Here is a 108,429-nt window from a genome sequence, read left to right on the forward strand (position 1 = left end):
GGGCTTCACCACTTGTGTATTCTGTTTCACTTGAGGTCAAATATTTAGCTCTATCTACTTGCCAAGTAGGATCATTATTATCCACCCAAAGAACTACAAAATCTATCGGTTTTGACATTATTTCATTCCTTTACCGTATCATTGTGAAATCTTCTCCTGAAACATAACCTATATTCTCCAAGAAATCAATTATTTCAAAAAAACCTGTTGAAGATGCGATTATTATCTTAATTTGATTTTGATTTCTAAGCATTTCAGGATTGATTATAGGCTTATCGTTTAACTTAGTATCTTCTTTGATAAAGGAATCAATAAAACCATCAATTTTCCAATCCTTACTTTCTAATAAATTTATTAGTTCTCTGCCATAGTTACCAGTTCCCCAAATATAAATGTTTTGGTTTTGTTTGAACTTTTCTAAAGCAGGCTGTTTTATTTGATAACCAATAATATTGAAAAAGTCTGCAGAAAAATTAGCTGTAATAGAACGATCAGATACCCTCACCCTCAATAAACATTCTTCTAAATGTCCCATTAAATGTCCTTCTTGATCTAGGCGTAAGAATAAATCATAATCTTCACCTACTACAAAATCCCTATACATATATCGTTTTAATACATCTGTTTTGATAATCATTGCCGAATGAACAATGCAACAGTATAACTTAATCCACTTAGAAATTTCTTGTGAATCACTAGGAAAATTTTTATGAAATTGGTTATACCTTATCAGGTTTGCGAAACGTAGAGAATTTTCAATTTCTTTGTTGTCTGGGAAATATTCAAATTTACACTTGCTTAGTGAAAGTTCTGGATTCTCTTCCATGAACTTGATTTGGTGATAAAAACGATCAGGGTGCTGTATATCATCTCCATCAATCTTAATCACATACTTTCCTTGACAGTATTGAATTCCCATATTCAGTGCCCTAGCGATACCAACATTGTCAGGAAGATTAATTAACCGGATACGGTCGTCTTTGTATTGTTGTATTAGTTCTTTAGTAGCATCAGTTGATCCATCATTTACAATGATAAATTCAAAATCCTCATAACTTTGAGATAATACAGAGTCAATTGTCTGATTGATATACTTTTCATTATTAAAAGTACTTAATAGAGCGGTTACCTTCATAATGCCACCTGCCTTAATAATAAGTCGCTAAAAACTTGTGTATTGATTGTAATATTAGCTTGTTCATACCTCAACAAGTAAATCATCAGTTAACTACTCGCACTACCTCTTCAATAGCTAGCTTTTTTGATGCTGCAACAGGTAACTTTTCAGGTATATGACCTAGGGCAATCATCATGATTAGCACCTGGTTCTCTGGGATATCAATTTCTTTTTTTAACTCCATGTCAAGATCAGAATCTAGAGCTAAATTCAAAGGACATGTTCCTAACCCCAATGAGTGTAAAGCATAAATTAAAGTCATTGCATACATTCCACCATCAATATATGGTTGGTTCCGTTCATTAGACGTTTTAAAATCATTTAATTCTGAAGTTACAACTAATAACTTATTGATATCATTTTCAAATCCTGTATTTCCGTTTTGAAATCTTAAAGCGTCTTCCATAATTTTTTTATCCTCTATAATATGTATACGGCTTGCTTGTCTGTTACATACTGAAGGAGTTGTTTGCGCAATTTCAACTGCTTTGTAAATAGTTTCTAATTCTACATTTTCTTCTGTAAACTGTCTAATAGTGTGTCTACTAAAACATAGTTCTTTGAAGTTATTTTCAATTTGAACATCAGACTTTTTGATAATGTTTATCCCGTAATCACGCTCCGAAATAATATTAATATCAACTTTAGTACCAATTAATTTATTAAATTTATCTTTTAGAGGCAATAATAATCCATTATCATCTAAGTTTTTATGGAAATCGAAATATTTTTTTATATTCCCATATGCAATTCCTGCAATATGATCAAATCCGTACTTTTCTACATATTGATATAATGAGTCGATTAAATAATCAACAGCATTTACTCCGAAGAAAGGTCTTATGTTTTTTAAAGATAAACCTTTCTCAATTTTATGGTAATAAAATATTAGTTCTGACTTATGCGCTTCCTTTGTAAACTTAGAATTAACTGTACCAGAGTATCTATAATATAAATTTGCATCATATCTATAGTTTTTCTCGAAATAATATTTACGCCTTTCCTCTGTGGATAACAATCGCAATTCGTTTTCATCCATCTACTTCTCTCCTAGCATAAGTTTAATTTTTTGGTAAGAGTTTAATCTAATTGGCTCGATATTTACATTAAAATTATTAAAATCGGCATTAAAAACTTGTTCAATATCATGTTTTATGTTTTCATACTTTCTTGTACCCACATTAAATAGGATATCCATTGTCTCGATCCTACTGTTCATGTTAGGTAGACTAGAACTTCTTTCAAAGATTATATATGGAGTATTAAATATATTAGCGAATACCAACCCGTGAAACGAATCTGTTAATATTAATTCAGCAGAGTTTATATAGCTAATGAATTGAAAAGGATCCATTGAATAATAGACACTATCTTTAATATCATTAAAATTTATTATTTTATATTCATTATTTTTATTGATTTGACTAATTAATTCAACAAGACTATCAGCTTGTACTCCTCCCAAAAAATACAATATTATGTACTTTTTATCTTCAACAACATCAAGCAATTTACTTTTCCAGTGTTCAGTTGGTAATAGTAATGTTGGATCTAGGCAAAGCTCCGATTCAATACCTAAGCCCGCTAAAATTTCTATGCCTTTATATTCTCTCACTGTAATATAATCAAATAAAGACAAGTACTGTTTATACCAGTCTTTCTTGTCCCCTAAGTTATCAACTCCAAAGCTTGCCGAGATACTAATTTTTTTAGCTTTTGTATCAAAAGGTAATAGACAATTATAATTTCCTTTTTGCCATACAGGATTCCAAACTTGATCACTTCCTACTACAAAGTAATCAAAGTCACTATATATATTCTCCAAAACCATATCTTCATTTATTAAATAATAAACTTCATTTAAGTGTTTTTCACTAAAAACCTTAAAGTTAAGGAATCTTGTTATTTTAGCATCAGCACCATCTTTTATTACTATTTCTTTCTTTATAGTATCTAGTAATTCTGCTTTTGATTTATACGAGAATTGATTATATAAGCTCAGGAAATTTTTTTGGTTGATAGCATAATTTCCCCTATGTTGAAAAAGTGTGACTACTTCTCCGAATTGAGACAAAATTCTTTCTAGAGCATAATTTTGCAGTCTATTTCCATAGTTTTCATAACCGTTTAAAGTGAGAATTGCTATCTTCATCTACTCATTCCTCATTTAACTTTATCTTATTTTCAAAAAAGAAATTAATCCATATTAAGAAATCATCAAGATTGATCATGGCTCGAAGTAATTTAAAATAAGAAATGTTCTTGATTGCCGTATACGTTTAATTCGTATTCATTTTAGAAGCTATAATAGCGTTACTAGACGTTAAACAAGGTATATCAGCAATAATGGGATATGCTAATAAACTTCCTTTGGAAAAGTAGCACCCATCACTATTCATTAACTCAGTTTTTGTAACAGGACAACGTAATTGAGTTTCCTCATAATTAGCCGTATCATTTTCATTCTTCTCTATCACAAATACATGACAAGGATTCATAGGATTTAAGTCATTGACCAGAGGTGTATTCAACTTAAAGGTATACCCTAGATCCTCTACTGTTTTTTCTATTCCTTTTATATACCCTTTTCTATCCATTTGTTTTTGCGCCTCTGGTGGAGCTCCCTCATAATAGGGCTCTACCATTACCAAATATTTTTTTGTTACTCGAAGCAACTCTGAGATTGCTTCTATTTCTTTACCTCCATTAGGCTCTACTGCATGAATTGTATAAACTAAATCAATGCTACTATCTGCTAGTGGGATTTCAAATATGTTCCCAACAAACAAACTAGTTTGTTCGGCATTTACAACTTCACTCTGTATAAAATCCTTAGCCACTTTAACCCTAGACCATGATAAATCAAAACCAAGAGCTTGCTTAGGCTTGTACTTTAATCCATTAAGAATATTTATAAAACTTGTTCCGTCACCAATACCTGCTTCTAGTAAAGAATTGCACGGTACAAGCTCTTCATTCATAATTCGTAACACTTCAATTAACTGATTATGTTTCGGAATAGGATTTTTTTTATAGCTTTGAAGATAAGTACCAGCTTGGAAATCATAGCTAATAAGTATATCTTCTAATGTATTGTAATTACGATTCTCTAACCCTTTTAGGTACTCACTAATGTTTATGTTTTCTTTTTCATACAAGTGTTTAATCCTCTGTAAAAGCGCTAGTTTCTCCATAACTCCAACCTTCTATCCAATTATTAAAATTTAGTTGTTAGCACCATCAAATTCATTGTTTATTACTAAGCTTCTTAAATCCTCTATTGTTAACCACTGTTTATTCATCGTACTATTATATTCAAAGCCTTCCGGCAGTTTACTACCATTGACCAGTTGCTCTTTTCCCCACCAATTAAATTCAGGCTCAATAACATAATAGTCATCAAATTCTACAGTGTGTCTAGCATCATCAGGCGTAATCATTGTCTCATGAAGCTTTTCACCAGGCCTAATTCCTATAATATCAATCTTACATTCAGGAGCAATTGCTTTTGCTAAATCTACAACCTTCATACTTGGGATTTTAGGAACAAACACTTCACCGCCATGCATTCTGGTTAAGCTATCAAGTACAAATTGAACTCCCTGTTCTAAAGTAATCCAAAATCTAGTCATTCGCTCATCAGTAATTGGTAGTACTCCTGTATGTTTTATGTTATTAAAATAAGGAACTACGCTTCCACGGCTTCCTACAACATTTCCATAACGGACTACAGAAAAGCTTGTTGTTTTATCCCCAACATATGAATTAGCTGCAACAAACAACTTATCAGAAGCAAGCTTAGTTGCTCCGTAAAGATTGACCGGACTACATGCCTTGTCTGTAGATAACGCAATTACTTTCTCTACATTACAATCAATTGCTGCTTCAATAACATTTTGTGCACCGTGAATATTAGTTTTGATTGCTTCAAAAGGATTGTACTCGCATGCCTCAACATGTTTCATAGCTGCAGCATGAATAACAATATCCACGCCATTGAATGCTCGGTACAATCTCTCCTTATCCCTTACATCTCCAATAAAAAACCGTAACTGTGGAAACTTACTAAACTGCTTGCGCATCTCATATTGTTTTAGTTCATCCCTACTAAATACAATTATTCTCTTTGCCCCTAATTCTAATGCTTTACTTACGAACTTATGGCCAAAGGATCCCGTACCACCTGTTACAAGCACTGATTTATTTTTTAATGGATTTATCATAGTAGTAGTCACCTATTCTATTATTCTCTATTTACTGTTCTTTTATTTGAGTTAGTTTTTCTTGTAACTGTTGAAACTCCTTTATTAACTCTCTAAATGAATTAATTATAGCTTCTATGAATGGTACGACAATTTCATTCAGCAATTTAGTTTTACCTATCATAGTAGGCTCTTTTGCAATTCGAATAACTTGTTGATCGTAGTTTCTAGTTAATCCTCTGTTCCACACCGTAATAATATCTTCGAACATTGCATTACGAGTGACCTTTGAAAATTGTTGTTCCAACTTGGCTAGGGTATTCATAGCCTTGTCTGGCTGTCTTCTTGATTGCTCATCAATCTTACCTATTAATTTCAAGGATGCTTCACTATAGTCAATAAGTTGTTCACATGTACTTTTAAATTTTCGTATTCGACTTAACGCACCCTCTACCGTGATGCTATTAGTTGTTGATTCGTTTTTGAAGGATAATCTTAATTCACTAAAATTAAAGTTATTTGATTGGATATTCTTTGTTGCCTCTAGAAAAGGTACATAATCGGCACCTTTAATTTTAGCACCTAACGAAGAAGTATTAATAAATGTAACATCATCAATTGTTGAAATAAGTCTCTCAATGTTTTCTAGTACAGACTTCATGGAAATATCAGTATAATTTGTTGTTCCATTTACATTTTCAACTTCTAAATTCCCTTTAGCGATCTTCTTTTTCAGTTGAGATTCACTAACATGCTCTACCCCTTGAGCATAAAACTCATTATTAGGAAACGAACAATCTTGCCCAGCAAATAAGATTTGGTTCGCTCCTAGATACTTAGCTACTTGTATCGCTGTACCTGAAACTGAATTTGTTGGCACAAAATTATAATCAACTTTTATATCTGAAAACAAATAATTAATTATTACATCGTTTTGAAACCAGGCATAATAATTGTGTTTAGGGTGTATATTTAATATATTCGCATAGATTTGCGGAACAAAGACTAATGGTATTTCACTTGACTCTATTTTTTCATATACTTTACCGTTGGCTGAGCCCGGATCCATCGATACCATAAGATGTGGTTCTATACCATATGTTAACAGCGATTGAATGCTTGAGCCAGCAGCAATAATTAGTAATTTATCTTTATGCTTTTTGATTTCCTCGGCATCTACTGCTAAAGAAGGTCCACCACCAACAACTAACGCTGTGCATCCCTCAAATTTATTATGCAGCTCTGATATCGGTTGAGAAAGAAGCATTTTCTCTATATTATTTATACTATTACGATAAGGCAATGTACCAAATTGCTTTTCAAATCCGATCTCTATTAATCTCGACTCTCGAATCAAATAATTATATTCATAAAATGCTCTCATATCTTCAATATTAATTTGAGCATAATAAGGAATATATACATCGATTTGACTTAAAGAAGAGTATGTACTAACCAACGAATGAAATAACTTAAAATGTATAGGGTGATTCCCAATTGTCAATTGCTTGACCTGTGGATGCTCCAATAACTGATCAATTTCCACTATTTTTAACGCCTCAACAAAAATATCAATCTCTGGTTCCATAATAAAGAAATTCAACTTTGAATTAATTTCAATTAACTTAGCCAAATGTTGAGTCAACCCAAGTCCATACATAACTACATCATATTGACCGTCTTGAAGATAGTTATGCTCTTCAATCCATTTTGTTATATCACTTTGATCATCAGAATAAAGCGTTTTTATTCCATCTGTTAATGTGTATGTCAAATTAACTGTGCCATCATCGTTGATGATAAGCTTACTTTTTTTTTCGTTAACTTGATCTAAATACCTTTGTATTAGATCAAATGTATCTCTCTTATTACTATATAAATACATAAGATTTTTTTGCAGTAAATCAGTCATAAACTGCCTCCAGAATGTAAAATCAATTTTTATACTTAGTTATAATATATATCGACATCTGTAAACTATATATTAATAAAAAAAGCTGCCCAAGGGCAGCTTTTTTTATTAACTCTTAACCTAGCAATTTTAATACGTTTTGCGGTACAGAGTTTGCTTGAGCAAGCATAGAAGTACCAGCTTGAACAAGAATTTGATTTTTTGTAAAGTTAGTCATTTCAGCAGCCATGTCTGCATCACGAATACGAGACTGAGCAGCTGATAGGTTCTCAGCATTTACTCCAAGGTTGTTAATCGTATGCTCAAGACGGTTTTGTACAGCACCAAATGTAGCACGTTGAGAAGACACACTATCAATAGCAGTCTTGATTAGTGCAATTGCAGAAGCTGCACCCGCTGCATCCCCAACACTAATACTACCAATTCCAAGAGCAGAAGCGCTCATATTGCCAGTTGTAACTGAAATTGTGTCTCCGCTTTCGCTACCAATTTGGAAGCTGATGCTAGAAGAAGAATTAAGAAGGTTAATTCCATTGAAAGTTGTTTTACTTGCAATGTTGTTGATTTCAGCAAGCAATTCGTTTACTTCCAATTGAACTTGACTACGATCAGCACTTTGATACGTACCGTTTACAGCCTGGTTAGCAAGAGTGTTCAAACGTTGTAGCATAGAGTGAACTTCAGTAAGCGCACCCTCAGCTGTTTGAATCAAAGAGATACCGTCTTGTGCGTTACGTTGCGCTTGTTGTAAACCATTGATTTGGAAACGCATTTTCTCAGAAATCGCAAGACCTGCGGCATCATCAGCAGCGCGGTTAATACGGTATCCAGAAGAAAGCTTCTCCATCGTTTTGTTCATGTTCGTGTTGTTGAAACCAAGATTGCGGTGTGCATTCATAGCACCTACGTTAGTGTTAATAAACATAATATCATCCTCCATGATCTATTATTACGCCACATCCTTGTGGCTACATATAATGTATCGGCTAACATTCGATTATAGTTTATAGTATATTACAAAAAAAATAGTTATTTCTTACTATCAATATAGTAAGAAATAACTTCATGGGAATTTAGCCCGCCGTATGAATGAAGCGTCTTTCGCTGAACGTTAACTTTCTTCATCGAACGCGAATCTTCTGAGTGCCATGCTTCAATAATAGCTTGCAGTCTTTCATTCTGTCGATGTATACTCTCTATAATTTGCATGAGTTCATCCTTTATTAAGCTGGATAACATTTCATAGTCTGATGTAATCATCCGTTGCTCTTGTATAGTCAGCTGAAGCTCACGTTTTGATTCCTCCAGTGTATACAGGTCATCAATTTGCTCATCATAGCGTGGTTGTTCGGCCAGCTCTAATTGCTTATTATACAAGTCATGCAAAGCCTGGTAGGAGGATAATATTACGTTATGATCAAACATTCGTTATGTTCACTTCCTTCGCAATCTGTTCCCAGGAAGCTTTAATTTCGGTAATAATCCCAATCGCCTCCTGCAATGGCTCAGCAGATTGTTCAATATTCCCTTTGATCGATAACTCTATGACATACATATATAAGGAATTCAAACCAACTGCTACTTCCTTGCCATCATTAAAATTCAAGCAAGAGATGAGTTCATAAATAATGTCTTGGAATCTCTTAATCGCATTGTTAGTTTCCTCAAGATTATTCTGTTCTATTTGATTTATCGCACGAGTTGCAAACCGAATAGCACCTTCATATAGCATCGTAATAAGCCGATGAGGGGAAGCTGTCTCATATTTGTTCTTTTGATATGCTTGATAACCATTAAGATTAGAGATCATCTAAACTCCATCCCCTTACTTTTACTGAATTATTTGGACTTGTTTAACGATTCTAGCTGTGACGTTAACCAATCCTTTTGATTGTTCAGCGTAGACAGCATAGTCTCCATCGTGCTAAATTGCAACTTTAATCGAGCCTCTGTCATCTGTAAACGCCGATCCATATGATCAAGCCGATCATCGATCATTTTAATCTCAGAATCATAACCCGTAATTTTGTTAGAAAGCATACCATTAACCGTAGAAGTGTAGCTACTCATAATAGAAGTAAACTGGGTAATGATACCACCTGGATCTGCTTTGATCCCATTATCAGGATCAGCAGCTCTTTCGTTTTTCGCAAATAAATCTATTACTTTTTGGGGATTAGCTACTAAAGCATCTTTAAATGCGGCTTCATCAAAGGTAATTTTACCTGTCATGAGGCTAGCCTTTCCTACACCTTTATCAATGCTCAGACCAATTTGCTCCATCCATGCCTTGCCGCCAGAAGTATCCACAATTGAATTGAAAATCGAGTACAACTGCGAGTCGATTCTCTTTAGTAGTGAGTCGCCTTGCAACGGATTCATTTTACTATCATCTGCAGGTTTAGATAGATTCGTTTTTACTAGAGAAATTAGATTATTATAAGCATCTACAAAGCTCTTCACATTTTTCACAATAGCATCAACATCTTGCCCAACCGTTACTTTGGACTCACCCACACTATTCAGTGTAAAAGTAAGACCCTCTTCTGCTAGGTCGTTAAAGGTGTTCGAGCTTCGAGTAACAGTAACCCCATTTACATCAACAATGGCATCCTTACCTGCTTTGTTGATGACACTAGCATGTGAGTCATCTATAATATTAGTAGTACCTAAAGTAAAAGACACCGCATTCTCAGGACCTTCACCAGTATTCTTTGAGTTAAGAATAAGCTTAAAATTCCCATCAGATGACGTCTTAAGTACTGAAGCCGTGGCATTAGAGCCATCTTCTGTATTTGTTTTTGAATTAATAATTTGAGCCAGCTTTTTTAATTGTGCTTCATCACCGTCAAGCTCAGCGATGGCATTAAGATCATCTTCTGTGAAGGTATAATTGCCTATTTTTAATTCCTTAGCAGGATCAGCAATTGCTGCATTCACCTGATCCAGCATATGACTCGCATCAATTTCCACAACGTTTTTCGTAGCAAGCTGCTTAACATTAAGATCATATGTAGCTGGCGTAACATTCAATGATGAGCTAACACTTACAGCATTTGAACTGGATGTTGCTTTTAGCTTGTTCCAATCCGCCGCATACCTTAAGTTAGTTAACGCCGTGCTGAATGTACTGAACGCTGTATTAATATTACGAAAAACATTTTGTTCGGAACGTAGATTAGTCTTTTTCGACTCCAGATTTTTATAAGGAATACGTTCAAGCGCCATCAAATCATTGACCATTTGCGCTGTGTCAAAGCCAGACAAACCAGTTATACTAATTCCCATATCAAGGCCTCCTTATCTCTATCTCTTCTCATCAATAAAAAATCCAACCATATCTTTCAGCTTCGCGGCCAGTTCAAGCACGTATTCCGCTGGTATGCTATCGATAACTTCTCTTGTTTGTACATCAACCACTTCCACGTAGAACTGTTCAGCATCTTCATTAAACTTCATTCGAAGCGAATGGTTTAATGCATCGAATTGATTGTTCGCCTTCTCCAATTCCTTGTAAAGCTTGTCCTTACTGTCTTCCATTAGCTTTGCTTGATCTTTTTCATAAGAGGCAGCTACATCTGAGTCTTTAGGTGCTGTCTTCTTGTTGCCAGGTAGTTGACTCCAATCAATTGTGGTTCCATCCATACGATTGATTGAATCAAACACAAATTTTCCCCCTTCATATTCACTTTTTTGGTGTACTTCCCTTTTTCAACTGCTTCATCATCTCCTTAGCGTCCATGCTTGTTGAGATAGATGACTGTATGTTCTCTGCCTTGATTGCATCGTACACTTCAGATCGCAAAATCTGAACCTGCTTGGGAGCCTCAAAGCCTAGCTTGATTACATCGCCTTCTACAGCTAGTACATGTACTTCGATATCGTTCCCGATTCTTACAACTTCTCCAACTTTTCGCTTTAGTACTAGCACGATTCATCACCTGCCAATACTAATGGCTCACGTACACTTACGGAATCGTCCATAATGACGTACTGGCAGCCGTTACGTTGTTCGGGTACTAAAAGAATTGGAGCCTTAAGATTAATATATGGCTCATTATCAATAAATCGCAGGATATAGAACGTAACAATTTCGCTTGCTTCTTGAACACCTAATTGCTGAACCGTCAATTCATCAATGCGAAAGCCTTCTGAATTAGCAGCCAGCGTAGCTGGTATAAGCATTAAACTAATGTCCTCGCTAAATGACTGTAAAACAAATAATTCCGTATCATCATAGGGTAGTAGAGCAAATTGTTTTAAATGTGAAAATCCAACAATCCCTTGTTCAAAGGTATAGATCTGATGAGGCTCTGGCTGTATATCACCGTATAATGCACTATTAATCGTTGATTTTGATACAGTGGTGTTGTTTTCACTCATAAACTAGCTCTCCTAACCAAGTAATAATTATCGAATATAATCCAAAAGGGAGGTTTGAAGCACCCTTGCTCCAACTGACAATGACGCTTGCAGTACATTCTGCTGAAGCTGAAGTTGAATAACTGCGTCCGCCATATCAACATCTGCTACAGAAGAACGTAGCGTTGTCAAGCTAACTTTTTCATCGCCAATTCTATTTTCAATTAGCTCAAATCGATTCATTCTTGCACCCACCTCGGCAAGATTCAAAGAAATACGATCAATGGCTGAACCAATATTAGTCAAGCTTGCAGACAATTCTGCTTGATCATCATTCTCAAGGTGCCTAGCGATATCATCAAACAGCTTGAATATATTATCATCTGCGCCCGACTCGCCGAATACCGTTTCACCCGGCAAGCTGACAGCGACCGTTACAGATGGGCTCACGTTCAAATAATAAACCCCTTTATCTGTCGTATTGTCAGCTGCAGTTGCAGAATCATATGGCTTAACATCCGTTTTTTGTCCGTTGAAGATATGTCTACCGTCATATGTACTGTTGCCGACTGTAACCATCTGCTCGCGCAGCTGAAGCACCTCTAGACGAATTTGTTCTCTAACATCAGGAGTAATCGTACCATTAGCAGCTTGGTTGGTGATCGTATTCAGACGCTGCAATATACTGTTAGCTTGCTGAAGCACAGAGTCAGTCTGACTTAGCCAGCCATAACCTGTTTTGGAATTCGCCAAATATTGCTCATTGCGCGCCAGCTCTGTTGTATAGCGCATCTGATAACCAATACCGACAGGATCATCACTGGGCTTGCTAATTTTTTGTCCAGTTGACAGCTTATTCTGCCAAGTCAAAATATCGGCATTGTTATTTCTCACATTACGCAGCAGCTGCGTGTTCTGCATCATACCTGTAACTCTCATCCTTTATCCCTCCTACTGCTAGCGGCCAACTAGCCCCATACTATTAATTATTCGGTCCAACATCTCATCTACCACTGTCATATTTCGGGCAGCTGCATTGTATGCATGCTGGAAACGAATCATATCCGTCAGCTCTTCGTCAATACTTACACCGCTTACCGATTGTCGGCGAATTTCCACATTATCGGTGAGATTCCCGCTTCTTACGAAATTCGTGTTCGCTATACTCGAGCGCGTACCAAGATCACTAACAAATGCTCGGAAATAATCATCTGTTGTACCTGTAGATAGTGCTGTCAATGCAACCGGATAAGTAAATTTCATATCGCGCAGGTTAGACAATACAAACGCTACATCGCTGTTCCCTTTAATCGTGTGCATATCCGTACCATCTGTCCCGCCCAATTCATATTGTCCTGAGGCTGCAACTTTATTCGTATCTGCTAAAATTTCTGCATTAACCTGTAAATTATCGATCGTAAATGGAACAGTATTATCTTTGGATGTGAAAAATGGAATACCTGTTTCGGCAGGCGTATTCAACGAATATCCAAGCTGATGCACACCATTGAAGCCATTCACTTTGAATGTTACGCTTGATGTAATGTTGGAGCCTGCAGGAATTGTATCGCCTGCCGCATACGTTGTCTTCGTTCCGTCTGCATTCGTTACTTCCACATCATTTTCCGCGATCATATCGTTAGACGTTTTATAACCGTTTGGCATCGTGATGTCGATCTCACCGCGCACCAGTGTATCCACCATCGCATTTAACTGATCACGTACAAGCTGTATATCTTCTAAAGATTTGGCGTAACCTGCAATCTCGCCGCCTGTAATATTCGGCACATCCGCATTAGTAAGATTCGTCACCTGTGCACCGTTAATGACTTGAATGCCTCCACTGTATACATTAACCATGCCGTTGGCATCCTCAGCATATTGCACATCCACAATCTTTGAGAGCTCGTCTAGCAGCACATCGCGCTGATCACGATAATCATTGGCGTTGTCGCCAAGCATTTCGATTCGGCTGATCGTATTGTTCAGCTGAGCAATGCCATCCAATATTGTATTTGCTTGATTCAGCTTGATCGTAGTATTGCTAGCAATATCGCTTTCAAGCGTATTGAGAGAGGTGCCAATTTTATTAAATGTATCTGCAAGGTTTTTGGCATTACCGATAAAATCGACGCGAGCACTTAATAGGTTGGCATCGCGATTCAGGACTTCAAGCGAATTCCAAAACTTGTCCATGACCGCGCTGACTCCACTATCAGACGGCTCATTAATGATAGTCTGAATAGATTCCATCGTTGCATTGTAAACAGAATAATACCCATAGTCCTGGTTTTCACGACGAAACTGCATATCCAGGTAGCTGTCACGAACACGTGTCACACTTTCATATTGCACCCCTGTACCGATTTGACCAGGCGTATGAACGCGGTTAAAGCCCGGCATATAAACCGGATCAGCGTTGGTCATATTCACGCGCTGACGTGTATAGCCTACCGTTGATGCATTCGATATATTGTGACCAACTGTACTAAGTGCAGTCGACTGCGTTAACAAAGAGCGCTTGCTCGTCTCTAATCCATGAAAAGTTGATACCATAATTGCCCTCCTAATGGGTTTGCTTAATTACGCTCGTGTATCATATAGGCCTGTCCGTCTCTGTGTATCGTTACCAGGGCTCGGCCGTTTGTAGGTGACTTCGTCTTCTGGCGGTCCACATATGACATCCAGTGAGAAATGTACGTAATCCAGTGACAGCTGGATCAGCTGCTGATTATGCTCATTAGCTCCTTTTAGCCGATCTGCAACTTGGGCAAGATCTGACTGAAGCTCAGACAGCTCTTGCTTTTGATTAGGATCAATTATCAGTTGCACCATTTCCGAAAGCATCATTTTGAGCTTTGGTCTGAAGCCAAGCTCCCGCTGCAGCTTTGTGAGAAGAGCACGAATGCCATTTTCCAGCTCAGGAACTGGCTTCAGCGCTTTGGACTCCTTCATCGTAATCATATTGATCGCTTCGATATCGTTGGCAATAATTGCGGCTTTTTTCTCATCTGCCAGTGTAAACAAGGCGCGATAGATAAGAAGTAGTTGCTTGAGCTGTTGAATCAGCTGCTGAAAGGTTGTCTGTTCCATCCTTGATCCTCCATTACTCGCGCATTATTGTTTAAAGAAAGGCAGCAATCTCTCCGCCAGCTTGCCTGCTTCAACATGGTACGTTCCGGATTGCACAGCTTGCTTCAACGCCTTCACATGCTCAGCTCGCTCAGTGTTTTCTGCGCGGCTGCTCTCCAGCATCTCCTGCGCTGCCTGAGAAATCTGCACCTCGTCTTTCTTGGAGGCCTGCTTGCTCTCCTTGCGATAATCCACTTGCTGCTGGTAACCCTTATTGATTCCGTTTATACGATTTATGTCATTGATTTTCATCATGTTCACCTCTTTTTCCAAACTAAAAAGCCGATAACTACTAATAGTATTATCGGCTTCAATGATTTTTTTATTTATAGTAAATCTAAAGTAAATCCAAGCTAAGTACGATCTTTATACTGATTTATCCCTTTATAGGCCTCTTTTACAGTTTCATTACTCGATTTATGTGATTGCGATTGTGCGTCTCCGCTCAGTAAAGTTTTCGACGCATTAACCAAGCGTGTTCTACAGCTGTCGCATAAGTTGTTGCTTTGAATTAATACACCGCAGGACTCACAAGGATACGCAAGATTTGGAGCATCCATCAATGAAATGCGACCTTCGCGAATAAATTTAGTAATTTGCTTGATGGTCACACCTGTTTCGTCAGACAGCTCTGTAATCGACGCTCCTCGGTTTTCTCTCAAATATGTTGCGCATTTCTCGTACTCCTTATCAATCTCGCGCACACAAGCAGGGCATACATCTCTAAAGCCCTTCACGAACACTTTTCCGCATCGAGGACAATTGTCTATATTCATCTATAGTGACCCCCTAAACCTACGATATACTTACTATTAATAGTTTATCGTAAGTTTTATCATTTTTCATTAGCGAAGTTGTGAAAAATGTATGTAATCCATTCGTAATAATCCTCAGGACCTAGCATAATGCAACTTATGACCTAGCCCAGGTTGCACTGGCTATTGTAACTGGAAACGGGCACACTTCAGCAATTGCATCTGCACACGCGTGTATCGTATTTCCAGTTGTGTAGACATCGTCGATTAGCAGCAGCTTTAACGACGCGTTGCGATGTTTCAATCTTAGCCACGTATTAATAGCACTTACGGAAACGTGATACCTACTGGACAAGCCTTGAAAGCGAGCGCCACGCCCTTGATGGCTCTGCCTTGCATCTACATGGTGAGTACTGCGAACAAGTAGCTCTACATATGGAATCTGTGCCTTCTCACTAACGATGCGTGCAAGCTGCTCCGCTTGATTGAAGCCGCGCTCTCGATATCTCGTTTCGCTAACAGGCACAGAGGTGACGCCATCCCAGCAAGCGGAGCCTGTCTTCTGGAGCCACTTCAGCGCAGGCAGCTTACTTCGTCTCCACTGATCCTCCAGGTTTTCCTTTCTGATCAGCTGCGCGCTTAGCCGCTCTACTGCCGGCATCAGCATTGCGCCTAAAATCGGAGTCAACCGCTCATCGCCTTGAAACTTGTAGCGATGAAGCCATTCCTTCATAGCTGACTGATAGACAACTGCACTTCGATTCATCCAAAGAGCGGAGTCCGATCGAATCAAGCAGTCAGGACAGCGCTGTGCTCTGCCGCAATGCATGCATTGGACATTTCTTATCCATGCAATCTGATCTACGCAATCTGCACACAATCGTTTGTTTAGCTCCTTCACATGAAATGGATCTACATCCTCCTGTATTCGTGCTCGCCCTATCATTTTTGAACAGACGACGCAGACATCACGCTTAGGCTGCAGCCACTGCATCATATCGAAAGCCTTTAGCTTCAACGCGATCCTCTCCCCTTAGCGCCTATATAGGGCTTCAGCAGGTAGCCCATTTTATTGGCTAGCTCATTCATGCTGTTGATTTGCTTGATTGCTTTTCGCTGCGATTCGTTCCACTGCTGTGACAGAAAATAGACGGAGCCGTTTGGTGCATCGCCTGAGCGCCCGGCTCTACCGGCCATCTGAACAAGCGAAGCCTCATCGAACAACTCTGCTTCTGCATCACATATATAAACATGACTGCGAGGCACCGTGACACCTCTTTCAAGAATCGTGGTCGTTACAAGAATGCGAATATCTCGTTTGCGAAATGCCATTACTTTTTCACTGCGCTGCTCGTCCTTGGAGGAAGTAGCCTCAATCGGAACATGAGGAAATCGTGCTCGAAGCAGCTGAGCATACGCCTCTGTATGAGCGATTCGCTGCAAAAAAACAAATATTTGTGCATCCTCCTGCAGCGATTGCTTTAAGGCTCGATATACTAAGGATGGAATGTCGCCTTGCTTGATCTGTTCAGCTACTAGTGGGGTTTTTACGCGAATTGGAACAGGAAGAGGATGCCGATGATAACGAACCGGCAGCTTCACATAAGCGAGCCGTCCTCTGTTAAGCTCTCTCTGCAAGTAAGCAGGCGGCGTTGCTGATAAGAGCAGCCTCACACCCTCTTCCGTACTGCACTGCTCGGCAACGCGATATAGACGTTCATCGCCATGATAAGGAAAAGCATCTAGCTCATCTATAATTACAAGGTCAAAGGCTTTCTGGAAGCGCATAAGCTGGTGTGTAGTGGCAATAACGAGCTGACCATACTCCCAGCGCTGTTCACTACCGCCGTACAACGTCACGATAGACAGCTCAGGAAAGGCTTTGTGCAAACGAGGTGAGAGCTCCAGCACAACATCTCTGCGTGGCGTAGCGAGAAGCACACGCCCTCCTAGACGTATAACATAGGCAACCAGTGGAAAAATCATCTCGGTTTTACCCGCTCCTGTAACGGCCCACAACAAAAATTGCCGTGACAGCTTGGACGTTGTTGTCGAGGAAACAAATGGCAGCCAGCCGCTGGTCTGGCGCCTGCGTTTCGCGGGATCTGCCGACATGCTGCCATGCACGAACGAGAGTGCTTCCTTCGTCGCCATCTGCTGCGCATCACTTAATCCAAACTCAGCGAGATCCAGCATACGCTCAGGCGAGGAGGACGTATGCTTGACACTTTTAGGTACAACGGAATGATACTGCCCAACGATCAGTACACTGCATGTACGAGCTCGTCCCATTTGCAGGCACTCATGGCAATAGTAGCAACGCTCGCCACAATACGGGCAGTAATGCTCTGACCTAATCAGCTTCTTATCGTAGCAGCGTAAGCAAAGCAATGTATCTGACTTCCCTCCTTGTCTCGTCCACTCCACAGCACTTCTCAGCCGGATCTGCCCATGCAGCAGCAAGTCGCGAAAGGCAAGCTGTAAGTCCAGTTGATGATTAGACGTTTGACTCGAGGCTTGATGCTTCCAGACGCTTAACCACTCATCGTACAGCAGCTTTCGTCCCTTCAGAAAATCAAGCACCTGTTCTTTCGCTTGCGTTGCAAGTTGTGCTGCACCATCGAATTCGTGAAGTGATCCAGCATCAGTTTTGTAGGCATAACGGATCCAGCGCAGGTCGCTGCTAATTCCAATGGCGTTCAGTTGACGCTTCACGGCCATTAGACATTGCCGCATGGCATTAAAAGCATTACCTGTTGGCTTATCAATCACTGCTTCAACAACTCGTATCAACCAATCAGCAAGATATAAGGCAATCGGGACCGCACTCACTACCAGCTGTTCACCATCACGAAGCGCATTCTGCCACTGCTCAGCATCAAATGCCTCTCGTTGTTCATACGGGAGCCATACTACACGCGCCGTTTGCCGATTACCGACGACGGCCATTCTACCATACACGGCTACTCCTCCTTTAAAATGCAAAAAGCACACGACCGCCATATCACGGATTCGCGTGCTTCACGAAATGATTATGTTTAGAGTATAAATTAGAAAGGCAGCTTGCACAAGTCCTGCTCCTTATTCAAATCGACAACAACCGCATGCGGCGGTACTGCAGCCTGCTGCTGGATATGAATTGGAAACCACCTGCTGCTCCATCGATCAGCCATATAGGTAAGTTCATGGCTAGAAAAAGACGGTACGATTGTAACCTGAACCGAAATGCCCATCCACTTCGAGAAGGAGTACATTGACCGAATGATCCATTCCATCTCTTCTTTTGGCTCTTCTGCCAGCAGAATATAATGTTTTTCTATCTGATGATGCCGACACATCCAATAATACAAATGAACAGCAGCCGCTACAAACACATAGCATCCAATAACAAAAAGTAGAAGACTTATCATCGTCGTTACCTCCTCTTTGCATATTGTATGCATCCTCAACCTATGCGGTCACCTAAGAAAGCCCTTTCTAAATGATAAAAAATGGCTATGAAAGTATCATATTCATCGAATAGATCTAACATAACCATCTTTATTCCATTACGGATTTTTATATAAAAACTAAAGCGTCACCCAGCCAAATTTGATGGAATTGATAACCGCTTGCGTACGATCATCCACCTCCATTTTTTGCAAAATGCTACTGACATGATTTTTTACAGTTTTCTCACTAATAAATAAGTGCTCACCAATCATCTTATTGCTTTTGCCCTCTGCCATTAAGCGAAGCACTTCCGCTTCGCGGCGTGTAAGCGGACTTTCCTCAAGCGGAATATATGTCGCGCCGATGTCGAGATTCTGATTCGTGGAAACGCCGATTTCGTCCAAATACGTCATGCGTCTCAATTGATTGATTAGCTTGCCCGTTACCTTTGGATGAATAAAGGAATAGCCTTGAGAAACGGCACGAATCGCATTAATCAATGACTCTGCACCCATATCCTTCAGCAGATAGCCCGTTGCGCCTTTGCGTAGTGATTCAAAGACATAACTCTCATCATCATGAATAGACAAAATAATGACCTTCACATCTGGAAATAGGTCGCGCAGTCTTTCTGTCGTCACCACACCTGTCTCGATAGGCATGTTGATATCCATCAATACGATATCTGGCAGCGTATGATTGCAAAATTCGAGTACTTGAATGCCATCACCGCATTCACCAATAACCTCCAGATCGGCTTCCATATTAAGAATTCGCTTTAGGCCTTCGCGAAATAATTGATGGTCATCAGCAAGCAAAATTTTAATGGAATCTACAGAACTAGTTGCTGCACTGCTTCCTTCTACATTAATCATCATCACTGATCCCCTTTCCTAACTTTTTTTTAGAGGTATTTCTATTGTGATTTCTGTTCCTTTATCAACCTCCGATTGTATGTCGATGACACCTTCAAGCAGTTCAACACGCTCATACATGCCAATTATGCCATAGTGCTGCTGATCAGTGCTTGGCATGCGGATAAATCCTCTTCCGTTGTCCTTCACTTTTATTTGAAGATTGTTTACTCGAAAGCTCAGCATAATCGTAACTCTGGACGCACTCGCATGCTTCTGCACATTCGAAAGCGCCTCCTGAGTCAAACGATAAATGGCCGCTTCCATAGATGAGCTAAGCCTTACCTCTTTGCCCGACACTTCAAATATCGTATGAATTTTAGTCTTTTCTTCAAAGTCTTGCAAAAGCTTGCGCAATGTAGGAATTAAGCCCAAATCATCAAGCGCCATCGGTCTGAGATTGAAAATAATTTTGCGAATTTCCTCCAGTCCAGAACGAACCTGCCCCTTTAAATCCGAAAGCTCGACCTGTATCAGGTCATAATCCTGCTTCGCAGCCATGCGTTCTGCAATCTCGGTTCGAAGCGCAAGATTAGCCAGTGTTTGCGCTGGACCGTCATGAATTTCCCTGGCGATGCGTTTGCGTTCCTCTTCTTGCGCCAAAATAATTTTTAGCCCCAGCAGCTGACGGTTTTTAGCAGACTCCAATATGCGTGTGACATTATCCAAATCGCCTGATAGATATTCCAGTACCACATTCATTTGGGATGCGATGCTCTCTGCGCGCTCAATATTTTTTTCGACATTTCGCATGCGCAATTGAAGATCATCTCTTCGCATTTTCAAATGCTTTTCCTGCTCTCTGCTCGTCGCAAGCTGAAGCTGGATTAAAGTGGCCTTTTCATAGGCCTTCTTTATATCCAGCTCTCCATAACGTGTAAAATCTCGACTCACATCTGTAAGACGAATCCTTGCATAACGGTACTCCATCTCAAGCTTATCAACCTGCTCGATCATTTGCACCGTTTGCTGCAGCACATGCTCCAGCTCTTTTTCCAAAGCTGCGCGTTCACTTCGTGCTGATTCACACACCTCATATATTTGATATTTACTATCTTCCATTACACGAATCGCATTTGAAAAAATACGATTAATATCGACGGTGAGGGGATCCACGTAACCAGGACTCCTTTATATAAATTACTTAACCAATTATACCATAACAAGGTCTCTAGCCATAATTTTTACTGGATGGTCACGCTTTGCTCTGAATGATTATAGGTTACTTTATAGCCTAGCTTCTCAGAGAACAATCGCACTGGTATAAGTGTTCTGCCCTGAGAAACGTATGGCGCAACCTCTGCTGAATAGCGAGTTCCGTTCAATGTGTATTGCTTCTCGTTCAGCTTCATTTCCAATATATTGCTGCCGCTAAGCACGGTAACTCTTTTCGCTGCATTGTTATATTTGATCTCTGCCCCAAGCTGTTCTGTAATAAAACGCACCGGCAGATACGTATAGCCGTCCTTCAAGGTTGGTGCCACTTCAAGTGAAACTGCTTTTCCGTTTACGTTAGCTCGTTTGCTGTTGAGCGTAAGCTTGACCACATTTGAAGTCGAAGAAGCTGCGTCCGCATTTTTCCCATACTGAACAATATTGTCGACAGCGATTTGTCCGCTGGCAGCTACTCCTGCTTTCGTCGAATCTACTGTGACGACATAAATTCTTCTCAGCTTCAATGCACCCTTCATCTTGCTGCTGTCCACGTCGACTTTCACATTTTTCCAACCTGTCCAATTGACGGATTTGGCAAGATCCACATAATGTATCGTATTGCTTTCGTCCACGACCTCTGCTCTCAGCCAGTTGCCGCTGCCGTCTCCATGTATATCAAGCGACAGGCCACTTAAGCCAGCCATCAGGTTACGCCCAGCCGTTCCTAGTCTTGCATAGGAAGCTTTCGTTCCTGTTCCAGCTGTAAAATCATAGCTGATTTGCAAGGCTTTATCGGAGCTGTTTCCGGAAGCGCCAGTCACGAGTTTCGCACTGCCTTTGGTCGTGTTCTCTGGTGTCACTTGACTCGTAATACTATAGCCCACGTTGTTAAAATTCTCCACAGTAGCTGTTGTCGTCTCATTCGTAAATGGAATCATTGTAGCAAGATCGCCATATCGCACAATCGCATAACCGTTAGTCGTTCCTTTGCTTACTGAATTTACTGTAATGACACCGTTATTAAATGTACCAGCAAACCCTACAAATTCCCATGTCAAATGATTTCCACTCAAGGTATATTGATCCCCATTTGTCAGAGTTGCCTTCAAGGATACTGGAAGTGTAGCTCCTTGAGAAAGCGATCCTACTCCCGAAGTTGAAACAAGTGATTTAAGCTGATCTGAGCCAACTACTTCGAATGTCGTGGTTGCTTTTGCCGATCCTGAGGTTGCCGTCACACTAGCTGTGCCCGCTGCTTTGGCTGTAAAGACATCACCAGAGAACGTGCCAGTATTGTTTTCGCTCTTCCACGTTGTCGTACCCGCAATATCCATAGGGTTGTAACGCGTATCATAGCCACGAAGATTAAAGGTTGCCGTTTGGCCAATCAGCATTTTTTGAGCGCCTGTAATGATCAGCCCTTTCAATTCACCTTGTGGAGCAGATGTAAACACGCCAATCCCGTTAGATACCGCACGCATGGAGCTTTCCTGAGTGGCATGGGCTAGCGACAATGTGCTGTAGCCCAGCTTGCGCTCCACCATTGTTGTCGAGCCGCCACCATCAAGGTTAACAGCCTTATGCGCACCGAGCTGCACCATTACCGTCTGCAGCTCTCTTAAGCTAAGTCCTGTATTGGAGCCTGCTCTCTCGGCTGTAACCATATAAACCTTGCGTCCATCTGCCGAATATCCGATTGCCGTGCGAGAGGTATAGGAGTTGCCGCTTACTCCTGTTATATCACGCGAGAAGCTTGAAGCTTTTCCATTCTCTACAAGCAGGGTATGACCGCTAACCATCATCGTAAAGCTCGCAGGGTCGACTTTTTGCTTGGTTGTTTGGGAAATCAACGCATAAGTGGCATCAACCGTGTCACCCACAGTCAGCTTTGTTAAAAAGTTGGCTGCATCTCGATGACCCCGAAGCACGTAACCATTTTCAGGGATAGGCGAGGATATTGTACCGTTGCTCACAATTTCCTGTACCACATTATCTACAACAAGTGCTTCTGTTGGTGTTGTGCCTGAGCTTGCCGGTCTTTCCTTGCCTGCCCATGCACTCGTATAAATAAATAAGCGATTAGAATGACTGTATGTTTCGCCGGATACGTCTGAGCTGTATGAGGATTGATTAATACCTGATAGAGGAAAGCTTGTCCCATTGCTTGCATTGACCATTCCCTCGAATGTATAAGCATCAATTGTCGGCTTATTATCAGCCGTCACTCCAAATGCATACATCCCTTTCAGCAGAGATGGGCTAACGACCAAATTTCCAGAAGCAATATGAGAGCCAAGCGGAGCCCCTTCTCTACCCATATTGAATACATCGCCATTAATTGCCGCGATGGCCCCTGCATTAGTCGCCATCGTCATCACATTGGTACGAGTTCCAACCTCGCCATTGCGTCCGCTCAATGCTTGCAAGGATATGTACGGATTGGACAAATCAATTTCCAGCACATGGACGCCCGTTGAAACCTGTCTCGATGATCTTGTTGTCGTAAATGTATAATCCTTCCTTACTACACCTGAAGAAATGATAGTTTCTCCCGTAGCGGTAAGTTTATTGGTTGCAGTAGAAGACGCATAAGCTCGATCAGTATGTGCGAATTTTGACATTGGTAGAATAGACTGCATCGGGGTTACAATAAGCGCCCCTGTAAGCAGCAATATTGCAGCCTTTTTCTTCGTAAACAAGTGTTTTATCGTATAGCGTTGCATCTAGTAATCTCTCTCCTAACTCTAGTATCTATTATTATATTAGACTACAGGAGATAATAGAAAGTTGCCCCAAACCGGGAATTAATTTCATCGAACTTGCTTACTTCGCTTGAGCTCCATAAAAAAGCTGCACGGAAACGATACGTTCGTCACCGTGCAGCTTTGTAAAAGAAGTTATGATGTTATTTTTGCAAGTATCCTGCACGCTCCAGCAAACGCTGAATCATAATGATCCCTTGAACGCGCTCTGCATTGTCTTTTGGCGAAAGAGTAGTCGCTGAGGTTCCAGAAATAATACCAACCTCAATCGCTTGAGCCAGCCCGGTTCGTGCATAAGAGCTTACGGATGACTTATCTTTGAAGCCATTCAGTACACTATCTGCTGAAGACCGAAGCTTTGTATCCAGGCCTACCGCATTGGCAGCACGAATCATCATAATCGCCATATCCTGACGGGTAATGTAGCTGTTTGGTGCAAATGAAGTCGACGACACCCCTGCTACAATACCAGCATCTACTGCGGCACCAATATATCCACCCATAACAGAGTTGCTGTTTACATCTCTAAACTGCTTAGCCGCATCTTTATTGGCGCTTAAGCCCAAACCTCTAACAATATACGTCGCAAATTCACCACGCGTAATATTAGTTTTAGGATTGAAATTCGTTGAGCTATGCCCATCAGCAATAAACTTGCGCGTCATTAAGTTAATAGACGGAAGTCCCCAATGCTTGGATGAATCATTGAATACCTTATTATTGGATACAACGGCATAGGCACTGTTGCCAGGACGTTTGAACGTTATAGTCGTTGTATTGCCTGATTTACTGAACGTTGTCGGCACGTACGAAATCTGCCCAACGACCTCATCGTAAAATACAGCTGTTGTCGTACTATTCGTAATCGAACGTGTTGTATGAACTTCACGCGTTAAGTTACCTGTAATTTTAGCTGCTTGAGATTGCGAGCCATTGACGATGAGAGCATCGTAATAGAATGGCCCTTCAAGCAATGTTGCTCCGCTGCGATTGATTGCTGTTACAAGTGACGTTGTAGCAGGCGTATTGCCCTCTTCGAATACTAATTTAAGATAATTAGACATCGAGTTGCCGCCCAGCGCCCGAGAAGCCGCTGTAACGTCTACAGAGCTAACTGGAACTTCATAGGTATTGTCGCCATGTTTGACGACCAGGTTGAAATCCCCTCTTCTTGCCGCCATTTCCAGAGCAGATACAGGATAGGCAACAATTGCAGAACGTTCAGAGCTTGGAACCTCAAAGATCAGATCTGCATTTGGCATTTGTGCATCGGCTAATGTCGTAATCGCTGTAACAAGCTTATCTGTTGCTAGCGTATAACGATTGACGGAAAAGCCGCCCGGTGAAATATCACTAGATGTTGTAGCTGCCGATGGTCGAATAATGAGTCCTTTAGCATCTGAAGCATAGTCATTTGACAAGCCATCTAGCACCGTGGTTTGATTGGCAACCGCCAAATCCGTAAATCCATTTACCGCCACTCCCGTAGCACTTCGAAGCGAGCTGTTCGTGTTAAAGTAAGAAACTTTAGCTGTTTCGCCAACCTTTGTCTTTACATTAAGCTTCAAAACAACCTGTGACCCGCTGATTAAAACGTTCGAGATGGTTCGAGAATTTTCTGAAATTCGAACCAAGAAGTTGCTTGCGCTTGGAACAGAGCCTGCATCTAGATTGCCCGAGAAGTTTAATGTCAGCGTATCGCCTCTCACGATTGCACCTTGAACCGTAACGGAAGTCGTACCGCCAGGATCAGCCGTGCCTGCTGTCGCTCTTACATTTGAGAATGAGACGGCAGCATTATTGTTGTTATCTTGAATGGTCGATCCCGTACTAAAATATGTGACAAATACTGTATCTGAGCTTTTCGGGGTCGAAGAAAGTGTTAATACAACAGTATCTCCGCTCAGATCAACGGACTGAACCGTGGAAACGCGTCCGTTTACTAGAACAGAATATTGATATGCTCCCGGTTTCGAGTTCGTATTAATGGTTTTGTTGTACTTAATATAGAGTTTATTGTCAGTTAATGTAATCGTCTGAAGTACAGGTGCGCCCGGTGCATTATTATTGCCACCGCTTGCTGTACCAACTGTGTGCGTAAAGGAATCCACATTATTGCTGGATAAGCCAGATAACGGGTAGAGCCCTTTCACGTAGTTGACTACAACGGTTGCATTGGCTGAAATCGATTCGTTCAGTGTGATAATCAGGTTATTATTCGTTTGTGCCAAACGATTAACCGTAATAACTCTATTATTGGCCGTCACCGTAAATTGAGTGTACGCCAGAGAATGAATCGTATCCAAATTCTCACTGAATGTCAGTGTAATCGTGCTGCCGCTATAGCTGCTTGATGCAATTACTGGATTCGTTGCTGTAAATCCATTCGTTGCGACACGGTTAGAGAAGCTTGGAGCCTCATTGCCTGTTAAGTCTTGTATTTGACCAACTGAACCCTTGCTGTACGATACGAGAACCTGCTGATTACTCGCAACATTGGAAGCTAGTGTTAGGAAGACTACGTTACCTTCAATTTTTACGGCGTTAATGTTGCGCGCATTGCCCGCAACTGTTACGTAAAAGCTAGCAGGTGAAAGATTCGTATTCTCCTTCAATAGCTCATTGTACACTAGTCGAATTGTGTTGCCGCTTACCTCGGACTTCGTGATAGAAGGAGGAGTAGTGTCTCCGCCTAATGTTTTGAATTTCCATTGATATTCGTTTTTGATCCCTACAAAATAATTGCCGCTTTGATCACGTATAGAGTTCGGTTCGATATTAATGTAATAGTCCGTATTTGGTTGTAGTGACTCCGTAGGTGTCAGCACAACGACTTTATTGTCACGTGAATCTATTGATAGTACCGCTGTTACATGACTTGCTTGGTCCGTTAAGCTATAAATCGTTGCTTGGTTGTTATTAGTATTAACTTGAACAGGCTTATCGAACGTCATCTTGAAGCTGCCGTTTGTCGCAACTGTTGTACTAAGATTCACTGGCGATAACGATGAAAGCTGTGGTCCCACTTGTTGGGATGAAACGGTAAAATTATAATTTTTCCCAGACAGGCCTGCGAATGCATTGCCCGCAACATCTACCAGCGCTTGATTAGAAATCGTCACATAATAACGTGTATTCACCGCATACGACTTCGCACTTTCTCCTGTTCTTGAAGAATGCGGATCAATAACAAGCTGGTTCGTGCCACCACCTGTTATGCGACTGGATGTAATATCAATTGAGCGATATACTGCGTCAGAATTATATTCACGAATCGTAATCGTTCCATTTTTTGCAAAAACCGGCTCTGAGAACGTTAAGATAATATTCTCATTCTTACCTACGGAATTGCTGCTGCTAGTAGGTGAGTACGTAGTAATCCGCGGTGGAGTTGTATCATTCCCGTAGCCAGTTTGGAATCTCCAATCTGTTGCTTCTGCCATGCCATAGTAAATTTCTGAAGGACGGCCACTTTCATAAAACGCTCCTGGTTCGATCGTCACATAGTAGTACGCATTTCTATCGAAATTTACAGCCGGATCAATCGTTACTGTCGTTCCATTAATTCTAATGCGTGAGCTATTTGCATTTTCATTAAATATTAATTCGTTAGTCGCAACGTTTCGTATTTGAACTTTTTTATTGCTGCTCGCTTGAACACGTTTGTCAAATTCAAGCTCTAAATTGCTCGAAATATTTACTCCAGAAGCACCATTTTCAGGGGAGAAAGAAACGAGCTTCACTGGACTCTCGCTTGTATAAAATCTATAGCTTCCACCTGCAAAGCTATTACCTGATGCATCTGTTATATTATTGTTACTGAATGAGATCGTATACAATGAAGAAGGTTTTAAAGGCGTGCTTGGCGTAATTGTAATTGTGTTCGTACCACTTCCGACAATTTCAGAAGAAGAAACCGGAATAGAACGATTATCATTGCTGCTCGTTAAGCTAATGCTGCCACTAGCTACGTACACTGGCTTGCTGAACGTAAAGGTCAGTGAAGTCGTCAGCGGTAATGTAGTATTACAGGTACCAGATGTGTTACAGAGGCCATGTGAACTTAAAGTAGGCCTTACATTATCCGTAGTTTCGATTGTTTTAAAATTCCACGTTACAGGAGAATTTATTCCAGCAAATAAAGCACCATTAGATTCATTTGCAACAGCGCCAGCTTCGATTAAAATATAATACTCTGTATTTAGGCTAAGTACGTTCGTATTAATACTAAATGACAGAACATTGTTTGAAACAGTAGCATTGCTCATTGGAACGGTTTGCACTGCTGTGTTATCAACATAGCGATAAACGGTAATGTTTTTATTAGTGTCGTGCTTCACAATATTTTCGTCGAATGTCACCTTAAACATAGCACGCAGTGGCACGTTCATCGCGTCATCCGCAGGACTCAAGCTTACGACAACCGGTCCTAATGTCGCAGCTGCTGCTTCCCTTTGTATAAGACTAACTGGTAAAGCTAATTGTAAAACCAACAGTACTGCAATAATTAACGATAGTTTTTGTTTTGCCCGCATTCAGTTCACTCCTCAACATACACTCGTATTTTATTTTTCGGTTTTTCATCCCTAAAAATGAAGGGCCTTTAGTCTCAAAACCATAATCAACTGAGTTTCCTGCAAAATAAAAAAGTCAGATTTCACATCCAATTAGACGTGAAATCTGACTCAAAAGTTTCTAAGTTATGGAATTAAAGTCCTGCGTCGATTTTAAGCGTTTCTGCTTTATCTACACGCTCCCATGGAGCATCGATATCTGTGCGACCAAAATGACCATACGCTGCAGTTTTAGAGTAAATTGGACGACGAAGATCCAGCATTTTAATAATACCTGCAGGGCGTAGATCAAAGTTTTTACGAATGATCTCAACCAGCTTGTCTTCTCCAACTTTACCTGTGCCATACGTATCCACATTAATGGAAACTGGCTGTGCAACACCAATTGCATAGGCCAACTGAATTTCACATTTATCTGCAAGCCCAGCAGCTACTATGTTTTTCGCTACATAACGAGCAGCATACGCAGCAGAGCGGTCTACTTTTGTTGGATCTTTACCGGAGAATGCACCGCCGCCATGACGCGCATAGCCGCCATAAGTATCAACAATGATTTTACGGCCAGTTAAGCCCGCATCACCTTGAGGTCCACCAATTACGAAACGACCTGTAGGATTGATAAAGTATTTTGTTTGCTCGTCAAGCCATTCTTGTGGTACAACCGGCTTAATGACATGCTCCATCACATCAGCTTGAATTTGCTCAAGTGTGATATCTTCAGCATGCTGAGTCGATACAACGATCGTGTCAACACGAACCGGCTTGCCATCAACATACTCGATCGTTACTTGAGTTTTTCCATCTGGGCGCAAGTAATCCAATGAACCGTTTTTACGCACTTCAGATAGACGACGGGCGATACGGTGCGATAATGCGATTGGAAGCGGCATTAACTCAGGTGTTTCATTCGTAGCAAATCCGAACATTAGACCTTGGTCACCAGCACCAATATCTTCATTTTCCTGATTAATGTCTTTACCATCACGAGATTCAAGAGCAGCATTGACACCTTGCGCAATATCAGCAGATTGCTCGTTAAGCGATGTTAACACGGCACAAGTGCTGTAGTCGAAACCATACTTGGCACGAGTATAACCGATCTCCTTAATTGTACGACGAGCAATTGCTGAAATATCAATATAATCAGCTTTACTCGTGATTTCCCCAATTACAAGCACTAGGCCTGTAGCAACAGAAACTTCACATGCAACACGCGCATTAGGATCAGCTTCCAAAAATGCATCCAGAACAGCATCAGAAATTTGGTCACAAATTTTATCGGGATGACCTTCTGTTACTGACTCTGATGTGAATAAATGGCGTCCTTTTACCGACATCCGTATCAACCTCCCATATACTTATCTATATAAGAATAACCTTATACACAAAAAATGAACCTTTTCCCGAGGGAAAAGGTTGATTATCAACACTTCTAAGATAGAATAATACAGAAAATCATGCTTCGTGTCAATGCAAGTCAAATTCCCAGTTATTGTGTCGGTGTTACAGTTGTCCTAGCACTTGCTCAGCTTGCTGAATAAGACGCTTCGTTATAGAGCCGCCAATGTAACCAACGTTGCGTGTCGAAACCGTTGTCCAGTCAATAGAGCCTTGCGTTGGAGCAGCAGATGCCCCGAGCTCACCTGCAAATTCTGAGTTAAAATCCTGTTGACCACCAGTTGGATAAAGTCCTAGCTCAGCCGCTAGCTCGTATTTCATCGCATTCAGCGCTTCTTTTGCTTGCGGAACAACTACTTGATTTCTTCTGCTCATTTTTTCTCCTCCTTCGTCTTTCCTAACCTAAAAATGATTACATCATTAGTATGTCGACAGAGAATTAGAATACGCTGATGAAGTTTTTACAACACTGGCTAATCCTTGCTCCTTATCCATTTCTAATCGTATAAAAAAAGCGCCAAGCCATTAACGGCCCAGCGCTTTTTATTGAACATATCATCATTGCAAAGAATAAGTGCCTTTAACTAAAACAATTAATGATGTTTTAGAATCTGATGCCGCTTGAATACCGCGACCGTCACGTGGAAACCATATCAAATGATTGGCAGGAACCGGAGAGCCTTTTTTAATGTCAGCACCCGCTGTTACATCGGATATACCGTTGCTATCTGAACTGTAGGCAATCGCTTTGCCTCCGCGCACTACAATTTCACTACCTGCATCAACCATTAGAATCTTATTTGTCGGAACGGTCACGACCTCAAGCGTAGCTTGCCCAGTCGAAGAGGACCCGCCACCAGTAGAGCCTCCACCGCCTAATTTAGCGATTTGCTCATCGACATAGCTTTTAGTCACGACAGGATCGTTCACAGTTCCTGGTGTCACAGAGCTCGTTCCAACCGTAATCGCATTGCCAATAATAACTCCTGCCACGATTCCAACAGCGATAAACGCTGAAGCTCCTAACCATTTCATTGAAATTTTCTTCACCTCGTTCATCTCCTCTCTATTATACGATACAAGATTACGAGAGGAATTGCTAGAGTTGATTAGTTAACCGTACCGAATTGTAACTCTTTCGAAGCGATTAATTTTTTGTAGCCTTTGTATTCAGTATAAACATTCACATTATAAGTAGTAAAATTCTTTAGGTGTGCAAAATTATTTTTAACAGATAACGATTGTGACTTACGAGTGCCTAATTGTAACGAACTCTCCTCATCAGTGTTTATCGAGAAAGACTGTGAGAATACAATACTTGGAGTAGTAGCATCTGAAAACTCAATAATAATATTTTCAACATCACTATACGCAGGAGCTTCATCTCGAATTTTTAAATCATATTCGAAGTCCAACTTAACTCCATCAATTGTCCATCCGCCATCAGAGCTATCTAATTGCCCATAAAAGTTATATAACGATACTTCATACTGATTAAATATCAAATTCGAAAAATCTGAATCGGTTTCAACATTTTTAAATAAATGTTGAGTATACACTGGATTTATCAAAACTTTTTGCAACTCTTCAGTTCCTGCGATTGCTTCCCCAAAATATAAATTAATCTTCTTATCTTCATAATTTTTCGGAGTTACAGCAGAAACATATATTATTGCTTGGCCATCTGGTAGCAATCTAGTCTCATAACTCTTAACTTCCAAATCAATAATATCTTCTTTGCTGTTTTCAATATAACCAATTAATTTGGTCGGAACTGCAGCACGTTTTTCTTTATTAGTGTATTTTAATTTGGCAACAAATAAATCATTTTGTTTCCCAGAATATACACTTGAATCCAAAACAATGACATCACCACGACCACCTAATGTGTCGATATTATAACTTTGGTTACTTGCCAAAAGTCTAGCATTACTCATTGATGAAACTTCAAAAGAATGAATGTCTTTAAGCCCTGATTCTGCTTTCTCCTGCATTCTAAATACGATTTTATCTGCATTCTGAATATAAGGAATTTCCGTATATGCAACAATTTTATAACTTTGTCCTGGAGAAACTGCAACTAAACGATCAAGATTCATAATTGTCGTGCTTTCTGCAGACAACTTAACTCCATCAAGCTCAAAAAGACCAGTCATGTCTAGTTTCCCTTGACCTTTATTACCTTTATTTGTAACTTTGAACTCTGCAATTAGCAAATCATTTATACCATTTGGAGTACGTTGTAAAGAGACTTGTTCAATCAACATATTTTGATATGTTGCAGAACTAGAAGATGTCTGCTCAGGCTGTGTTGATTTTCCAATTGAAATTTGATAGCTACCTAGATAATTATTTTGTGAATTTTCATTGTTTTTCACAAAAACCACAATTTCACTTGTTTCTAACTTAAGGTCTTGGGGAATCTCACCCTGCAAAGTTATTTCTTTTGCGATTTTGGGAAGTAAATCAAATTCTTCAGTTTCGACAGATACAATCGGGTATAAATACCCCTGAGAGCTCTTGATATAAAATTCAAAGTCAGGAAGTTTAACTTTGTTATTTCCTTTGTTTTCTAGAGTAACCTTAGTCTCTACTACTGACTTTTTATTTGTATAACTTAAACTACTCTCATTCATTGTTAATGCTATCGATACACCATTAATGGTGTACCTCGTCTCTTTATTAGCTTTATTTATAGCTGTTGAAGATAGTTTTGGCAATATGAATGTAGCCTTAGGAATGTTTATTGCTGCTCCTTCATCTTTCAGCATTACGATAACTGATAAATTATTGTTAGCAAAAGATTTTTCAACAGCCGTAGTTAATATTATATTTTTACGTTCCTGTGCTCTTAACGATACTTCTTTTGATGATTTTTCTAACTCTATTAGAATACCTTTCCCATCACTTAAATAAAACTCTAAAGAGTTGAGATCAAGGAGATTATTAGCTTTATTACGAATTGCCATGTCTAAACTTATATGTGCATTTTGATTATCAGTATACATTTTATAATCACTTACGAGAATATTCATTAAGGCTTTATTGATATTAATTTCTTTAGCTTTTTTATAATCTGTAAAGCCGTTAGTGCTCGATTTCAAACTTCCTATTATCCGTTCATAATTATTTGCGTTAAAATCCCATTTAATTAATTCTATATTTAGATCTGTCAATTTTTCTTTTTCATCAACATATGCATAAAAAGTTAGATATGTAGTAGTTTTTGGAATAACATATTTCTTGTCTTTATCTTCACCAATAAGCTTTGTTACATAGGACTTATTATTGCTGCCTTTAATCTTTGCCCAATAATCGATTAAGTTGACTGTACTGTTAGAGTTATTTTCGAATAATAAAGTAAATGATGCAAGGTTTCCGACCTCATCTCTCACTACCTGCGCATCATAAAGAGTGACTGAAACACCTGTTGTTAAACTGATTAATGAAGATTTACTTTGTGCATTTACAGTACTAACAGGAGTAAAAAAAGAGCCTTGAATAACTAAACAGCATATCATTACTACAATAAAGCACCTAAATATATTCGTATTGTTTCTTATCAAAAGATACCCCTCCTCTTCTATAGAATAAAACGATTCTTATATCTAAAAAGTTGCGCTCGATTATAATAAGTTTTTAATCCTTTTCAAACTTCTTATATTCACATTTGAATCGTATGTATGTATACGTTTTAGTTCATACTATATAAGTACTACATTAGATCAAATTGAAATTAATTACACTAACTAATATACACCTTGTACATCCTGTTATAAGCCAAATAAAAAACTGCACCCCAACTACTAGATATTTCTAGCAATTGGGATGCAGTTTAATTCATAAACTTCCTTATAAATAAGGACTATTAGTTAGTTACAACCACGTTGATAACGAAGAACTTACCTTCAATTTCAACATTAAGTGTAGCAGTACCAGTGTTGCCAGAAAGTGATGCAGCACCACCTGTTGCAGCTACAACGTTTTGATTTGAAGAAATAACGTTTGCTGTAACACTAGGTACTTTTTCATCGTATTGGTTATACGCTGTGAAAGCACCGTTAGGTCCTACAAGAGCAGCTTGAAGATCAGTACCAAGTTTAACTGTAATAGATGTTTGGTTTTGAACTACTCTATCAATAGCATTCTCAGAAGTCTTAACGACTGTAATAGCTAGAGTACCAATTTGGACACCGTTGTAAAGAACTTTCACATTTTCAGTGCCTGTAACACCTTGAGCCTTAGCAGAAATCTCTGCACCATTAAATTTAACAAGTTTGCTATCAGCTGGTTCTAGTTTTGCTACTGGATTTGTACCAGCAAAATCATTTTCATCAATTTGGCCAATTTTGTTGCCAGCAGTATCTTTTAAGAAGATTTGAACTTTAGTTGATTCTGGTTTAGCTTTAGATACATCACTATGACGATAAGAATCGATTGTCAAACCACCATCAGCTTCAACAATATAACCTGCAGCAGTACCTGGGCTAACTACAGAAGCTGAAATTCTCTTAGAAGCAGAGATGCCTTCAACTGCAATTGTTAGTGTAGTGTTACCATTAGAGGTTCCATTACCTTGTGCTACAGTTACTTTGTATTCGCCTTTAGTAATCTTATTAACAGTGCCATCTAAAATTAGAGCAGTGTCAGCTGAAGTAACAGTAACAGTAGAATCAATTTTCTCACCGAATTGATCCTTTACTGTAACATCAAATGTTGCAGGTACTTCAGAACCATTTACAACACGTACAGAAGATACGGATAGATCAAATGAAGTTGGAACAGCTTCTTTTCTAACTGTTACTACAACAGATTTAGAAACCGTGCTACCAGAAAGTGTAGCGCTGTAAGTTACTGTTGCAGAACCTTCTTGAACAGCTCTGTATTGACCAGAAGTTTGGTCGATTACAAGAATAGATGGATTAGAAGATCTGAATGAAACACTAGTAGGATTCACTAGTTGACCAGCTTGATCTTTAACCTCAACACTTGCAGTACCAACTGTAACCGCATTGTTTGGACCTAGATGAACAGTATTTTTATCATTGCCAATTTCTAGCTTTGTAATATTCAAAGCAAGAGCTTCTCTAACTGTGATGATTACGTTACCAGTAGTAACTTTGTCGTTACCATTTAGAGTTGCATTAACTACAGAGATGTAGTTCGTGTTTGTTACAGATGAAGCAGCTTTTGCTGAACCATCATTCTCGATAGAAACTACAGATGGTTGAGAAGAGACAATGTTGAATGCGCTAGAAGGATAATCTTTAGAGATATCGTTTCCATCAGCATCTTTAACAACTAGCTCAAGAGTTGTTCCTACAGCAACTGTAGTGTTTTTGAACTCTACAGTAGCAGCTTCAGCCTTTTTGTAAGTGAAGCTTGAAGAAGCAGCTTCAAGAATGCTGTTCTCTGCACTTACAGCTTTAGCAACAGAAACTGTATAAGCAATGTTTTCAGTAAGAGTTGCCGCTAGTTCGACAGTTGCTTTGTTACCATCAACTGTTACTTTAGAAACATATACTTCATTACCATTCTCATCTTGAATTGTTACATCTTCATTGTTAATTGTTGCAACTTTATCATTGAACTCAAGTGTTACTGCACTTGCAACTGCAGCAGATGCTTTAACAAGCTCAAGATCAGTAATTTCATAGCCTTTAAGACCAAGGATAGTACCTAGTTTTTTGCCATCGATTTTGAAATCAAGAGCAGTAACTAGAGACTCATAGATGTTGCCGCGAACAGCATTTGCAGCTTTGTCAAGGTCAGCAGAAACCAACTCAAGCTCAACTGCTTTGTCAAATGCTTCAGCATATTCAACATCTACGTTAAGTACGCGAAGTAGAACTGCTGCGAATTGTTGGTTAGTAATTGGGTTACCTACGCCGAAACGTGTATCAGTTTCACCGTTGAAATATCCTTTTTCTTTAGCCCAAGAAACATAACCATTGTAGAACTTAGAATCAAGATCAGCAAACCCATGAGTATTTGCATGAGCTTCTGCTTGAGATTCAGCACCTAGTAGACGAGCAAGTAGAACTGTTACGTCTTGACGTAACCATTCTTTGTCTTCATCTAGACCTGCGGAAGTACCTTTAATAATGCCAAGATCTTGTAGTTTTTGACCTGCTGCTTTACCGTCAGCAGAAACAAGTGTTGCAAACATGGAGAATACCATTGCGATTGCAACTAGTAGTGATAAACTTTTTTTCATAACCTTTTTTTCTCCTCCTCTAAATTGCTTCGGTTGTTGAGAGTTTTGTTTTGATAAAATATGGCTCGTTTTACTCATAGCCAATTCACCCCCTTCCTAGAGTAGAGCACGTAATTATAAATGATGTCTACGAGCACGTTCGCGAATGTTGATACGCACTGTAGAAACTTGTAAATAATGAGAGAATACTGCTAGATTACATGTATCACTATAACATTATACAATGTTGTGCCCAGACCGTAAAGAGAAAGTTGAATTTTCATTCCAAATCTTTCCGAATTCTAGGTTCCCTGATCCCTCATTCAAACTTACATTCTTTTAGACGCACGCTGTAATAAAAAGTTGCGACCAATCCGCAAGTTTTTCACAATCGAGAAAGGAAATGTGATGGAAATTTTTATTTATTTCTGATTTCTATTAACAGTATAGCCTGTACTAGATTTGAAGTCGATACCAAACTTTTACCATTACAGCAGCAAGCGGTACAAGAGCACTTAGGCTCTTATACCGCTCGTGCTAATTAGTTATAGATAGCAGGCAGCTTCTTCAGTTTGTTCATGACACGCGCCATAATAATAGCAGCATCACTGCGCAGCATTCTCGCCTTAGGATCAAAGATATTGCCTGCCTTAGGATCTGCGCTATTAATCGGTTTACCTTGGATAAAGCCTTGCTTCTGTATCGCTAATACTGCTGGAATCGCATAGAAATCGAAGCTCGCTCCATCCAAAAATGCTTTATCCAGCTGTTGTTTTGCTTTTGTTGAGCTCGTTTCCAGTTTAAGCTCTAAAGCACGAGCAAGGATTACAGCTGCATCTTGACGAGTAATCGATACATCTTCACCGAAGAATCCAGGACGAGTACCATTTACAATACCCGCTCTTGCTGCTGTTTCAATGTAACGATAGTCATAGATCGCATTGGCATTGCTTGCATTCGTAATCGTTTCAGGATAATACGTGAAATGAAGGCTGCCAGCGTAGTTTAACGGCAGATCTAGTGCGCGTACAATCATACGTGTAAACTCACCGCGTGTAATGTACTCGTCTCCACCAAAGCGATTAACTGGCTCACTTGCGTTCATAACGCCCTTGGAATAGATAGCCTCCATTGCTTCACGCGCATAGCTGTGGTCGATAATGTCGTTGTAGCTGCGTGTTAGCTTAACCGCTACATAATATCCGAACTTGCTAAACGGCACTGTAATAGTGCCTTTTTTCTCGTCCACGACACCACCCACATTTTCCCATGTACTAGCATAAGGATCAAAACGAAATACCGTTATCGTCGTACTAGCACTCTGTACAATACTTGGATCATAAGCAATCGTTAATGAGCCCACATTGCTAGGAACAAGCTCACGATCAATTAAGCCGTAACGGCTCGCAAAATTCCCAGTGTATTTGCCCGCAATATTCGGGAATGGGAATGGATCCAAACCTGATGTTATCGGATCATATTGTGGTGATGAAATATCCGGATCATCCGCTAAGCCTGCATCAATCCAGAACAATGGACTTGCCTTAATGAAACGGTTCGCATAGCTTTCGAACCTCGTTTTAATATGGAGCTCACCTGTTGCTTGACTATTCGCAGAGTAATCAGGCGGTTGGCTCTCGAACATATGTCGGTTTACAATCCCATCATCAGGGTTAGCTATCGCGAACAAGATATCATGCCCGTTATACACCTGTGTTGCATAGTTAGCAGATTCATTGTATTTCGGTCGTATCAAATTCGTGTTTTTCGGGAACGTTAGCGTTAGTGCATTATTAAACACCTTGTGGGAACTCTTCATCGTTTCAAGGTACTGCGCTCCCGGAATATTCGTTGGCACATACTTGACGGTGAAGCTATCCGTCGTAGTTGTATCCCCTCGTTTTATCGTAAAGCTGATTTTCGTATCTCGATTCGCTCTCAAGTCATTCACAACTGCTCTAAAGGCTTTAGTAGTCGTTGCTGTTCCTGTGCTGTAGTCAAGATAGTCAACAGGCTCCATCGTCTGCTTACCAATAGTAATCGACTCTGCTCCTGGCGACGCAATAATTACTTCTACAAAATTTTGATTCGTAATACGCTCTTCCATAACTGGTGACTTGATGGTGTAAGGAATCGATATTGGATTGATCTCTAAGCGATACGTGGCGCGAGGTCCACTTACACCTGTATTAAATACCGTAATAACATAAACAAGCGGACTTCCGTCTTCAGGCATCTGTTGGTTCGTGATGTTGAAGAAGAAGTTTTGTGCATCTTTATCATAATAGAACGTAATGTTCGCATCTGGTGTCGATGCATCTGAAGCACCGCTGTTATAAACGCGTTCTGCACCAGTATTTGTTTTTTCGACATTGCGAAGTCGATCTACTACCTTAAACTGCTTACTTAGGTTCCACTCTACTGTCGTATTCCAATTCGGATTAGCAATTTGAACGATGTAATTATCTTTGCTGCTACCTAGTTGAGTTAGTGCATTATTGATTTGAGTTTCATTAAAGCCTAAATCGATAAAATCAAATGTTCCGTATACATTAAATTCAGCCTGTCTTGTCGTATATACGCCAGCGTTGGCGGTAAAATTAGAATCACTTGCTGTTGGAGGCCAATTACCAGCTGTGTATGGATATACTCCATCCGTATTAAGAGCAGGAACAGATGGCAGATTTGTTGGAACTACGTTGAACTTAATTGTATTCTCATAGCTGTAACTGCTTGAACGGAATACAAACTTAACCGTATTTTCCCCAGCCTTATTCATGATAGAAGTAATCCAATCACTAAAGGTTGTAGTAACAGATTGAATTTGTCCTGAGTTATTGATCGTTACACCTTTAGGAGTGAATAATGGCGATTTCGAATTTGGATTGTTATCAGCATGATAATTGTAAGCTTGAATTGGAACTTCAACATTATTCAAGTACAAGAATACTGTTTGCTTTTCTGTAGTTGATGTCGGATAAACAATATCGTTATTGTTTGCAATATTCATAATGCGTCCAGTTAGCGCACCAATTCTCCTTACGAGTGCCTCATTATCATCTTTGTAAGAATCAAAGTTGACTGACATACCATTTACAAGGTTTTCAAATTTCACATAAGGACCATACTGAAGCTTGAATATAGCTGTTTTTACATCCGTAACCGCATTGCTGCTAGTTAGTTTAAATCCAAATGTGTTTGTGCCTGATCTGTCCATATTCGAAAATTCCAAAAATACTCTTAAGTAGGAAACATCAACACCGTCAACTGTTCGTGTTACCACCTCAGTAATTGGTGTACCATCAGATTCGGAAATCACTTTATATGAATAATTTACTCCATTAATTGTGACTTCAAGCTGATCAGTAATAGAATTACTATTATTAATAGCTCCTAATTGACCATAATTAGCAATAAGCAACTCAACAGCCATCGGCATGGAATAAACCTCAACTCCAGCTGCTGGAATATCTGTTGCTTGCAACGCTTTAATACGAGCCGCAGTATTTACAGTCGCATCATAGCCAGACAAATAATTAATATCAGCGATATATGCTTTTGTGCCATCGCGCAATATAAATTGACGAGTATCTGAAGTATCATACTGCGTTGCGTTAGGCGCCTGCATTCTAAAGCTTATTGGTGTGTTCATTGCAAGCGTTGTTGGTAGTGTATAACTATATCCGACTGTTACATATTGCGTGCTAGACGTTAGCGTCTGTGGATTCAATGAATCAATCGAAACAGCAGGGTTTGTTGCCTGACCTGTAATCGAAATACTCATATTACGCTGAAGCGCCTGGGTAAATGCTGTCATATCGCTTGTATCAACAGGTGTTGTGCCACTATTAGCAATATCATACAGCGGCAACGGAATGATTGCTTTACCTTCAAGCTTTAACCCATTATTCATATTAACAGAATAATCGCCATTATAGGAAAGATCGTAAGTTGTCGTGCCATTGACAAGTTTTTCGTCGTAATATGTAACTTCACCGTTGTAAAGCGTCACTTGTCTTGTTGTTTCAATAACTTGTCCGCCGTTAGTCACCTTAAACTTGATCGTGTTCATTCCTTTATTGATCGTAAGCTGTGACGTCGTGAAACGGAAAGTACCAGAAGTCTGTGAAACATTGAAATCGTAGCTGTAATTATTAATTTCAACGGTTACCTTTGTTGCATTTGGCGCATAACCATCCATTGTAATAATACCCGTTGGTGTTTGCGTTTGGCTTTGAGAGTACAGCATCGTTACACCGTTCTCAAGAACATCGTAGGAACGATTTTCAAACAAGATCTTCAAATCGTTCAGCATTGGGCTATCACGGAACTCAATGTAGATTGATTCCTCTACAGTTGATGTGCCTGCAACCCCTTTAAACGTAATTTTATTTAGACCGGCAAAAAGCTCAACATTAGATACGGTAATCTGATTGTCGCCTGTCGTTGTAATACCTGTTGAAATATCTTGCGTGCTGTTTAGTGGCGTATCACTGTTGCTTGTAATCTGTTCAACCTTATAGCTGATTGATGAGCCAACTACTCCGTTTATCGTCCCTGTTAAATTGACGAATTTGTTGGCTACAATACGCGCAGATGCCTTACTGTCCTTCTCATTCGGGAACAAGAAATAACTACCTGCAGCTTCAACTTGAGTTGCTGGGCCGTAAACTGGGATTAAAGTAACAATAAGTGCCAGTGTCATGAAGATTGAAAATAACTTTTTCAAGTGAAAACTCCTCTCCTTCTCATTTAATTTTCATATATGAATTGCACACTGTGCAGATCACATGAGCAATGAAAGCATGTCCACGATAACTCCTTTCCAAAATTTGCTGTTTACCAATACTTTAGACGCATAATTTGCTAAAAAGTTCCGTAAAGTTTATATCGGTTATTGTCGACTTGATTTAAAGTGCCAAAAATATGAAAAAGCACTAAGAAAACTAATTGCAAACAGAAAAAGACCAGCTCTCATAAGCTGGTCACATAAAAAAAGCTGCTGATTTCTCAGCAGCTTTTTTTATTTACTTCTTGATTCCGAATTAACTAGGCCAAGCTTCAAACCAAGCTTTTGTAATAAGCCGATCAATGGACGACGAGACTTGTCGACAATACCTATAATTTCAGCCCCGATTTGCGTTAAGAAGATCACAATGCATACGACGGCAAATGTAATCCAGTTTGCTCCGAACTTGATGACAGCTGATTGAATAATCGCCATGGCACCAAAAATTGCAGCAATACCCCAAATCATCAATACCGTTTTGCGATGGCTGTAACCTAAGTCCTGCAAACGGTGATGCAAATGTCCTTTATCAGGAGCAAAAATTGGCTTCTTATTAACTAATCGACGAATAATTGCAAAGAATGTATCGGACAGTGGAACACCGATAATTAACAACGGAATAACGAATGATACTAACGTCACCTGTTTGAATGAGATTAATGACAGCATCGCCAAGCAAAAGCCTAAAAACAGCGAACCTGAATCACCCATGAAAATTTTGGCTGGATAGAAATTATATCTTAAAAACCCGATTATCCCGCCAAGCAGTAAGGTGCTTAGCAAAATAACTGGTGTAAAGCCCATTATAATCGCCATAATTAAGATCGTTCCAATGGCAATACCCGATACCCCTGAAGCCAAGCCATCAAGGCCATCAATCAAATTAATCGCATTCGTTACGCCGACTATCCATAAAATCGTAACCGGAATACCGATCCAGTCGTTGATTTGCTGCATGTTTTCCCCAAATGGCGAACTCACAAATTCAATGGAAATATTAAAGCCAAACACAACCACACATGCCGCAACAATTTGCAGCACAAGCTTCAGTTTAGCAGAAAGTTCAAACCGATCATCCAAAGCTCCAGTTATAATAATGATGGTACCGCCTACCAAGACTGCCTTCAACAGGTTGAGGTCCTTGCCAAGCAGCATGCCTTCTGGAATTAAAGGCATCACGCAAAAAAATGAAATAATAAATGCAAGATAAATAGCAAGACCACCCATTCTCGGCATGATGCGTGTATGAACCTTCCGGTGATTGGGTTTGTCAATCGCACCTACAAAAAAAGCGAATTTTTTAACGAGCGGCGTCATAAGCAAAGCAACGATTAGTGCAATAACAAATCCAACCGCATAAATGACTCCCATTGGCATAACGTTAATTCTCCCCTCTGGAATACAAGCGGAACTGATGATTGTCTGTTTATCATTCTCTATAGACAATCAACTTATCCAGCGACTTTGATGCCAACTCTTTGTTTATATCAAGCATCGTGTTGAATTATACTCCGTTTATAAACAAAATACTACTAGCGATTTTAACGTTTTACTAAGAAAATAGGCTGTTTTCACGAATTATCAATATGTTTGGTAACATTATCTTTGTTACGCATCACTTTAAGCATAAATCTTGGCAATACCATCATGCGTGGTAAACGCTTTGGCTCCTGCAACAAGCGAAAGAGCCATTCCATCCGTACGCGTTGAATCCATTGTGGAGCACGCTTCAGCTTGCCAGAGATCACATCAAAGCTTCCGCCTACCCCCATAATGAGCGGAGCTTTCAATGCAGCGCGATGCTTGACAATCCACGGCTCTTGCGTATCTGCACCTCTTGCAACAAATAACAAATGCGGTTCCAGCTCAGCGATTTGAGCAACGACCTCATCATCCTGCGAAGCATTGAAGTAGCCGTTTCGGCTGCCTACAATTCGCACCTGAGGATATTGCATTTGAAGGGATTCAGCTGCTGCATCGATAATTTCCTGTGTCGTTCCTAACAAGAATACCTTCCAATGATGCGCTTCACCAACCTTAAACAGCTCATGAAGCAGTTCAATTCCTGTTACACGTTCAGCGACTGGGTCTCCACCTTTCGCTGCTGCCCATACAATTCCCGCACCATCAGGTACGATAATATCGGATTTCAGCATCATTTCCTTGTAGGAGGGAGATTCCAGTGCACTCATTACCATAATAGGGTTAGCCGTAATGACATGCGTTTGCTGTCCAGCATTTATACGGTCAGTTAAGTATTGTACCGTATCCTTCATATCCATCTTCGAAAAAGGAATACCAAAAATATGAACCTTAGGTATAGTTTTCGTCATGAGGGAAATCACCTCGATATATTCTGACGCAAAGTTTGACTAATTTGTTGCGCTGGTTTTTGTGATTGTTGGATTAATGTCTCAATTTGTCGGTTATGCTGCTCAAGCCATTGCTCGCGATTATTCACTATATAAGCCATCTCCGATGCAAACTTATCTGGATCGAGCTGCTCGGTAGTTCCAATCGGCTCACTATCGATTCGCTTTAAAAACTGATCAATTTTGGGATCATATGAGAGCCCCAGCATCGGTACTCGTTGGTTCGCTGCATAGATCAATGCATGAAGCCTCATACCAAAAAGTGCAGTGCATGATGACACGGCCTGCAGCATAACTTGCGGATCATCTGGTAGATCAGCTATTTCTACAGCACTCCCTTTTCCAATACGAGAGGCTATGTTTGAAACAATATACTCGGATGCTTCGATATCCTCAGGTGTGTGAAACGGTAAAAAGGTCAGTTGTACATCGCGTTTTTCTGTGAGCGCGATTAACGCTTCCCCAATTCGGTTTAAATCTGATCGGTCTTTGTTCCAAAAACGAACGGATATTCCGATACGACTCAAGCTTGTTTCATGAAGCAGAGCTTCGTTATGAGCCGGAAGCGGCATTCCCATTACCGGATCAGGTACAATATGAATTTCGGGATGCTTAACGCCGATTGCTTTCAGAAATTGAGCCGACTGCTCATCGCGTACTGAAATGTAACTGCTTTTTTTCATAGCGGAAACAATAAGCGGAAACAAGGACTTGCGATTTACGGGACCTATTCCTTGTGCATAGATAAATGTTGGTTTACCCAACCATTGGGCAAGTTTAATGATCCCTGTATAATACGGAACACTCTTCAATCCGGTTGCATCCTGAAGCAAACTTCCTCCGCCACTGATTAGTGCATGAGAGGAAGAAATCGCCCGCCATAGAGAAGCAGGATGCATTCGCGACACGGCCTCTACCTTATACATACGGGTAGTCCATTCCGGATTGCCGCTTAGAACGACAGGGATAATGGTAATCCCTGCCGCTTTGCTTTGTTCTTCTAGTGCAAGCAGAATGGAACGAAGCACCGCCTCATCTCCACTATTATTAAAGCCGTAATAGCCTGAAATTACGACGCGAAACGTTGCTGAAGCTTCGGCCATACCCATTTACGCCAAACCCCTTCCAATACAATCCATACTGCAATAAACATCAAGCCAATTACAATTCCAAGCCCTAGCCCTAGCAAGGTACGAACCGTGGAGATCATAATCGGAGAATGAATATGTGTAAATGTGCTTACCATCGTCAGCTGACCCATTGTACCTACAATAAGCAGCATCCATGACGCACGATAGCGAAGTGCAAGGAACAAGCCTAAAATAAGCGGTGGATGCCCGATCATAAATTCCTTGAAGCGTGGCCGTACCCCGACAGTTGATTCCAGCCAGTGTCGAATAACCAGCTCAATGGAAGAAACCTGACCACTATTGCCCGTACGAGACAAATAGTATACCCCGATTCCTGCAACAATAACAGCTATTACAACCCATAGCAGGCTGATTGGTGTTTTCAACAGCTTCCATAGACGTTGACCTGTACCTTTTGCACCTTGACCACGGTACAGCAGTACATAGATTCCGATCAATGCTAATGGAGCAAGGTGTAGCAAGCTAACGCCTCTAAACTGCTCAAGAACAAGACTATACTTAATGTTATACAGCAAACCAAAAACAATTGGCACTGCACTCAGCGTGATAAGTGTACCTACAACAAACCAATTTAACGCCAGCCCGAGTCTTTTCGTAACCGGAAGCTCTGGGAATATCCAAGTATCACTTTCAATATTGCCTTCACGTACAGGGGTTGTGCCGCTTAATGTCCAATTTTGATTTCCTAACATGCGGCGGTCTCCTATGGTGCGCGCATAAATGCGATTAAGCATCCATATGACACCAAGCGTTGGACCACTAATTGCTGCTCCCAAAGCTAACGCCTGCTCCATAAGCGAGCTGTTTAATACAAATAGTCCAGCCGAACCAACGAGTCCAAGTACAAACACAAGCACTTCCGAACTCGGGATAAATGCACCAACGAGAAGGGTAATAAGCGCAATCGCGGCCAGTACAACAACCATTTTTAGCAGCTTCACCCAAGAGGGATTTTCATAATTAAATGCTTTGGCGATTCCATCAGGGAAGCCAGCCTTGTCCATTTGTGCGATAATGCCTTGCTCGCCTGCAAGCGCATGGGTCAGCTTGTCCACTGAATGCTCCAGAACGCCTGTGTTTCCATTGGCCTTGATGCCAACATTCAAGAAGAACATGCGAATGTTGCGATCCTTAGCAGCCAGTTTAAAGCGATCCGTAATCGCCTCAGGTGTCATCGTAAAGCTGTCGCTATCGGATAATGAGTACAGACGGACCACATCATAGTCGAGCAAATACGCCAGCGTGTTCATACCCGTCTGCGGTACTCTTAAATTTTCAATAGCGGCAATACCCATTCCATACTGCTTTAATTGTCCAGCAAAATGATTCAAGCTTTTCAGCTCAGGCTGGTCAGTCGAACCCTTTGCTCTCGCGCCGTCAAATATAATGCGAGTTACACCATACTCATGCAGACGCTCCAATTGCCTTTCAACCATCCCTGCATTATAAGGCTGTACACGATCTGAAAACCGAGCAATAATCTGAAATCCATAGCTGGAAAGCTGCTCAATCGTAATAGGGTCAAAATCAAGTGTTTTCAAGGTAGCCGCATTAATCGCCTCTTCAATAATTACACCTGGCTTATCCTCATACGACCATTCAACGACATTAACCCCTTGCCGCTCGAACTCTTGCTCAATAATAGGTGCAATGAGATCAGCCTCATGCTGACCTGGAAATACAACGTAGGTATGGTTGACATTTGTATCTAGCACATTACCTTGCAAGGTCGCCATTTCTTTTTCGTTGTAATAGACTAGACGTCCAGATTGCATCAAATCACGCAATGAGCTTTCATACAACGACATTGATTTTACGCCCGCATCCCTCAAAGCAAGCAGCTTCTCATCGATGAACGACGCTACATCACTCTGGTAGTTAGCGATTTCTTCTAAATCGCGGTAGTCAAATACATATTCAACGGTGTCTGCCGAGGATTCCATGTTGACACGCAGCACGGCTAGTGGCATAGCTGCAATCACACCGATCAATGTAATGATCCATAGAATCGCTCTAGCTTTTTTGTTCAATTGCTTCCAACGCACAGTAACCCTCCAATTTCTAAGAACGATAACTCAAGCAAAGGCAGGATTGCCAATTAAGCAAGCTTAACAGGCAACCCTACTGCTGATATATGCGATTCTTATCGTTTATTCCTTCTTAAATCCCGTCTACACGCTTCATTACTGCTTCACTAATCGCGGTTTGCTTAGCCTCTGCATCAGCTGCTGAAGTGCCCTTGACTGCAAAGTACACCTTAATTTTAGGCTCCGTTCCAGACGGTCTCAGGCAGAACCAAGAGCCGTCTTGCAGCATATATTTCAATACGTTTTCTGGGCGTAAGCCGTCCAGACCCATCGAATAGTCCAGAACGCTTGTAACAGCAACGCCAGCCACTTCTGTTGGAGGATGTTCCCGGAAGCTAGTCATAATGGACTGGATTTGCGCGACGCCATCGATACCCTTCAATGTACGAGATTGCTGACTCTCCAGGAAGTAGCCAAACTGCTCGTAGAGCTCCTGCAATACATCATACAATGTTTTGCCTTGTGTGCTATAATATGCAGCCGCTTCACAGATCAGCATAGACGCTACAATCGCATCTTTATCTCGAGCATAAGTACCTGTCAAGTATCCGTAGCTCTCTTCATAACCAAACAAGAAGGTTTTCTCACCTGTTTGCTCATAACGAGTCATTTTTTCTCCTATATATTTAAAGCCTGTTAGCGTATTTTCTACACTAGCGCCATAATGCTTGGCAATTACTTCACCCATCTCGCTTGTTACAATGGTTTTAATGACAACCCCATTGTTTGGTAATTGTCCTCGTTCCTTCAACTGGCTTAGTAAGTAGTGGATCATGAGCGCGCCCGACTGATTACCGGTCAGCACCACATATTCGCCTTCATTGTTCTTAACGACAGCTCCCATACGATCAGCATCAGGATCCGTTCCAATAATGACATCCGCCCCAACTTTTCGAGCTAGCTCGATTGCCAGCGTAAAGGCTTCTTTTTCTTCCGGATTTGGTGATTTAACAGTGCTGAAATTACCATCTGGCTGCTCTTGCTCAGCAACAACATGCACCTGCTTAAAGCCTGCTGCAGCAAGCACATCGCGAACCGGCATATTGCCCGATCCGTGAAGCGGCGTGAACACGACTTTAAAAGTTTGTCCCAGTTCTCCCTGTAATAGGGATTGATTAACACTTTGTGCTACAACGGTTTCAACGTATGCCTGATCGATTGCTTCATCAAGCCATACAAGCAATCCAGCCTGCTCAGCTTCAGCTTGCGATAGACGTTTAACCTCGTCAAAGCTACTGATCCGTGCGATCGATGCAATAACCTGTTCTGCTTCCTCTGGAATCAATTGACAACCATCTGCTCCATACGCTTTGTAGCCATTATATTCAGGCGGGTTATGACTTGCAGTTACAACGACACCCGTACTAGCTCTCAAGTTACGAATAGCAAACGACAACTGCGGTGTAGGGCGCAATGAACGGAATAGATAGGTTCGAATTCCATTTGCCGCTAAGACTAGCGCCGCATCCAGAGCAAACTGTGGCGAGTTGTTGCGAGAATCATGCGCAATTACTGCTGACGGCTGCTCAAGCCGTTGTGCCAATAGCCAATTCGCTAAACCTTGCGTCGCTTTCCCTACCGTATAAGCATTGAGACGATTCGTACCAGCTCCCATAACCCCGCGCAAGCCGCCCGTGCCAAACTCCAGGTCGCGATAGAATCGATCCATAATTTCTTGCTCATCCGCCAAGCCTCTAAGCTCCTGCTTTGTCGCCTCATCAATATTGGAATCATTCAGCCAGCTCTCGTATCTGCTCTTTGCCTGTTCTTGTGATAATTGTGTCATTTGATACCCTTCTTTCCTGTCCTTGATTCTTATTCTTGATTGGCGTCAGAAAGAGCAAACATAAGCTCGCCTTCAGCTACTACTTTACCGTCGACTTTCGCAATGCCTTTGCCTTTACCAATAGGGCCTTTTAATCGTGTAATCTCAACTTCAAGCGTCAACGTATCGCCTGGCTTGACTTGTCCGCGGAAACGGAAGCCATCGATTCCAGCAAAAAAACCAAGTTTCCCTTTGTTTGCCTCTACCATCAGCATTGCGACTGATCCAACCTGAGCAAGAGCCTCTACAATAAGAACGCCCGGCATAACCGGATAACCGGGAAAATGTCCAACAAAATAAGGTTCATTCATCGTTACATTTTTAAGACCGACTGCGCGTTCACCTGGAACGACTTCCGTAATGCGATCCACAAGCAGAAACGGTGGGCGATGCGGTATGATTTTTTGAATTTCATTAATATCCAACATTAGTCATATCCCTCTTTTCGTTTTATCAATCTTTTACGTATAAAATTAGCTTGTCAAACCTATACTATAGCTATCCTTCAATGTCCTGCAGGAAATGAAGGTTGAGATAAGGAAGCTTGCTTGCAAGAACATTGGTTCTAATGTAGGCAAGCTTCTTTGTGCTGTGTGATTTTACCTAGCTTTCAACTATTATAGACTACCTTATGAAAAATGAAAACTTAACGAAAAGTAAAAATCAGCCAGCAAGCTGCTGACTGATTATCACTTTCGTCTCTATACATAAAGCGGTCTATGATTCAGAAAAAATCAGGTCCCATAGATGCTTGTATGTGCTGAATTGAAACACTTCTTCCTTCGGTTGATCGCCCATTATGACATATCCGATGTACAGACCAATCAACAGCATAACGATCATAATAAGCGGTGCTATACTTTTGCGCACAATCCAAAACAGACTGCGTGCCCATAACGGAGCTTTCTTTCGCGGGTGCTCCTCCTCTTCCACTTCTACTGACTCAGCATAAGCGGAATGGATCGCTTCATTATTGGCAGCAGATTTACGTTGCTCTTCCTTGCCACGGCGAGAAAAACGGGATAAGAAAGATTCCATTCTGCCAGCAGCACGATGCTTGTCTGCACGCTTTGTAGAAACCTCTTGCCCTTTATTTTTCCATTCTTCTAGAATGGGATCTATTCCCTGTTTTTCATCGTCGTATCTTTTTTCACTCATTTCTTCACCTTCGTTCTAACTACTGCGCAGATTGTTCGCTAGTTGCATCATCGTATCACTAGAACTTAGGGCTCTTGCTGCTAGCTGATATGCACGCTGAACTTTAATCATATCGGTCATTTCTGTAGAAAGGTCTACATTGGACTGTTCCACATAGCCCTGATGAATCGCGAGGCGATTGTTCGCATCAGGCTGAATCTGTACTACTGCTTGCGCTGCAACTGCTCCTGGCGCTACGGTAAACAAGTTGTCTGCTGCCTGTATAAGCGCATCAGGACGAACTGCTTCAACCAATCGAATTTGTCCAAGCGCAATAGAATCACCCAGCTCATTTACCGCATTAACCGATCCGTTAGACAGCACCTGCATCGAATACCCATCTGGAATCACAATTCTGCCTTGTGAGCCATCAGGCAGAGTAGCCATGACCGGATAGCCCTGTGAAGTTGTGAGCACAGGCTCGCCCGCTGCATTAATACTAATTTGAAAGGAGCCGTCTCTCGTATAGGCAGTTGTGCCTTCGTCAACCTGCACCTCGAACAGCGCGTTCCCCTCAATCGCCAGATCAGTCAACACGCCAGTCTCATTAAATGTGCCTTGTGAAAAATCAGTAGAGATTCCTGCCACACGCGAGCCCCAGCCTTGATTCAAGCCCAGTGGAGCACGTCTGCCATCAAGCCCGAAGGCCTCCGGCTGATTTTTTGTATTTGTCAGCAGATCCTCAAATACCGTTGATTTTTTCTTATATCCTACCGTATTGGAATTTGCTACATTATCAGCAATCGTATCCAGCTTCATTTGATAGGAGTTCATCGAATTTAATGCTTTAATCATCGAGCTATTCATGCTGCATCAACACCCCCTTAGCCAATTCTGCCAATTTCGTTTGCTGTTTTTTGCAACGTTGTATCATAGAATTGTACCACTTTTTGATTCGCTTCGTAAGCTCGCAGTGCTGCCATCAGATCAACAGATGCCTGCGTTATATCAACATTGGAATGTTCAATATAGCCTTGGCGTACTTCTACAGCATCAGCATCATCAATGGCAGCCGCCGTGCCTTCTGCCAATCTAAATTTGCCATCTCCCTCACGTACTAGAAGATATGGATTGTCTATGCGTGAAATGAGCAACTGAAGTCCTGTGTCGTTGCCCGCTGATGTAACAAGACGACGATCACTTGTAAGTATCAGCTCATCAATGCTGACACCTGCAGGCAGTATAATAGGCTCATTATTCGTACCCAGCACATAATCGCCTGTGCTTGTGGTAAGATACCCCTCACTGTTGACCGAAAATTGTCCGCCTCTCGTATAGCGCAGCTCACCTTGCGCATTTTGCACAGTGAAATAGGCCTGTGGCTGAAAGACAACCTCTCCATTAGCGCCTACCGCTTTACCGGATTGGTCAAAAGCAAGACCATCTACTGCAATATTTGAAATAATCGCAAAATCATTGCGGTTGTTCGTCTGTGTTACATCACCCTGCAAATGATACGTAAGGCTCTCCTCAGCAAAAACATTCCCTGTCCAAGTTCCAATCGTTTTAGGCTGATTGCTATCCACACCAGTCAAAGACAGCAGCATGTCGTTAAAGGAACGCAGCGGTGTAGTCGTTTGCTTGTATCCTGCTGTTTCTATATTGGCAATATTGTTGGTAATTGTATCATGTCTGCGCTGCTGACTCGTTAAGCCTGAGGCAGCTGAATAAAGACCTCTAAGCATGCTGCTCCTCCTCATCATCCTATCTTCTTATGTTTATCGGACGTAGGATGCATTAAGTGAATAGTACGATCGAACCGCGAATAAGCACTTCAGCACGTCCCCCTTATGACGTCTTACCTGTGCCTATTCGCCTGTTTTCACTTCAATTTTACTAACGTTTAAGCTTGTCCAAATTATCCAGAAGAATGCCTGTGCCTTTTACGACACAGTGCATTGGATTATCTGCAATGAGAACCGGGACTTTCAACTGATCGGATAATAACGAATCAAAACCACCTAACAGCGCTCCGCCTCCAGTCAAAATTACGCCGCGATCAATAATATCAGCCGATAGCTCAGGCGGAGTTTGCTCTAACACATATTTAGCTGCGGATACGATGGTCATAATTGGATCCCACAGCGCTTCACGAACTTCATTAGAACGAATGGTCAGAGTTTGCGGCAGACCGGTTACCATATCTCGTCCACGAATATCAATTTCTTCAACAGGCGCATTCTCAAGTACTGTTCCGATGCGAATTTTAATATCTTCACTTGTACGTTCGCCGATCAGCAGCTTGTACTTGTTTTTAATATATTTCATAATCGCTTCGTCAAACTTGTCTCCAGCAACCTTAATAGAAGAGGCCGTTACGATATCGCCCATAGATAATACGGCTACGTCAGTCGTTCCGCCGCCGATGTCAACCACCATGTTGCCGCTAGGCTGGAAAATATCCATTCCAGCCCCTATAGCGGCAGCCTTTGGTTCTTCTTCTAAGTACACGTCCTTTGCGCCGCTTCTTTCTGCAGCTTCGCGAATGGCCTTCTGTTCAACAGAAGTGATGTTCGTTGGTGCGCAGATCAAGATACGCGGACGTGAGTACCAAGTGCGTCCATCCACACGATGAATAAATTCCTTAAGCATAATTTCAGTAATATCAAAATCAGCAATGACGCCATCGCGAAGAGGGCGAATCGCCACAATATTACCAGGAGTACGACCTACCATGCGATGAGCTTCTTCCCCAACGGCAAGCACTTTCTTTGTATCACTCTCGATTGCAACAACAGAAGGCTCATCGAGTACTACACCTTTACCTTTTACATGAATGGATACGTTCGCCGTACCAAGATCAATACCAATATCCTTACTAAACATCAGGCCTTAGTCCTCCAACGAATAATGTATTGTAATTCCTCACCGGAAAAAATCACAGATACTAACATTATTCGCCAAAATCTTAGAAAATCCTCTCCTTAAAAATAATTTTATATTGGTATTTATCTGACAGAGGAAAATCAATGCTGCACATTACTTCGTATTGCCTGCTGTAAGTACCTCTCGTTTTTTAGGAGCATTTTTTTTATACTTAATTTTTGTTGCCTCGCCACCACGCAAATGACGGATCGACTTATGATACTCGAGAATGTGCTTCACTTGATCAGCTAACTCAGGGTTAATTTCTGGCAATCGCTCCGTTAAATCCTTATGCACCGTACTTTTAGATACACCGAATTCTTTCGCGATCGTACGAACCGTCTGCTTCGTTTCTACTAAGCAGCGGCCAATTTTAATCGTTCGCTCCTTGATGTAATCGTGCACGCTCCCGCCTCCCTACTCGTATTAAGTTTGGTACATTATATGAGTAGGTCCAGCAGATATTCGTTGTGTCCAAGCTTGTTAGGCAACAAATGCAATAAATATTTTTCAAATCGCCTGCTTCAGCTTGTCCCTTAGTCTCTCCAATATGCGAGACTATTCGAAATTATGACACAAAAAAGGTCTATCCCCAATATTGGGGATAGACCCTCTCTTGCATTACTCTGCGATATAGTCGCTAGGATTAACACTGCTTCCGTTTAGTCTAGCTTCAAAGTGAAGATGTACACCTAGATCACGTTCTACATCACTGCGTCCAGCCTTGGCGATAACCATTCCTTGCTCAACCTCATCGCCTTCTTTGACTGTAATATCACTTAAGCTTTGATATACCGTAACAAACCCGTTGCCGTGATCAATGTGAACTTGGTTGCCATTAATCGCATTGTTTTCAACAACGGTTACCTTCCCGCCTAGTGCAGCCATTACGTCAAATGCCTCACCTTGTGGATGCACAAAATCAATGCCCATATGAGGAGCAAATGTTGTGCCGACTTGAATGATTGCTGCTTCGTTTTCTTCAGCAGTTGCACGTGTGTCGTAGAATGGAATCTCAATCTCAAGCTCATTGATATTAGCAACTGGCCACTGCATATCCTCGCCTGTTGCAGCGATTTCATCCGTTGCATCTACATCTACAATCGCTTCCTTGTCTGTTTCATTGCTGATGTCAGTGCCCTCTTCAGTTACCTCCGTTCCTGTGGTAGGCTGATCGGTCATTCTGTCCTGATATACCCACAGTAAGGTAACGATGATTGCTGCTGTAATCATAAACAATGCTGGAGAAAACCATTTTTGGGTAAGCAGCCTTTTCACGCCTGAAGCTGGTTTTGCAACATGAGATCCTCTCTTTTCAGTTTTAAGAGAATCCTCCGTTGATTGTGATTTGTTTTGATCGTTAAATTCATTCATTTATATCACCTCACTAGCCATTGTTGCCAGATTGACTAGCTTTATACGTGACATACTTGAATTTTTACTAGTTTTTTGCAAGCTTATAAGTTTAGCTGCTCTAGCTCTATGTCTGTATAGTAATGTTCAATAATTTCATTCGCTAGATAACCCTGCTGAGCCATCCCGTTTGCCCCCCATTGACTCAAGCCAACACCATGTCCATAACCGAAGCATACGAATGTAATTCGCTTGTTTTTATGATCTATAGCCCATTGCATATCCGTTGAGGATAGCTCGAGCTTTTCTCTCAACTCTTTCCCTGTAAAGCTAGCACCGTTTACATCAAGCGATTCGATTCTCCCACTCTCGTTGCGAGAAACATGATTAATACTAACCTTGCCGTTTCTCCGACTATTTTTCAAATTAAGACGCTCATAGAGCTCCTCGAAGCTGTAGCTGAATTCTGTTTCGAAGTTAGGTGACAATTCTGCGTCCCATGGACTTGCTACGCTTTGCAAGTAAGCAACCTGCTGTCCCCATACCTGATCAGCATTTTCTGTATAGCCATTGCTTGTTGAGAAAAACACTGCGTCAATCGGTTCATCCTGATAGCTGATAATCCAACCTTCTGTTTCCTTAACCGCCTGCACAAATTTTTGATAATACTCCGGATATTCTTGCGCATACTGTTGGACTTTATCGTTCTTCAAATAAACCTGATCTCTCGTTGTGTCCGTAACGAGATATTCGACCTGCTCTGACGCCTGCAGCAGCCTGCGGGTAATGTATGTCCGTATCGCAATCATCTGTGCTTTAATCGCCTCAAGCTCAAAGCTTCCCGGCAGTTCAGCAAGCGCAACGCTCAATACATAACGCTCAATCGGAAGCTTCTCAACACGCTTCTCGCTGCTAATATAAACTGATACGACAGGACCATCCTCAGATACGACTAACGCACTCTCATCATAGTTCGATACATCTGAAGCAGGCCTTTCTATTGCTTGACGCTTAATCTCCTGATTGCTTCGCTCATGCTGCTTGCCTATGGATGCGCTGTAGCTGTAACGCCTGCTCTGCTCAGAGTTGGTACTGGCTATAGTTGCGGTTGCAGTTTGCTCAACATTGTGCTCCAGCGCATAAACGGTTGGAATAGAATGCTGTTTTGAATGCTGACTGTTGATGTACTTATGTACCGTCAAGGTTACGATTACCATAGCGACTGCAAGCATCAGCAAGGCCTTATTCTTTTTCGTAAGTTGGGCTGTATTTGACTTCATCTTATCTACTCCTCTATCCCCTATCTTTGTTACATCCTATGAACAAGGTTGATAGAATAGAATCATAGATCACTACTAGAGCTTAAATTTCACACATTCGTTACCAAAAATGGCCACAAAAAAACGACACGTATCTAGCAAGTAGCACGCATCGTCTTTATTAGTATGTTTCATTATGCCATTAGCTCTTGCACCTGAGACAAGACAGGCTCTTGCATTAGCTTTGCTGACTTGGAAACTGCTTCTTCCTCGCGATCTCCAATACGCTTGATACTAGCACCGAGCGAAGCCAGTTTTCCCGTGATATCTACATAGCCCCGATCGATATGATGAAGTCCGTCTATAATCGTTTCACCTTCAGCTACAAGTCCTGCGCAAATTAACGCTGCACCTGCTCGCAAATCTGAAGCTGTTACTTTTGCACCCGTTAAAAGGGACTTACCTGTTACAACAGCTGTTCTGCCATCCACCTTAATATTTGCTGACATTTTCAAAAATTCTTCAACATGCATAAAGCGATTTTCAAAAACCGTTTCTGTCACCACGCTAGTTCCATCAGAAACAAGCAGAAGCGCCATCATTTGCGATTGCATGTCAGTGGGGAATCCAGGATGGGGCAGTGTTTTAACGTCCACAGACTTTAGAGGCTGAGAAGCCTTAACATGAACGCCATGATCGTGAGCATCGATATGAACGCCCATTTCTTCTAATTTGGAGATCACAGGTGCAAGATGATCTGCAATTGCACCCTCAATAAATACATCACCGCCAGTAATAGCAGTCGCAATCATATAAGTGCCAGCTTCAATACGATCTGGAATAACGCCATGGTTTGCGCCGTGAAGCGCCTCTACGCCTTCAATACGAATAATACCCGTACCAGCACCTCTTACTTTTCCACCCATTGCATTGATATAGTTGGCAAGGTCTACAATTTCAGGCTCTCTTGCAGCATTTTCAATAATTGTTGTCCCATTTGCCAATGAAGCTGCCATCATGATGTTCTCGGTGGCTCCCACACTTGCAACATCCAAGTATATTTTTGCACCTTGAAGCCCCTGAGGACACACTGCCTCAATCGCACCTTGATCCAGTTGAATGGTAGCACCCATGGCTTCAAACCCTTTAAGATGCTGTTCAATTGGACGCGAACCGATTGCACATCCGCCAGGCAACGAGATCTTCACACGGCCTACGCGAGCAAGCAATGGTCCCATAACTAGAAAGGACGCTCTCATCTTGCGTATCAATTCGTATGGAGCCTCTGTCGATGTAATTTGTGCTGCCGATATCGTCATCGTTTCCTGATCAAAATGTGTATCCGCTCCAAGCGAACTCAATACCTCTCGAATAGTCATTACATCATCTAATACAGGAACATCTGTAATTACACTTTTACCTTCAGTCGCTAATAATGAGGCCGCAAGAATAGGGAGCACCGCGTTTTTAGCACCACTTACACGCACCGTTCCCATCAATCGTTGACCTCCGCGGACGATAATTTTTGCCATCTTGCGTCCCTCCGCGAATCATATTTATCAATTACCAAATTATTACAATTAGAGTATTATCATACACTCATTAAACACCATCTTAACATTATTACCTATAAATCGACAACATTAATTTTCATTCGTACTAATATTGTCGATTTCCTTTCCATACGATTGGAAAACGCCATCAATCGTCTATTGATACCAAGTGTTTGCAGAATCCAAGCGAGTTATTCTACAAAATCTTGGAGCATTGTGGAGAAACCCAAGTATTGCAATAAAAAGCTGCTAAGCTGATAGCCCAGTGCAACGGCAATGACGATTTGCAACATTCTGGATTTTGGACTGTTTCGGTTTTTTAACAGTTTATCCCAAGCAACTTCCGCAAGCAGCATCCATACGAATAAGATACTTAGTATGACCACAATGATGGAAAACAACCCTTGCAACCCTTCAGTCATGAATATCCCCACTTTCTTACATCCAAAGCGTCAGTGCAAGCAACAGTGCCAAACAACTGCAGCCTATGTACACCCAAGCCTTCGGAGCATGTTTGCTTGCCGAAGCCTCATGCATTGTTTCTTTTGTCATATACATTTGAATAATGTACTCCAGCGGGATGGTAGCCATTAAGGCATGGGCAACAAGCCATAACAGAATCAGACCATATTGTCCCTCGAAGCTCCATAGCTCGATCATGCTAAGCTGATACGAGAAACCTGCTGACAGCGGTGCAGACATCAAGGCAAGCATAAACAACAGCAGCATAATAGCCTGCCTTGGCTTACGATGATAAAGTCCTGTTAGCGCATTGATATTCTTGTGCAGCGGATCGAGCACCGCTTTAAACATGCTATAGCTGCCTAGCAGCATTAATCCATACCAAATTGCTATGAAAACCGTTCTTTGTAAAGGAAGCTCTGCTGCTAACGCTTCTGTGCTCGATACTACAACAACAAGTGTAAGCGTATGATACACAGCCTGCCACATCAGCATGCGATAGACACTCGTTTGTTTATGATTTACAAGCCATATTGCAAGTGACATCACGACACATGCTATTACTGGAAGATTCCATACCTCGCTATTCATATCAAATATAGCCAAATAATTGACACTATCCATTGTTGCAACGCTGCCAATATGCTCCCAAAAACGATGCAGCTGATGCAACTCAGTTCCCATAACATCGACCGCAATAATCGGATAGCAGCCAAGCACCACAACCATCGTTAGTAACAGAATAGCAGGAATTGCTTCAATGAACCTAAGATCGGCCACATTAGTGATACGCAGATCAGCTTGTCCATGTTGCATCTGAATCAATAAACGCAAATTATAGGCTACAATACTAATCAAACCGAGAACAATGAGCACCGTTATCCAGCGATTGACGGAGAAGCTGAACAATAATGTGTGATAGCTGCCTAAAAAATGAGAAAGTCCAGGCAAACCTATCCAGCCTAATACCGCAACGGTAAACAGCCCGGTTGCATAAGGTATCTTCTTAAAGCTACCATTCAATTTATCAAGTCGCGACTCCTGAGTTCTCTCATGAAGTGCTGCAAGCAAGATGCATAGCAGGGCAGCTAATAGCTGAAAGGAGAGAACCTGAAGCCATAGCATCGTCAACCCAAGCTCAGATTTTGAAAGCAACAGGACGATAAAAAAAGAATACTGGCCCCACACACTGTACGCGAGCCAGCCCTTCAGCTCATGCTGGCGCCATAGACTAATTCCCGCGATAAGCAATTGAATGCCCATTATCCATATGATTGGCTCGCGTATGGCATAAATGAGATCTGTAAAATACGCAAGTCCGAGCTGATAGAATACATAGATGCCAAGCGAACCCATCGTCGTGCTATACAGCATTGACACTACATAATGACTATGCCGATATACGGCCAGAAACGGACGATGCAAACCAATTACAGGGATAAAACACGTTAAACCTAGTAATAGCATAATAAATGCCAATACACGCTGGTCTTGTTCCGCTGCATTCGTAATATATAGCTGCAGATCATGAAGCGGCAGCTGCCCAAGTTGTACATGTGAAGACTGCAAATATGACATGTTAATGCTTAGCAGGAGAATGCAGCTCATTGAGATGAAAAACACTCCAGCAAGCTGCCAATAGAAAAGACGTCGTGCAGTACGGACCGCCCCTTCTTCTCCCCATATCCCGATCAGCAACAAAAATAAGAATGCCAGCAGCAGTATTGCGGCACACAACAATAAACCATCGCGACTAGCATATATATGTAATAGAACAGCCTGTACGAGCAACAGCAAAAGATAGAAAGGTTTATGCCGCTTTTTGATATAAACAGCCGCCATTAGTGCGGCTAGCAAAACCAAACTTGAAATGAGTGACAACCAGAGAGATACGCTATCCATTCCATAGCTAAAGCTGAATATCGATACACGACTATCATATGTCACATAGAAATCAACAAGACTGCCATGCTGTGCAGCTTGATAGACAAATGCTAGTAGCAACAGCAGTGGTACGCCTGCACCTGTAAGAGCTATGCGACGAAAAACAAGTAGATTGGCGCGGTAGCACAAGGCTAATACACCCGCTGAGACAATAGGCGCCACCAACAATAATTGCAATAACAGATTGTCCAGCGTTATCCCCCCCTTAATCCATACCATAGTGCTGTCACAAGTACAGTGATCGCTGCAACCATGCCTATACTAATCCAGTTACTAGCCTGAGCACCTGCACGACTGATATTGCGGAATGGATAAGGCAGCCACACCGTCAAAATCTGTACAATAACACGCTCGATCAACTGACCAAAACGTACAATCAGGCTGCCTAGCCTGACAATCTTAGCACTTAGCTTTTCAGCGTAATGACGGAAACGCTCATCGATATTGTGCAGCGAACTCGAAAAAGCCTCCGTAATGCGCTCGCTGAACAACCAGGCAATAACAACGCCAATTGCGACACTGAGCATGGTCAGCAGCATCGGAACAAGCCTCATTGATTCCATTGTAACGCGGCCAAACAACCACAGCTCCATCCGATCACTATTCACTAGCCAAAGCAAGCCTAGCACAATAAGCAGCAGAGAAGGCCATGCTACAATCGCGATGATGCCGCGTCTCGTTAGCTTGAATTGCTTCTTCCAATACGTTGTAAAGTAGATCGTTGATGCCAAAGCAGAGCACATGACAACGAGCAACGTAACCACATACCAACCATTGCTTTCTGCGCCGATTGTCGCAACTAGTGACTGCTGCATCCAATAGCCGCCAAGCGGCGGTACACCAATTAACGTTAATACAGCAATGAGAAAAGCACCAAATACAACGGTTGAAGATGCTTGCAGGATCGAGCCATAAATTACGATTATCGAAAGCATAATCACAGTTAGCTGAATGAGCACGTATGCATATGCCTCATGCCCATATGCATATATGATCATGCCAATCAGAATCATCCCGATATAAACGAGCGCCTGTTGTGCGTTGAACAACATACGTAGCGTACACCAAATGACTGCAGTTGCTCCAACCACCTTGCACAGCAGCATCACATCATTCACTCCCGTAATGATGACCTGAAAACGAAGCAATATATAAACAGGCAGCAGTGCATTGCCAAAGCAATATATAACCACTCGCAAAATAGGGCGTTCCATCTCTACATGCTTCATCCAATAGGTATAAGGAAACATCCCCGATAGAAGCAGCGCGCTCACGACAAATGCACCCGCTATGATCACTTTCATCCGATATGTAAAATCAAGTGCTGGACCGCTAAAAATCGTTTCAATCATCGTAAATTGCAAAGAATGATTAGGCATGTACCAGTACAAGCCTGTCAATGCAATGAAAAAAACTACGTAACCAAACAATTGTGCTGTAATATAACGAAAAGCTGCCTTAGGCTTGCTGCCATATACGGGATGAGACAACAGCAAGAAAATGCTGCAGTTCATTAGTATTGCACATGCCAGGAAAGTAAGCATATGATCCGCTAATACGAGTCCACTCGCTGCAAAAAGCAGCAGGCCTATGTAACCATAGATCGAGGCAAGTTCCTGCTTTGCCTCTTTGTGATAAAGTAGACAGAGAAGCAGCAAATTAACACCTGTTATTAAAATGAGCAGCCACGCTGACAGATTGTTAAGCTCATAGCCAATACGATAGATTGTATCGCCAACGATTAACCAATCAAAGTCAAAGCTATAGTCCTCTGCTTGTATTCTAGTTCTTTCCCATATCACGCCAATCGCAATCACACAGGCCGCAGCAGACAAAATCAAACTGCTTGCAACCATCGTGCTTTGATTGCTTCTACCTATTGTTAATCCAAGCAAAAATATACATCCATATAATATAGGAATAATCCATACCAAATCTGAATATGCAGGCAACTTGTTTCACCTCTTTAAAGTGCAGTCACTTCTTATCTTACTATACTTGCCTGCCTTCAAGCTAGTTTGTCCACTGACGTTAAGACTCCTAAAAAAAAGCTGCCTATTGCGATCAGCAATAAGCAGCTTTTCAATTATTTAATATGTGTAACGTTCAGACGATTCATTGCACGCTGCAAAGCAAGTTCCGCTCTACGGAAATCAATTTCATCGCCTTTTGCGATTGCTAAACGCTGCTCAGCACGCTGTTTTGCTGCTTCTGCACGTTCAACATTGATGTCCTCTGCACGCTCTGCACTTTCAGCTAGAATGACGACCTTGTCCTTACGGACTTCAATAAAACCGCCATTCACTGCAATTACATCCGAGCCTCCGTCACGCTTAATCGTAACAGGCGCGATACGAAGCGGAGTTACTAGCGGAATATGATTAGGCATAATCCCTAACTGACCTTCCACACCTGTAACCACGACCATATTCGCCTGTTCACCATACACCTTGCGCTCAGGCGTTACGATTTCAACTAGAAACGTACTCATGTGGATTCCTCCCGCCCTTCGCTACTAGACAAGCGTTTTGGCCTTCTCCACGGCTTCTTCGATTGTACCTACATAGCGGAATGCTTCCTCTGGTAGATCATCGTGTCTGCCCTCGAGAATTTCTTTAAAGCTACGTACTGTTTCTTTAACAGGTACGTATTTACCAGCTAGACCTGTAAAAGGTTCAGCTACGTGGAATGGTTGAGACAAGAACAATTGAATTTTACGTGCGCGCGCCACAAGCAGCTTTTGCTCGTCGGATAGCTCATCCATACCAAGAATTGCGATAATATCTTGCAATTCTTTATACGTTTGAAGAATCTTCTTAACGCCTTGCGCTACGTTGTAATGCTCTTGACCAAGTACTTCTGGTGTAAGAATACGAGAAGAGGAAGCCAGTGGATCTACCGCTGGGAAAATACCCATCTCAGAAATTTTACGCTCAAGGTTTGTCGTTGCATCAAGGTGAGCAAACGTTGTTGCAGGAGCTGGATCCGTATAGTCATCGGCTGGTACATAGATCGCTTGGATCGATGTAACTGAACCTTTTTTCGTAGACGTGATACGCTCTTGCAATTGACCCATCTCAGTTGCAAGCGTTGGCTGGTAACCTACCGCTGAAGGCATACGGCCTAGAAGCGCGGATACCTCAGAACCTGCTTGCGTGAAACGGAAGATGTTATCAACGAATAGTAGTACGTCGCGGCCTTCTTCATCACGGAAGAACTCAGCCATTGTCAAGCCGGTTAGAGCAACACGCAAGCGCGCGCCTGGAGGCTCATTCATCTGACCGAATACCATCGCCGTTTTGCTTAGTACGCCGGAATCCTTCATCTCGTGGTAAAGGTCGTTACCCTCACGAGTACGCTCACCTACGCCCGCGAATACGGAAATACCGCCATGCTCTTGTGCGATGTTGTTAATAAGCTCTTGGATGGTTACCGTTTTACCTACACCAGCACCACCGAACAAACCGATTTTACCGCCTTTTGCATACGGCGCAAGAAGGTCGATAACTTTAATACCTGTTTCAAGAATTTCAGCTTGTGTTGACAACTCGTCAAAAGTCGGTGCTGGACGATGAATTGGTAGTTTCACTTCAGAAACAACATCACCAGCTTCGTCGATCGGTTGACCAAGTACGTTAAATACGCGACCAAGTGTAGCAGCACCAACCGGTACTGTAATTGCAGCTCCAGTATCAACTGCTTCCATGCCGCGAACTAGACCGTCTGTAGAGCTCATCGCTACAGCACGAACTAGGTTATCGCCAAGGTGAACGGCAACTTCCAGCGTAAGATCGATATCTACACCGCCAGCTTCTGCTTTATGCTGAATCGCAACAGCATTCATAATTTCTGGCAGATTGCCGCGTTCAAATTCCAAATCGACGACCGGACCCATGACGGATACAACGCGTCCTTTTTTCATTGCTTTCCCTCCTGGTTCCTCATTATATCAACTTAAGATTGTGCATTAGCTCCTGCAACAATTTCCGTGATTTCCTGCGTAATCGCAGCTTGACGTGCACGGTTGTATGTCAAAGTCAAGGAGTTAATCATCTTCGTAGCATTTTTCGTTGCACTGCCCATCGCTGTCATACGAGCACCTTGTTCACTTGCTTTGCCATCCAATACTGCGCTATAGATAAGCGTTTCAGCATATTTCGGCAAAAGCACCTCAAGCACGCCTTCTGCGGAAGGCTCATACTCATAGGAAGAAACAGCCTGCTGCTCACCTGATAGGTTATCAAGCGGCAATAGACGAGTTTCAGTCGGAATTTGAGTCAATGCGTTAACGAACTGATTATAGTAGATATAAAGCTCATCATATACGCCCTCTGAGAACTGATTGACTGCACTTGCAGCAATCGCTTTAATATCACCGAATGTAGGGGCATCCGCTAATCCGATAATCTCTTCGATAATCGGCATATTTCTACGACGGAAATAATCACGGCCTTTACGTCCGATAACAAAAATCGCATATTCATCAGCAGACTGATGTCTTTCTTTAATCGTCAGCGTTAATTTGCGTAGGAGATTGGCATTATAACCACCAGCCAAACCACGATCAGAAGTAACAACTAGATAAGCCGTCTTCTTAATCGGACGGGACTCCAGCATAGGGTGAGTTACCCCATTTGTTCCTGAAGCAATATTGCTGACTACTTCCAACAATTTATCCGCATATGGACGAGCAGCGACTGCAGCCTCCTGTGCTTTTCTCAGCTTGGATGCAGCGACCAGCTCCATCGCTTTCGTAATTTGACGTGTGTTTTGTTTACTTTTAATCTCACGCTTAATTTCACGCATGCCTTTTGCCATTTCGTTTCACCCGCCTTTGATGCCTGGCATAGGCCAAGCTTGGTAAGGGGTCTGCATTAGCCGCTAAAAGGACTAATACAGACGATCATCTATCAGACGATTCTTTACCGCTTGTCTTATACAGAGGCAGCAAAGCTTCTTTTAAATTCATTGATTGCATCAACAAGTGCTTTCTCGTTATCAGCAACTAGATCCTTTGTTTCAAGGATTGAAGCGCCGATTTGAGGGTACTTGCTGTCTAAGAATGCTAAGAATTCTTGCTCAAAGCGTAGAATATCTTCTAGCGCGATCTCATCAAGATGGCCTTTAACCGCTGTGTAGATTGAGATAACCTGCTTCTCAACAGACATTGGCTGGTTAACGCCTTGCTTAAGAATCTCCATCGTACGAGCACCACGGTTTAGACGTGCTACTGTAGATTTATCAAGATCAGAACCGAATTGAGAGAACGCTTGTAGTTCACGATAAGCAGCAAGGTCCAGACGAAGTGTACCTGCAACTTTTTTCATCGCTTTAATTTGAGCGGAACCACCAACACGAGATACGGAAATACCTACGTTAACCGCAGGACGCTGACCAGAGTAGAACAAGTCTGCCTCTAGGAAGATCTGACCGTCTGTGATGGAGATTACGTTTGTCGGGATATAAGCAGATACGTCAGAAGCTTGTGTTTCGATAAATGGCAGTGCCGTTAATGAACCGCCACCCAATTTATCGCTTAGCTTAGCTGCACGCTCTAGCAAGCGGGAGTGTAGATAGAATACATCCCCTGGATATGCTTCACGGCCCGGAGGACGACGAAGCAATAGCGAAAGCTCACGGTAAGCTGCTGCTTGCTTAGTCAAGTCATCATAAATAACGAGTACGTGCTCACCTTTGTACATAAAGTACTCACCCATGGAGCATCCTGCATAAGGAGCAAGATACAATAGTGGGGATGGCTCAGATGCACTTGCTGTAACAACGATCGTGTAGTCAAGCGCACCATGGCGACGCAATGTTTCAACTACGTTCGCTACTGTAGATTGCTTTTGACCGATTGCGACATAAATACATTTAACGCCTGTATTTTTTTGGTTGATGATTGCGTCAATCGCAATCGCCGTTTTACCCGTTTGACGGTCACCGATAATCAACTCACGCTGACCACGACCGATTGGTACCATGGAGTCAATCGCTTTAATACCTGTTTGCATTGGCTCATGAACGCTCTTACGATCGATAACACCAGGAGCTGGAGATTCAATCGCACGGAATTCATTAGTGTTGATTGGGCCCTTGCCGTCAACCGGCTGACCTAGTGCGTTAACTACGCGTCCTAGAAGTGCTTCACCAACTGGAACCTCCATAATGCGGCCAGTACGTTTAACCTGGTCACCTTCACGAATGTCTGTATACGGTCCTAGAATAACGACGCCGACATTGCTCTCCTCAAGGTTAAGAGCCATACCTACGACACCGTTAGCGAATTCAAGAAGCTCTCCCTGCATCGCATTTTCAAGACCGTGAACACGAGCGATACCGTCACCGACGTTGATAACAGTGCCGACATCCACGACCTCAATTTCAGATTTATATTTTTCAATTTGCTGTTTAATCAGCGTACTAATTTCATCAGGTCTGATACTCAATTCGTTCACCCCTATCTACAGTGCTTTAGAATTTAAAGTTTTTTGCAAACGCTCTAGCTTGCCGGACAAGCTACCATCATATAAACGATCGCCAATCCGTACACGAACGCCGCCTAGCAGTGCTGGATCAACCACTTGCTCTGCTACGATTTTTTTGCCTGTTACTTGTTCGAATTGAGCAGCCACGCCTGCAAGCTCGGATTCTGACAGCAAAGTAGCCGTGTAAACGACTGCCTTCGCTTGACCAAGCACCTCGCCAGCGATTTTTGCATAGCTTTCATATAAATTCGCAATAACATTTTGACGTCCACGCTCAATCATAAGACGCAATGTGTTATATACAAGCTCGGAAACGGAAGAGCCGAAGGATTCCTTCAAAAGCTCAACCTTATTCTCAACTTCTACACCAGGCAGATTAAGAAATTTATTTAACTGCTCATTGTCTGACAACGCAGTTACAACAAGCTTAATTTCATGCTCAACCTCATTAACGACCTTGCCAGCGGCTGCAAGTTCGAACAATGCTTGTGCGTAGCGCTTCGCTACCACTGCATCGCGACTCATTTATTGCCAACCTCTTTAAGATACTTATCAACGATCTCTTCTTGAGACTTTTCGTCCACTTGCTTCTCAATAATTTTGGAAGCGATTTGCACAGAAATGCCGCCCACTTCTGTACGAAGTGCGGAGATCGCTTTATTCTTCTCACTCTCGATATCTTTGAGTGCTTCATCCTTAAGTCTTGTTGCTTCATTTTTCGCAGAAGCTACAATATCATCCGCTTGCTTGGAGCTTGTTGCACGAGCTTGCTCGATAATCGCATAAGCTTCCTTGCGCGCTTCATCAAGAGCCGCTTTTTGTTCTGCCATAGAAGCTTCAGCCGCAACACGGCTATTTTCTGCTGCGTTCATCTGTTCTTGGATTAATTGTCTGCGCTTCTCCATTACTCCGAACAGTGGACCGAACGCATACTTATTCAAGAGCCATAACAGAAGTAAGAAAGCAATAATTGTAAATACAGTCGATGTCCAGTAGAAACTCATAGCTGCACTCCTTTCCTCCAATTAGTAAAGGTAATCAAAACAAAGGCGAAGAGGGCAAGCCCTTCCCCGCCATAACTGTTCCCATATTAGCTAAAGAATGCCAAGAAACCGATAACAACGCCAACGATAGGAACAACCTCTACGATACCTGCACCGATAAACATTGTTGTTTGTAGTGCTGCTTTTTGTTCTGGTTGACGAGCGATACCTTCAACCGTTTTAGATACGATCATACCGTTACCAATACCTGCGCCAATCGCGCCTAGACCTACTGCAATAGCTGCTGCCAATACACTCATTACTAAATCCTCCTCAAAATGGGTTAATTATTTTAATAAAAAATGTTGTATAACAAACTTTGAATCCACCTAAAGGCTGTTCAAAGCTAGTTCCTGAGATTAATGGGTCAGAGCAGGATCATCTTCGTGAATCGCCGCCTGAGAAATGTATACCATTGTAAGAATGGTGAATAGGAAGGCTTGAATTGCCCCAACGAAAATACTGAATCCTTGCCATACCATCATAAATGGTGTACCTACAATACCTAGCATCAAAATGGTAGAAATCAAAATTTCACCTGCTAGAATGTTTGCATAAAGACGCAGTGCCAATGTTAAAGGCTTTGCTAGTGTTTCAATTAAGTTGATAGGGAAGAAAATCGGATACGGCTCAAAGTAGTGCTTAAGATAGTGCTTTCTGTTCCATTTCATACCTAGGAAATGTACGATAACGAATACAACAAGCGCTAGTCCTGCCGTTACAGACAAGTCTGCCGTTGGAGATTTCCACCAAGCAATATGCGCGTGACCCCCATGAGAATCAAGATACGCCTGTGTTACATTTACAAGCCATGGAATTTCATGATGAGCTTCCGTTATGATCTGGAACGGTAAGCCTAGCAGGTTACCTACGAAAATAAATACGATTAGCGTCATACCTAAGCTGATAAACTTCTTCGCTTTTTCAAACGGCATCGTGCTCGCAATCGTGTTGTGAACGAATTCGATAACCCATTCCATAAAGTTTTGCAGCTTGGACGGATTCTCAATCGAAAGATTACGCACTGACAAACGAGCTAATACGAACACAATTATTGCGGTTACAACAATTGCAATAATAGCTGAAAGGTCAAATTGGATTCCCATGAATTCCACTATTGGAAACAAATGCATAAGTCAATATCACCCCTTTCCGCCGTTATTTTCTTTCACAGTGTGAATAATAGCTGCAATTAATAATAGAAAAGGCATTACCATGCTGCCAGCAAGTGCGGCAGGCAAATTAATGATGTCGGGGTATTGATAGCCGAACATTGCAAGCAGTAGTACCGTTGCAATACGATTACCAAATCCGAGACCTTTTCTTCTAACTCGAGTGCCTTCCTGCGTGACAGAATCGGTTACAAGCCCTACTCTGCGTTGCAATAAAAACGCATTCATAGCACTCGCTATCAAGCCTAGCGCTAATCCAAATGCAACCGATCTCCATTCTGGAAACAATGCATAAGCAATTAACGATAACGCCAGAAGGTAGAGCATCCAACGTGTTGCTGACTTCATCATTTTATCCATCGGAGCCCTCCAACACCTTCAACACTACTAAGATTGCTGATCCTATACCGATAGCAAGTCCAGTCAGAACACCACCGATGACCCAACCCTTGCTTCCAGTTAAATCACTTACATAAGCACCTAGCCAATAGCCCAGAACGACGAAGAGCGCAACTTGTACACCTATCGCTCCCATTAGCGCAACTGCATAAATGGGCTGATCTAATTTTCGGTTCTTGCTCATTGGCAGACACTCCTGTCAATCCCCATATATTTTATCGAAGCGGTGTAAGGTTTGTCAATTGAATTTCCGATATAAACACTGCTATTTATGGCGAACATCCCTTGTCTGACAAGGGATGTTCGCCATCGAAAAACCGTACAGTACTACTGTATACTGTATATTCGGGATTTTTGCTTCACAAAATCAAAAACTATGAACGTTGTGTGAACGAATTTGGTCTTTCGCTCACTTTTCCAAAATAATGAAGAATTGCGTCTACGATACGTTCTGAAGCCTGTCCGTCTCCATACGGATTGGCTGCCTGACTCATTTTCAGGTACAGTTCGGAATTGGTTAAAAGTTCCTTTGCACGCGCATAAACCTGTTCTTCATCTGTACCAACAAGCTCCAGCGTTCCAGCTTCAATTCCCTCAGGACGCTCAGTTGTATCGCGTAGTACAAGCGTTGGTACACCAAAAGAAGGCGCTTCCTCCTGCATACCTCCTGAATCGGTCATAATCATGTATGTATGCGGATAAAAGTTGTGAAATTCAAAGACATCAAGCGGGTCGATCAACTGAATACGAGGATGATCACCCAATATCTCTCTTGCCGGCTCTCGTACAGCAGGGTTCGGATGCACGGCATATACAAATGCTACATCCTCAAACTCATCAGCAATTCGTTTGACAGCACGGAAAACATTGCGATGCGGCTCTCCCAACGACTCGCGGCGATGAGCGGTCATCAGCACCATACGCTTTCCTTGTGCCCAGTCAATAACCGGATGTCTAAATGAGTCATCTACCGTATATTGAAACACATCCGTTGCGGTATTGCCTGTTATGTAGATCGTATCCTCATTTTTATTTTCCTTGCGAAGATTGTTTGCTGACCATTCTGTCGGTGCAAAGTGAAGATCGGATAATACGCCTGCAAGCTGACGATTCATCTCTTCAGGGTAAGGAGACATTTTGTTCCATGTGCGTAGGCCCGCCTCAACATGCCCAACCTTAACCTTCTTCAAAAAAGCAGCGTAGCTCGCCAAAAAGGTCGTTTGCGTATCGCCATGTACAAGCACAATATCTGGTTTGGCTTCTTCAAGCACAGGGTCCAGTCCCTCTATAACGCGTATCGTTGTTTCAGTTAGAGTTTGACGATCCTTCATGACATTCAGATCATAATTCGGTTTAATTTCAAAAAAGTCAAGCACCTGATCCAGCATTTCGCGATGCTGTGCCGTCACGCATACAATCGATTCAATGTCATCCTCGCGTTTTTGCAGCTCCAGCACTAACGGAGCCATTTTTACAGCCTCAGGTCTCGTTCCAAAAATCGTCATTACTTTCAACTTAGACAAACTGCTCAACTCCAATTCTTCATTCAATCATAGATATTCAATTAAGTAAAATGTTTCGCTGAAAACATACCTCGGAAGCATAAGCCCTTCGCTAGCGTTCAAGATTCGCCGCCGACTACACTACAACGCTAACCATCGTCATCAAAGTCGGATGTTAGAATATCCTCTTCCAATAAAGGTTCTAACATTCGGCTTTCAGGACCAAGAAGCTTGGACGATAGTAGAAAACAAGGAGCGCAGCGTAGGTATTGTCTACGTGAGCACCGCAGTTTTCGCTAGCGTTCAAGATTCGCCGCCGACTACGCTACAACACCCATCATCGTCATCAAAGTCGGATGTTAGAACATCCTCTTCCAATAATGGTTCTAACCTTCGGCTTTCAGGACCAAGAAGCTTGGACGATAGTAGAGAACAAGGAGCGCAGCGTAGGTGTAAACTACGTGAGCACATAAAATGTTTTCGCAGAAAACATACATCGGAAGCAAAACCTTTCGCTAGCGTTCAAGATTCGCCGTCGAATATGCTACAACACCCATCATCGTCATCAAAGTCGGATGTTAGAACTACCGCTTCCAATAAAGGTTCTAACATTCGGCTTTCAGGACCAAGAAGCTTGGACGATAGTAGAAAACAAGGAGCGCAGCGTAGGTGTAAACTACGTGAGCACATAAAATGTTTTCGCAGAAAACATACATCGGAAGCAAAACCTTTCGCTAGCGTTCAAGATTCGCCGTCGAATAAGCTACAACGCTAACCACCGTCATCAAAGTCGGATGTTAGAACTACATCTTCTTAGTTGGTGCCGAAAATTCGGTCCCCTGCGTCACCTAACCCAGGCACAATATAGCCTTTTTCATTCAGGCACTCATCAAGCGCAGCGATGTAAATATCGATATCAGGATGTGCTTCCTGAACCGCCTTAACCCCTTCTGGCGCAGCGATCACGCACATCAGCTTGATGTGCTCGCAATTACGCTGCTTGAGTGAGTTGATGGCAGCAATCGCAGAGCCACCTGTCGCTAGCATAGGATCAACGACAATCAACAATCTTTCTTGAGCATCCGTAGGCAGATTAATGTAGTATTCCTTAGGCTTAAGCGTCTCATGATCACGGGCAAGTCCAATATGACCAACCTTGGCAGAAGGAATCATTTTCAATATTCCATCCACCATTCCGAGACCAGCACGAAGAATAGGCACAAGTCCTATCATACGACCCGAAACAATTTTTGCATCTGTTACGGCTACAGGCGTTTCCACCTTAACCGTCTGCAAAGGAAGATCTCTAGTAATCTCATATGCCATAAATGTAGCAACTTCATCAATGAGTTCACGAAAATCCTTTGTGTTCGTATTTTTATCTCGAATAAATGTTAATTTGTGCTGGATCATCGGATGATCACAAATAAATAATTTACCCATGGTGCCTCCCAATTTTAACCTTGAATTTTCTCGTGCATATCTATTTTTTCTTCTTATTAATATTGCTCATAATCCCACTTATTATAGCACTGTCAACTAGTTGTTGCATCATAATTTACAACTCGTTTACCTTTGAGCATGTGAAAATTATATCATACCCCTTCGGCAAGGTCTAAATTCCTCCGCCCTGCAGAATTAGTCTCATTTTGTTTATTAGAAAAAACGACCAGAAGCGTTTATGCCCCTGGTCGATTCAAATCTATCCCATTATCATAATAAGCTTACGCGTAGTGACAAGCTGCAAAATGATTGTTCTTCACTTCAAGCAGCTTAGGCGTATCCACTTTACACTTTTCAGTTGCCATCGGGCATCTAGTGTGGAATGGACAACCCGTAGGCAAATGAATCGGACTCGGCAGGTCGCCGCTTAATACAATACGCTCTCTTGTCTCCTCAACATGCGGGTCCGGGATCGGAATGGCAGACATTAAAGCGCGAGTATACGGATGTCTAGGGTCATCGTATAAATCCTCACTGCGAGCAAGCTCAACGATTTTACCAAGATACATTACTGCGACTCGATCACTAATATGCTTCACCATCGACAAGTCATGGGCAATAAACAAATACGTTAAGCCCATATCACGCTGCAAATCCTGAAGCAGATTGACAACCTGTGCTTGAATCGAAACATCAAGCGCTGAAATTGGCTCATCGGCAATGATGAACTTTGGATCAACCGCTAGTGCTCTTGCAATACCGATCCGCTGACGTTGACCGCCAGAAAACTCATGCGGATAACGAGAAGCGTGAGCAGCATTCAAATTAACGAGATCAAGCAGCTGCTCTACGCGTTTTTTACGCTCTGCACGGCTGCTCACCAGCTTATGAATATCCAATGCTTCCCCAATAATTTCCATGACAGTCATTCGTGGATTAAGCGATGCATACGGATCCTGGAAGATCATCTGCATGTCGCGACGCAGCTGCTTCAACTCAGAGCCGCGCATCTTGTAAATGTTCTTCCCGTTGAATAGCACCTCACCATCAGTCGGCTCGTACAAGCGCATAATAGTGCGTCCAGCTGTTGACTTACCGCAGCCTGATTCTCCGACGACACCAACCGTTTCCCCTTGCTCTATAGAAAAATTAAGGTCATTGACCGCTTTAAGAATATTATTATTTCCCAAATTAAAAAATTTGCTTAGATGATTAACTTCTATTAAAGGTTTACTCATGATCTCACTTCCCCTTTCGCATAAGGGTGCAGCATCCAGCATGCAGCACGATGGCCTTCATGCTCCATGCCTTCTTCAGCAATAACAAGATCCGGATCATTGTCCACGCAAACCCTCATTGCCTCATCACAGCGGGCGCAAAAACTGCAGCCTTTTGGTGGCGAGAACAAATCTGGCGGAGTACCGTGAATCGGAATAAGCGGCTCATCCTTCTTCTGATCCAAGCGCGGAACTGAACGAAGCAAACCTCTTGTATAAGGATGCTGTGGGTTGTTGAAAATTTCGAATTTTGTACCTGTCTCAACAACCTTTCCAGCATACATCACGATGACACGATCGCAGACATCGGCAACAACACCGAGATCATGCGTGATGAGTACAATCGACGTACCCATTTTCTTTTGCAAATCCTTCATGACCTGCATAATTTGAGCCTGAATTGTAACATCAAGCGCGGTAGTTGGTTCATCCGCAATAAGCAGTGCAGGGTTGCACGCCAGCGAAATGGCGATCATGGCGCGTTGACGCATACCACCTGAAAATTGATGAGGATATTGATCTACACGGCTTTCCGGATTAGGAATACCGACAAGCTTTAGCATTTCAATCGCGCGTTTATGCGCTTTTGCTTTGCTAAGCTTCTCATGCTTAAGCAGACCTTCAATAATTTGCGTACCGATTGTCAATGTAGGGTTAAGGGAAGTCATCGGGTCCTGAAAAATCATGCCGATATCCTTGCCGCGAACCGCCTCCATCTCCTTGTCGGTTTTTTTCAACAAATCTTCCCCATTAAACAGAATTTTACCACTCAAATTAGCAGGAGGACTCGGAATCAGGCGCATCAACGATTGAGCGGTCACACTTTTACCGCAACCAGATTCACCTACAATAGCTACAGCTTCACCTTTGTTAATATGAAAGTTCACGCCACGTACAGCTTGTACGACACCGCCGCGAACGTTAAAGTTAACCTTTAGATCATGAACCTCTAGTAGCCTTTCCATGTTTCCACCTCCTATTTTTTCATTTTTGGATCAAGTGCATCACGTAGACCGTCACCAAAAATATTAAAGCAAAGCATTGTCAAACTAATGAGTATGGCAGGGAACAGCATCCGCCATGGATATACCGTCATCGCCTTTAAGGCGTCATTAATCAATGTTCCAAGAGAGGCAGCTGGCGATTGAACACCTAGACCTAGAAAGCTTAAAAATGCCTCTGCAAAAATAGCAGATGGTACGGTCATCGTGATTGTCACGATAATCGGGCCCATCGCATTCGGAATCAAATGCTTGAACATAATACGTGATGTACTCGCTCCAAGCGTACGTGCAGCAAGCACATATTCCTGGCTTTTTAGCTGCATCACTTGACCTCGAACGATCCATGCCATATTGATCCAGCCGGTAATACTAAGCGCCAAAACGATTGTAAACATACTTGGCTGCATTACAACGATTAGCAAAATAACAACAAGCATACTCGGAATTGAATACATAATTTCACAAAAGCGATTCAGAATTTCATCAACTTTTCCGCCGTAGTAGCCCATGATGCCGCCAATAATAACGCCAAGCACAAGGTCTACCAGTGCTGCGTACAGGCCTACCTGCAAGGAAATACCTGCACCCATCCAAGTCCGCTGGAACATATCACGACCAAGTGCATCCGTACCGAACCAATGCTCTGAGCTTGGTGGGAGATTCGTACTTGCAAGATCATTAGTCATATAATCATAAGGTGTCATATACTTCGCAAAAATGGCAAACAAGGTAATGAGAATCAGCACACCTAAGCTAATCATCGCCAATCTGTTTTCCTTCAAGCGAATCCATGCATCCTTCCAAGCTGATATGCTCTCGCGCACAACTACTTCCGTGTGCTGTTCCGACTTATCAAGCTTGGCGAAGTCTTCTCTTTTCAACGTTTGGTCTGACATTACGATCCTCCTTTACCGCTCGTTAATTTAATTCGTGGATCAACAAAGCCGTAAGCAATATCCGTAATCAGACGAGCAATCATAAGAATAACAGCATAAAACAACGTCAAGCCCATAATAAGGGTATAGTCACGATTCGTAATACTGTTGACAAAGTCCTTGCCGAGACCACCGATACCAAATATCTGTTCGACAATAACCGATCCGGTAATAATATTAGCCGTCATCGGACCGACGTATGTGACAACAGGCAGGATCGCATTGCGCAATGCATGCTTAACCAAAATAACTCTACCAGACAAACCTTTCGATCTTGCGGTTTTAATATAATCTGCTGATAATACCTCTATCATGCTCGATCTGGTTAAACGAGCAATAAATGCCGTAGGCAAAAAGGATAACGCGATAACTGGAAGAACATAATCAAGCGGACCATATAGACCCGTTACGCTGAACCAGCGCAATTGTACACCAAATATATACTGCAAAGCAGAAGCAACAACAAAGTTAGGAATAGAAACACCTAATACAGCAATAAAGATTGTAAATCCATCAAGAAATTTACGATGATTCAATGCTGCAATAAGCCCCAACAGCACACCAACTACGATTGACACCAAAATTGCTAACGCACCAAGCTGCAAAGAATAACCAAAACCATTTTTAATAACGCTTTCGACGGTAACGTATTGCTGCTTCATTGATGTACCCAAATCAAGCTTCAGCAAGTTACCCATATAATTTAAATATTGCTCCCAAACTGGCTTATCAAATCCATAGCGTTCCATCAGCCTTTCCTGTATAGCTGGAGGAATGTTCTTTTCGGATTGAAATGGATTACCCGGTATGGCTTTCATAAGAAAGAACGTAGCGGATGCCAGCACAAAAAGTGAGAGCAGCATATACAAAACCTTCTTGATCGTATATCGAACCAATGATTGTGCACCTCCATAACATCATGCTGAAAGAAAGGGATATATGCCGAAACTACGCATATATCCCTTTCGTTTTACTCAAGAGACTTTATTCTGCTTCATAATAACCATGTGTAAATATAATGTCGCCTTTAAAGTCTACATAAACCCCTTTAACGTTAGGCTTCATCAAATACACATTACTGTAGTAATAAAGCGGAATAATGGAATGTGATTCAATAAACATCTTCTCAGCATCAGCCATTAACTGCATGCGTTCTGCAGCATCCGAAGTGTTGTTTACTTGTTTAACAAGCTCATCATACTCGGCGTTGCTGTAGCCTGTATTGTTATTGCCGCTCTTCGAAGTAAAGAGGCCTATGAAAGAAATGGGATCATTGTAGTCCGCTCCCCATCCAGCACGTGCAACCTGATAGTTCATAGCTGTACGGTTGTCAAGGAATACACCCCACTCTTCGTTGCCAATTTGAACGTCGATACCAAGATTATTGCGCCACATGTCAACAATTGCTTCAGCAACCTTTTGATGCAATTCATTCGTATTAAATATGACTGAGAATGCTGGTAGCTGTGTTAGGCCTTCTTCAGCCAAGCCTTCTTCTAGCAATTGTTTTGCCAATTCAATATCTTCCTGGAAGTAATCGTCGCTTACTTCGTTGCGGAATTCATCTTCAGCACCTTTTATGCCTGGAGGCACTAGTCCGTATGCAGGAATTTGTCCACCTAACGTTACTTTTTCCGTTAAGTCAGCACGATTGACGGATAGCGACAACGCCTGACGAATTTTTTGATTCGTAAATGGCGCTTCTGTTGTATTGATCAAGTAGTAATATAAGCTTGCAATTCCTTTATTGTGGAATTCATCTGGATACTTCTTTTCAAGTGATACATACTGATCAGTTGGAAGTGCTCCTGTAGGATAACCAGCAAAATCAAGCTTGCCTGTCTCGTACATATTTAGCTCAGAGTTAGAATCATTCACCATTGTGAAAAACACTTTGGAGAATTTGATGTTTTCGCGATCATAGTACGTTTCGCTCGGTTCAAGCGTAATGGACGTATTGCGTTTCCAATCGGTCATCGTAAATGGTCCATTCGTAATCATCGTATCTGCAGATGCGGCAAATGCTTCATTCTCAGCTACAGATGGATGAACCGGGAAATACACGGATGTCGAAAGCAGCGACTCAAAATAAGTCGTTGGAGCATTAAGCGTTACAACCAATGTATGATCATCTGTTGCGTTCACTTTTACGTCATCGATAGAGCCTTTTCCAGTGTTATACGCTTCAGCGCCTTCAATATAGTACAGCTGATAAGCATATTGAGACGGCTCAGGAACAAGCATCGGGTCTAATGCACGTTTCCATGCAAATTCAAAATCGTGTGCTGTCAAAGCATCACCATTGTTCCATTGTGCATCGGAACGAATCGTGAACGTATACGTTTTTCCGTCTTCTGAAATATCCCACGTTTCAGCGATACCCGGTTGAACATCACCGTTCTCATCAAGCGTAGTCAAGCCTTGATAGATTGCATTGATTACGGTAAACGAAACCTGGTCAGTCGCCTGTGCTGGGTCAAGGGATGGTGGTTCGCTTGCTAGATTCATACGAAACTCGTTGTTGCGTTGCCCATCGCTGTTAGAGCCGGCAGCACAGCCAGTCGTTATCAGAGCAAACACTAGCACCAACGAAAGAATGGATACAAGTTTGTTTGTTTTCATGTTGTTACTCCCCTTTTTCTTGATGTGTAAAGCGCTTGGTGTGGATCGAATCGTGTGCATTACAAGCAATATTAGGTTTTGCATGAATATGCAAGTCTGCTAATATTCCGATTTGTCGTGCAAATTTACAACCCCTTAATAAAAAGACGGAGATGAATATACCTCCTGCAAACGGAACCTGTCAAGACAACTGCTGTTACCTCATGGTTATATGATTAAGTGCAAATTACCTAGAACCATGAGTGCGACTGAAATTGAACCCATTCGTTAATTTTGTGAACAACTATTGAATACAATTATTGGATTACACTATTTTACTCTGTTAGCAAGATGTTCTTGTAATAATTTTCCACTTTTGGTCAGTCGTATGTTTAATATTTGCATATTTACTCGCCTCTATACGTAAAAATTGTAATAATCATACAGACTTCTATTGTCCATATTCATCCTTAAGTGGACTGACTTTCTAATTTAGACAACAAAAAAAGCCATAATAAGGCCAGTATTGCTGCCTTATTATGGCTTTACGTTTTAAGATTAGTAAGTTAAACCTGGGTAAATTGGAAACTTCGCTGTCAAATCACGAACTTTAACACGAGCTTCTTCTTTAACGCCTTCGTCTTGAGGATTTTTTAGAACGGATGCAATGACATCAGCAATCACCTTCATCGCTTCAGCGTTCATGCCACGAGCCGTTGCTGCAGGTGTACCTATCCGAATACCACTTGTAATAAATGGACTTGTCGGATCGAATGGAATCGCATTTTTGTTAACGGTAATACCCACTTCATCCAGTACATGCTCTGCATCTTTACCTGTAATGTTAAGGTTGCGCGTATCGATCAGCATCAGGTGATTGTCTGTACCGCCAGATACAAGATTAATGCCGTTAGCTGTTAGTGATTCTGCTAGTACTTTTGCATTGTTTACAACGTTTGTTGCATATTGCTTAAACTCATCTTGCAATGCCTCACCAAACGCAACTGCTTTTGCAGCAATAATGTGCATAAGAGGGCCACCTTGAGAGCCAGGGAATACAGCTTTATCAATCGCTTGGGCCCATGATTTGCGGCATAGAATCATACCGCCGCGAGGACCACGAAGCGTTTTATGTGTAGTTGTTGTTACAAAATGAGCATGAGGCACAGGGCTTGGATGCAAGCCTGCCGCTACAAGACCTGCAATATGAGCCATATCTACCATGAACAATGCGCCGACTTCGTTTGCAATTTGTCCTAGTTTTTCAAAATCAATTACACGAGGGTATGCACTAGCACCCGCTACAATTAAACGAGGACGATGCTTGAACGCAAGCTTGCGAACTTCCTCGTAATCAATTGTAAATGAATCCTCTTGAACACCATAAGCAACGAAATTGTAAAGAAGACCAGATGCATTAACCGGGCTGCCGTGTGTCAAGTGACCGCCATGCGCTAGATTCATGCCTAGTACAGTATCGCCAGGCTTTAATGCCGCTAGGTATACAGCCATATTTGCCTGAGCGCCAGAATGCGGCTGCACATTGACATGCTCTGCACCAAACAATTCTTTTGCACGATCACGAGCGATATCTTCTACAATATCAACGTGCTCACAGCCGCCATAGTAGCGTTTGCTTGGATAGCCTTCAGCGTATTTGTTTGTCAATACAGAACCCATAGCTTCCAATACTGCCGGGCTGACAATGTTTTCTGACGCAATCAATTCAATATTGTCGCGTTGACGTTGAAGTTCTAATCCTAGTGCTTCTAATACTTTTGGGTCTTGCTTGCGTAAATGCTCCATCTTATATCCTCCTTAATATGTGTTGCTTTATTCATATACTGCTCGCTCGCCGCCAATCAGCTTCGGTCTAGTAAAAGCCAGCGTTACATGCGCTGAGCCAACCGAACGAATGGAGGCACGAAACGGTACGACGACTGATTTAAGATGCATCCCGATAAAGGTATCACCAATGTCGATGCCTGCATCCGCGGCAATACTCTCGACCAGACATGGATCCTCAAGCTGACTATAAGCATATGCCGCCATAGATCCGCCTGCTTTTGGTATAGGCTTTGCTTGTACAATTGGTAGATTCATCGCTTCTGCCAATTCCCGCTCAACTACAATTGCGCGATTCAAATGCTCACAGCATTGGAATACCGGGATAAAGCTGCCTTTTGCTTGCTGCAATCCTGTATATATAGCCTGTGCTATGTCAAGCGCGCCAGCGGAACCGATATGCTCACCCGCTACCTCGCTCGTACTCGCGCCAATAATTAGCAGCTTAGGCTTTTTCCACTGACAATGCTCCATTAATTCACTGATTGCTGTTGCAACTTCTGCAGTTATATGATCAAGTGAATAGGACATACACCTTACTCTCCTTTAATATAGCGCTTTTCAATTTCCATCACTTTACTGATTCGATTGACATGACGCTCACCATTAGAGAACGGGGTTTCAAGCCATATTTTCACAATATCCAGTGCAAGACCTGGCCCCAGCACGCGTTCACCAAGCGCTAACACATTTGTGTCGTTATGATCACGAGTAGCATGTGCGGAAAAGGTATCGGATACTAGCGCACAGCGAATGCCAGCACGTTTGTTAGCTGCAATGGACATCCCGATTCCTGTACCGCAAATCAAAATACCACGGTCCGCTTTTCCTTCTGCAACGAGATCACATACAGGCATTGCATAATCCGGATAATCCACAGAAACATTGCAGTCACAACCAAAATCAACAACCTCATGACCTTGCTCTTGAAGAAACGGTACGATTTCATTTTTTAAGCGGTAGCCGCCATGATCAGCACTTATTGCAATTTTCAAGGTAAAACACCCTTTCGTTCTGTTTGGAATATGAAAAAAGAAACAAGCTGTTCGTATTCTCTCACAATTAGTATAACGCTTTTTCATAAAAAATGAAAAAAAGAGCAAGACATGCTTAAAGCACGCTGCTCTTTGCCCAGGCGACCGGCCGTATGCTTCGATGCTCCACCGTGGTTCCCCACTTTCGTCGCCAGTTACATCGAAGACCGTTAATTTATAATTATCATAGCCGATCTAACATGAAATATCAATCGTTTACGATGAAAATATGCGACTGCCTATTCTCTACTTCTCGTAATCGTCGCTGACATCCTAGCGCTGTTGCTCCAGCAGCTTGTCAACCAGCTTGACAATCGCCTCTTCTAGCTCAACGGCACAGGCATCATACACTGATTGAGGTCCTCCAAATGGATCCGCTATATCAAAATCAGGAACAACCTTCTCAAGCTCAAGCGCTCGCTTTCTCTTTTCTTCGTCGACGTTCTGCCCTAGCGCAAGCTGCATCTGCAGCTCGGAATACAGCTTTTCAAGCTCATGAAGCTTGGATTTCAGCTCATTATCCAAGTACGCATATTCCTTGAGCGTATACACTTTATCCAGCACATCCGGATGGCGACGAATGACCTCTCGCTTATGTCCAGATGTCATTGTCAAAACAAGATCTGCCCAATGCAGCACCTCTTCATCCACTGCAGCAGAACTTCCCTTATAATTAATGCCGCGCTGCTTGAGTGCATGCATCGATTGCGCGGAAACAGGCAGCCCATCAATGGTAGAGATACCAGCAGAGCGGACTGTTAGCGCGACTCCTTTTTCATCAGCCATACGTTTAAGCAATGCTTCGGCCATTGGAGATCGACACGTATTGCCTGTACATAAGAACAAAATTCGCTTCATAATCGCCAACTCCTTTACGTTCTTATTATACAATAAAGTAAATACCAAACACGACTAGAATCACACCGCCTAATGTTTCTCCATACTCTCCCAGTGAATGGCTAACTCGCTTGCCAACAGTTAATCCTAGCATAGCCATCAACGCACCAAAGCATCCAAACAGCAGTACGGTTATCCATAACGGGAGCTGGAACATGCCTAGTGTAATCCCAACAGAAAAGGAATCTACACTGACGCTAAAGGCCAGCAGCATAAGCCCCCAAAAGGTGCGATGGTCAAATAGCTGGGTTTCTTCTTCCTTCAAGGAATTGACGATCATATGCAAACCAAGAAGAATAAGCAGCACACCGGCAGCAACGGTTGCCCATTCGCCAAGCACAACACTCATCATCTTCCCTGTCAGCATGCCGCCAATCGGCATCAAAATATGAAATAAGCCAATGACTACGCTGAGCTTTAAAATATGCAAATAGCGTATGCCTCGCAAACCGATGCCTATTCCTAGTGAAAATGCATCAAAACCAAGTGCTAGTGCGATCATTGTAATCGTCATGAGCTGACCAAGCCATACATTGATATCCATATTTATAATCCCCTTGTCCGATGTACTTGTACAAGCATATGCGGACAAAAGGATAATGTTGACACCTTATTGCATTCTTTACACCTTAATTACTTGATGACCCGAGGCCTTAAGCAGCCGATTCATGAACGCTGCGCCAATTCCAGCCGTTGTACTGGCCTCCGACCAAATATATTCAATGCGCTGCTCATCGAACTGACGAAGCGCATCATATAAGCGAGCCGCAGCCTGCTCAAGCTCGTGCATACTCCCCAAGCTGAGGGCAAGACTGGCCCGTGACTCATAATGTTCATGCTCATCAAAAAACAACACACCACAGCGATGCGCATTGCCATAAAGCACTAGCTGCTCCTGAATATAGGCGCTCACCGCTTCTGGCTCGCCTTGAACAACCGTAAGCTGCCCCTGAGGCGCATAATGTGTATATTTCATACCTGGTGAGCGCGGTGCTTCTTGACTTAACAACTCTATATCCATCGTGATCTGAGCCTCTGGGCAGCAGATCTGAAGCTGCTCCAGCGTAACTCCGCCTGGTCGAAGCACTTGAATATGCGTCTCGTCTACAAGCTCAACAACCGTCGATTCAAGGCCTACTCCAGTTGGACCACCATCTACAATACCTGCTATCTTCCCTGACAAATCCGTATATACATGAGCAGCCACTGTTGGACTAGGTCGTCCAGATGTGTTGGCGCTTGGTGCTGCAACGGGCACTGCCGCTTGTCTCATCAGCTCCAGTGCTACAGCGTGATCTGGCATGCGTATGCCAACCGTATCAAGACCCGATGTTACTAGCGCTGACAGAATGCCCTGCTTCACTGGAAGAATAATAGTGAGGGGCCCTGGCCAGAACGTCTCCATTAACCGTTCAGCCATCCTGCCCACATGTGAGACCAGCTCATAAACTTGCCTTTTATCATAAATATGTACAATAAGCGGATTGTCAGATGGTCGTCCTTTTGCAGCGAAGATTCCTTTTACCGCTTCATCATCGCAAGCATTGGCACCAAGTCCATACACCGTTTCTGTAGGAAATGCGATTTGCTCTCCATTTGCAAGCTTTGCAGCAGGCACAGCAAGCTCCTTTTGCCATTCTGAATCCATTTGATTGATCTTCCATACATTTGTATGAACGTTCACGATTATCCATCCCTCATCTTCATTTGCCACGTTATTATAGCATATGTGGAGGGAATATGGGCCATTCCATGCTGACGGACAAGCCAACAGCCGTCCTTGCCTCGCATAAGTTTCCACTTAGCATTAATCGAACAATGAACCAAACCAGGCGCCGATATCTTCCAGCAGCTCAAGAATAAAGAACTTGACCTCTACATCAGAAGCCGCCGCTTCTTCCTGCTCCACTTGCTCTTCTGAATTTGTTTCAGCAGCTACCGTCGTTACTCCACTGGCTTCACCCGCTACCGCATCTGTAAAGCAAAGCGGTGGAAATAGTACACACCACCAGTTGCGTCCTTCGCCTTTGCCTAGTGTAATTAACAGCGCTTCGTATTCACCAGCAGGGTATACTTGCTTCCCATACATTTTCGTTGGAAACTCAACCTGACCAATCGTTGTCTCATATCCATAGGAATAACCATTCTGCTTTAATGTATTCCCGATAATTTGCTGAAGCTCCTCATCACGGCTAATAAGTGTTGCTCTAGCCTCTTCAATAGACATCGGCTCATTTACCCAGCTGTTCATTGCTTCCACAACCGCATCACGAACGATCGCTTTAATATATTGATCGGAAGCAGAGTCCGAATTAGCCAAAATACGCAAGCGAATGGCTTCCTCAGGAATAGATTCTGTGTGCAGCGCAGCATCAACCTTCTGATATTCCCAGCTCATCACTAAAACCATTAATATAAGTGCAACATACCCATAAACTTTACGATAGGAAAAAGAAAAAGTAGATTGATTCATTATACACAAGCCCCTTTCGTACACCCGCTAAAATGTACCGCTTGCGTCCCGGAACGTCTCTACTTCTATCTTGTCCATCATTGCTTTTCTATAAACCTAGTATTCTATTATTTTTTTATAGCTAGCACATGTCGCTCTATTCCGGCATAATCACGAATAATGTGAACCTCATCCCAAGCCTGAAGCTCGCGAAGCATTTCAGCAACAATGACTGGCTGATGGATGCCGAGCTCGAATGCCACCAACCTGGGCTTTTGCTTCAAACTCGACAATGTATCAAGCATGATGCGGTACGGGTCCAGTCCGTCCACCCCTCCAACCAGCGCTAGATGAGGCTCGTAATCCTTCACTTCGCGCTGCAGGCCTTCCATATCACGCTGCGGAATATAAGGGGGGTTGGAGACGAGAATATCTATGCTCTGTGTGTGTAGTGTCAAGGCTTGACCATGATTAAAAGGCTCCAGCAAATCTCCTTCCACCCAAGTCATTCGCTCCAAAACACCTAGTTGCCTTGCATTCTCCTTAGCTTGCCCCAGCGCGGCAGGGGATAGATCCGAAGCAATAACGTTCCACTCAGGTCGCTCTGAAGCCAGCGTTACAGCTATCGCACCACTCCCTGTTCCAACATCAAGCACGTTCAATGCCTCTTTTTCCCATGGCATAGCCTGCTGCAATATCGCTTCTACAAGCAGCTCCGTCTCAGGACGAGGAATCAGAACAGCAGGTGAGACCTCAAAGCTTCGACCATAAAACCAAGCACGGCCTATTATATACTGCACAGGCTCACCATTGCCTTTGCGTTGCAAGCATTCACCCCAAGTCGGCAGCACTTCGCTAGGAAATATATCTCGCCACTGCAGCAGCAGCTGTGCTCGCTCAAGCTTCAACACATGCAGGAGTAGAAGCTCTGCATTTTCTCTTGCCTCATCCACACCCTCAGCTTGCAAATATGACGCAGCTAGCTGAAGCTGCTCGTAAATCGTGCGCCCTTCCTTCAAGCAACGCTCAAGCGTTGTATGATTGGCTGTCATCATTTCGCTCCTTTCCTCTTGTAGATATAACAAGAAAGCGCAAGCCTTCGCAGCCTATCTACAACCAGCTGCCTGCGGCTTGCGCTTTCGCATTTGTTCAACTTATTGAAGTATTCCTAACGTCAACGACTCAGCACCGAGGAGGTAACGCAGACTATATCCCGTTTCCTTCACTGCTTCGTGATCCATTTTGAACACCCTTATATCGTGTGAGCATTATGCGCCCATTGTTTCTTTTTCAAGCAGCTCTGCTTGCTCCGCCATTGTTAATTGATTTACGATTTCATCAAGCTCGCCGTTCATCACAGCATCAAGCTTGTGAAGCGTCAAGCCGATACGGTGATCGGTCACACGGCTTTGCGGGAAGTTGTACGTGCGAATGCGCTCACTGCGATCGCCTGTACCGACTTTGCTTTTACGCTCGCCTGCATATTTCGCTTCCTCTTCTTGACGACGTATATCATAGATACGCGCACGAAGCACCTGCAATGCCTTTGCTTTGTTATCGTTTTGTGATTTTCCATCCTGACAAGTCGCCATAATTCCTGTAGGAACGTGGAGTACACGTACAGCTGATTTCGTTGTATTAACCGACTGTCCGCCTGCCCCGCTTGAGCAGAAGGTATCGATACGAATATCCTTGTCGAGAATTTCGACTTCGACATCCTCAACCTCTGGCATAACCGCAACCGTTGACGTAGACGTATGAATACGGCCGCCTGACTCGGTTACTGGAATACGCTGAACACGATGCGCACCACTTTCGTATTTCATCTTGCTGTATGCGCCTTTGCCGTTAATCATGAAGATAACTTCCTTGAAGCCACCTAGATCATTTTCGGTAAATTCCATGAGCTCGGTTTTCCAGCCTTGTGCGTCTGCATACTTGGTATACATGCGGTAAAGCTCATAAGCAAACAAAGCCGCTTCATCTCCGCCTGCCGCTCCACGTATTTCAATGATTACGTTTTTGTCGTCATTCGGATCTTTTGGCAGAAGTAATATGCGTACCTTCTCCTCAAGCTCCGCCTTGCGCTCAGTTAACTCATCAAGCTCCATCTTAACCATTTCGCGCATTTCATCATCTAGCTTTTCACCCAGCATTTCCTTCGCATCATCCAATTGCTGACTTACCTGTTTATACTCTGTATAGGCATCATAGGCAGCCTGCAAATCCGATTGCTCCTTGGATAATTCACGCAATCGTTTTGGATCGCTGGATACATCTGGATCACATAGCAGCTCACTTAACTTTTCATACCGATCTGCCAGTGCCTGTAAACGATCTATCACAGTTATTCACCTCTGTCATTTCCTCAAAATAAGATAATTATTATTATATCATATCCAGTGTCAGCATTGAATCATAGCTTTTTGGAAGTGGATAAGTTAATAGTTATCCACAACTTATCCACTTTATTCACAGTTCCATCCACAATTAGCAAAGGAATATGCACATGAATAAATTAGTTTATCCACAGTTTTGCTGATTTTATACATTATTATACGCTAAATCCATAAAAAAAGTGCTCCGTTATCCACATTGGGATATCAGAGCACCTGTGTGTATCTTACACATTAAATCGGAAATGCATAACGTCGCCATCTTGAACGACGTAATCTTTTCCTTCCAAGCGAAGCTGTCCGCGTTCGCGCACTACAGCCATTGATCCCGCTGCTGCCAAGTCCTCGTAGGAAACGACCTCTGCACGGATAAAGCCACGCTCAAAATCTGTATGAATGACGCCCGCAGCTTGCGGTGCCTTCATGCCTTTGCGAATGGTCCAGGCACGAACCTCCTGCACACCTGCAGTAAAGTACGTATACAGGCCAAGAAGCTTATACGCCGCACGAATTAGACGGTTTAAGCCAGACTCTGCAAGGCCAAGCTCTTCCAGGAACATTTCCTTGTCTTCGCCTTCAAGCTCGGCGATCTCTGATTCAACCTTCGCACTGATTGGAACAACCTCTGCCCCTTCACTAGCTGCAAACTCACGAACAATCTTTACATACTCATTGTCCTCAGCATTAGCCACTTCATCCTCGCTTACATTTGCCGCATAGAGTACCGGCTTCAACGTTAACAGATGAAGCTCCTTAATAAGCGCAAGCTCATCGTCAGTCAGCTCAATGCTGCGTGCTGGCTTATCGTTGTATAACGCTTCCTTCACGCGTTCCAATACTTCAATCTCTTGCGCGACCTTCTTGTCGCCGCTTTTCAAGTTTTTGCGAGAGCGCTCAATACGACGATCAACGGAATCGATATCTGCCAAGATGAGCTCCAAATTAATTGTTTGAATATCGCTTAGCGGATCAACCTTGCCTGATACATGCGTAATGTTTTCATCCTGGAAGCAGCGAACTACATGGACAATCGCATCAACCTCACGAATATGCGCCAAAAACTTGTTGCCAAGTCCTTCGCCCTTGCTAGCGCCCGCTACAAGTCCAGCAATATCTACAAATTCAAATGCAGTCGGTACGATATTATTAGGCTTAACAAGCTCAACTAATTTGTCCAATCGTTGGTCTGGCACTTCAACGACGCCCACGTTCGGATCAATTGTACAGAATGGATAGTTCGCCGATTCCGCACCAGCTTGCGTAATTGCATTAAATAAGGTGGACTTGCCCACGTTCGGCAATCCCACAACACCACATGAAAGACCCATACTCTCAACTCCTACAACTTTTCATGATAAATTACTTGAATACTTCTCGCATGAAAAGTACTTCGGAAGCTTCCGCTTCAACTTTTCATGATAAATTACTTGAATACTTCTCGCATGAAAAGTACTTCGGAAGCTTTCGCTTCAACTTTTCATGATAAATTGCTTGAATACTTCTCGCATGAAAAGTACTTCGGAAGCTTTCGCTTCAACTTTTCATGATAACTTCATAATTACGCTTCTTGTACACAACTTTCGTCATTATACCTTAGCTCAAGCGACAAAGAAAGGGGATTAAACGATTAGCGTCCTTCTGCATGAAAAAAATAAAGCTGTCTTTTGCAGTGAACGTGCACCGCGAAAAGACAGCTTTATTATGAACAACAATTAAACATTAGAAATTTTAGCTTTAAGTGCATCCTTGCTTTGAAGACCAACCATTTTGTCCACTGGTTGACCATCTTTAAACAGAATAAGCGTTGGAATACTCATGACACCAAACTGAGCTGCAAGCTCAGGCTGCTCATCCACGTTGATTTTACCGATTGTAGCTTGACCTTCAAGCTCAGTTGCAAGCTCCTCAACGATAGGAAGCTGCATTTTACAAGGTCCGCACCATGGAGCCCAGAAATCTACAAGAGAAACACCGTTCTCAATTGATTGGTTAAAGTTATCTTTCGTTAATACGACTGCCATCACAATCATCCTTTCCAACTTTAAAGTGTAATATGATTAAGGGTCTAACCCTGCACACCGTAAGGTGTCTAGCATTGCCGAATTTCCTTCAGCACATCACTAATGGTAATATGACTGAAATGCTCTTCCAGCTTTTTTTCAGCAGTACAGAAAATGCCATACATAACAGCATTCATATTGGAGCCAACCATACAATCTGCTTCGGGATTTCCTGAGCACCAGCTCGGTATCAATGAGCCTTGAGCCATCACACGATAGATGTCCGCCAGCGTAACCGTATCTGGATCGATTGTCAAGCGATAGCCTCCGCCAGAGCCCTCTCTAGTATTCACGAAGCCACTGCGCCGCATACCACTCATCACTTTACGAATTCGTGCCGAGTGAGTGCCTACGTTTTCAGCAATCATTTCGCTACTGGCCATCTTATCCGGTAAGTTCGCCAAATAAACTAAACTATGCACTGCAATTGTAAATTCACTATTCACTTCAGTGGGCCTCCCTGCTTTATACTGTAATAATAAACGTTACAGTTCTAGTTGTCAATATCGTCCCACTCTTGCCTATTAAGGTTTAACGACTGAACCCGAATTATGCATTCAGCTATGAAAAAAACGATCCCTCGCCTTCATTACAAAAACAAGGGATCGTTCATCAACCTGTTTATCCAATTAATCTCTCGATTACCTCAAGGAACACCTTCATCTCCTCATCGGTTCCGATACTGACGCGCAAAAACCGATCAATACGCGGTGAAGCAAAATAACGTACAAGCACACCCTGCTCGCGAAGCTGTTCAAACAACTGCTTAGCCGCAATTGTAGGATGAGAAATAAAAACAAAGTTTGCCTTGGAAGGCGTTATGATAAAGCCCAGTGTCTGTAATTTGCTTACAACACGTTCGCGTGTAGCAACTACTTTTTCCGTTGTTGCTTGAAAATATGCCTGATCCTCAATTGCAGCGACTGCACCAGCTAATGCTACACGATCAATGGTATAGGAGTTAAATGAGTTCTTCGTACGGTTGAGCCCCTCAATCAGCTCCTCTGAGCCGAAGGCATAGCCAACACGCAGTCCTGCCAGTGATCTGGACTTGGACAGGGTTTGAATCACAAGCAAATTCGGATACGAGCTCACTAGCGCAATCGCTGATTCCGCTCCAAAATCAACATACGCCTCATCAATAATGACGACTTGATCAGGGTTGTTGTCCAGCAGCACCTTTACATCTGCTAGCGGCATTGGAATGGCGGTTGGCGCGTTAGGATTTGGAATAATGATGCCGCCATGCTCTCCCTTGAACTGATTCACATCGAGAAGGAACTGCTCATCCAGCGGAATCAGCTTAGGGGTAATGCCGTAAAATTTCGCGTACACCTTATAAAAGCTGTACGTAATGTCAGGAAACAGCACTGGCTTGCTTGGATCAAAAAACGAAGCGAATGCAAATGCCAGTATTTCATCAGATCCATTTCCAACAAAAATCTGCTTCGGTGATAAACCATTCTGTTTCGCTAGCGCCTGAATGAGCATCTCGCTATTTGGATCTGGGTACAAGCGCAAATCCTCATTAATGACTGCCTTCATCGCCGCAATTGCGTTAGGCGACGGCGGATACGGGTTCTCATTCGTATTTAGCTTAATATATGTTTTATCCTTAGGCTGTTCTCCTGGCACATATGGCTCTAGAGAAGCAGTCAGAGGACTCCAGTATTTACTCACGCGAGTTCCACTCCCTTTATCTTACGCTTTCTTCGGATCGAACGAGCTCTTTAATGAAACAATTCGATTGAAGACGAGCTGACCATCGTCGCTTTTTACTTTATCCACATTGAAGTAGCCATGACGGAAGAACTGGAACTTGTCTCCTGCAGCGGCATCCTTCATATTGGGCTCAATAAAGCCGTTCACGACACGCATCGAATTAGGATTGATGCGCTCAAGGAATGGCTTATCCTTCAGCTCAGGCGAATCCTCAATTAGCGGCTCGAACAGGCGCAGCTTGGCAGGTACTGCCATAGAAGCTTCTACCCAATGAATCGTTCCTTTTACTTTTCTGCCTGTGAATCCACTTCCTGATTTTGTTTCAGGATCATAGGTGCAGCGAAGCTCTACCACTTCACCCAGTTCATTTTTAATAACCTCATTGCACACGATGAAGTAAGCATGCTTCAAGCGAACCTCATTGCCAGGGAACAAACGGAAGTACTTGCTCGGCGGGTTTTCCATAAAGTCCTCACGCTCAATATAGATTTCGCGTGAAAATGGAATTTGACGGACGCCCATTTCCGGATTCTCGGCATTGATCTCTGCATCCAGCCACTCTACTTGTCCTTCCGGATAGTTCGTGATCACAACTTTAATCGGATCAAGCACAGCCATCGTACGCGGCGCCTTCAGCTTTAGATCCTCTCGAATAAAGTATTCCAAGTAGCTTTCCTCTACCAAGCTGTTTGCCTTAGCAACGCCGATTTCACGGCAGAAGCTGCGAATAGCTTCAGGCGTGTATCCTTTACGACGCATTCCGCTAATCGTCGGCATACGCGGATCGTCCCAGCTCTCCACAACACCTTCATCAACAAGTGATTTCAAGTAACGCTTGCTCATAATTGTATTGGTGATATTTAGACGAGCAAATTCGTATTGATGCGGCGTAGCCTCCATCTCACATTCTGCAATTACCCAATCATATAAAGGACGATGATCTTCAAATTCTAGCGTACAGATCGAATGCGTGATTCCTTCGATTGCATCACTGATTGGATGTGCAAAATCATACATCGGATAAATGCACCAAGCGTCTCCTGTACGATGATGGTGGGCATGGGTAATTCGATACAGCACAGGATCTCGCATCGTAATGTTGGAGGAGGACATGTCGATTTTCGCACGAAGCACACGCTCGCCACCCTTAAACTCTCCAGCACGCATACGCGTGAACAAATCAAGATTCTCCTCGACCGAACGGTCACGATAAGGGCTGTTCTGACCAGGCTCTGTCAGCGTGCCGCGTGTTGCACGCATTTCTTCAGCAGTAAGATCGCATACATACGCTTTACCTTTTTTAATAAGCAATACAGCGCGGTTAAACATTTCCTCAAAATAGTCCGAAGCGTAGAACAGATTATCCCACTCAAAGCCGAGCCATTTTACATCTTCCATGATCGACTCTACATATTCCGTATCCTCTTTAACTGGATTCGTATCATCAAAACGCAAATTCGTTTTCCCTTTAAATTCATCTGCTAGCTCAAAGTTAAGACAGATGGATTTGGCATGACCAATATGAAGATAGCCGTTCGGCTCAGGTGGAAAGCGTGTCACAATCTCCTGCACACGTCCTTCCTGTAAATCGTCTATCACTATATTTTTTATGAAATTAGAAGCAGCCGATTTCGTTTCAGTAGTGTTTTCCATCTTGACCAACCTTTCACACAGCGAATATTTATCCTCTTATGATACACAAATTTTCATGAAAATACACCCATTTTGCCGTGCGAATCCGTCGATTCTTCCATCATTTTAACGTTTTTTCCAATATTTTTTTACGCAAAAAAGATCCTAGTAATTATGAGAGAAAAAAGAAAACAATTAAAATCTTCTCACATTTTACACAGAATCGAATTTTCAGTTTATTATATAGCTTGTAACAAGTAAGCCTAACGCCAAATTCTTATGAGTTTTCATGAGAAACGGGGGATCCAATTGGGGTGAATTGAGCTGCGGTATGAGCCTTCATACTGGTAGTTTCATAGGGAACCTTCAACCGAACCCGTCAGCTAACCTCGTCGGCACATCTGGAAGGAGACTTAAATTGTGAAAAAGCTTAGCATGATGTTTTTAGCAGTCATTCTATTGCTAACATTCTCAGCAGGAAGCGTATCTGCTAGCTCATCTTCAATGCTAACTAATATTGAAGATGTAAAAGGAACAAAGTACAAATACGGTGGTAATTCTACTAGTGGATTTGATTGTTCCGGTTTTGTTCGTTACATATTTGATAAGATGGATATCGAGCTTCCTCGCCGTTCAGCTGATCAAGCACTTGAAGGATCAAAAGTAGCTAAAACGGATCTAAAGGTTGGCGATCTTGTATTTTTTGATACAAGCGGCTCCAACAATGGTGGAATCACACACGTTGGCATCTATGTTGGCGACAACAAATTTGCCCATTCATCTTCAAGCAAAGGTGTAACCATTGATTCCTTAAATTCTTCTTATTACAAGCCGCGTTATGTAACAGCTCGACGTGTAATTTCTGAAGAAAAGTATGAAAAGTATGTTGAAGCAAGCAAATAAGCAATATATAAAGAGGTATGATCTTCTTCTACTAGAAGGGATTGTGCCTCTTTTTTTCTTTTACTATCCTATGAATTGTTGCCGGATAATATGACTGCCTGTACATACATCTATACAAGCATGCAACATTAAATCTAAAGGAGTGCTGCTCTTCTAACTACATAGACGAAGAACAGCACCCCTTTGTTGCAGCATCGTTATATTTTCCTTGTTAAATAATTATGCTGGCAGTTGCTCTTGCAAATTGCGATTACGACCAACAAGCATCATTACAATCATAAAGGTCAGCATAATACCTACTAGTACTGCAACTATCGTAATCGTTGTTGCAGCATTATAATGATCCATCGCCCAGCCTGTAAGTTTTGGGAACAACGCGCCGCCAATACCTCCGCAAGCAACGAGCAGGCTTGTTGTTCGATCTGTCATTCCCTGCAGGCACGCATTTACATATACAAGCACGATACCAAATACACCAGAAAACCCAAGTCCACCTACCGCGATCATCACAAATTGCATCGTTGACTGCGTGCTCAGTACCATGCCGATAAAGGCAAGCACTGCGACAATCATCGAGACAACCAAGTATTTCACGTAGCCATAGCGGTCGGCCAGGATGCCACAGAATAGTCGCCCCAACACCATACATGCCCAGAACAAGCTGAGCATACTAGCTGCACTCGATTCAGACAACCCGCTTCGCTCAATCATGATCGAAGGAAGGTAGTTGGACACGCTCATCTCTACGCCGACATAGAGAAAGAAAAAGATCATTGATAATCCAAGAAACGGCAATGCCCTTTTTTGATATTTTGGCTTGATCGGCTTCTCCTGTCGTTCCTGCTTGGAGGGCTGCGAGATACCCTCATCGATCTCTTTGCCAAATGACAAGCTTAGCCACAGCAGCAGTGTTAAGCCGCTTATGGCCGTTAGAATTGGGAAAGACAATTCCCAGAGCTGATATCGAATAAGGATAGCCGCTGTTAACGGAATAAATAAAGCGCCGAGACCAAAAAAGGTTTCGATTCGACTCATTGCTGTAGCGGTTTGACCTTTGAATAAATCAATAATAAGTGCTCCAATTACCGATTCGATCATACCAAAACCAAAACCAGCAAGTGGCGCGACTATAAGCATAAGCTCCCATGGAGGCAACATGCTGTAAACAGCCTCTGCTAACGTCAGCGCACCAAATGCAATAACGATCGTGACCCTTTTGCCTAGCCGTGTTGATAATGAAGGACCTAGTAACACGCCGACAAGAAAGCCAAGAAACTGATTCATAATCCACTGTCCGCCATCTGAATAGGAGAGCTCATAATGCGAAATTAGCTGTTCGAGAATTGAACCTCCAATAATGTGAGCAATACCGATAACAAGGTAAGATAGGCAGCCCAGCCACAATATTTTTTTCACGTCTAAACTCCTTTATGCGTTCACATACCCTGCGCCTAATTAGACAGACGCAGGGTTTATCATTATATTAGTGAAATGCTGCGATGCTCGGTATCGCCAGCAAATACATCAATGCGATGCAATTGAGGTCGATAGGTGACTTGTCCATTGCCTACCGTAATCTCTTGATGCTCGCCCAAGCCATAAAACACATCATCTGCCAACGCTTCCAAAACCTCATACTGCTCATCAGGCTGAAGCGCCTTCCATTCAGATTCTTCCATCTCAAAGAACAGATAGCAATCCTCAATCAAGCCGACTGCTTCTGTCAGCTCCTGCAAAATGTCACTATATTCACGCGCATGGCGCACACCCATTGTCTTACCCTCCTGTTTGTTCATTAGCATTCCTTTCTATTATGACACAATCCACAAAAAAAGTCGTGAGGTGATCGCTCATATTCATATCATGCTATTTGTTTTTGCCATCTTAACAATTTAACATTTCTATTTCTTCTATTAGATCATTGTAAATTTGCTCTAATGTCGAGAAGCCTATTTGACGATAATAGAATAAGTAGTTCTATGTCGAAAATGGATTAATTGAGGTGTATGATGAAGAATTCAACAATTATTGGTCTAATTTTAGGGGTAATAGCCATCGTCCTTGGTATGGTATTTAAGGGTGCCAGCTTGAGCGCCTTCCTTAATCCGGCAGCATTTATGATTATCATTGTCGGCACAATCGCTGCAGTAACTATCGCTTTTCCTTTGGAAGAGCTCAAAAGAACTGGTACACTATTCAAACTATTATTCACTGAGCGTCCTCTACCGAAACGTGAGGATCTAATTAAACAATTTGTTGAATGGGCAGGTATTACCCGCCGTGAAGGTCTGCTTGCGCTAGAAGCAAAAGTAGACGATATTGATGATCCATTTCTGAAAAATGGCATGCGAATGATTATTGATGGCAACGATCAGGATCTCGTTCGCGACGTTCTGCTCGAGGATATTTCTGCGACAGAGGAACGCCATAAAGCGGGAGCTCTAATTTTTTCACAAGCTGGTACATACGCTCCAACGTTAGGGGTTCTAGGAGCGGTAATTGGACTTATCGCGGCACTTGCCGATATGAGTGATATGGACTCGCTCGCACATGCGATTTCAGCGGCATTTATGGCGACGCTGCTAGGTATTTTCACTGGTTATGTGCTATGGCATCCGATGGCGAACAAGCTAAAGCGACTATCTAAAGCTGAAATCCAAATTCGTCTAATGATGCTGGAGGGTTTATTGTCTATTCAATCCGGCGTGTCTACGATTGCGATTGAACAAAAGCTATCCGTATTCTTAACACCTACGGAACGTCAAGCTATGAAAGCGAAGGAGGAAGGAGACGTTGAGCAAAAAGCGTAGACATGAGGATCATGAAGAGCATATTGATGAATCGTGGCTCGTCCCTTATGCGGACGTACTGACTTTGCTTCTTGCCCTGTTTATCGTTCTATATTCGATGAATCAAGTAGACGTTAAAAAATTTCAGGAGCTATCTCGCGCCTTTAGTGTTGCTTTTAGCAGCAGCGGACAAGGCGTACTGGATATGCCTGCAATCGTGGAACGTGGTCCAGACGTTGAATTTCAGTCAGGCGGCATGGAAGATGCGGAAAATGACGGGCAGACCAATGAAGAGCCACTTACTCAAGAAGAGGTTAATCAACTGCTCGAGCAAAGCGAAAGTGAGCTTAGCAAGCTTAAGCAGCAGATCGATGACTATATCGCTGAGAACGGGCTGACAACCAGCTTGGATACCTCATTGAATATGTCCCAGCTGCTAATTACGATACGTGATAATGCATTGTTCAATTCCGCTGAAGCTTCCGTTAATCAAGACGGCCGAGAACTAGCCGTCAGCATTGCGGAAATGCTCGAAAATTATCCGGATTTCAACATTGTCATAGCGGGTCATACCGATAACACGCCAATTCGAAACGCTGAATTCAGATCCAACTGGGATTTGAGCGCGATGCGAGCTGTACGATTTTTAGATATTATGCTTACAAACAACGATCTCGATCCGAAGCGCTTCAGTACGGTTGGCTATGGTGAGTACCACCCGGTAGCTTCAAATGATTCGAGCGAAGGCCGCGCACAAAATCGACGCGTGGAAATTTCGATCGTGCATAATTACTTCGATACTCACAAGCAACAAAGCATTGGCATAACAGAGCAATAATAAAAGGGCGTGTCGGACGTTAGAAACGTCAGACACGCCTTAATTTATGTTGCTGGGTTATAATCAATTTCCTGAAACAAGATGCGTTTTTCGTCCTCTGTAAGGTCTCTCCACTTCCCTTTGGGCAGATCACCTAATAATATATTCATGATGCGAATGCGTTTCAACCGCAGTACGCTGTAGCCAAACGCCTCACACATACGTCTAATTTGACGATTGCGGCCTTCCGTTAAAATAATATGGAAGGTGCTAGTACCAACGCGTTTAACCTTGCATGGAAGCGTCATACTGCCTAGAATATAAACCCCTTCCGCCATCCCCTTTAGAAAGCTTGCTGTTATTGGCTTATTAACCGTCACAACATATTCCTTTTCATGCTTTCCTTCAGATCGCAAAATTGGATTCACGACATCCCCATCGTTTGTCATCAGAATGAGTCCTTCTGAATCTTTATCTAAACGCCCTATCGGGAAAATCCGTTCACGATGACTGACAAAATCAACAATATTGCCTTTAACATGACGCTCGGTCGTACTCGTAATTCCAACCGGCTTATGCAAGGCGATATAAACATGTTTTTTTTGAGCGCCAATTCGGCGTCCGTCAATTCGCACGTCATCTCCCAGCTCTGCTTGACTGCCTAGCTCTGCCTTCGCTCCATTAATCGTAACTCTACCGTCAGCAACCAGCTTGTCAGCCTCTCTACGCGAGCAAAAGCCTGTCTCGCTAATAAATTTATTGATTCTCAAAATGCCACCCCGTTGACTTAATATACCTTCTGCCTGGACCAATACGAAATCTCGTCAGAGGTTACGACTCGAACCTGCTCTGTGCAAAGCAAGGCTAGCTTGGACAAGGCCTGAGCAATTACTTTTGCTTCATTTGGTTTGTATTTACTCATTCTACCTTTAAAAGCAAAGGATAGCCAACCACTGAGCTTCACTGCCATCGCCTCTCCAAAACGAAACTCATGCCGATCACCGATAATAAGCGAGGGACGTACAATAATTAGCTGAGGAAGCTTAAGCTCCTGGAGATCCCGCTCCGTCTGACCTTTCACTTTATTATAAAAGAACATGGATTGTTCATTAGCGCCCATTGCAGTCACGACAATCAGCTTTCTTGCTTGATGTCTGACAACCAGCTTGCCCACTTCGATCACATAGTCATGGTCTACACGTCTAAACATTTCCTTCGTTTTGGCTTTTTTTATGGTCGTACCTAACGCACAAAACACATCTGCATCTTCAAACCATTCCTTTGGACATTCATGGAGCTCATCGAAGGAGATGAGCTGCTGCTCTAATCGTGGATGTACAACACTTAATCGTTTTCGTGCAATAACTGTCACTTTGCTATAATTTTTATTGTTCAGCAACAAACGGACTAATTCTCTGCCTACAAGACCTGTCGCACCAACGATAACTGCTTTCAACGCTCCCTCACACTCCTACAGTCTTTACAGATTGCTTGCTTCTGCCAACTGAGTTGTTCTATCCTCCTGCAATGGAAGTAAAATTCTTACCGTTGTTCCAACATTAAGCTGACTGCTCAGCTCCATTAGACCTTGATGAGATTGTATAATTTTTTGGCTAACCATAATACCTAGCCCCGTACCGTTCTCCTTCACCGTAAAGAAAGGATCACCAATGCGCTGCAAGGTCTCCTCATCCATGCCGATCCCCTCATCTGTTACCTGCACACTAACATGATTAGCAAGACGTTGAATTGCAATATGTACATGACCACCGTTTGGCATCGCTTCTATCGCATTTTTCAGCACGTTGATAAATACTTGCTTTAGCTGATTATCCTCACACGGTATACAGCAATCATCCTTCGTATAATTCTCCTTAATCACAACGTTGTGCATCAGCGCTTCACTACTCATAAATGCGCTAACCTCACTAATAATATCGCGAACGTCCCGCATTTTGAATTTAACCGCTTGCGGCTTCGCCAATATTAAAAATTCTCCCACTATTAAATTAATACGCTCAAGCTCTGAGAGCATGACACGTACATGGTCCAAATTTAACTTATTGCTATACTCCTGCAGTTGTAAAAACCCTCTTAATGTAGTAAGCGGATTTCGAATCTCGTGAGCTACTCCCGCTGCAAGCTGACCAACAGTATTCAACTTCTCTGAGCGACGCATCAGCTCTTCCATACGATGGCGATGACGCATGTCCCGACATATGTTCGCAAAGCCCGTAATTTCATTATTGATATCACGAATTGGGCTGATCGTAATGCTTACCGGAATACGCTCGCCATCCTTTGTTTGCCGATAGGTCTCCACAGGTTTAATAACCTCGCCTTTTTGGACCGTTTTAAGCAGCTCTTCCTTTTCTCGAATGAGATACTCAGGTACAACCCGATATCGGTTACCGATTGTTTCTGCCGCTGTATAACCAAACAGCTCTTCAAATGCTTTATTGGCTTGAATAATTCTTCCCTCAACATCCATAATATAGATCGCGTCAGAAGAATGATTAATAAAGGATTCCATATACAAGCGCATCCGTCTGTTCTCATCAAACGCATGTCTCAGTTTGTTCATATAAATACTTAAATTCTGACTCATCGCGTTAATTTTAAATGCTAAAAGCCCAAACTCATCCTTGGTGGTGATTGGAATGGGCCGTTGAAAGCGAACGGAAGATACCTCATTTACTTTCCATAAAATGTCCTTGAGCGGTCGAAGCATGCGAGAAACAAACCAATAGCTAACGATACACGTAAAGAAAACCAAATAAATGAGTGCTGCATAAAACAAGTTGTTATCATTGCTATACATGCTGTCGTATATTTGTTTATCGTATAGCATAATCACTCTGTACACGCTTCCTATTTGTTCGCGATAATCACTTATGTAATAATTGCGGTCATCCGTTTTAACCGCTTGAAACTGATATGTACTTTCCTCATTTGGCTGTGCGATCCGCTTGGTGAGTGCCGCTTCCAGCATCTCTTTATTGCCTGCTGACAAAAGCATTGCCCCGGTCTGTTCATTTATGATGGCTGTCTCGAGCATATAAGGCTTTTCTGCCTGAAACAGCTGAAATAGCTCCGATAGCTGCTTTTCAGCCTGCGGAGCTTGGACATTCATCTGTTGGAACAACCGCTCGGATAATGTCTGTGAGGCTCGATCCAATAATTCCATCGTCTTTTGCTGTTGATTATACACCCATAGAAATTGAAACAAGACAATTACAAGCAGCAGCAAACCTGCTATAGTTATACTAAGCTTATACTTAAGTGACACGGACTCACACCCTTAATCAATTGACTTATCAACAAATTACTAACATATTCCACAATGATCTGTGCATATCGTGGATGATATGTGGATTAAACTGTGGATAATTAATAGTTATACACAAACTTGTGCACAGTATGTTAACAAAAGAATGTTTGTTCGATGTATAAACATATATTTCTGTAGATAAGGAGAATCCAATGTTTTCAGATCAAGACGAACGGTGGATGAAAGAAGCCATTGCCGAAGCCAAAAAGGCAGAACAATTAGGAGAAGTACCAATCGGAGCCATCGTTGTAAAGGAAGGCGTCATTATTGGTCGCGGACATAATCTCAGGGAGACGCAGCATAATCCTATCGCTCATGCCGAAATAATGGCGATTCAGCAGGCTAGCAAAGCTCTAGATGCTTGGCGATTACTAGATTGCACACTGTATGTAACACTCGAGCCTTGTCCAATGTGTGCAGGTGCTATTGTGCAAGCTCGTATTAAGCGTGTCGTATTTGGTACAGCCGACCCAAAAGCAGGTTGTGCCGGAACATTGATGAATTTATTGCAGGAACCCCGTTTCAATCATGAAACAGAACTAACCGGAAATGTGCTTCAGCAAGAATGTGCAGCTCTGCTGACAAATTTTTTTAGAGCATTGCGTGAACAACGCAAAAAGAATATGGTTCAGATTCATCATTTGGATGATGATTTGCAGTGAGCGGCTTCACTTTGTTCCCCATGTATTTTCATCGTTTGCAGGGCAACTATGAGTTGATCCGCTTCTTCACTAATTGCGAGGACGGCAGGGTGTGTAAAGCTCCCTTTTTCCTCTACCACCTCGTAGAGCTTGTCCCGAAGCGATTGTAGTTGAAGTTCAATAAGTTTCTTTTCCATAGCTCGCTTCGACTCACTCTCCTCTATTTTCAATCATGCTTATGTTACATTATAGCGAGTTCATGTACTGATGTGTGTTAGATGCTGTCGATACATTATTACGAATAAAAGTTATTTTTCGACAAATATAGTGGTTATCTCTCAAATTATACTGTTTATTATCTGTTTATTACAATACTTAATAAGTCCTATCCTTTACAGGGCAAAAAATTTGTCGAAATCTTTTCCCTACTATTAATCAGAAAACATAAGTATCTATTCTTATTTTACATTTTTTATTTTCATTTTCCAATTAAATCTAGTTTTTTATTTAATTTATAGTATATTTAACATAGACGACTTATATAGTATAGAGATTAGCTGTTTATCGAAATAAGTAATGGAGGTTATTGATATTGAATACACAAGATGAACGAACATGGAGTATGCTCGCACATTTATCATCACTTGTAGGTTTATTTTTCTCAGGGACTGGCTTTATATTTGGATTCATTGGTCCACTTATTATATGGCTGCTAAAAAAAGACCAATCCCACATCATTGCTGAAAACGCTAAAGAAGCCTTGAACTTTAACATTACCTACACCATTTTTTCAGTGATTGCCCTCTTGTCTGTCTTCCTGCTAATTGGTTTCATTTTAATTCCTGCCGTATATGTCGTATGGATCGTATTCGCCATTATTGCTACCGTAAAAACCAATCAAGGACAGCACTATCGTTATCCATTTATTTTCCGTTTTGTTAAATAAGTGTCTCTAACCACAAAAGCGCTGAGCATCTGGGATGCCTAGCGCTTTTGTAGTTCAACAAGCATGATATTTTCGGACAATCAAAAACGCTCAAGCCTAAGCTTGAGCGTGAACATTCATAATTGGCGGAGAGAGAGGGATTCGAACCCCCGTGGGCTTGCACCCTAACGGTTTTCAAGACCGCCCCGTTATGACCGCTTCGGTATCTCTCCAGAAAGTATTAAGTTTTGCTGACAAGAAAGAGTATAGCACAGTTGAAAAGGGGAATGCAACCCCTTTTTCAACTTTTTTTAATTATTTTGGAGCGATAACCTCGACCCCGCCCATATACTGCTGAAGCACCTTTGGAATAGCGATGGAACCATCTTCCTGTTGGTAATTTTCAAGGATAGCGGCTACAGTACGGCCAAGCGCCAATCCTGATCCATTCAAGGTATGAACGAATTCCGGCTTGCTTTTCGGCTCTGGACGATACTTAATACCGGCACGACGCGCCTGGAAATCCTCAAAATTTGTACAAGAAGAAATCTCGCGGTATGTTCCTGCGCTAGGAAGCCAAACCTCAATATCATAAGTTTTTGCTGATCCAAAGCCCATGTCGCCTGTACATAGCGTAATGACGCGATATGGAAGCTCAAGCAGCTGCAGCACCTTCTCCGCATTTTGCGTCAAGCTCTCAAGCTCCTCGTACGATTCTTCCGGCTTCACAATCTTCACTAGCTCTACCTTGTTAAACTGATGCTGACGAATCAATCCGCGCGTATCACGACCAGCTGCGCCCGCCTCTGAACGGAAGCACGCACTGAATGCCACGTACTTCGCAGGAAGCGCATCGGCATCTAAAATCTCATCGCGCAAAATATTCGTTACCGGAACTTCTGCAGTCGGAATCAAGTAATATTCTGTATCCGCGAGCTTAAATAGATCCTCTTCGAATTTAGGCAGCTGTCCAGTTCCAATCAAGCTGTCACGATTGACGATATAAGGCGGCAAAATCTCCTCATAGCCGTGCTGATCGCTATGTAGATCCATCATAAAGCTCATTAAAGCACGCTCCAAACGAGCGCCTAGACCGCGATAGAATACAAAGCGAGAGCCAGTTACTTTAGCAGCACGTTCAAAATCAAGAATAGCTAGATCGGCAGCAAGATCATAGTGCGCCTTTGGCTCGAAAGCAAATGCTGCTGGTTCTCCTACACGACGAATCTCTACATTTTCTTCTTCAGAAGCACCTACTGGCACGGAAGCATGTGGAATATTCGGAATAGATAACAACAAGTCATTAACCTGTGCGTCAAGCACACGCAACTCATCGTCTAGTTCCTTGATGCGGTCACCAACTTCACGCATTTCAACGATTAATGCATCAGCGTCTCCACCACTCTTTTTAATCGCAGCCACTTCCTGAGAAACAGTATTGCGTCGATTCTTTAATTGCTCTGTCGCTTGAATAAGCTCACGGCGCTTTTGGTCCAGTTCAGGAAATGGCGCAATCAGATCTAAGGATGCTTGGCGATTGCGAAGCGCTTCCTCCACCTTTGCATAGTCCGTGCGCAATAATTTGACATCTAACATGAGTGTCCCCTTTCCAGCAGTTGAATATCAGGATTCAATGCTAGGCACGCAATGCTTGTGCCTCTTTTATCATATCTACAAAATAAGCGTGCAGGCGTACATCATCCGTAAGCTCTGGATGGAATGAGCATGCCAGCAGCGTGCCTTGACGTGCTGTAACAATTTCTCCCTTGAACTCCGACAGTACATCTACACCTTCACCTACCGCTTTAATCAACGGTGCGCGAATAAATACACCCGTGATCGGCTCTTCAATGCCCTTCACTGGCAGTACAGCCTCAAAGCTTTCACGCTGACGGCCAAACGCATTGCGTGCTACTTTCATATTCATTAGTTTCAAATGAGCTTCTTCCTGCCCTTCAATCTGATCGGCTAGCACAATTAGACCAGCGCATGTGCCGAATAACGGCTTGCCCGCCTCATGAAACTGTGCAAGAGCATCCATAAAGCCATACTTGCGCATAAGCTTTCCGATCGTCGTGCTTTCTCCTCCAGGAATGATAAGTCCGTCCAGTTCATCCAGCTGTTCTACTCGTTTTACTGCAACAGCCTCTACGCCAACGGCCTGCAAGCTGCGTATATGCTCTGCAACTGCTCCTTGCAGCGCCAACACTCCAACCTTCATATCCAAATCCTCCCCTTTTTTCGCAAAGGCCGACCTACCCAGAATACTGGATAGCTCGGCTCTTAGGGTCTATCTATATCATTTTAGTTAAGCTCAATTAAATACCGCGGTCTTGCATACGCTCAGCTGCATGCAGCTTGGAAATTTCGATACCCTTCATCGGAGTACCAAGATTTTTAGAAACCTCAGCAATTAGCTTGTAGTCTTGGTAATGTGTTGTAGCTTCAACGATTGCACGTGCAAATTTCTCCGGGCTATCGGATTTGAAAATACCAGAGCCTACAAATACGCCATCTGCGCCAAGCTCCATCATTAATGCTGCGTCAGCAGGTGTTGCAACGCCGCCAGCTGCGAAGTTTACGACAGGAAGCTTGCCTGTTTCATGTACGCCAAGCAACAAGTCATAAGGAACGCCTAATACTTTTGCTTCATTGTACAGCTCGTCCTTCGACAAGTTTTGAATTCTACGAATTTGTCCGTTAATTAGACGAAGATGACGAACCGCTTCAACGATGTTGCCTGTTCCTGGCTCACCTTTCGTACGAAGCATCGCTGCACCTTCTTGAATACGACGAAGCGCTTCACCAAGATCTTTAGCGCCACACACAAAAGGTACTGTAAATTCATGCTTACTAATGTGGAAAATCTCGTCAGCAGGCGTAAGAACTTCGCTCTCATCAATATAGTCTACACCCATGGACTCAAGCACTCTTGCTTCAACAATATGTCCGATACGAGCTTTCGCCATAACTGGAATAGAAACAACCTTCATAACCTCTTCTACAATTGTAGGATCAGCCATACGCGCTACGCCACCAGCCGCACGAATATCAGATGGCACACGCTCAAGCGCCATAACTGCTGTAGCACCCGCAGCTTCAGCAATTTTTGCTTGTTCGGCGTTCATTACGTCCATAATAACGCCGCCTTTTTGCATTTCTGCCATACCACTTTTTACACGAAAAGTACCTGTTTCCATTGTTACGTCTCCTCCTAAAATACGCCTCTATTAAGATAGATCACCGTTATTACTCTAAGCATTGATTTTACAGGAAGGAAGGCACTTCGACAAGCCCTTATTTCCTTGTAACTCACTCGGATTAAAAGATATTTAGGATGCGATCAAACAGACCAGAGAAAAAGTCGCCAATTCCTCTGAAGAACAGCTTGAACCAGGAAGCCTTTTCTGCATCAGCTGTCGTTATCAAATCAACGTAATACTCCAGTTCAACATCGTTTTGATCGACAAATTTGTAGGTTAGCGTACCTACTTTCGTTCCTGCAGCAATTGGAGCTACCAGCTCTTCTTCAGTCAGCAAATCTGCACTTACAAGCTCAAGCTCTGGCTCATTGCCCTTCGTTGTCACAATCGTAACATCCTTGCTTGTCACAACTGGAATTTCCTTATCTACGCCTTTTTTTATTTTAACCGTTTCGTATCCTTCTACTACACTCTTCGGAGAAATCTCTGTTTGCTTTTCAAAGGTTGCGTAAGCATAGTTATATAGCGAGGCTGTCTCCAAAAATCTTGCATCTCTTGAGCGTGTATCCATAACAACACTGATAAAACGCAAGCCATTGCGCTCAACCGTACCTGCGAAGTTATAGCCTGCTGCACTAATAAAGCCTGTTTTTAATCCGTCTACCCCTTCGTAAGCCAAATGCTTAAGACCTGATTTGTTCACGTTCGTACCAAGCATATAGTTGAAGTTAATCATTGGCGCATCGTCACGCTCGCGGAACTTGTATTCCTGCAAGCTGGAGTATTTCAGAAAATCCGGATACTCAATCAAAATATGACGAGCCAATGTCGACACATCACGTGCAGACATCATCGTAGTGTCCTCTAGTCCTGTTACACTTGTAAATACAGCAGAAGTTAAGCCTAACTCCTCAGCCGTTTCATTCATACGATCAACGAATGCTTGAATGCTTCCTTCGACCGCGATAGCCAATGCTTTCGTGGCATCATTGGCAGAACCAACTGCCATTGCGATATATAAGTCCTCAACGGTATGCTGGTCACCAGCAGCCAAATAAATTTGCGATTCAGATGGGTGTGTATCCGCAGCTTCAGGTGTTACAGTAATGACTTCATCCCAGGTCAAACGACCGTTACCAATTTCCTTCATTACGATATACTCTGTCATAAGCTTTGTCATGCTTGCGATTGGCAACGACTCATCAGGATTAACCTCGTACATTACCTGACCGGTTTCAAATTCGATTAGTATCGCTGATTTCACTTGAAGCCCAAGTGAGTTTTCAGTACTCGGTCTGTTATTATATCCAACTGCTCCTGCACTTGGCGCACTCATCGCAAACGACGAAACTAGCAGCAAAGAGCATAGCATGATGATCGATAATAATCGAATTTTCCCCATAGTTTTCAACACCTTTATTCCCCTTTTCCCATTGGATTGTCCATATGTTATTGTAACATACTTCATCCTGCTAGTTAAACTTTTTGCCCTCGTACTATTGAACCAAATATAAAGACTAGACCCATAAACTGTATATTTTTAAATATAAAAAAGCCAGAGCATAACCTATATCCTGTGGTTAGCTCTGACTTTCTAAATTGAAGCGTTATAGTGAATAGTTCGGCGCTTCTTTAGTAATTTGAACATCATGCGGATGGCTTTCACGCAATCCAGCACCTGTGATGCGAATGAATTGTGTATCGTTTTTAAGCTCCTCTAATGTAGGTGTACCGCAATAACCCATACCTGAACGCAAACCACCAATCAACTGATGAACTGTATCAGCAAGAGGTCCTTTATAAGCTACTCGTCCTTCAATACCTTCTGGGACTAGCTTGCTTTCATTTTCTTGGAAATAACGATCCTTGCTTCCAGCCTTCATTGCTGCAAGGGAACCCATACCACGATATACCTTGTAGCTGCGGCCTTGGAAAATTTCTGTTTCTCCAGGGCTTTCTGCAGTTCCAGCAAACAAGCTACCGATCATAATCGCACTTGCACCTGCTGCAATGGACTTCGTAATATCGCCAGAATATTTAATACCGCCGTCTGCAATAATTGGTACGCCGTACTGACGAGCAACACTTGCACAATCGTAAATCGCAGTAATTTGTGGAACGCCGATCCCTGCAATAACACGGGTTGTACAAATAGAACCAGGACCAATACCGACTTTAACAACGGATGCGCCTGCTTCGATTAGATCGCGAGTCGCTTCACCTGTTGCTACGTTACCAGCAATAATCGTTAAATCAGGGAACGAATTACGCAAATCTCTTACTGCATTTAGAATATTCGATGAATGTCCGTGCGCCGAGTCTACGACAAGAACATCTACACCTGCTGCAACCAAAGCAGCAGCACGCTCTTGCGTATCCTTGGAAATCCCTATCGCTGCTCCGCAAAGCAAGCGTCCTTGGCTATCCTTCGCCGCATTCGGGAATTGAATCGCCTTTTCAATATCTTTAATTGTAATGAGGCCTTTCAATGTGTTTTCTTCATCCACAATTGGAAGCTTCTCAATTTTATGCTTCTGCAACAGAACTTCTGCTTGCTCCAGTGTTGTTCCGACTGGCGCTGTTACAAGCTCATCATGCGTCATCACTTCTTTAATTTTGATGGAATAGTCGTGTACAAAACGCAAGTCACGGTTTGTCAAAATTCCGACCAACTTCTTATTCTCATCTACAATCGGTACCCCGGAAATACGGTACTTGCCCATAAGCTCTTCAGCATCATAGACATGATGATCTGGTGTTAAAGAAAATGGATTCGTAATGACGCCGCTCTCCGAACGTTTTACACGATCCACTTCTTCTGCTTGTTGTGCTATTGTCATATTTTTATGGATAATACCAACTCCGCCTTCACGAGCGATTGCAATCGCTAAAGCAGACTCCGTTACGGTATCCATACCTGCACTAATCAAAGGAATGTTCAGCTTCACTGTATCGCTCAAACGAACCGATACATCAACAGATCTAGGTAGTATTTCTGATTTGCGAGGAATAAGCAATACGTCGTCAAACGTTAGCCCTTCTTTAGCGAATTTATTTTCCCACACGAGTATGATCCTCCCTTATTTTCCCTTATTTTTCTTGTCCCTGCATGTATATTATTGCAATATTATCACTTGAGTTAGGGGCTGTCAATGCGCCACCACACTGGAAAAATAGTGATTTTGCCGCTGTTAAAAAAGACGAAATGTTCATTAAATTAGAAAAAATCTGTTAAATAGGTCGTATGTTCTGCTATTCGCAACTGTAAGCGTTTCATTGCATCAGCACTGCCTGTTATATGATCAAATCGTTGAAAAACTTCAACTTTTTGGTAGTTAAGCAGCCATGCGGTCAAAGTACCAATTGAAAGTGAAATTTGTGACCCATTCGGGTCCACTTGCTCCTTCTTCGTTAGTGTAGCCTCTCCGCTCGATGCTATGCGCAGTTGAAAAATACCATCATTCCAGGGCGCATGCTCATCGCTAATTGTGATTGTAAAATTCTCATCTTGATGAGAAGCATTAAATCGATATTGCTGAATAAACGATTCCACATCGACAATACGCGCCATAAAGTATGGAATCACTTCCTGCTTGAACCGAGGTTTGTTTAGGAAAAAGGCGAAGCTGTCGTCTGATGGTGCTATCCATGTTACACGATCTACCATGGAGTCATGCTGTGCGATATACAGTAAAAGCTGTTGCTCTGCTTCCTTCGTTAGACTAATCCATTCGTGAATGGTCATCTCACGATTAAGTACTTCATAAATCATATATCCTTGTAATTGTTGCTGTTTATCATAATAACCAGCGACCACACCCTTTTTACGACTACGGATACGATTTTCCCACCATTGCTCTGTACGAGCAAGCATTCCATTAAAGCGGACGGCATACTGCTCATAAACTTCAAAGAGCGGCTGTAAACTGTCCAACCGTCTTACAGTACCAGTTTTCTCTGTATGCTTATGCTGTTTTAGCAATAGCTCGATATGTTCAGCGCCTAGCTCATAACGTTTATATTCAATGTAACTTTCCCAGCCAAATTTGCGATAAAATCCGTATGAAAATGGATGAAGCATGGAGATCGTGTGACCGTGCTGTTTCATATGCATCAGCAGCTCTTTTAGAATATGAGCAACATATCCGTGTCTGCGATGCTCTGGCCATGTGCTTACCCCTGCTATACCACCCATTTTGAATGGTTGTTGGTTAATATAAATGCTAAGGTCTAGCAGAGTAGCCTGCGCACAGAGTGAGTGGTCTGAAAAAACACCGAGTCGATAGTCATTCTCATTTAAAAAGGTTGCTCTTCTTTCCTCCAGTTGCTCAGCTGTTAGTGGAAATTGAAACGCAAAAGAAGACAGACTCATGCTCTGTTCAAAATCTGCAAGTGTTAATGGTCGTATAATCGATAAGCTCATCCTAACCCCTCCAATGAATTGGTTTAGCAGATTATACAGGAACTAAACATACATAGCAAATCATTCCTCTTGCACTAATCACTACCATATTCATCCATCCTTACTTTAGATGCGAAAATCTAGTATCAACTTAATCTACACAAAATCTAAAGACAACAAATTAACGATAAAAATCCAAAAACAACAAAAAAAGCCTACTGCAACGCAGTAGACTTTCCTCGTGCTTGGCAACGTCCTACTCTCCCAGGACCCTGCGGTCCAAGTACCATTGGCGCTGAAAGGCTTAACGGTCGTGTTCGAGATGGGTACGCGTGGTTCCCTTTCGCCATTATCACCAAACATTTTGTATATGCTCATTGAACATCTATTCGATCGCTCATAATGTATAGATACGCTCGAACATTCTTTTGGAATGAGGGTCGCTTTATCTATACATCATTCGCTAGAAGCGAAAGACATATCGTGAGCTTTAAGGTTTGCACCTTCAAAACTGGATAGGAAAGTTTAGATTCATCGAAGCGATTCGATTGGAAGTTAGGGTACGAAACCGCTATGCTTCCGATGTGCGTTCTGGTCCTTCGCTTTCGCTCGCTACCAAACGCTTTAGGATAAGCCCTCGACCGATTAGTACTGGTCAGCTCCATGCATTGCTGCACGTCCACCCCCA

The 108,429-nt window shown here is 42.4% G+C and carries 98 protein-coding genes, 1 tRNA gene, 1 rRNA gene and 2 riboswitches (1 of these 102 cut by a window edge); of the genes, 5 read left to right on the forward strand and 95 right to left on the reverse strand.

What is annotated here, in order from left to right:
• The 80 genes from ACFP56_RS19850 to ACFP56_RS20245 all read right to left on the reverse strand — a co-directional run.
• Positions 1-118 carry the beginning of a Stealth CR1 domain-containing protein gene (locus ACFP56_RS19850; RefSeq protein WP_379237889.1) on the reverse strand. It extends 887 nt beyond the left edge of the window, so only the first 118 of its 1,005 coding nucleotides appear in the window; the start codon lies at positions 116-118; its stop codon lies beyond the left edge, outside the window.
• A 12-nt stretch (positions 119-130) separates the two neighbouring features.
• Positions 131-1,135 carry a glycosyltransferase gene (locus ACFP56_RS19855; RefSeq protein WP_379237891.1) on the reverse strand — a complete coding sequence of 335 codons (1,005 nt, stop codon included), beginning with the start codon at positions 1,133-1,135 and terminating at the stop codon, positions 131-133.
• Positions 1,136-1,220: 85 nt separating this feature from the next.
• Positions 1,221-2,216, reverse strand: coding sequence for a nitroreductase family protein (locus ACFP56_RS19860; protein ID WP_379237893.1), 996 nt, complete (start codon positions 2,214-2,216; stop codon positions 1,221-1,223).
• The gene (locus tag ACFP56_RS19865) at positions 2,217-3,329 is read right to left on the reverse strand and encodes a polysaccharide pyruvyl transferase family protein (RefSeq protein ID WP_379237895.1); all 1,113 of its coding nucleotides are present in this window, start codon (positions 3,327-3,329) and stop codon (positions 2,217-2,219) included.
• A gap of 127 nt (positions 3,330-3,456) precedes the next feature.
• Positions 3,457-4,371, reverse strand: a complete 915-nt coding sequence (locus tag ACFP56_RS19870) for a methyltransferase domain-containing protein (RefSeq protein WP_379237897.1) — start codon at positions 4,369-4,371, stop codon at positions 3,457-3,459.
• A 30-nt stretch (positions 4,372-4,401) separates the two neighbouring features.
• Positions 4,402-5,400, reverse strand: a complete 999-nt coding sequence (pseB, locus tag ACFP56_RS19875; protein WP_379237899.1) for a UDP-N-acetylglucosamine 4,6-dehydratase (inverting) — start codon at positions 5,398-5,400, stop codon at positions 4,402-4,404.
• 31 nt (positions 5,401-5,431) lie between these two features.
• Entirely contained in the window at positions 5,432-7,291 is a 1,860-nt protein-coding gene (locus ACFP56_RS19880; protein ID WP_379237901.1) for a motility associated factor glycosyltransferase family protein, read from the reverse strand.
• Between the two features lie 115 nt (positions 7,292-7,406).
• Positions 7,407-8,216: a flagellin N-terminal helical domain-containing protein gene (locus ACFP56_RS19885; RefSeq protein ID WP_379237903.1), complete on the reverse strand. Its 810-nt coding sequence runs from the start codon at positions 8,214-8,216 to the stop codon at positions 7,407-7,409.
• A gap of 104 nt (positions 8,217-8,320) precedes the next feature.
• Positions 8,321-8,716, reverse strand: a complete 396-nt coding sequence (locus ACFP56_RS19890; protein WP_379237905.1) for a hypothetical protein — start codon at positions 8,714-8,716, stop codon at positions 8,321-8,323.
• Positions 8,709-9,101 (reverse strand): flagellar export chaperone FliS, encoded by a 393-nt coding sequence (gene fliS, locus ACFP56_RS19895; protein ID WP_379237907.1) that lies wholly within the window; start codon positions 9,099-9,101, stop codon positions 8,709-8,711. The genes ACFP56_RS19890 and fliS overlap by 8 nt, the downstream gene beginning before the upstream one ends.
• 29 nt (positions 9,102-9,130) lie before the next feature.
• The gene (fliD, locus tag ACFP56_RS19900) at positions 9,131-10,579 is read right to left on the reverse strand and encodes a flagellar filament capping protein FliD (RefSeq protein WP_379237909.1); all 1,449 of its coding nucleotides are present in this window, start codon (positions 10,577-10,579) and stop codon (positions 9,131-9,133) included.
• 18 nt (positions 10,580-10,597) lie between these two features.
• Positions 10,598-10,957, reverse strand: coding sequence for a flagellar protein FlaG (locus ACFP56_RS19905; protein WP_379237911.1), 360 nt, complete (start codon positions 10,955-10,957; stop codon positions 10,598-10,600).
• Between the two features lie 19 nt (positions 10,958-10,976).
• On the reverse strand, positions 10,977-11,222 hold the full coding sequence (gene csrA, locus ACFP56_RS19910; RefSeq protein WP_379237913.1) for a carbon storage regulator CsrA: 246 nt from the start codon (positions 11,220-11,222) through the stop codon (positions 10,977-10,979).
• Positions 11,216-11,674, reverse strand: a complete 459-nt coding sequence (gene fliW, locus ACFP56_RS19915) for a flagellar assembly protein FliW (RefSeq protein ID WP_379237915.1) — start codon at positions 11,672-11,674, stop codon at positions 11,216-11,218. Before fliW ends, csrA begins: the two co-directional genes overlap by 7 nt.
• Before the next feature lie 27 nt (positions 11,675-11,701).
• Complete coding sequence (gene flgL, locus ACFP56_RS19920) at positions 11,702-12,592, reverse strand: flagellar hook-associated protein FlgL (protein ID WP_379237917.1); 891 nt, start codon at positions 12,590-12,592, stop codon at positions 11,702-11,704.
• Between the two features lie 18 nt (positions 12,593-12,610).
• Positions 12,611-14,209: a flagellar hook-associated protein FlgK gene (flgK, locus tag ACFP56_RS19925; protein WP_379237919.1), complete on the reverse strand. Its 1,599-nt coding sequence runs from the start codon at positions 14,207-14,209 to the stop codon at positions 12,611-12,613.
• 27 nt (positions 14,210-14,236) lie between these two features.
• Positions 14,237-14,746 carry a flagellar protein FlgN gene (locus ACFP56_RS19930; protein WP_379237921.1) on the reverse strand — a complete coding sequence of 170 codons (510 nt, stop codon included), beginning with the start codon at positions 14,744-14,746 and terminating at the stop codon, positions 14,237-14,239.
• A 24-nt stretch (positions 14,747-14,770) separates the two neighbouring features.
• Positions 14,771-15,040: a flagellar biosynthesis anti-sigma factor FlgM gene (gene flgM, locus ACFP56_RS19935; protein ID WP_379237923.1), complete on the reverse strand. Its 270-nt coding sequence runs from the start codon at positions 15,038-15,040 to the stop codon at positions 14,771-14,773.
• A gap of 98 nt (positions 15,041-15,138) precedes the next feature.
• Positions 15,139-15,561 (reverse strand): TIGR03826 family flagellar region protein, encoded by a 423-nt coding sequence (locus tag ACFP56_RS19940; RefSeq protein WP_379237925.1) that lies wholly within the window; start codon positions 15,559-15,561, stop codon positions 15,139-15,141.
• A 136-nt stretch (positions 15,562-15,697) separates the two neighbouring features.
• A complete protein-coding gene (locus ACFP56_RS19945; protein ID WP_379237927.1) occupies positions 15,698-16,558 on the reverse strand; it encodes a ComF family protein in 861 nt (286 codons plus the stop codon).
• Entirely contained in the window at positions 16,555-18,501 is a 1,947-nt protein-coding gene (locus ACFP56_RS19950; protein ID WP_379237929.1) for a DEAD/DEAH box helicase, read from the reverse strand. Before ACFP56_RS19950 ends, ACFP56_RS19945 begins: the two co-directional genes overlap by 4 nt.
• Before the next feature lie 89 nt (positions 18,502-18,590).
• Positions 18,591-18,950, reverse strand: a complete 360-nt coding sequence (locus ACFP56_RS19955; RefSeq protein ID WP_379237931.1) for a hypothetical protein — start codon at positions 18,948-18,950, stop codon at positions 18,591-18,593.
• A gap of 159 nt (positions 18,951-19,109) precedes the next feature.
• The gene (locus ACFP56_RS19960) at positions 19,110-19,847 is read right to left on the reverse strand and encodes a response regulator (RefSeq protein ID WP_379238085.1); all 738 of its coding nucleotides are present in this window, start codon (positions 19,845-19,847) and stop codon (positions 19,110-19,112) included.
• Positions 19,848-19,865: 18 nt separating this feature from the next.
• On the reverse strand, positions 19,866-21,002 hold the full coding sequence (locus ACFP56_RS19965; protein ID WP_379237933.1) for a sensor histidine kinase: 1,137 nt from the start codon (positions 21,000-21,002) through the stop codon (positions 19,866-19,868).
• Between the two features lie 68 nt (positions 21,003-21,070).
• Entirely contained in the window at positions 21,071-23,764 is a 2,694-nt protein-coding gene (locus tag ACFP56_RS19970) for a stalk domain-containing protein (protein WP_379237935.1), read from the reverse strand.
• A gap of 182 nt (positions 23,765-23,946) precedes the next feature.
• The gene (locus ACFP56_RS19975; RefSeq protein ID WP_379237937.1) at positions 23,947-28,338 is read right to left on the reverse strand and encodes an Ig-like domain-containing protein; all 4,392 of its coding nucleotides are present in this window, start codon (positions 28,336-28,338) and stop codon (positions 23,947-23,949) included.
• Between the two features lie 173 nt (positions 28,339-28,511).
• Entirely contained in the window at positions 28,512-29,714 is a 1,203-nt protein-coding gene (gene metK, locus ACFP56_RS19980) for a methionine adenosyltransferase (RefSeq protein ID WP_379237939.1), read from the reverse strand.
• A 166-nt stretch (positions 29,715-29,880) separates the two neighbouring features.
• Positions 29,881-30,150 carry a small, acid-soluble spore protein, alpha/beta type gene (locus ACFP56_RS19985; RefSeq protein ID WP_379237941.1) on the reverse strand — a complete coding sequence of 90 codons (270 nt, stop codon included), beginning with the start codon at positions 30,148-30,150 and terminating at the stop codon, positions 29,881-29,883.
• 183 nt (positions 30,151-30,333) lie between these two features.
• Positions 30,334-30,825, reverse strand: a complete 492-nt coding sequence (locus tag ACFP56_RS19990; RefSeq protein ID WP_379237943.1) for a hypothetical protein — start codon at positions 30,823-30,825, stop codon at positions 30,334-30,336.
• Between the two features lie 59 nt (positions 30,826-30,884).
• Positions 30,885-33,341: a hypothetical protein gene (locus tag ACFP56_RS19995; protein WP_379237945.1), complete on the reverse strand. Its 2,457-nt coding sequence runs from the start codon at positions 33,339-33,341 to the stop codon at positions 30,885-30,887.
• A gap of 302 nt (positions 33,342-33,643) precedes the next feature.
• Entirely contained in the window at positions 33,644-36,070 is a 2,427-nt protein-coding gene (locus ACFP56_RS20000) for an S-layer homology domain-containing protein (RefSeq protein ID WP_379237947.1), read from the reverse strand.
• A 442-nt stretch (positions 36,071-36,512) separates the two neighbouring features.
• The gene (locus tag ACFP56_RS20005; RefSeq protein ID WP_379237950.1) at positions 36,513-40,700 is read right to left on the reverse strand and encodes an S-layer homology domain-containing protein; all 4,188 of its coding nucleotides are present in this window, start codon (positions 40,698-40,700) and stop codon (positions 36,513-36,515) included.
• A gap of 294 nt (positions 40,701-40,994) precedes the next feature.
• A complete protein-coding gene (locus ACFP56_RS20010) occupies positions 40,995-42,131 on the reverse strand; it encodes a glycosyltransferase family 4 protein (protein WP_449290050.1) in 1,137 nt (378 codons plus the stop codon).
• A 200-nt stretch (positions 42,132-42,331) separates the two neighbouring features.
• Positions 42,332-43,093, reverse strand: coding sequence for a WecB/TagA/CpsF family glycosyltransferase (locus tag ACFP56_RS20015; RefSeq protein WP_379237954.1), 762 nt, complete (start codon positions 43,091-43,093; stop codon positions 42,332-42,334).
• A gap of 8 nt (positions 43,094-43,101) precedes the next feature.
• Positions 43,102-44,241 carry a polysaccharide pyruvyl transferase CsaB gene (gene csaB, locus ACFP56_RS20020; RefSeq protein WP_379237956.1) on the reverse strand — a complete coding sequence of 380 codons (1,140 nt, stop codon included), beginning with the start codon at positions 44,239-44,241 and terminating at the stop codon, positions 43,102-43,104.
• The gene (locus ACFP56_RS20025) at positions 44,202-46,328 is read right to left on the reverse strand and encodes a DUF5693 family protein (RefSeq protein WP_379237958.1); all 2,127 of its coding nucleotides are present in this window, start codon (positions 46,326-46,328) and stop codon (positions 44,202-44,204) included. Before ACFP56_RS20025 ends, csaB begins: the two co-directional genes overlap by 40 nt.
• A 115-nt stretch (positions 46,329-46,443) precedes the next feature.
• On the reverse strand, positions 46,444-48,156 hold the full coding sequence (locus ACFP56_RS20030) for a phospho-sugar mutase (RefSeq protein ID WP_379237960.1): 1,713 nt from the start codon (positions 48,154-48,156) through the stop codon (positions 46,444-46,446).
• A gap of 29 nt (positions 48,157-48,185) precedes the next feature.
• Entirely contained in the window at positions 48,186-48,623 is a 438-nt protein-coding gene (gene fabZ, locus ACFP56_RS20035; RefSeq protein ID WP_379237962.1) for a 3-hydroxyacyl-ACP dehydratase FabZ, read from the reverse strand.
• 289 nt (positions 48,624-48,912) lie between these two features.
• Complete coding sequence (locus tag ACFP56_RS20040) at positions 48,913-49,353, reverse strand: DNA-directed RNA polymerase subunit beta (RefSeq protein ID WP_379237964.1); 441 nt, start codon at positions 49,351-49,353, stop codon at positions 48,913-48,915.
• Positions 49,354-49,368: 15 nt separating this feature from the next.
• Positions 49,369-50,199, reverse strand: a complete 831-nt coding sequence (locus ACFP56_RS20045; RefSeq protein ID WP_379237966.1) for a flagellar hook-basal body protein — start codon at positions 50,197-50,199, stop codon at positions 49,369-49,371.
• A gap of 17 nt (positions 50,200-50,216) precedes the next feature.
• Complete coding sequence (locus ACFP56_RS20050; RefSeq protein ID WP_379237968.1) at positions 50,217-51,077, reverse strand: flagellar hook-basal body protein; 861 nt, start codon at positions 51,075-51,077, stop codon at positions 50,217-50,219.
• A 151-nt stretch (positions 51,078-51,228) separates the two neighbouring features.
• Positions 51,229-52,218, reverse strand: a complete 990-nt coding sequence (mreB, locus tag ACFP56_RS20055) for a rod shape-determining protein MreB (protein ID WP_379237970.1) — start codon at positions 52,216-52,218, stop codon at positions 51,229-51,231.
• Positions 52,219-52,371: 153 nt separating this feature from the next.
• Positions 52,372-52,662, reverse strand: a complete 291-nt coding sequence (gene spoIIID, locus ACFP56_RS20060; protein ID WP_379237972.1) for a sporulation transcriptional regulator SpoIIID — start codon at positions 52,660-52,662, stop codon at positions 52,372-52,374.
• Between the two features lie 216 nt (positions 52,663-52,878).
• Positions 52,879-53,631, reverse strand: a complete 753-nt coding sequence (locus ACFP56_RS20065) for a peptidoglycan DD-metalloendopeptidase family protein (RefSeq protein ID WP_379237974.1) — start codon at positions 53,629-53,631, stop codon at positions 52,879-52,881.
• An 83-nt stretch (positions 53,632-53,714) separates the two neighbouring features.
• Positions 53,715-54,890, reverse strand: coding sequence for a stage II sporulation protein D (spoIID, locus tag ACFP56_RS20070; RefSeq protein ID WP_379237976.1), 1,176 nt, complete (start codon positions 54,888-54,890; stop codon positions 53,715-53,717).
• Between the two features lie 173 nt (positions 54,891-55,063).
• Complete coding sequence (murA, locus tag ACFP56_RS20075) at positions 55,064-56,401, reverse strand: UDP-N-acetylglucosamine 1-carboxyvinyltransferase (protein WP_379237978.1); 1,338 nt, start codon at positions 56,399-56,401, stop codon at positions 55,064-55,066.
• A 212-nt stretch (positions 56,402-56,613) separates the two neighbouring features.
• Positions 56,614-56,844, reverse strand: a complete 231-nt coding sequence (locus ACFP56_RS20080) for a DUF1146 family protein (protein WP_379237980.1) — start codon at positions 56,842-56,844, stop codon at positions 56,614-56,616.
• Positions 56,845-56,860: 16 nt separating this feature from the next.
• Complete coding sequence (locus ACFP56_RS20085) at positions 56,861-59,047, reverse strand: proton-conducting transporter transmembrane domain-containing protein (protein ID WP_379237982.1); 2,187 nt, start codon at positions 59,045-59,047, stop codon at positions 56,861-56,863.
• Positions 59,023-60,780, reverse strand: a complete 1,758-nt coding sequence (locus ACFP56_RS20090) for a hypothetical protein (RefSeq protein ID WP_379237984.1) — start codon at positions 60,778-60,780, stop codon at positions 59,023-59,025. Before ACFP56_RS20090 ends, ACFP56_RS20085 begins: the two co-directional genes overlap by 25 nt.
• 134 nt (positions 60,781-60,914) lie before the next feature.
• A complete protein-coding gene (locus tag ACFP56_RS20095) occupies positions 60,915-61,319 on the reverse strand; it encodes a F0F1 ATP synthase subunit epsilon (RefSeq protein ID WP_379237986.1) in 405 nt (134 codons plus the stop codon).
• A gap of 24 nt (positions 61,320-61,343) precedes the next feature.
• A complete protein-coding gene (gene atpD / locus ACFP56_RS20100; RefSeq protein WP_379237988.1) occupies positions 61,344-62,750 on the reverse strand; it encodes a F0F1 ATP synthase subunit beta in 1,407 nt (468 codons plus the stop codon).
• A 32-nt stretch (positions 62,751-62,782) separates the two neighbouring features.
• Complete coding sequence (gene atpG, locus ACFP56_RS20105) at positions 62,783-63,646, reverse strand: ATP synthase F1 subunit gamma (RefSeq protein WP_379237990.1); 864 nt, start codon at positions 63,644-63,646, stop codon at positions 62,783-62,785.
• A 116-nt stretch (positions 63,647-63,762) separates the two neighbouring features.
• The gene (gene atpA, locus ACFP56_RS20110) at positions 63,763-65,277 is read right to left on the reverse strand and encodes a F0F1 ATP synthase subunit alpha (RefSeq protein ID WP_379237992.1); all 1,515 of its coding nucleotides are present in this window, start codon (positions 65,275-65,277) and stop codon (positions 63,763-63,765) included.
• 15 nt (positions 65,278-65,292) lie between these two features.
• Positions 65,293-65,841, reverse strand: a complete 549-nt coding sequence (locus ACFP56_RS20115) for a F0F1 ATP synthase subunit delta (RefSeq protein ID WP_379237994.1) — start codon at positions 65,839-65,841, stop codon at positions 65,293-65,295.
• Complete coding sequence (gene atpF / locus ACFP56_RS20120) at positions 65,838-66,320, reverse strand: F0F1 ATP synthase subunit B (RefSeq protein WP_379237996.1); 483 nt, start codon at positions 66,318-66,320, stop codon at positions 65,838-65,840. Before atpF ends, ACFP56_RS20115 begins: the two co-directional genes overlap by 4 nt.
• A gap of 86 nt (positions 66,321-66,406) precedes the next feature.
• A complete protein-coding gene (atpE, locus tag ACFP56_RS20125) occupies positions 66,407-66,619 on the reverse strand; it encodes a F0F1 ATP synthase subunit C (protein WP_379237998.1) in 213 nt (70 codons plus the stop codon).
• Between the two features lie 99 nt (positions 66,620-66,718).
• Entirely contained in the window at positions 66,719-67,492 is a 774-nt protein-coding gene (gene atpB, locus ACFP56_RS20130; protein WP_379238000.1) for a F0F1 ATP synthase subunit A, read from the reverse strand.
• Positions 67,493-67,501: 9 nt separating this feature from the next.
• Positions 67,502-67,891 carry an ATP synthase subunit I gene (locus ACFP56_RS20135; protein WP_379238002.1) on the reverse strand — a complete coding sequence of 130 codons (390 nt, stop codon included), beginning with the start codon at positions 67,889-67,891 and terminating at the stop codon, positions 67,502-67,504.
• Entirely contained in the window at positions 67,884-68,114 is a 231-nt protein-coding gene (locus ACFP56_RS20140) for a hypothetical protein (protein WP_379238004.1), read from the reverse strand. Before ACFP56_RS20140 ends, ACFP56_RS20135 begins: the two co-directional genes overlap by 8 nt.
• A gap of 190 nt (positions 68,115-68,304) precedes the next feature.
• Positions 68,305-69,453 (reverse strand): non-hydrolyzing UDP-N-acetylglucosamine 2-epimerase, encoded by a 1,149-nt coding sequence (gene wecB, locus ACFP56_RS20145; protein WP_379238006.1) that lies wholly within the window; start codon positions 69,451-69,453, stop codon positions 68,305-68,307.
• A 792-nt stretch (positions 69,454-70,245) separates the two neighbouring features.
• On the reverse strand, positions 70,246-70,875 hold the full coding sequence (gene upp, locus ACFP56_RS20150) for a uracil phosphoribosyltransferase (protein ID WP_379238008.1): 630 nt from the start codon (positions 70,873-70,875) through the stop codon (positions 70,246-70,248).
• 281 nt (positions 70,876-71,156) lie between these two features.
• Positions 71,157-72,113 (reverse strand): ABC transporter ATP-binding protein, encoded by a 957-nt coding sequence (locus tag ACFP56_RS20155; protein WP_379238010.1) that lies wholly within the window; start codon positions 72,111-72,113, stop codon positions 71,157-71,159.
• A complete protein-coding gene (locus ACFP56_RS20160) occupies positions 72,110-73,117 on the reverse strand; it encodes an ABC transporter ATP-binding protein (protein ID WP_379238012.1) in 1,008 nt (335 codons plus the stop codon). Before ACFP56_RS20160 ends, ACFP56_RS20155 begins: the two co-directional genes overlap by 4 nt.
• A gap of 11 nt (positions 73,118-73,128) precedes the next feature.
• On the reverse strand, positions 73,129-74,052 hold the full coding sequence (locus tag ACFP56_RS20165) for an ABC transporter permease (RefSeq protein ID WP_379238014.1): 924 nt from the start codon (positions 74,050-74,052) through the stop codon (positions 73,129-73,131).
• On the reverse strand, positions 74,052-74,987 hold the full coding sequence (locus ACFP56_RS20170; RefSeq protein WP_379238016.1) for an ABC transporter permease: 936 nt from the start codon (positions 74,985-74,987) through the stop codon (positions 74,052-74,054). The genes ACFP56_RS20165 and ACFP56_RS20170 overlap by 1 nt, the downstream gene beginning before the upstream one ends.
• Before the next feature lie 88 nt (positions 74,988-75,075).
• On the reverse strand, positions 75,076-76,713 hold the full coding sequence (locus ACFP56_RS20175; RefSeq protein WP_379238018.1) for a peptide ABC transporter substrate-binding protein: 1,638 nt from the start codon (positions 76,711-76,713) through the stop codon (positions 75,076-75,078).
• 537 nt (positions 76,714-77,250) lie between these two features.
• Positions 77,251-78,498 carry a serine hydroxymethyltransferase gene (locus ACFP56_RS20180; RefSeq protein ID WP_379238020.1) on the reverse strand — a complete coding sequence of 416 codons (1,248 nt, stop codon included), beginning with the start codon at positions 78,496-78,498 and terminating at the stop codon, positions 77,251-77,253.
• A 27-nt stretch (positions 78,499-78,525) separates the two neighbouring features.
• Positions 78,526-79,068, reverse strand: a complete 543-nt coding sequence (locus ACFP56_RS20185) for a TIGR01440 family protein (protein WP_379238022.1) — start codon at positions 79,066-79,068, stop codon at positions 78,526-78,528.
• A gap of 5 nt (positions 79,069-79,073) precedes the next feature.
• Entirely contained in the window at positions 79,074-79,532 is a 459-nt protein-coding gene (rpiB, locus tag ACFP56_RS20190) for a ribose 5-phosphate isomerase B (RefSeq protein WP_379238024.1), read from the reverse strand.
• A 127-nt stretch (positions 79,533-79,659) separates the two neighbouring features.
• A riboswitch (ZMP/ZTP riboswitch) is annotated at positions 79,660-79,740 on the reverse strand.
• Between the two features lie 104 nt (positions 79,741-79,844).
• Positions 79,845-80,429, reverse strand: coding sequence for a low molecular weight protein arginine phosphatase (locus ACFP56_RS20195; RefSeq protein WP_379238026.1), 585 nt, complete (start codon positions 80,427-80,429; stop codon positions 79,845-79,847).
• Between the two features lie 25 nt (positions 80,430-80,454).
• Positions 80,455-81,012, reverse strand: coding sequence for a manganese efflux pump MntP (locus ACFP56_RS20200; protein WP_379238028.1), 558 nt, complete (start codon positions 81,010-81,012; stop codon positions 80,455-80,457).
• A 78-nt stretch (positions 81,013-81,090) separates the two neighbouring features.
• On the reverse strand, positions 81,091-82,116 hold the full coding sequence (locus ACFP56_RS20205) for an L-threonylcarbamoyladenylate synthase (RefSeq protein ID WP_379238087.1): 1,026 nt from the start codon (positions 82,114-82,116) through the stop codon (positions 81,091-81,093).
• 159 nt (positions 82,117-82,275) lie between these two features.
• The gene (gene spoIIR, locus ACFP56_RS20210) at positions 82,276-82,941 is read right to left on the reverse strand and encodes a stage II sporulation protein R (protein WP_379238030.1); all 666 of its coding nucleotides are present in this window, start codon (positions 82,939-82,941) and stop codon (positions 82,276-82,278) included.
• Between the two features lie 107 nt (positions 82,942-83,048).
• Positions 83,049-83,972 carry a peptide chain release factor N(5)-glutamine methyltransferase gene (prmC, locus tag ACFP56_RS20215; RefSeq protein ID WP_379238032.1) on the reverse strand — a complete coding sequence of 308 codons (924 nt, stop codon included), beginning with the start codon at positions 83,970-83,972 and terminating at the stop codon, positions 83,049-83,051.
• Between the two features lie 216 nt (positions 83,973-84,188).
• Positions 84,189-85,265, reverse strand: a complete 1,077-nt coding sequence (gene prfA, locus ACFP56_RS20220; protein WP_379238034.1) for a peptide chain release factor 1 — start codon at positions 85,263-85,265, stop codon at positions 84,189-84,191.
• Positions 85,266-85,543: 278 nt separating this feature from the next.
• A complete protein-coding gene (ychF, locus tag ACFP56_RS20225; protein ID WP_379238036.1) occupies positions 85,544-86,644 on the reverse strand; it encodes a redox-regulated ATPase YchF in 1,101 nt (366 codons plus the stop codon).
• Between the two features lie 384 nt (positions 86,645-87,028).
• Entirely contained in the window at positions 87,029-87,337 is a 309-nt protein-coding gene (trxA, locus tag ACFP56_RS20230) for a thioredoxin (protein ID WP_379238038.1), read from the reverse strand.
• Between the two features lie 68 nt (positions 87,338-87,405).
• Positions 87,406-87,822: an RrF2 family transcriptional regulator gene (locus ACFP56_RS20235; RefSeq protein WP_379238040.1), complete on the reverse strand. Its 417-nt coding sequence runs from the start codon at positions 87,820-87,822 to the stop codon at positions 87,406-87,408.
• Between the two features lie 175 nt (positions 87,823-87,997).
• Positions 87,998-89,056: a histidinol-phosphate transaminase gene (hisC, locus tag ACFP56_RS20240; RefSeq protein ID WP_379238042.1), complete on the reverse strand. Its 1,059-nt coding sequence runs from the start codon at positions 89,054-89,056 to the stop codon at positions 87,998-88,000.
• A 21-nt stretch (positions 89,057-89,077) separates the two neighbouring features.
• The gene (locus tag ACFP56_RS20245; protein WP_379238044.1) at positions 89,078-90,751 is read right to left on the reverse strand and encodes a glutamine--tRNA ligase/YqeY domain fusion protein; all 1,674 of its coding nucleotides are present in this window, start codon (positions 90,749-90,751) and stop codon (positions 89,078-89,080) included.
• A gap of 236 nt (positions 90,752-90,987) precedes the next feature.
• Positions 90,988-91,143, forward strand: a riboswitch (cyclic di-AMP (ydaO/yuaA leader).
• Positions 91,144-91,150: 7 nt separating this feature from the next.
• Here ACFP56_RS20245 and ACFP56_RS20250 point away from each other — a divergent pair.
• Positions 91,151-91,633, forward strand: a complete 483-nt coding sequence (locus ACFP56_RS20250) for a C40 family peptidase (protein WP_379238046.1) — start codon at positions 91,151-91,153, stop codon at positions 91,631-91,633.
• A gap of 219 nt (positions 91,634-91,852) precedes the next feature.
• Here the strand turns inward: ACFP56_RS20250 and ACFP56_RS20255 are convergent, their stop codons facing one another.
• Positions 91,853-93,049, reverse strand: coding sequence for an MFS transporter (locus ACFP56_RS20255; RefSeq protein WP_379238048.1), 1,197 nt, complete (start codon positions 93,047-93,049; stop codon positions 91,853-91,855).
• A 62-nt stretch (positions 93,050-93,111) separates the two neighbouring features.
• Complete coding sequence (locus ACFP56_RS20260) at positions 93,112-93,405, reverse strand: hypothetical protein (protein ID WP_379238050.1); 294 nt, start codon at positions 93,403-93,405, stop codon at positions 93,112-93,114.
• 237 nt (positions 93,406-93,642) lie between these two features.
• Here ACFP56_RS20260 and motA point away from each other — a divergent pair, with 237 nt between their 5' ends.
• Together motA and ACFP56_RS20270 are read left to right on the forward strand one after the other, a co-directional pair.
• The gene (motA, locus tag ACFP56_RS20265) at positions 93,643-94,443 is read left to right on the forward strand and encodes a flagellar motor stator protein MotA (RefSeq protein WP_379238052.1); all 801 of its coding nucleotides are present in this window, start codon (positions 93,643-93,645) and stop codon (positions 94,441-94,443) included.
• A complete protein-coding gene (locus tag ACFP56_RS20270; protein WP_379238054.1) occupies positions 94,427-95,260 on the forward strand; it encodes a flagellar motor protein MotB in 834 nt (277 codons plus the stop codon). Before motA ends, ACFP56_RS20270 begins: the two co-directional genes overlap by 17 nt.
• A gap of 44 nt (positions 95,261-95,304) precedes the next feature.
• Here ACFP56_RS20270 and rluF read toward each other — a convergent pair whose 3' ends face one another.
• From rluF to ACFP56_RS20285, 3 genes are read right to left on the reverse strand one after another with little or no spacing between them, the layout of a single operon-like run.
• Complete coding sequence (gene rluF / locus ACFP56_RS20275) at positions 95,305-96,009, reverse strand: 23S rRNA pseudouridine(2604) synthase RluF (protein ID WP_379238056.1); 705 nt, start codon at positions 96,007-96,009, stop codon at positions 95,305-95,307.
• Positions 96,010-96,026: 17 nt separating this feature from the next.
• Positions 96,027-96,695, reverse strand: a complete 669-nt coding sequence (locus ACFP56_RS20280) for an NAD(P)H-binding protein (protein ID WP_379238058.1) — start codon at positions 96,693-96,695, stop codon at positions 96,027-96,029.
• Between the two features lie 24 nt (positions 96,696-96,719).
• On the reverse strand, positions 96,720-98,528 hold the full coding sequence (locus ACFP56_RS20285; RefSeq protein ID WP_379238060.1) for an ATP-binding protein: 1,809 nt from the start codon (positions 98,526-98,528) through the stop codon (positions 96,720-96,722).
• Positions 98,529-98,722: 194 nt separating this feature from the next.
• On the opposite strand from ACFP56_RS20285, the gene tadA reads away from it, so the two are divergent.
• Positions 98,723-99,232 carry a tRNA adenosine(34) deaminase TadA gene (tadA, locus tag ACFP56_RS20290; RefSeq protein ID WP_379238062.1) on the forward strand — a complete coding sequence of 170 codons (510 nt, stop codon included), beginning with the start codon at positions 98,723-98,725 and terminating at the stop codon, positions 99,230-99,232.
• Here the strand turns inward: tadA and ACFP56_RS20295 are convergent.
• Positions 99,208-99,408, reverse strand: a complete 201-nt coding sequence (locus tag ACFP56_RS20295; RefSeq protein ID WP_379238064.1) for a Spo0E family sporulation regulatory protein-aspartic acid phosphatase — start codon at positions 99,406-99,408, stop codon at positions 99,208-99,210. The two genes, tadA and ACFP56_RS20295, sit on opposite strands and share 25 nt — an antisense overlap.
• Before the next feature lie 395 nt (positions 99,409-99,803).
• On the opposite strand from ACFP56_RS20295, the gene ACFP56_RS20300 reads away from it, so the two are divergent.
• A complete protein-coding gene (locus ACFP56_RS20300) occupies positions 99,804-100,157 on the forward strand; it encodes a DUF4870 domain-containing protein (protein WP_379238066.1) in 354 nt (117 codons plus the stop codon).
• Positions 100,158-100,280: 123 nt separating this feature from the next.
• On the opposite strand, the gene ACFP56_RS20305 is transcribed toward ACFP56_RS20300, so the two are convergent.
• The 9 genes from ACFP56_RS20305 to ACFP56_RS20345 all read right to left on the reverse strand — a co-directional run.
• A tRNA-Ser gene (locus tag ACFP56_RS20305) sits at positions 100,281-100,369 on the reverse strand.
• 82 nt (positions 100,370-100,451) lie between these two features.
• On the reverse strand, positions 100,452-101,732 hold the full coding sequence (serS, locus tag ACFP56_RS20310; protein ID WP_379238068.1) for a serine--tRNA ligase: 1,281 nt from the start codon (positions 101,730-101,732) through the stop codon (positions 100,452-100,454).
• Between the two features lie 40 nt (positions 101,733-101,772).
• Positions 101,773-102,357, reverse strand: coding sequence for a pyridoxal 5'-phosphate synthase glutaminase subunit PdxT (gene pdxT / locus ACFP56_RS20315; RefSeq protein WP_379238071.1), 585 nt, complete (start codon positions 102,355-102,357; stop codon positions 101,773-101,775).
• A 97-nt stretch (positions 102,358-102,454) separates the two neighbouring features.
• Positions 102,455-103,336 (reverse strand): pyridoxal 5'-phosphate synthase lyase subunit PdxS, encoded by an 882-nt coding sequence (gene pdxS / locus ACFP56_RS20320; protein WP_379238073.1) that lies wholly within the window; start codon positions 103,334-103,336, stop codon positions 102,455-102,457.
• A gap of 121 nt (positions 103,337-103,457) precedes the next feature.
• Complete coding sequence (locus ACFP56_RS20325; RefSeq protein ID WP_379238075.1) at positions 103,458-104,753, reverse strand: D-alanyl-D-alanine carboxypeptidase family protein; 1,296 nt, start codon at positions 104,751-104,753, stop codon at positions 103,458-103,460.
• Between the two features lie 193 nt (positions 104,754-104,946).
• Positions 104,947-106,404, reverse strand: coding sequence for an IMP dehydrogenase (gene guaB / locus ACFP56_RS20330; RefSeq protein ID WP_379238077.1), 1,458 nt, complete (start codon positions 106,402-106,404; stop codon positions 104,947-104,949).
• 152 nt (positions 106,405-106,556) lie between these two features.
• Entirely contained in the window at positions 106,557-107,762 is a 1,206-nt protein-coding gene (locus ACFP56_RS20335) for a GNAT family N-acetyltransferase (RefSeq protein ID WP_379238079.1), read from the reverse strand.
• A 222-nt stretch (positions 107,763-107,984) separates the two neighbouring features.
• A 5S ribosomal RNA gene (gene rrf / locus ACFP56_RS20340) occupies positions 107,985-108,101 on the reverse strand.
• 89 nt (positions 108,102-108,190) lie between these two features.
• Positions 108,191-108,429 (reverse strand): hypothetical protein (locus tag ACFP56_RS20345; RefSeq protein WP_379238081.1); only part of this gene is annotated, 239 nt, incomplete at its 5' end.

This window comes from Paenibacillus septentrionalis (assembly GCF_042659865.1).
Classification (GTDB): domain Bacteria; phylum Bacillota; class Bacilli; order Paenibacillales; family Paenibacillaceae; genus Pristimantibacillus; species Pristimantibacillus septentrionalis.

What these genes read in the sequence shown, in the direction of transcription:
- ACFP56_RS19855 (WP_379237891.1), bottom strand. Translation starts at nt 1,135, where the DNA reads ATGAAGGTAACCGCTCTATTAAGTACTTTTAATAATGAAAAGTATATC.
- ACFP56_RS19860 (WP_379237893.1), bottom strand. Translation starts at nt 2,216, where the DNA reads ATGGATGAAAACGAATTGCGATTGTTATCCACAGAGGAAAGGCGTAAA.
- ACFP56_RS19865 (WP_379237895.1), bottom strand. Translation starts at nt 3,329, where the DNA reads ATGAAGATAGCAATTCTCACTTTAAACGGTTATGAAAACTATGGAAAT.
- ACFP56_RS19870 (WP_379237897.1), bottom strand. Translation starts at nt 4,371, where the DNA reads ATGGAGAAACTAGCGCTTTTACAGAGGATTAAACACTTGTATGAAAAA.
- pseB (WP_379237899.1), bottom strand. Translation starts at nt 5,400, where the DNA reads ATGATAAATCCATTAAAAAATAAATCAGTGCTTGTAACAGGTGGTACG.
- ACFP56_RS19880 (WP_379237901.1), bottom strand. Translation starts at nt 7,291, where the DNA reads ATGACTGATTTACTGCAAAAAAATCTTATGTATTTATATAGTAATAAG.
- ACFP56_RS19885 (WP_379237903.1), bottom strand. Translation starts at nt 8,216, where the DNA reads ATGTTTATTAACACTAACGTAGGTGCTATGAATGCACACCGCAATCTT.
- ACFP56_RS19890 (WP_379237905.1), bottom strand. Translation starts at nt 8,716, where the DNA reads ATGTTTGATCATAACGTAATATTATCCTCCTACCAGGCTTTGCATGAC.
- fliS (WP_379237907.1), bottom strand. Translation starts at nt 9,101, where the DNA reads ATGATCTCTAATCTTAATGGTTATCAAGCATATCAAAAGAACAAATAT.
- fliD (WP_379237909.1), bottom strand. Translation starts at nt 10,579, where the DNA reads ATGGGAATTAGTATAACTGGTTTGTCTGGCTTTGACACAGCGCAAATG.
- fliW (WP_379237915.1), bottom strand. Translation starts at nt 11,674, where the DNA reads ATGAGTGAAAACAACACCACTGTATCAAAATCAACGATTAATAGTGCA.
- flgL (WP_379237917.1), bottom strand. Translation starts at nt 12,592, where the DNA reads ATGAGAGTTACAGGTATGATGCAGAACACGCAGCTGCTGCGTAATGTG.
- flgK (WP_379237919.1), bottom strand. Translation starts at nt 14,209, where the DNA reads ATGGTATCAACTTTTCATGGATTAGAGACGAGCAAGCGCTCTTTGTTA.
- ACFP56_RS19930 (WP_379237921.1), bottom strand. Translation starts at nt 14,746, where the DNA reads ATGGAACAGACAACCTTTCAGCAGCTGATTCAACAGCTCAAGCAACTA.
- flgM (WP_379237923.1), bottom strand. Translation starts at nt 15,040, where the DNA reads ATGATGAAAATCAATGACATAAATCGTATAAACGGAATCAATAAGGGT.
- ACFP56_RS19940 (WP_379237925.1), bottom strand. Translation starts at nt 15,561, where the DNA reads ATGAATATAGACAATTGTCCTCGATGCGGAAAAGTGTTCGTGAAGGGC.
- ACFP56_RS19955 (WP_379237931.1), bottom strand. Translation starts at nt 18,950, where the DNA reads ATGATAAGTCTTCTACTTTTTGTTATTGGATGCTATGTGTTTGTAGCG.
- ACFP56_RS19960 (WP_379238085.1), bottom strand. Translation starts at nt 19,847, where the DNA reads ATGATTAATGTAGAAGGAAGCAGTGCAGCAACTAGTTCTGTAGATTCC.
- ACFP56_RS19970 (WP_379237935.1), bottom strand. Translation starts at nt 23,764, where the DNA reads ATGCAACGCTATACGATAAAACACTTGTTTACGAAGAAAAAGGCTGCA.
- ACFP56_RS19975 (WP_379237937.1), bottom strand. Translation starts at nt 28,338, where the DNA reads ATGCGGGCAAAACAAAAACTATCGTTAATTATTGCAGTACTGTTGGTT.
- metK (WP_379237939.1), bottom strand. Translation starts at nt 29,714, where the DNA reads ATGTCGGTAAAAGGACGCCATTTATTCACATCAGAGTCAGTAACAGAA.
- ACFP56_RS19985 (WP_379237941.1), bottom strand. Translation starts at nt 30,150, where the DNA reads ATGAGCAGAAGAAATCAAGTAGTTGTTCCGCAAGCAAAAGAAGCGCTG.
- ACFP56_RS20000 (WP_379237947.1), bottom strand. Translation starts at nt 36,070, where the DNA reads ATGAGTAAAACGAGCCATATTTTATCAAAACAAAACTCTCAACAACCG.
- ACFP56_RS20010 (WP_449290050.1), bottom strand. Translation starts at nt 42,131, where the DNA reads ATGGGAGTCATTTATGCGGTTGGATTTGTTATTGCACTAATCGTTGCT.
- ACFP56_RS20015 (WP_379237954.1), bottom strand. Translation starts at nt 43,093, where the DNA reads ATGACGAAAACTATACCTAAGGTTCATATTTTTGGTATTCCTTTTTCG.
- csaB (WP_379237956.1), bottom strand. Translation starts at nt 44,241, where the DNA reads ATGGGTATGGCCGAAGCTTCAGCAACGTTTCGCGTCGTAATTTCAGGC.
- ACFP56_RS20030 (WP_379237960.1), bottom strand. Translation starts at nt 48,156, where the DNA reads ATGACACAATTATCACAAGAACAGGCAAAGAGCAGATACGAGAGCTGG.
- fabZ (WP_379237962.1), bottom strand. Translation starts at nt 48,623, where the DNA reads ATGTTGGATATTAATGAAATTCAAAAAATCATACCGCATCGCCCACCG.
- ACFP56_RS20040 (WP_379237964.1), bottom strand. Translation starts at nt 49,353, where the DNA reads ATGAGTGAAAAAAGATACGACGATGAAAAACAGGGAATAGATCCCATT.
- ACFP56_RS20045 (WP_379237966.1), bottom strand. Translation starts at nt 50,199, where the DNA reads ATGAATAGCTCGATGATTAAAGCATTAAATTCGATGAACTCCTATCAA.
- ACFP56_RS20050 (WP_379237968.1), bottom strand. Translation starts at nt 51,077, where the DNA reads ATGCTTAGAGGTCTTTATTCAGCTGCCTCAGGCTTAACGAGTCAGCAG.
- mreB (WP_379237970.1), bottom strand. Translation starts at nt 52,218, where the DNA reads ATGTTTAGTAAGGATATTGGTATTGATCTTGGTACGGCGAACGTATCC.
- ACFP56_RS20065 (WP_379237974.1), bottom strand. Translation starts at nt 53,631, where the DNA reads ATGAATGAATTTAACGATCAAAACAAATCACAATCAACGGAGGATTCT.
- spoIID (WP_379237976.1), bottom strand. Translation starts at nt 54,890, where the DNA reads ATGAAGTCAAATACAGCCCAACTTACGAAAAAGAATAAGGCCTTGCTG.
- murA (WP_379237978.1), bottom strand. Translation starts at nt 56,401, where the DNA reads ATGGCAAAAATTATCGTCCGCGGAGGTCAACGATTGATGGGAACGGTG.
- ACFP56_RS20080 (WP_379237980.1), bottom strand. Translation starts at nt 56,844, where the DNA reads ATGACTGAAGGGTTGCAAGGGTTGTTTTCCATCATTGTGGTCATACTA.
- ACFP56_RS20085 (WP_379237982.1), bottom strand. Translation starts at nt 59,047, where the DNA reads ATGGTATGGATTAAGGGGGGGATAACGCTGGACAATCTGTTATTGCAA.
- ACFP56_RS20095 (WP_379237986.1), bottom strand. Translation starts at nt 61,319, where the DNA reads ATGAGTACGTTTCTAGTTGAAATCGTAACGCCTGAGCGCAAGGTGTAT.
- atpD (WP_379237988.1), bottom strand. Translation starts at nt 62,750, where the DNA reads ATGAAAAAAGGACGCGTTGTATCCGTCATGGGTCCGGTCGTCGATTTG.
- atpG (WP_379237990.1), bottom strand. Translation starts at nt 63,646, where the DNA reads ATGGCAAAAGGCATGCGTGAAATTAAGCGTGAGATTAAAAGTAAACAA.
- ACFP56_RS20115 (WP_379237994.1), bottom strand. Translation starts at nt 65,841, where the DNA reads ATGAGTCGCGATGCAGTGGTAGCGAAGCGCTACGCACAAGCATTGTTC.
- atpF (WP_379237996.1), bottom strand. Translation starts at nt 66,320, where the DNA reads ATGAGTTTCTACTGGACATCGACTGTATTTACAATTATTGCTTTCTTA.
- atpE (WP_379237998.1), bottom strand. Translation starts at nt 66,619, where the DNA reads ATGAGTGTATTGGCAGCAGCTATTGCAGTAGGTCTAGGCGCGATTGGC.
- atpB (WP_379238000.1), bottom strand. Translation starts at nt 67,492, where the DNA reads ATGCATTTGTTTCCAATAGTGGAATTCATGGGAATCCAATTTGACCTT.
- ACFP56_RS20135 (WP_379238002.1), bottom strand. Translation starts at nt 67,891, where the DNA reads ATGGATAAAATGATGAAGTCAGCAACACGTTGGATGCTCTACCTTCTG.
- ACFP56_RS20140 (WP_379238004.1), bottom strand. Translation starts at nt 68,114, where the DNA reads ATGAGCAAGAACCGAAAATTAGATCAGCCCATTTATGCAGTTGCGCTA.
- upp (WP_379238008.1), bottom strand. Translation starts at nt 70,875, where the DNA reads ATGGGTAAATTATTTATTTGTGATCATCCGATGATCCAGCACAAATTA.
- ACFP56_RS20155 (WP_379238010.1), bottom strand. Translation starts at nt 72,113, where the DNA reads ATGAGTAAACCTTTAATAGAAGTTAATCATCTAAGCAAATTTTTTAAT.
- ACFP56_RS20160 (WP_379238012.1), bottom strand. Translation starts at nt 73,117, where the DNA reads ATGGAAAGGCTACTAGAGGTTCATGATCTAAAGGTTAACTTTAACGTT.
- ACFP56_RS20165 (WP_379238014.1), bottom strand. Translation starts at nt 74,052, where the DNA reads ATGTCAGACCAAACGTTGAAAAGAGAAGACTTCGCCAAGCTTGATAAG.
- ACFP56_RS20175 (WP_379238018.1), bottom strand. Translation starts at nt 76,713, where the DNA reads ATGAAAACAAACAAACTTGTATCCATTCTTTCGTTGGTGCTAGTGTTT.
- ACFP56_RS20180 (WP_379238020.1), bottom strand. Translation starts at nt 78,498, where the DNA reads ATGGAGCATTTACGCAAGCAAGACCCAAAAGTATTAGAAGCACTAGGA.
- ACFP56_RS20185 (WP_379238022.1), bottom strand. Translation starts at nt 79,068, where the DNA reads ATGTCCTATTCACTTGATCATATAACTGCAGAAGTTGCAACAGCAATC.
- ACFP56_RS20195 (WP_379238026.1), bottom strand. Translation starts at nt 80,429, where the DNA reads ATGAAGCGAATTTTGTTCTTATGTACAGGCAATACGTGTCGATCTCCA.
- ACFP56_RS20200 (WP_379238028.1), bottom strand. Translation starts at nt 81,012, where the DNA reads ATGGATATCAATGTATGGCTTGGTCAGCTCATGACGATTACAATGATC.
- ACFP56_RS20205 (WP_379238087.1), bottom strand. Translation starts at nt 82,116, where the DNA reads ATGGATTCAGAATGGCAAAAGGAGCTTGCTGTGCCTGCTGCAAAGCTT.
- spoIIR (WP_379238030.1), bottom strand. Translation starts at nt 82,941, where the DNA reads ATGAATCAATCTACTTTTTCTTTTTCCTATCGTAAAGTTTATGGGTAT.
- prmC (WP_379238032.1), bottom strand. Translation starts at nt 83,972, where the DNA reads ATGACAGCCAATCATACAACGCTTGAGCGTTGCTTGAAGGAAGGGCGC.
- ychF (WP_379238036.1), bottom strand. Translation starts at nt 86,644, where the DNA reads ATGGGTCTTTCATGTGGTGTTGTGGGATTGCCGAACGTGGGCAAGTCC.
- trxA (WP_379238038.1), bottom strand. Translation starts at nt 87,337, where the DNA reads ATGGCAGTCGTATTAACGAAAGATAACTTTAACCAATCAATTGAGAAC.
- ACFP56_RS20245 (WP_379238044.1), bottom strand. Translation starts at nt 90,751, where the DNA reads ATGGAAAACACTACTGAAACGAAATCGGCTGCTTCTAATTTCATAAAA.
- ACFP56_RS20260 (WP_379238050.1), bottom strand. Translation starts at nt 93,405, where the DNA reads ATGGGTGTGCGCCATGCGCGTGAATATAGTGACATTTTGCAGGAGCTG.
- motA (WP_379238052.1), top strand. Translation starts at nt 93,643, where the DNA reads ATGAAGAATTCAACAATTATTGGTCTAATTTTAGGGGTAATAGCCATC.
- tadA (WP_379238062.1), top strand. Translation starts at nt 98,723, where the DNA reads ATGTTTTCAGATCAAGACGAACGGTGGATGAAAGAAGCCATTGCCGAA.
- ACFP56_RS20295 (WP_379238064.1), bottom strand. Translation starts at nt 99,408, where the DNA reads ATGGAAAAGAAACTTATTGAACTTCAACTACAATCGCTTCGGGACAAG.
- serS (WP_379238068.1), bottom strand. Translation starts at nt 101,732, where the DNA reads ATGTTAGATGTCAAATTATTGCGCACGGACTATGCAAAGGTGGAGGAA.
- pdxT (WP_379238071.1), bottom strand. Translation starts at nt 102,357, where the DNA reads ATGAAGGTTGGAGTGTTGGCGCTGCAAGGAGCAGTTGCAGAGCATATA.
- pdxS (WP_379238073.1), bottom strand. Translation starts at nt 103,336, where the DNA reads ATGGAAACAGGTACTTTTCGTGTAAAAAGTGGTATGGCAGAAATGCAA.
- ACFP56_RS20335 (WP_379238079.1), bottom strand. Translation starts at nt 107,762, where the DNA reads ATGAGCTTATCGATTATACGACCATTAACACTTGCAGATTTTGAACAG.